The organism is Paenibacillus sp. FW101-FHT12H11 (assembly GCF_058790355.1).
Genome location: NZ_JBYTCO010000003.1, coordinates 612,189 through 727,531, shown reverse-complemented (window position 1 = coordinate 727,531; position 115,343 = coordinate 612,189). Strand labels below are relative to the sequence as shown.

The 115,343-nt window shown below is 48.2% G+C and carries 79 protein-coding genes (2 of these 79 cut by a window edge); 3 read left to right on the top strand and 76 right to left on the bottom strand.

Annotation, left to right across the window (positions count from 1 at the left end):
- From AC3WTJ_RS13235 to AC3WTJ_RS12965, 55 genes are all read right to left on the bottom strand, one after another.
- Positions 1 to 706, bottom strand: the 5' end (the start) of a protein-coding gene (locus AC3WTJ_RS13235) for a hypothetical protein (protein WP_492522138.1). It extends 1,463 nt beyond the left edge of the window; the window shows 706 of its 2,169 coding nt (coding positions 1-706); the start codon lies at positions 704 to 706; its stop codon lies beyond the left edge, outside the window.
- A gap of 14 nt (positions 707 to 720) precedes the next feature.
- Positions 721 to 2,643 carry an ABC transporter ATP-binding protein gene (locus AC3WTJ_RS13230; protein WP_492522137.1) on the bottom strand — a complete coding sequence of 641 codons (1,923 nt, stop codon included), beginning with the start codon at positions 2,641 to 2,643 and terminating at the stop codon, positions 721 to 723.
- A gap of 34 nt (positions 2,644 to 2,677) precedes the next feature.
- Positions 2,678 to 4,036: a four-carbon acid sugar kinase family protein gene (locus AC3WTJ_RS13225; protein ID WP_492522136.1), complete on the bottom strand. Its 1,359-nt coding sequence runs from the start codon at positions 4,034 to 4,036 to the stop codon at positions 2,678 to 2,680.
- A gap of 37 nt (positions 4,037 to 4,073) precedes the next feature.
- Positions 4,074 to 5,333, bottom strand: a complete 1,260-nt coding sequence (locus tag AC3WTJ_RS13220) for a ribulose-bisphosphate carboxylase large subunit family protein (RefSeq protein ID WP_492522135.1) — start codon at positions 5,331 to 5,333, stop codon at positions 4,074 to 4,076.
- Positions 5,327 to 6,001 carry an aspartate/glutamate racemase family protein gene (locus AC3WTJ_RS13215; protein WP_492522134.1) on the bottom strand — a complete coding sequence of 225 codons (675 nt, stop codon included), beginning with the start codon at positions 5,999 to 6,001 and terminating at the stop codon, positions 5,327 to 5,329. Before AC3WTJ_RS13215 ends, AC3WTJ_RS13220 begins: the two co-directional genes overlap by 7 nt.
- Positions 6,002 to 6,014: 13 nt before the next feature.
- On the bottom strand, positions 6,015 to 8,006 hold the full coding sequence (locus AC3WTJ_RS13210) for an alpha/beta hydrolase family protein (RefSeq protein ID WP_492522133.1): 1,992 nt from the start codon (positions 8,004 to 8,006) through the stop codon (positions 6,015 to 6,017).
- Positions 7,999 to 9,324, bottom strand: coding sequence for a Gfo/Idh/MocA family protein (locus AC3WTJ_RS13205; protein ID WP_492522132.1), 1,326 nt, complete (start codon positions 9,322 to 9,324; stop codon positions 7,999 to 8,001). The genes AC3WTJ_RS13210 and AC3WTJ_RS13205 overlap by 8 nt, the downstream gene beginning before the upstream one ends.
- Positions 9,325 to 9,470: 146 nt before the next feature.
- Positions 9,471 to 12,749 (bottom strand): S-layer homology domain-containing protein, encoded by a 3,279-nt coding sequence (locus AC3WTJ_RS13200; RefSeq protein ID WP_492522131.1) that lies wholly within the window; start codon positions 12,747 to 12,749, stop codon positions 9,471 to 9,473.
- A gap of 533 nt (positions 12,750 to 13,282) precedes the next feature.
- A complete protein-coding gene (locus AC3WTJ_RS13195) occupies positions 13,283 to 13,600 on the bottom strand; it encodes a MocE family 2Fe-2S type ferredoxin (protein ID WP_492522130.1) in 318 nt (105 codons plus the stop codon).
- On the bottom strand, positions 13,597 to 14,691 hold the full coding sequence (locus AC3WTJ_RS13190; protein ID WP_492522129.1) for a fatty acid desaturase family protein: 1,095 nt from the start codon (positions 14,689 to 14,691) through the stop codon (positions 13,597 to 13,599). Before AC3WTJ_RS13190 ends, AC3WTJ_RS13195 begins: the two co-directional genes overlap by 4 nt.
- Before the next feature lie 28 nt (positions 14,692 to 14,719).
- Complete coding sequence (locus AC3WTJ_RS13185) at positions 14,720 to 15,622, bottom strand: sugar phosphate isomerase/epimerase family protein (protein ID WP_492522128.1); 903 nt, start codon at positions 15,620 to 15,622, stop codon at positions 14,720 to 14,722.
- A 27-nt stretch (positions 15,623 to 15,649) separates the two neighbouring features.
- Positions 15,650 to 16,750, bottom strand: coding sequence for a Gfo/Idh/MocA family protein (locus AC3WTJ_RS13180; protein WP_492522127.1), 1,101 nt, complete (start codon positions 16,748 to 16,750; stop codon positions 15,650 to 15,652).
- A 13-nt stretch (positions 16,751 to 16,763) separates the two neighbouring features.
- A complete protein-coding gene (locus AC3WTJ_RS13175; protein ID WP_492522126.1) occupies positions 16,764 to 17,747 on the bottom strand; it encodes an aldose 1-epimerase in 984 nt (327 codons plus the stop codon).
- A gap of 13 nt (positions 17,748 to 17,760) precedes the next feature.
- Positions 17,761 to 19,494: a glycoside hydrolase family protein gene (locus AC3WTJ_RS13170; RefSeq protein WP_492522125.1), complete on the bottom strand. Its 1,734-nt coding sequence runs from the start codon at positions 19,492 to 19,494 to the stop codon at positions 17,761 to 17,763.
- 17 nt (positions 19,495 to 19,511) lie between these two features.
- Positions 19,512 to 20,396, bottom strand: a complete 885-nt coding sequence (locus tag AC3WTJ_RS13165) for an ATP-binding cassette domain-containing protein (protein ID WP_492522124.1) — start codon at positions 20,394 to 20,396, stop codon at positions 19,512 to 19,514.
- 1 nt (position 20,397) lies between these two features.
- On the bottom strand, positions 20,398 to 23,313 hold the full coding sequence (locus tag AC3WTJ_RS13160) for an ABC transporter permease (protein WP_492522123.1): 2,916 nt from the start codon (positions 23,311 to 23,313) through the stop codon (positions 20,398 to 20,400).
- A gap of 12 nt (positions 23,314 to 23,325) precedes the next feature.
- The gene (locus AC3WTJ_RS13155) at positions 23,326 to 24,354 is read right to left on the bottom strand and encodes an efflux RND transporter periplasmic adaptor subunit (RefSeq protein WP_492522237.1); all 1,029 of its coding nucleotides are present in this window, start codon (positions 24,352 to 24,354) and stop codon (positions 23,326 to 23,328) included.
- Complete coding sequence (locus tag AC3WTJ_RS13150) at positions 24,344 to 25,048, bottom strand: ABC transporter ATP-binding protein (protein ID WP_492522122.1); 705 nt, start codon at positions 25,046 to 25,048, stop codon at positions 24,344 to 24,346. Before AC3WTJ_RS13150 ends, AC3WTJ_RS13155 begins: the two co-directional genes overlap by 11 nt.
- Positions 25,049 to 25,135: 87 nt before the next feature.
- Complete coding sequence (locus AC3WTJ_RS13145; protein ID WP_492522121.1) at positions 25,136 to 26,527, bottom strand: S-layer homology domain-containing protein; 1,392 nt, start codon at positions 26,525 to 26,527, stop codon at positions 25,136 to 25,138.
- A gap of 57 nt (positions 26,528 to 26,584) precedes the next feature.
- Positions 26,585 to 27,949, bottom strand: coding sequence for an ABC transporter substrate-binding protein (locus AC3WTJ_RS13140; protein WP_492522120.1), 1,365 nt, complete (start codon positions 27,947 to 27,949; stop codon positions 26,585 to 26,587).
- A 37-nt stretch (positions 27,950 to 27,986) separates the two neighbouring features.
- Positions 27,987 to 28,991, bottom strand: a complete 1,005-nt coding sequence (locus AC3WTJ_RS13135) for a hypothetical protein (RefSeq protein WP_492522119.1) — start codon at positions 28,989 to 28,991, stop codon at positions 27,987 to 27,989.
- Positions 28,992 to 29,064: 73 nt separating this feature from the next.
- On the bottom strand, positions 29,065 to 30,378 hold the full coding sequence (locus AC3WTJ_RS13130; protein ID WP_492522236.1) for an ABC transporter substrate-binding protein: 1,314 nt from the start codon (positions 30,376 to 30,378) through the stop codon (positions 29,065 to 29,067).
- A 123-nt stretch (positions 30,379 to 30,501) separates the two neighbouring features.
- The gene (locus AC3WTJ_RS13125; RefSeq protein WP_492522118.1) at positions 30,502 to 31,191 is read right to left on the bottom strand and encodes a hypothetical protein; all 690 of its coding nucleotides are present in this window, start codon (positions 31,189 to 31,191) and stop codon (positions 30,502 to 30,504) included.
- 29 nt (positions 31,192 to 31,220) lie between these two features.
- On the bottom strand, positions 31,221 to 31,961 hold the full coding sequence (locus tag AC3WTJ_RS13120; RefSeq protein ID WP_492522117.1) for a hypothetical protein: 741 nt from the start codon (positions 31,959 to 31,961) through the stop codon (positions 31,221 to 31,223).
- A gap of 28 nt (positions 31,962 to 31,989) precedes the next feature.
- Positions 31,990 to 32,691: a hypothetical protein gene (locus AC3WTJ_RS13115; protein WP_492522116.1), complete on the bottom strand. Its 702-nt coding sequence runs from the start codon at positions 32,689 to 32,691 to the stop codon at positions 31,990 to 31,992.
- 40 nt (positions 32,692 to 32,731) lie between these two features.
- Entirely contained in the window at positions 32,732 to 33,649 is a 918-nt protein-coding gene (locus tag AC3WTJ_RS13110; RefSeq protein ID WP_397370149.1) for a carbohydrate ABC transporter permease, read from the bottom strand.
- A 66-nt stretch (positions 33,650 to 33,715) separates the two neighbouring features.
- Complete coding sequence (locus tag AC3WTJ_RS13105) at positions 33,716 to 34,576, bottom strand: carbohydrate ABC transporter permease (RefSeq protein ID WP_492522115.1); 861 nt, start codon at positions 34,574 to 34,576, stop codon at positions 33,716 to 33,718.
- Positions 34,573 to 36,846, bottom strand: coding sequence for a DUF5696 domain-containing protein (locus tag AC3WTJ_RS13100; protein WP_492522114.1), 2,274 nt, complete (start codon positions 36,844 to 36,846; stop codon positions 34,573 to 34,575). The genes AC3WTJ_RS13105 and AC3WTJ_RS13100 overlap by 4 nt, the downstream gene beginning before the upstream one ends.
- The gene (locus AC3WTJ_RS13095) at positions 36,843 to 38,957 is read right to left on the bottom strand and encodes a YIP1 family protein (RefSeq protein WP_492522113.1); all 2,115 of its coding nucleotides are present in this window, start codon (positions 38,955 to 38,957) and stop codon (positions 36,843 to 36,845) included. Before AC3WTJ_RS13095 ends, AC3WTJ_RS13100 begins: the two co-directional genes overlap by 4 nt.
- Positions 38,944 to 42,075, bottom strand: a complete 3,132-nt coding sequence (locus AC3WTJ_RS13090) for a glycosyl hydrolase (protein WP_492522112.1) — start codon at positions 42,073 to 42,075, stop codon at positions 38,944 to 38,946. The genes AC3WTJ_RS13095 and AC3WTJ_RS13090 overlap by 14 nt, the downstream gene beginning before the upstream one ends.
- Positions 42,035 to 44,143, bottom strand: coding sequence for a beta-galactosidase (locus AC3WTJ_RS13085; RefSeq protein ID WP_492522111.1), 2,109 nt, complete (start codon positions 44,141 to 44,143; stop codon positions 42,035 to 42,037). Before AC3WTJ_RS13085 ends, AC3WTJ_RS13090 begins: the two co-directional genes overlap by 41 nt.
- Positions 44,140 to 47,301 (bottom strand): beta-galactosidase, LacZ type, encoded by a 3,162-nt coding sequence (gene lacZ / locus AC3WTJ_RS13080; RefSeq protein WP_492522110.1) that lies wholly within the window; start codon positions 47,299 to 47,301, stop codon positions 44,140 to 44,142. The genes AC3WTJ_RS13085 and lacZ overlap by 4 nt, the downstream gene beginning before the upstream one ends.
- Before the next feature lie 25 nt (positions 47,302 to 47,326).
- Positions 47,327 to 49,399 (bottom strand): hypothetical protein, encoded by a 2,073-nt coding sequence (locus AC3WTJ_RS13075; RefSeq protein WP_492522109.1) that lies wholly within the window; start codon positions 49,397 to 49,399, stop codon positions 47,327 to 47,329.
- Positions 49,351 to 52,431 carry a glycosyl hydrolase 2 galactose-binding domain-containing protein gene (locus tag AC3WTJ_RS13070; protein ID WP_492522108.1) on the bottom strand — a complete coding sequence of 1,027 codons (3,081 nt, stop codon included), beginning with the start codon at positions 52,429 to 52,431 and terminating at the stop codon, positions 49,351 to 49,353. The genes AC3WTJ_RS13075 and AC3WTJ_RS13070 overlap by 49 nt, the downstream gene beginning before the upstream one ends.
- A gap of 23 nt (positions 52,432 to 52,454) precedes the next feature.
- Positions 52,455 to 54,104 (bottom strand): hypothetical protein, encoded by a 1,650-nt coding sequence (locus tag AC3WTJ_RS13065; protein WP_492522235.1) that lies wholly within the window; start codon positions 54,102 to 54,104, stop codon positions 52,455 to 52,457.
- Entirely contained in the window at positions 54,097 to 54,972 is an 876-nt protein-coding gene (locus tag AC3WTJ_RS13060; RefSeq protein WP_492522107.1) for a sugar phosphate isomerase/epimerase family protein, read from the bottom strand. The genes AC3WTJ_RS13065 and AC3WTJ_RS13060 overlap by 8 nt, the downstream gene beginning before the upstream one ends.
- Positions 54,969 to 56,063 carry a Gfo/Idh/MocA family protein gene (locus tag AC3WTJ_RS13055; RefSeq protein WP_492522106.1) on the bottom strand — a complete coding sequence of 365 codons (1,095 nt, stop codon included), beginning with the start codon at positions 56,061 to 56,063 and terminating at the stop codon, positions 54,969 to 54,971. Before AC3WTJ_RS13055 ends, AC3WTJ_RS13060 begins: the two co-directional genes overlap by 4 nt.
- Before the next feature lie 486 nt (positions 56,064 to 56,549).
- Positions 56,550 to 58,916, bottom strand: coding sequence for a glycoside hydrolase family 95 protein (locus AC3WTJ_RS13050; protein ID WP_492522105.1), 2,367 nt, complete (start codon positions 58,914 to 58,916; stop codon positions 56,550 to 56,552).
- A gap of 12 nt (positions 58,917 to 58,928) precedes the next feature.
- A complete protein-coding gene (locus AC3WTJ_RS13045) occupies positions 58,929 to 60,389 on the bottom strand; it encodes a DUF5605 domain-containing protein (protein ID WP_492522104.1) in 1,461 nt (486 codons plus the stop codon).
- Positions 60,389 to 61,834, bottom strand: a complete 1,446-nt coding sequence (locus AC3WTJ_RS13040) for a DUF5060 domain-containing protein (protein WP_492522103.1) — start codon at positions 61,832 to 61,834, stop codon at positions 60,389 to 60,391. The genes AC3WTJ_RS13045 and AC3WTJ_RS13040 overlap by 1 nt, the downstream gene beginning before the upstream one ends.
- 40 nt (positions 61,835 to 61,874) lie before the next feature.
- A complete protein-coding gene (locus tag AC3WTJ_RS13035) occupies positions 61,875 to 62,774 on the bottom strand; it encodes a carbohydrate ABC transporter permease (protein ID WP_492522102.1) in 900 nt (299 codons plus the stop codon).
- A complete protein-coding gene (locus AC3WTJ_RS13030) occupies positions 62,775 to 63,755 on the bottom strand; it encodes a carbohydrate ABC transporter permease (RefSeq protein WP_127449149.1) in 981 nt (326 codons plus the stop codon). It lies immediately after the preceding gene.
- Positions 63,742 to 66,735, bottom strand: a complete 2,994-nt coding sequence (locus AC3WTJ_RS13025) for an extracellular solute-binding protein (RefSeq protein ID WP_492522101.1) — start codon at positions 66,733 to 66,735, stop codon at positions 63,742 to 63,744. The genes AC3WTJ_RS13030 and AC3WTJ_RS13025 overlap by 14 nt, the downstream gene beginning before the upstream one ends.
- A gap of 18 nt (positions 66,736 to 66,753) precedes the next feature.
- On the bottom strand, positions 66,754 to 67,875 hold the full coding sequence (locus tag AC3WTJ_RS13020; protein WP_492522100.1) for an ABC transporter ATP-binding protein: 1,122 nt from the start codon (positions 67,873 to 67,875) through the stop codon (positions 66,754 to 66,756).
- Positions 67,876 to 68,073: 198 nt separating this feature from the next.
- On the bottom strand, positions 68,074 to 68,964 hold the full coding sequence (locus AC3WTJ_RS13015; RefSeq protein ID WP_492522099.1) for a helix-turn-helix domain-containing protein: 891 nt from the start codon (positions 68,962 to 68,964) through the stop codon (positions 68,074 to 68,076).
- Positions 68,965 to 69,078: 114 nt separating this feature from the next.
- The gene (locus AC3WTJ_RS13010; protein ID WP_492522098.1) at positions 69,079 to 70,146 is read right to left on the bottom strand and encodes a sialidase family protein; all 1,068 of its coding nucleotides are present in this window, start codon (positions 70,144 to 70,146) and stop codon (positions 69,079 to 69,081) included.
- Positions 70,143 to 72,299: an MGH1-like glycoside hydrolase domain-containing protein gene (locus AC3WTJ_RS13005; RefSeq protein WP_492522097.1), complete on the bottom strand. Its 2,157-nt coding sequence runs from the start codon at positions 72,297 to 72,299 to the stop codon at positions 70,143 to 70,145. The genes AC3WTJ_RS13010 and AC3WTJ_RS13005 overlap by 4 nt, the downstream gene beginning before the upstream one ends.
- 80 nt (positions 72,300 to 72,379) lie before the next feature.
- The gene (locus AC3WTJ_RS13000) at positions 72,380 to 73,405 is read right to left on the bottom strand and encodes a sialidase family protein (RefSeq protein WP_492522096.1); all 1,026 of its coding nucleotides are present in this window, start codon (positions 73,403 to 73,405) and stop codon (positions 72,380 to 72,382) included.
- Positions 73,402 to 75,780 (bottom strand): glycoside hydrolase family 95 protein, encoded by a 2,379-nt coding sequence (locus AC3WTJ_RS12995; RefSeq protein ID WP_492522095.1) that lies wholly within the window; start codon positions 75,778 to 75,780, stop codon positions 73,402 to 73,404. The genes AC3WTJ_RS13000 and AC3WTJ_RS12995 overlap by 4 nt, the downstream gene beginning before the upstream one ends.
- A 22-nt stretch (positions 75,781 to 75,802) precedes the next feature.
- The gene (locus tag AC3WTJ_RS12990) at positions 75,803 to 78,526 is read right to left on the bottom strand and encodes a hypothetical protein (RefSeq protein WP_492522094.1); all 2,724 of its coding nucleotides are present in this window, start codon (positions 78,524 to 78,526) and stop codon (positions 75,803 to 75,805) included.
- A gap of 6 nt (positions 78,527 to 78,532) precedes the next feature.
- Positions 78,533 to 79,846: an alpha-L-fucosidase gene (locus AC3WTJ_RS12985; RefSeq protein ID WP_492522093.1), complete on the bottom strand. Its 1,314-nt coding sequence runs from the start codon at positions 79,844 to 79,846 to the stop codon at positions 78,533 to 78,535.
- 415 nt (positions 79,847 to 80,261) lie between these two features.
- Positions 80,262 to 80,888, bottom strand: coding sequence for an SGNH/GDSL hydrolase family protein (locus AC3WTJ_RS12980; protein WP_492522092.1), 627 nt, complete (start codon positions 80,886 to 80,888; stop codon positions 80,262 to 80,264).
- 25 nt (positions 80,889 to 80,913) lie between these two features.
- A complete protein-coding gene (locus tag AC3WTJ_RS12975) occupies positions 80,914 to 81,831 on the bottom strand; it encodes a dihydrodipicolinate synthase family protein (RefSeq protein WP_492522091.1) in 918 nt (305 codons plus the stop codon).
- A gap of 4 nt (positions 81,832 to 81,835) precedes the next feature.
- Positions 81,836 to 82,732: a 4-hydroxy-tetrahydrodipicolinate synthase gene (gene dapA / locus AC3WTJ_RS12970; RefSeq protein ID WP_492522090.1), complete on the bottom strand. Its 897-nt coding sequence runs from the start codon at positions 82,730 to 82,732 to the stop codon at positions 81,836 to 81,838.
- Between the two features lie 26 nt (positions 82,733 to 82,758).
- Positions 82,759 to 83,907 (bottom strand): iron-containing alcohol dehydrogenase, encoded by a 1,149-nt coding sequence (locus AC3WTJ_RS12965; RefSeq protein ID WP_492522234.1) that lies wholly within the window; start codon positions 83,905 to 83,907, stop codon positions 82,759 to 82,761.
- 237 nt (positions 83,908 to 84,144) lie between these two features.
- Here AC3WTJ_RS12965 and AC3WTJ_RS12960 point away from each other — a divergent pair, with 237 nt between their 5' ends.
- From AC3WTJ_RS12960 to AC3WTJ_RS12950, 3 genes are read left to right on the top strand one after another with little or no spacing between them, the layout of a single operon-like run.
- Positions 84,145 to 85,167, top strand: a complete 1,023-nt coding sequence (locus tag AC3WTJ_RS12960; RefSeq protein ID WP_492522089.1) for a glycoside hydrolase family protein — start codon at positions 84,145 to 84,147, stop codon at positions 85,165 to 85,167.
- Between the two features lie 18 nt (positions 85,168 to 85,185).
- Entirely contained in the window at positions 85,186 to 87,885 is a 2,700-nt protein-coding gene (locus AC3WTJ_RS12955) for a family 78 glycoside hydrolase catalytic domain (RefSeq protein ID WP_492522088.1), read from the top strand.
- A gap of 33 nt (positions 87,886 to 87,918) precedes the next feature.
- Positions 87,919 to 89,988 carry a glycoside hydrolase family 65 gene (locus AC3WTJ_RS12950; RefSeq protein WP_492522087.1) on the top strand — a complete coding sequence of 690 codons (2,070 nt, stop codon included), beginning with the start codon at positions 87,919 to 87,921 and terminating at the stop codon, positions 89,986 to 89,988.
- 47 nt (positions 89,989 to 90,035) lie between these two features.
- On the opposite strand, the gene AC3WTJ_RS12945 is transcribed toward AC3WTJ_RS12950, so the two are convergent.
- The 21 genes from AC3WTJ_RS12945 to AC3WTJ_RS12845 form a co-directional block, all read right to left on the bottom strand.
- Positions 90,036 to 90,611, bottom strand: a complete 576-nt coding sequence (locus AC3WTJ_RS12945) for a TetR/AcrR family transcriptional regulator (protein ID WP_492522086.1) — start codon at positions 90,609 to 90,611, stop codon at positions 90,036 to 90,038.
- A gap of 69 nt (positions 90,612 to 90,680) precedes the next feature.
- On the bottom strand, positions 90,681 to 92,414 hold the full coding sequence (locus tag AC3WTJ_RS12940) for a methyl-accepting chemotaxis protein (protein ID WP_492522233.1): 1,734 nt from the start codon (positions 92,412 to 92,414) through the stop codon (positions 90,681 to 90,683).
- A 348-nt stretch (positions 92,415 to 92,762) separates the two neighbouring features.
- Complete coding sequence (locus tag AC3WTJ_RS12935) at positions 92,763 to 95,372, bottom strand: discoidin domain-containing protein (protein ID WP_492522085.1); 2,610 nt, start codon at positions 95,370 to 95,372, stop codon at positions 92,763 to 92,765.
- A 20-nt stretch (positions 95,373 to 95,392) separates the two neighbouring features.
- Positions 95,393 to 96,904 carry a glycosyl hydrolase gene (locus tag AC3WTJ_RS12930; protein WP_492522084.1) on the bottom strand — a complete coding sequence of 504 codons (1,512 nt, stop codon included), beginning with the start codon at positions 96,902 to 96,904 and terminating at the stop codon, positions 95,393 to 95,395.
- Positions 96,905 to 97,020: 116 nt separating this feature from the next.
- On the bottom strand, positions 97,021 to 98,391 hold the full coding sequence (locus tag AC3WTJ_RS12925) for a sugar phosphate nucleotidyltransferase (protein ID WP_492522083.1): 1,371 nt from the start codon (positions 98,389 to 98,391) through the stop codon (positions 97,021 to 97,023).
- A gap of 41 nt (positions 98,392 to 98,432) precedes the next feature.
- Positions 98,433 to 99,764 carry a UDP-glucose dehydrogenase family protein gene (locus AC3WTJ_RS12920; protein ID WP_492522082.1) on the bottom strand — a complete coding sequence of 444 codons (1,332 nt, stop codon included), beginning with the start codon at positions 99,762 to 99,764 and terminating at the stop codon, positions 98,433 to 98,435.
- A gap of 4 nt (positions 99,765 to 99,768) precedes the next feature.
- Positions 99,769 to 100,869, bottom strand: a complete 1,101-nt coding sequence (locus AC3WTJ_RS12915; RefSeq protein WP_127449114.1) for a glycosyltransferase — start codon at positions 100,867 to 100,869, stop codon at positions 99,769 to 99,771.
- A gap of 30 nt (positions 100,870 to 100,899) precedes the next feature.
- Positions 100,900 to 102,045, bottom strand: coding sequence for a glycosyltransferase family 4 protein (locus AC3WTJ_RS12910; protein ID WP_492522081.1), 1,146 nt, complete (start codon positions 102,043 to 102,045; stop codon positions 100,900 to 100,902).
- Positions 102,014 to 103,276: a glycosyltransferase family 4 protein gene (locus AC3WTJ_RS12905; RefSeq protein ID WP_492522080.1), complete on the bottom strand. Its 1,263-nt coding sequence runs from the start codon at positions 103,274 to 103,276 to the stop codon at positions 102,014 to 102,016. The genes AC3WTJ_RS12910 and AC3WTJ_RS12905 overlap by 32 nt, the downstream gene beginning before the upstream one ends.
- A complete protein-coding gene (locus AC3WTJ_RS12900) occupies positions 103,260 to 104,096 on the bottom strand; it encodes a glycosyltransferase family 2 protein (RefSeq protein WP_127449110.1) in 837 nt (278 codons plus the stop codon). Before AC3WTJ_RS12900 ends, AC3WTJ_RS12905 begins: the two co-directional genes overlap by 17 nt.
- 27 nt (positions 104,097 to 104,123) lie before the next feature.
- A complete protein-coding gene (locus AC3WTJ_RS12895) occupies positions 104,124 to 105,491 on the bottom strand; it encodes a lipopolysaccharide biosynthesis protein (RefSeq protein ID WP_407871820.1) in 1,368 nt (455 codons plus the stop codon).
- Positions 105,433 to 106,926: an O-antigen ligase family protein gene (locus AC3WTJ_RS12890; RefSeq protein WP_492522079.1), complete on the bottom strand. Its 1,494-nt coding sequence runs from the start codon at positions 106,924 to 106,926 to the stop codon at positions 105,433 to 105,435. Before AC3WTJ_RS12890 ends, AC3WTJ_RS12895 begins: the two co-directional genes overlap by 59 nt.
- Before the next feature lie 10 nt (positions 106,927 to 106,936).
- On the bottom strand, positions 106,937 to 107,722 hold the full coding sequence (locus AC3WTJ_RS12885; protein ID WP_127449106.1) for a WecB/TagA/CpsF family glycosyltransferase: 786 nt from the start codon (positions 107,720 to 107,722) through the stop codon (positions 106,937 to 106,939).
- On the bottom strand, positions 107,722 to 109,062 hold the full coding sequence (locus AC3WTJ_RS12880; protein ID WP_492522078.1) for an O-antigen ligase family protein: 1,341 nt from the start codon (positions 109,060 to 109,062) through the stop codon (positions 107,722 to 107,724). Before AC3WTJ_RS12880 ends, AC3WTJ_RS12885 begins: the two co-directional genes overlap by 1 nt.
- Positions 109,063 to 109,070: 8 nt before the next feature.
- On the bottom strand, positions 109,071 to 110,006 hold the full coding sequence (locus AC3WTJ_RS12875; RefSeq protein ID WP_492522077.1) for a glycosyltransferase: 936 nt from the start codon (positions 110,004 to 110,006) through the stop codon (positions 109,071 to 109,073).
- Positions 110,007 to 110,031: 25 nt separating this feature from the next.
- Positions 110,032 to 110,715 (bottom strand): sugar transferase, encoded by a 684-nt coding sequence (locus tag AC3WTJ_RS12870; RefSeq protein WP_492522076.1) that lies wholly within the window; start codon positions 110,713 to 110,715, stop codon positions 110,032 to 110,034.
- Positions 110,684 to 111,622 carry a UTP--glucose-1-phosphate uridylyltransferase GalU gene (gene galU / locus AC3WTJ_RS12865; RefSeq protein ID WP_492522075.1) on the bottom strand — a complete coding sequence of 313 codons (939 nt, stop codon included), beginning with the start codon at positions 111,620 to 111,622 and terminating at the stop codon, positions 110,684 to 110,686. Before galU ends, AC3WTJ_RS12870 begins: the two co-directional genes overlap by 32 nt.
- A gap of 31 nt (positions 111,623 to 111,653) precedes the next feature.
- The gene (locus AC3WTJ_RS12860) at positions 111,654 to 112,295 is read right to left on the bottom strand and encodes a CpsD/CapB family tyrosine-protein kinase (RefSeq protein ID WP_407871815.1); all 642 of its coding nucleotides are present in this window, start codon (positions 112,293 to 112,295) and stop codon (positions 111,654 to 111,656) included.
- On the bottom strand, positions 112,279 to 113,022 hold the full coding sequence (locus AC3WTJ_RS12855; RefSeq protein ID WP_492522074.1) for a YveK family protein: 744 nt from the start codon (positions 113,020 to 113,022) through the stop codon (positions 112,279 to 112,281). Before AC3WTJ_RS12855 ends, AC3WTJ_RS12860 begins: the two co-directional genes overlap by 17 nt.
- A gap of 386 nt (positions 113,023 to 113,408) precedes the next feature.
- Positions 113,409 to 114,029: a response regulator gene (locus AC3WTJ_RS12850; protein ID WP_407871813.1), complete on the bottom strand. Its 621-nt coding sequence runs from the start codon at positions 114,027 to 114,029 to the stop codon at positions 113,409 to 113,411.
- Between the two features lie 47 nt (positions 114,030 to 114,076).
- On the bottom strand, positions 114,077 to 115,343 hold the 3' portion of the coding sequence (locus tag AC3WTJ_RS12845) for a sensor histidine kinase (RefSeq protein WP_492522073.1). It continues 395 nt past the right edge of the window; only the last 1,267 of its 1,662 coding nucleotides appear in the window; its start codon lies beyond the right edge, outside the window; it ends in the stop codon at positions 114,077 to 114,079.

The following is a 115,343-nucleotide window of genomic DNA, read 5'->3' as shown; positions in this document are numbered from 1 at the left end:
TTAACGGATACGTATATCCCTCCGACGTGCGAACGTTAAACTGGTAATCGGGCACGGTTACACTGTATTTCCCCAAGTTTTTCAGTTTCAGGGTTACGTTAGGCAAGCTGTTTTTTTCATTTTTTCCGAGGTTAAAATCGGAGAGTGCAGCCTCCACGATCGTGCCTGACATCTTGATCTCTTGAGAGCTTCCTGCCGGTGCCACTTGTGTAAAATCATCAGGCACTGAGATTTCGCCGATTTGACGTTCGAATGGACTGCGGGAGAAATCCCATTTCCCGAAAAGAAACTTTAAATCATGCAACGAGGTAGCTTCATTAACCAGGGCATAGTAGATGAACTCTTGCGAGGAGCCTGCCGCAACTTTTGCTTTTTCTTTGTCCTGTGGCATCATTTTGGCGATGAATGAATCCCCATTCTTACCTAACAAGCGGATCCAATAATCAGTCAGCGATAGGCTCGCTGAGCTTTCGTTCGAAATATACAGGGTGAACGTAACCATATTACCGGTGTGATCGGATAGAAGTTTTAGCTGTTTGATCTCAGCATAAGAATTACCGCCAAGCTGGATTCGCTCGAAGGCAGATCTGGTATCGTCTGGATTACCCTCATCTGCGAATGCGGATACCGGCAGGAACATCAGGCTTATGAAAACGGCTATCGCAAAAGCCATGAGGTTGGGGAAACGTTTACAAATTCTGGTCATCGGCAGTTTCCTTTCTACGCTTCGTGTTTCAATGCATCCAAGCCGATCAGCTCATCCGGACGCATCGCCTTTAACTGCTTTTCATATAATTCACGATATAACCCGTGTTGCGCTAGCAGTACTTGATGTTTGCCTCTTTCAACGATCCGTCCCCGGTCGATAACAAGAATTTGATCGGCTCTAACGACAGTTGCCAAACGGTGAGCGATGACGAACGTCGTACGTCCCTGCATTAACCGCTCCAGCGCTTCCGTGACCAGATGTTCAGATTCTGCATCCAGTGCCGACGTGGCCTCATCCAAAATTAGGATCCGGGGACTCTTCAGCAGCGCTCGCGCAATAGCGATACGTTGTTTTTGTCCGCCTGACAGCCTAACGCCGCGTTCTCCAATCATCGTTTCATATCCGAGCTCCCACTCTTCGATGAATTCATGTGCGTTTGCCGCTTGTGCCGCTGCAATAATTTGCTCTTTTGCCGCTTTCGGATTGCCATAAGCAATATTCTCATAAACGGTTCCGGAAAACAGAATGTTATCCTGAAGCACAAGCGCCATGTGGCTGCGCAGGTCATGCAGATCATAATTTCGCAAGTCAACTCCGTCCAGCAAAACGGAACCTTCGTCCGGATCATAAAAACGAAGCAGCAAATTTATGATGGTAGACTTGCCTGCGCCACTTGGTCCCACAAGCGCTATCACATCCCCGCTGCAAGCTTTAAAGCTTATCCCTTTAAGAGCTGCTCTTGTCTCCAACACCATCAAAGGCGGATCCGGCCTCATTTTCGGCGGAATCCAATAAAACCGTTTGGCAGGTCTTTGGCGCTCGACCAAATCTTTATCCTTCTGATCGGCCTCAACTTGCTGCTTTTCAGGCCTTTCAATCACATAATCGAACCCGACTTGGTCAAACTGGATGTCACCTTTACACGTTTTCAGAGGCAAGGGATTGTCATTGTTCTGAATTTCCGGTTCAATATCGAACACTTCAAAAATTCGTTCCACGTTGGCAAGTGAATTCTGAATCGTAACATTCACATCAGAAAAACGCTGAATTGGGCCATACATCTGGGATAAATAAGCCTGAAAGGCAATTAATTCCCCTACCGACATGTTACCCCGAATGACCATTGTTCCCCCAACGAACCAAATGATCAGCCCGCCGAAATCCTGAAAGGTTTGACTAATTCGGCCAAGCGTGTTGGATAGAAATTGAGCCGTCATCGCGTAGCCAAAATGAGCGGATGCTTGCTTCTTGAAGCGGTTCAGCTCCATGCGTTCCCGGCTAAACGCCTGAACAACCTTCATCCCGGCAATACGCTCGACAAGGACGCCTGACATTCGTTCCATCTGCCGATGGACAGAGCGCCATGCGTAGCGAATATGCACATTAATGTTCGTAAACGTTAAATAATAGACGGGAAGCAGCCACAGCGACAACAACGCCAGTTTCCAATCCATATGAAACAGCATAAATCCCGCGAACAGCACCAGGAAGAAGTCAATCGCCAGATTAATGACGCCAGAGCCGACCAAATTCTGAGCGCCGTTCACATCATTCAGTATTCTGGAGACGATGCTTCCGACCTGACGGCTGTCGTAAAACCGCTGAGAAAGCTTTTGCATATGTTCATACAGCTGAAAGCGGATATCGATGACCATGGAGTTTCCCATTTTGGCCATTACCCATTGACGCACATAATTGACCGCCGTTCCGAAAACGTAAACGCCTCCCAGTAGCCCAATCACCTTCGACAATGTCCATGAGCTTTCTTTACGCGGAAGAACTTCGTCAATCAGTACTTTGGTCATCCATGGTACCGTCATGGGGACGATAAATTGCAAAATACCGAGCCCAACAATGGTCATGATCATGTACCGGTACGGTTTTAGAAACTTAAAATAACGTCGTATGAGATGGGATTTTGTGTCCTTCTGCATATCAAACCTTCTTTCTTTTTCCGTGGATCGGCAGTCAAGATGACCCGCGAAGCACCCGATCGAAGAAATCCGGTGGTCCAACTTGACCGCCTTTCAAAACGATTTCTAAACCGTCCATCCATTTATCCTGCGAAAATGCCCGACAAAGCGGCCCTCCAGGAACAACAGGAGCTATCATTTCCAGCGCGTACATATTCATTCGTTTTACGGCAAAACCTGAGGTATCCCCTCCAGCCAAAACAACTCTCCGGACTCCTGTAGACTGAACCAGCGCACTCGCCATTTCACCCAAGCGTCCGCCAATTCGCTCACCGCTTCCGGCCAGATTGTGCCCGTTCAAACGCATCAGATGCTGAGTTTCCGGAATAGATTCGTCATTCGGACCTAGCGCAGTATATAAAATAACGTTCTTGCCAGATTGCAGCAATCGATCAGCCTCCCTAAGCAGCAAAGCCTGAACTGATTTCGCTTCCGAATCCTCCGCGAAAAAAAGAGGCGCTGGCACGCGAATACCCGCATAGCCGTGCGCCATTGCCCATTCGATTTGCGCACAAGTCGCTGGAGAACAACTGCCTGATAGGACCAAGAGCCGGTCTGCAGGCTCTGCCCTCCTCTGCTCAGACACTGCGGGCAATGCGCCTCGCTGCTGCCAATGGGAGACTAACGCGTATTCCACCCCTGAAGAACCAATGACGAATATCGGTTCATGCTTGCTCTCTTCCGCAAATAATTCACCGATTTTGGTAAGATGATCGTCCGTTAACACATCAAACAGCAAACCATCAGATGCTTGATTGAGCTTCTCATCCAATCGCTCTCTCAGCATCGTTCCATGATGCTCCAAATCCAAAACGCTCATCAGACCGATCGTGCAAAACGTCTGCTCAGCCAAATGAACCCGAAGATCCGCTTCCCTCATCGGCGTAACCGGGTGCTGCATCATGTTGGGATGCCGATCCAAACGCAGCATTTCCGTCCCTTTCCCGGCAAAATGGTTGCCAAACACCGTATACCTTTTTAACGCGGGCGAGCCTGCGAGAAGAGGTGTGAATCGTTGTTTCGGAAACACACGCCGTCCGATGTCAATAACCTTACCTATGCTGCCCGTTAAGGGGGAGGAATCGAAGGTGGAACAAATTTTGTAATGCACGATTGGCGCTTGAAATGCCTTGAGGGCAGTAAGTGCGGGATGAAGCGTAATCTCCATCTCTTCCGGACTCATCGTCCGGCTTACGCCAGCCACGCCAAATCCGTCATACTGGCTGAATTTCTCATGCCAAGTGGATACGTCTGGCATATCCATAAACAGAATCATTCGCAAACCGCCGGTCGCGAGCGCCTCTAACACATCCGTAGAACCTGTGAAGTCATCGCCGTAATAACAGATTCGCATTCGTTATCATCTCCCTTCCACCCCGTCGAGGCAGGCTCTAACCGAATGCTGCTAAAGCCTGCTTCAATTCAGGATGTTTATCGGCATGCAGATGCAGAGGTATTCCCTCCAAGGCCGCCTCCCACCCTTGCACGAGACTGCGGAATCCTGCCCCGGGTCCTCCCGGATGCGCATGGATACCGCCGCCGGCAATATTCATCAGATCGACGGTGCCCAGTGTGCTGTACGTTTCCGGCGCCGCCCCCGCCCATTGCTTCGATGACAGCACGGGAAGCACCGTGTCCGATGGATCAAACATCGGCGTCATACACGCACGCACGCTATCTACGACGGATGCATTGTCTTCATAGAACTTGTTGTTAAGTCCATTGACATGGAGATGATCTACGCCAGCCAGACGGCACAATTTTTGATAGGCTGCAAAAGACATGCCAAGATACGGATAACGTGTCATCATCCCCCATTGGTTGCGGTGTCCGTGTATGCATACGGAGGCAGTCTTTCTGAGGTGCGCTAGCCCAGCAAATCCAATACTGTTGATGCTGACCATCACACAGTTGCCTCCGGCTTTCACAACGGTCTCAAGATGACGTTTCATAGGATCGATATCATCGGTAATATTAAAAGCGTACATCGTCTTTTTGCCTGTTCGGTCCGCAGCGCGTTCTATTTCTTCCATGACCACCTTGATGCGCTCGGCAATCGGAGCATACGGCGGATTCCCATGCACCTCGTCATCCTTGATAAAATCAATGCCCGACAAGGCCAATTCACGCACGATCAACCGCAGCTGTTCCGTCGGCAATCCGATGTTCGGCTTAATGATCGTTCCAATGATCGGCCGTCCATGCACACCGGTGAGTTCACGCGTACCTGAAATACCGAACTGCGGGCCTTCATACCGTTCTTGAAACGCCAACGGTAAATCCAGATCCAGCAGCCGAAGCCCTGACAGCTCTTCCAGCTCATACAGATTTCCTGCAACTGTTGCAAGCAAATTTGGAATCGAAGGTCCAATATTCGTATAAGGGAATGCAATCTTCACAATGCCACGTCGGAATTCGCCTTTGCTGCCCGCAGGCACCTTAGCGCCCGGGAGCGAAGGGAAAGGCGAGCTTTCCAACTCTTGAATGGACAAAATCTGCGCGCGATGCTTTTGCTTCAGACTATCCGTTTCATTCGGCAGCGGGAGGAACGTTCCCGTAGACTGCTCACTGACGATAATTTCACAAGCCTTTTCTAAGGAAAATGCGGTTTCGAGCCAATAAGCGGCAATGACTTGGTCGTTCTTCAACATGGATATTTCCCCTGTCTCTCCAATTCGGCGCGCACAGCCATGATGCCTAGACGCGGACTAGCATACACGGGCAAACCGGTTTCCTCGCTTAACGCTTTTTCCATTCTAGCCATGGACCCCTGAGCCAGCACCAGTACATCCGCCTGTTTGGCTACTGATTTGGCCGCTTCATAAATCAAACGATCATGTTCCTCAGGCTGACCGGAAATTAAGGCTTGATAAGCCCCCTCCGCCAACGCGTCAACCACACGGACATTTCGGTTTTGAAGGTCCGCTTCTCTTTGCAGCAACTGCCTGGTCGGCTCGAGTGTAGTAGGTAATGTAGCAAGTACACCAATTTGATTAAAATTTTGGGTAACCTGACGCGCCATGTCATCGTCGATTTTAACAATCGGAATGTTGAACAAAGATCGTACGCGGTCCGCTGCTTCACCTACCGATGAGCAAGTATTGAGGATGACATCAGCGCCGATATCTTCGGCATGTCGATAATACTGGACCAAGCGGCGAACTACCGCAGTAGTCACTCCACCCGCCTGAATCACATCGGCAATCAAACTGTCGTCGATAATGTTGACGAGGCGGCAGCCCGGCAATTCCTCCCGAAACAGCGGCCCAATACGTTCCGATAGCCCTTGACCCGTGTAAACAGCAACAACTGTAGCCATGCCTTCTCCTCCTTTAGCTTGCGGTGTTATTCCTATACTTGATGGCTGTTCCCAGTCTGCCTTCTTGCTCAAGCCAGTTGTCTGCATCCGGGATATCGAAATAGCGGAGCATTCCTGGCAGGATAAAACTTAAAGAATCATTCTCATCATAAAATGGTTCTCTAATCCACTGCGCAAGACTGCTCATTCGGTTTTCCAAGCATACGCGTTGGACGCGTGAATCGAGCAATGCGGCTAACTCCGCATAGATGGCATACTTCCCACTGCCGTAAAGTTCAATATCATCTGCATCGATATTTTTCAGCGTTCCTGCTAATTCAATGGCTCTCAATACATCGTAAGTTCGTACGGCTGCCATACTATCGCCAAGCCACATTAACTCATCCGAATAGCGGTCCATCATGCCGAAACGTTTGTAAGGTCTCTCCTCTGGCGAGTTTACGTGCGGCAAAAGCGAGCCGATGCCCACTGGATTGAGCACCAGGGCAATACGTCCGGCTGCGCAGGTCTCCTCAATCCATTTGGCATGCGCATTCGTTTGTTTGGTCCCGCCATCCCATACAGCAATGGTAACCGGCAGCTTGCGCCCCGCTGCTTCAGCCGGGAAAAATTGCAAAGCATTATTGAGCAAACCTCGTTGGCTCCACCATACCGTCCTAAGTGCCCACAGATTCTCCACCTCACCACCTCCGGAAAGGCGCGGATTCAGGTCGCATGGCTTGCGATTGAAGTACACGGCATTTCGCAGCCACTTCAAAGCCTGCTTCTTGCGCAGATCTTCCGGCAGCTCATTGCGCGCTTTCTCCAGCTGTGCCAGCCGTTCATTGTTCTCGTCGTGTGTATTGCGGGCACTCGGACATTCGCCGATCACCTGCCCGCTCTGCGTGCAGTGAAGCTGATCCGCAGGCAGCAATTGAATAACATCATCCTGCGGAGTAACCTTACGACCCAACAGTTGTTCCGAAAAGAACTCTGCTGCCGCACGGGCGAGCGGGATCGAAAAGCGATGGGCATTTTCATCTTCAAAAATGTCCAGCAGCTCCCCTTTGTCATACATGTCCCAGAATCTACGGTTAACCGCTACGTTATGACGTGGAGCTTCAATCGGGACGGAATCATACGTCGTAGCGAGCACACGTACAGGGCGAGGTGCCATCGCAAGCACGATATCTTCGTGATCAAAACCTAACTCTGAGAAGCCAGGCCATTTCTGTTCGGCATCTTGCGCTTTGCCGGTCAGGAGAAAATACGGCCTGTTCATGATAAATCCGCCCGGGGCTGCAGCAGCGATGCGCTCGTCGGCCATCATAAGCAGCGATGTTTGGGTGCCGCCGCCCGAATGCCCGGTTACTCCGATCTTTTGCGGATCCACTTCTTTTCTCGTGCACAAATAGTCAATGGCCCTCATCGCATCGTGCAGCATATAACGCGCCAAGCTGTCGCCAACCGGCATGCATTGCCGCCCTACATTTTCATGCTCGGTTACGCTCGTCATTGGCGCTTGCCCTGTTTCAGGATCATAGAAGCCGAAGCGCTCCCCTTGACCTACAGGATCAAGCGACAATACGATTAGGCCGGCATGAACCAAATAGTGGCATACCGTCTGATATTCGTCGCAGTGTTTGGCCTGCTCGCGATGTCCACACAACACAAGGACTGCGCCACGTGGCCCGGTTACGCCATCTGGTATATAGAGATTTGCCGTTGCATAAACGAGCGGTCTGGGTTCGAAAATCACTTTCTCTACATGAAAGCCATTCCCTGAAATTGTTCCGGTTATTTGTGGATTTAACGGTGTGTCCGAAGCCGGCAATCCACCGATACACGTGAGGATGCCTTCACGGATCTCCTTCTGGCGCTGCATAAGATCGGCTTTATTTGCGATCGATCCACGCGCAAGCTCGCCCTTCTCCGCTGCACGCATGGCGGATTCATAAATCCACCTTGGCAGTTGGCTTTTCACATCAAAATGGGCGATTTGAACATTTTCAAACTTTTCAAACACGATGAGCTCCTCCTCCTCTTGACACTTCTGCCAGTTCTGACTCGATCAACAGATCGGATAAACGTATAGATTGATTGGCAGCCGCAGATTTCCAAACGGCTTCGCCAGTTAGCACCGCAAGCGCCCCTGCCTCTGCACCCGCCATAATGTCATATTGACGCAGCGGATCAGGTCCCAGGAATAGATCTTCCAAAATAAGCGGATCGCCACCGCCATGCCCGCCGGCTTTCGGTACAACGTGTATCGTTTCTTTGCCCCCGAACAGCGGGAAGTAGTCAATCGTTTGCTCAGGCACATGGAAAGCAGCGCGCCCGGACATAATTTCCTTTGTTTCAATCCTGCCTTTTGTCCCATTAATAGCCAGACGATAGCCTTCGTACGGTACCGAGAAATTGACGGAATAGCTTAACATAGCGCCTTTATCGTACTTAACTACAGCTGCATACGTATCCTCAATATCAATTTCGCTATCGAAAATGCACCCGTCAGGACGGTATCCTGTAAAGTTATCAGGTTTAATATCAACCGCATTCACATGGTCGTCCGGCGGTACAACCTCTTTGCTCCGTGATGACCATCGCATGAAATACGCACAGGAGGGTTTGACCCTGCACGTCCCGCAGTGTCGGCCGTCTTCCTTGACGGGATTGAACTCCCCGTCCGGACCAAAATAGTTCAGCGCTCCATATGCGAACGCTTCCAATGGTTTCTGGCCAATCCACCAGTTCACAAGATCAAAATGGTGAGTGCTCTTATGAATCGATAACCCGCCTGAATTGCTGCGTGTGCGGTTCCATCTTTTGAAATAGCTTGCACCGTGATAGGTATCAATGTACCAATTCAAATCAACCGACGTTACCCGGCCGATTCTGCCCTCCAGAATCAGTTCCTTAATTCTTGTATGAATCGGAGAATACCGATAATTAAAAGTGACGTGAAGTTTCCCCCTGCTATTCTGCTGAGCATCCAAAACCCGCTTGCAATCAGCGCTGGTCGTCACCATCGGTTTCTCCGAGATGACATCCAGATGGTGCTGCAACCCCCCTACGATATAATCCGCATGGGTGTAATCCACTCCTGCAACAATGACAGCGTCTGGGTTCGTTTCCTGAATCATCTGCTCAAATTGTGCAGGAGCATATACCGGTGTCCCTGCCAGCGCAGGAAATTTCCTAAAGCAATTCGTAAAGCGGCTAGGGTCCGCATCCAGCAAGCCGACAATCTCACAATGCTGATGGAACGTCTCCAGCATTGGACGAATAAACATGCCGTTTGCCCTCGTGCTTACGCCGCAAATCACGTATTTTTTCTTCGCCATGATGTTATCCCTCCTTGCTACTACTGTTAAGTATACAAAGTTGCGAATCGCAAACCATTAGTGAAAACGACTGTCATTATAGGTCAATCCTGTCTGGGGAAAAAAACGTCCCTGCCGGTTCTCCGACAGGGACGTGCCTATAATTCCTATTTCATGATAATTGTGTATTTAACCATTTGCGTTCCTCCGACAAGATACATGGTAAATTGTTGGATGTTGTTTTTCATCAAATCTTTACCTTTTCTAGTGTAAGAAAGCTTAAAATCAGGATTAATCGTAACTACATCTTGATACTTCGGATCTGTTTCTGTGTAAATAATATCCCCGACGAACATTTGTAAACCAAGAATATCATTAATTGAACTGAACTGATCTTGCTTAGTAGGAGCTGTAGCACAATCTAATGCTTTATTACCTTTACATGCATTTGTAAATGTTCCATAACCGTTGGTACTAACTTGGATTTGCCCCATCAAGTTACCATCCCAAAGTAAGAGGCCATTTAATGGCATAGTCATACTGCCTTCAAGCGGAAAGCTATTGCCGTCGTCGCCATAAGTAACTTTGGTTATTGTTTTTGGTGAACCGTTGACAGTTAATTTTGTAGGCACCATAGAATCGACATTTGAGCCTAATGATGCAGCCAATGTTTGAACTCCGCGAGGCGTATCGATGTAAAATGTAAAATTAATTTTCCCGGTATCAAGCCCCATAATCGCACTCTTCGTTGGGCTATACGCGATTGCCCTTGGATTATCCGAAGTAAAAGCCCGGATTGGAACCTTTAGCCCTGTTACAACCCCACCGCTATCCTTAACTAAAACACTAATAGGTTTACTTAACGGCAAATAATTGTTAAACAAATAGGTCGCGTCAGTAACACTTTCAAGTTTACCGCTATCTTTTAATATTCTTCCGATCGCCAACAGATCTCCACCTGATCCCATATCGAGACCATAGGTTAAATTTGCACTCACAGGATCAGTGACGTCTACCGTAACCGAATCTGAACTAACAGCCAACTGGCTTGTTCCGTTTAATTCCGTTTGGAATAATGTAGCTGTCAACCTGTAACTTCCCTGTTTTACAGCGTCCGGCGCAAAAGCAAATTGCTGACTGAAAACTTTCCCAATATCAAGCAATGCAGTAGGTGTAGCATCGGAGAGCTTTGCTGATCCTGTTACCTCTTTGACTGCCCCAGTTTCTCCGCTGAGTTTTTCCAGCTTCATCTCAACCTTATAATCATCCCGAGTTGTTTTATATTCTTCATCGAACTGATCGTAAATTTTGAAGACGGCCTTCGTCGAAGGTGATACCCCATTTAACAGTAAAAAGTTCTTTGCTGAGGTGTTCTCGTCAACTTTAATCGTGTTTGGTTTGCGAGCCGAGTCAATCATAAGTGGAAGGGTCACCGTTTGATTTAACCCATTTAATTGAACATTAATTGTTGCCGGCCCGGCGGACAAAACTTGTTTAACGTGAATACTACCGTTAAGATCAATTTTTACGTTTCTAGTTTGGTTTGTTTTAGGATCTGTACGTGTAGCTGGACTGGCTTCCAATTTGAGGCCGCCAGTTGCATATACGGAAATTTTCCCGGTTGTTTCTAGAGCAGCAATCTCAGTTTGAGTTAGTTCTTGATTCGCCGAATCAAGGATCTTTAGACTAACTGATTTATCTACGTCACCTTCTGTCAATGGTGTTACAATCGGTCCAATGACGACTGTATATGCTAATTTTGGTGAGTAAACGGTAATCTTCTGAGACACTTGTTCGCTGTTAAACAATAAATTCAATGTCACTTCTTTGCTGCTATCCAAATCCGAGTTAGCTGCCAATTGCAATTCTGGATAACCATCATTGTCGAAATCGACAAAATCGTTGGGATTATCCATTTTAAAAACGTTTCCAATTGCACCGGTAAAGTTCTTAAATAAGCCCATATTCAAAATTTTGGGGTCTACAATTCTAGTTCCATACTGATCGTATGCCTTAAAGGTAAGGTACGCCCTTCCACCTGCTTGAAAAGTCAGTTGTCCGGCAGGAAGCTTTAAATTGTTTTTTGCATCACCCAAATCAACCTTCTGAACTTGCGGCATATCGCCAACAGTAAACGTTTTATTTATATTGAGGTAACCGCTCTTCTCCAATAAATAAACTGCAAATGTATCCCCTGGCCTTAATACACTTAAATCAAGGATAATGGAATTGCTATCGGCCAAAATGGTCGATGTGATACGTTTTGGGGAATTTACATAGACATTCACATTACTAGCTGACAATTTCATTGGTTCGCCATATTGGTTACTAGCCTTGTATTCAATAAGCGCTTTTGACCAAGGAAGCTTCTCAGTAGTTGTAACGATTTCAATCTTTGCAGCGCGTTCATTCTCCGGCATGAAAGCCATCGTTCCGCTAGCAACGTCCACGCCACTCAATATGACTTGGTATTGTGCAAATTCTAAATCATCGCTCATTTCAAGTGTAGCTGTCATACTATCGTCGGACCACGTAATAATTGGCTCAAAGAATACAGGCTTATTCTCTGAGTCCAACATGCCACCTTTCGTCACTTTCAGAACAGCCTTATTGCTATCAACTTCACGATTCAATCTTACGGTTAATTTGTTTTTCCCGATGACTTTTACTTCCGCAATCGAAGCTTTAGCAGGCTTAGCCGTTGTCAGATGAAGCTGAAGCGCTGCATAAGAAGCAAGTGCAAATGTTTTTCGATTCACGTTAACGTTACCGCCGAATTTGCCACCTGTCTGATTAGTCATAAGCTTTTGCTGCAGGGCGTAGGTGACATAGCTTTTATAATTCGCGTCTACCGTCTCATCTTTACTAGGAGCTGCGGCTTTCGCCTTATCATCTAGGCCAAGTCCTTTGATCAGCAGCATTGCGAGCTCTTGGCGGGTCACGACCGTTGTCGGATTGAATTTGTTATCAACCACATCGTAGGTCAGATTGGCATTCTTTAGTGCTTCAATATAGATCCGAGATGCATCATTCGTTTGGACGTCGGTGAAACTTGATCCCTTAGACGTATTATCCAAAGTCAATCCCAAAACGAGTGTTGCTGTTTTTGCTAACTGAGCTCGATTGATGGTATCATCCACACCAAAAGTATCGGCAGATGACTTCTCAATCGCATCCATTTTTAAGAGAGCGCTGATTTTTTTCTTGTCATCCTTCGAAAGACTTTTCAAATCACTGAGCTGGTCAGCTAAGTAAGTGTCGGCAGTTACGCTTGAAGAAGAAGCTGCTGGTTTCGTTGCCGCTGGTTTTGTTGATGATTTTGATGATGGTGCCGCCGTCGTTGTGGATGACGTTTGTGGTGCAGCAGCTTCTTCTGCACTGACTAAAGGGGCAAAACAGTAACATAGCAGCATAAATGATAGTAACAGAGCAAGTTCTTTCCTCATTTCGTGCACCTCCCTAATAAGATGATACCCCATTATAAAACGCTTACATTATGTATAAAACAAAACTAATGCCTCAAAGTAATCAGCCCCGCTCTCATTCGCTCATTTTCTTGCATGGACTAACTTTATTACAAAACCGTGACCAAATTATGGGGGCTTTTATGCAATTTTATAGGTTGTTTTATTCATCCTGTCGATGATGGTCTATTTTTGGCCCTTCCAAGTAGCTGATTTTCTTATGGACTCAGGAGACGCTATTCTGCCAAAATCGGCTGAATTTGAGAGGCTATGGGACTGAGGAGACGCTATTTGTTGGTTTTATCGCTGATCAAGGCCATTTCATGGCCAATAACGGCTTGTGAGTCCGTTAGATTTTAAAACTAGCCCAGAAACAGCAAATAGAGGTATCTGGGTCCGTTAGCGTGCGGTAAGAGTTCCTAGAGCTCTGGTTAGCAGCACAGCAGTCCTAACCGGCGGCCAGCATCCGCAGAAAACCCTGACAAAGTTTCCTTCGTCAGGGTTTATCAAGTGGCTCAAATTTGAATAAATACTTTTCCCGACTCGATTTTCACTGGATACGTCTGCAAATCCACACAAGCAGGCACACGTTTCGCGACACCCGTGGGGATGTCAAAACGGCCATTATGCTTAGGGCACTCGATTTGATTGCCCATGACTAAACCATTGGACAAATGAAATTTGCCATGGGTGCAAAAACCATCCGATGCATAGTAATCGCCCTTCTCCGTGCGATAAATCGCAAACGTCCGATCCTGATGATCGAAACGGATAACATCTTCGATCTCCACTTCGTCTGCTGGGCAGGCTTCGATCCATTCTCCGAGACTCATCCTAATTCGCTCCTTTCTTCTAACGCATGAGCTGGCCCATACATATAAGGGCGCGCCGTTTTAGGCAGTGGTTTCACCACCACGTAAGCAGGGTCTTGCTTCTGCTTTCTTAAAGCGCCAATAACCTCTTTCAAAGCTGCCCATAGACTTGGCCTAGCTGCCGGACAATCCAATTTCATTTCTTCGTGCAGCTTTGGCAGCGCATGGTAAGGGACCATCGGAAACATATGGTGCTCCGTATGATAGTTCATGTTCCAATAGAGAAAGCGGAAAATCGGATTCATATAAACCGTACGGGTGTTTAACCGATGATCAAGCACATCTTCATAAAGACCTAGATGCTGCGTAACACCAAACAGCAACACGACGATTCCACCGTAAAACGAAGGCAGAAACACGAACATTGCGGGCAACAGGCTGCCTGTTAACAGGCAAGCTGCCAAGACAGCGACAATAATGAGCATATAAATGCGCGCTTCGCGAAATGTTTTCCGGTGCTGAGAGGAGGGAATATACGCATTCTCCTGCTCATCCAGTCTGCCGAATGTATGCAGAAAAAAGCGCTTGATCTCGATAGGACCGCCATACAGATGAAAAATTTGCATGATAAGAATTTTCCAAATCGGCGGGCGTTCGGTAATAATTTCCGGATCACGTCCCACGATGATCGTGTCCGTATGATGGCGGGCATGGCTCCACCGCCATGGCGTGGCCGACCTCAAAACGAGAAAGGACGCGAATTGATACACGACCTCGTTCATCCAAGGAGTCTTGAACGCCGTGCCATGGCCGCATTCGTGCCATCTGGAATCGCCAGGTGTCGCATAGAGAATGCCATAAGCGAGAAAGGCGGGAATAGCCCACCAGGTTCCCCACGATAAATAGGCGAGATATCCCAAAATGAAAAGTCCGCCGATCCAAATGATCGTGTCGCGAATGGCCGGGCCATCTTTCCGTTTCATTAATTCTTTCATCCGCTGACGAGGGATCGGGCACGTATACCATTCCGCCTCTGCCAACCCTAGCTCGATTGCCCTTTTATTCTCAGCTCCAGTAATGCTATAGTCCCGTTTTTTCTTTTTTACAGACATGTCAAGTCACTCCCTTATCCTTTACCTATTAACCGCCGATTGCTTTCAGCTTGTCGTCAAGGAACTTTTTCGCGCGCGGGATATCCTGCTCATCCAGATGCTCGATAATTATGGGGATATTCGGGTGAAGCTTAGACAGCTTTTGCAAATATAAGTCATAGTTTAGAATCCCCAGTCCGGGAGCTGGAAGCTCAACGGCGCCTGCACCACGGAAGGTATGCGATTCGACGGCGTCGATTTCAGCATGTTTCTCCGACAAATCTTCAGCAGGTTTGCAGTCCTTCGCATGGGCAATTTTTATTTTATCCCCGAGCGTATGGAAAATACGGTGTAGCGTCTCGTCGACGTGGCCAATGTTGCTGTCCGTGAAATAGTTCGTCGGATCCATCAGCAGGCCAAGACCTGGATGATTCACATCGGAGAATAAACGAGTTAGCGCGTCAACGGAACCGATTACGTTATTTACGTAGTTTTCCACAAGGAATACCGAACCATGGTCATAAGCAAATTTAGCTAACGATTCGATTTGACGGCACGTCTCTTCGTAAGCTTCTTCGGAGCCATTTTTCGTGTCCCACACCCAATCGCTTTCCGTGTTGTAAGTCCCCGTCTCACTGATGACGTACGGCGTTCCCAAATCGCGGGCAAATTTCAGCAAAGTCTGCAGGCCGAACAAGTTTTGTTCACGTTTCTTCGGGTCTGGATGAATGATGTTCGTATAGCCGGAAATGCAGACAATGGGCAAATTGGCATCACGGAAGGCATCGCGAATTCGGTGACATTTTTCCTTCGTAAGCGATTCGTAGGCAAGGTCCATGTCTTTGAAGGATAAATCCAGTTGAACACAGGAAAACCCGTCCCTTTTCATGCGGGAAATGGATTCCTCTAAGGAATATGGATAGTACCCGTTAAAAATACCGACTGAGATCATTAGAAATTTCCTCCTCGAAAGTGTATTTTATTGAAATGAAGTTGTGGCTTCAGAAAATAAAACCGTCCTGCCTTCAGCAATTGACTTGTAACATGCGTCAACCGCCGCTATGGACTTCAAGTTGTCTCGTCCGCCGATTTCCGGCTCGCTGTCTGTCTCAACAGCCCGCAGCAGCTGCGCCATCGTACCTTGGAAGGCATCCGGAAACCAGACTTCCTCCCACGTCGGCCGGAACCACTGATTCGGCGCTTGCCTAGTTGTAAATTCCAGGGTGCTCGGCGATCTCTTCGGGTAAACAGGCCACCCGATCGTGCCCTGTGCCATGCCATCCAGTCCCTCAACCCGCCATTTGATATAAATGTCCTTCTCGGTGCCTTCTCCCGGCCATGCCCAGACGTCATCGAGACTCGTTACCATTAACTCGTTTGCATACTGGAACGTATACTGCGATATGCCGTCTATATGCGGGAATTTGGTACGGGGGTCGCTGCGCGTAACGGCTGTAATTTTCTCCGGATCGCCGAACAAATACCTGAACACATCAATATGATGAATTCCCATATTCAACATTTCGAGATGCTCATACTTATGCAGAAAATCCTGCCAGTGCGGAATTGCGCGCATGTCGATCGACGCTAGCACAGGCTGCCCCAGATAGCCCCTGTCAAGAATCGTCTTGAGGGCACGCATCGATTGGTCGTACCTCATGTTGGAATTAACGGCGATTTTGATCCCCGCATTCTCGCACAAGTCCACGATTTCCTTGGCTTCCTTAGAGTTCATCGCCAACGGTTTTTGACACAAAATACCCTTGATATGCTTCATCTGTACGGCGAGACGAACAACTTCAAGCTGCCGGTCAGGAGGAAAAGCAATATCCAGAATCTCGATTTGCTCATCTTGAACGAGCTCCTCCCACGTCCTGTGCACAGTTTTAATGTTCCGCAGTTCTGCAACGGCTTTGGCGTTATCGTAGGTTCGCGATGCGATCGCCACCGGATTGAAACCGGCATCGCGATAAGCCACAAGATGACAGTCTCGCATAATGAACCCGGAACCGATGCACCCAATACGGAAATCTTTGCGTGCCGGCCATTCCGGCCTGATATTCAAGTCTAAGTTAACCAAACGCAGCGCCTCCTTATTTTTCAATCCACATCCCTGTCGTGAAGCGAACTTGTTCACCTGCCCGTATGCCCCGGGCTCCTGTCAGTTCGTGTTTGTAAGGGAGATTAAATGCATCCGTAACATAGGTGTAAGGCTCCAAAGAATAAGCCGATGCCCAATCCGGCCGAAATAAGACCACATAAGGAAAGGTTTGATCGAACTGATAAGCAATCGTATAGTTCCGATTTTTCATCTCAATCCGGCATGTTCGATCTCCATCCTGACTCATGCCTATCAGCGAACAGCCAAGCAGCGGGTAGTTCTCGATAGAAGCACCTTTCCGAAGCTCTCGGCTGAATGCCGATTCCTCCGGCGTGCCTATGACGAATGCCTGGTTCGTAACGGGCCACTCCGCAGCGGCAGGTACACGAAGAGCAATCTCTTCTCCGGCCCCAAACGGTACTGCAAAGTAAGGGTGCAGCCCAAAAGCGAACGGGGCTTCTTCCACACCTTTATTTTCAATCCCCCCTTCCAGATAAAGTCGGCCGGCCTTCAACCGATATGTCATTGTAAAGACCAGCATATAAGGAAAATAGGCCATAATCTCAGGATGATCGGCATAACGAAATTGGCTGGTGACCCAAGCCCCTTCTTCCTCGGAAGCGCCGCAGCCTACCACTTTCCATGCTTTGGAACATAGTTCACCATGTAAATGGTGGTCGGGCGGCTCGTTCAGGGGCAGCTTATATTCACGTTCCTTAAATAAAAAACGGCCGTTACGGACCCTGTTCGGCGGAGATAACAGGGGTGTACCGTATTTAAACACCTCATTCGGTTCATGCCATAATGAGCTCAAGCTCGCAGGCGGCATGAGAACCTCAACCCCGCCGCAGGTGAAACGATAGAGATTATTGCCGATTGCCGGGATCAGTTCCGCGGAGGAACGGCTTTCTTCGTCGGTTAACCGAATGATGGAGAATTCTTCTTTGAGTAAGGGGCCAGCCCAATATGTACTCATTTGACCCTCCTTTTTACCAATAAAATTCTTCCTGCAATCGGCGATATTGGCCTGCACGAAGAGGCGCTTTCTCGAAAATTTTCCGGTTGTTATAAAAGGGGTGATGCGTCCCTTCCGGACTCAGGTGAATGACATCATCCCCGCGCCAACGTGTGATAAACTCCTGCCCTACCGCTTTCTCTATGGTTTGGCGCTCACTAAGCGGGAAGGTTAGCGTAATCTTCTCTCCTGCCTGAACCGGGCCGAGTGCGAGGAAGCGTTGATTCACCCACATGCTAGGTTCGCTGCCGGATTGTGTCCGTACGCTATCGCCGAGTTCACGGTATACTTCCACCTTCGCATAGCCCGCCCATTCGGGGATACGAACCAGCAATCTTGGCACACTGCGATGAATCTCCAGTTCCACCTTGCCCTCGTGAGGCAAATGACTGGAGACATCCAGCCAACGTGAGCCACGGTTCAACAGAAAGTTCACGCTAATCGTCCCGTTATGCTCCGTAATCGTATTGCTCCATCCCATGAATAAACCGCGCGTCCCCGAGCCGATACAGCAGGTTTGCAAATCGCTGGTATGCCCTCTGCCTCCGCTGACATTGCAGCAGAAATCATTGGGAGCGGAGTAACCCGCGAACGCGCCACGCGTACGTTCCGCCACGTTGAAGAAAGATTTCATGCCAACATCATCATTGGCTTTGTTGTCAGCTCCCACAACCCAATCCAGATTCAGCAGCTGCGATTCGGTTAAGTGGTTGCGCAGGAAGCGCTCAACGATGCCCCAGTACTCGACATATCCGACTCTTGCCAGCGTAATTCCTGTAGAAATTAAGTCAACGAGCGAGCAGGTTTCATGTTCAAAAGCCTGTTCGTGCATATCGCCAGGCGTCCAGCCGAACGTTGTGGAGCGAGTTAACGCCCAGTCATAGCTCTTCTTGACGAAATGGATGATGGAAGCATCCTGGGTATGCAAAGCGAAACGCGCGAGCGCATCAAGCGTCCCAATGCGGGTATGGAAGTGACCGCTGCGGTAAGCAAGCGAATCGTTAAAGCTGCCATCCGGATTGAAAACACCGCTGCGATGAACAATAAGCGCCGAGAAAAACTGGCACAGCTCGAAAGCATCCATATTTCCAGTCAGCTCATAATATTTGAGCAGCGGCATGACCAAACGTCCGCAGAACGCTGCCGGATCCGGGGCCAGCCGAAGCTGGACCGCGTTCGTGGACGGCCAGCCATTGACGGTGTACTCGGAAGCCGGGTAGTACCACACATCCTTTTCCTTAATAGCGATACGTTTGAGCGCAGCTACATGTTTATCCGCCACATGCTTGATTTTGCGGTCGCCTGTTGACATAAACCAGGAAGTCAAAGCAAGAATGACAGCCCGCTGGTCAATCAAGTTTGCGTTGGTTTCCCAAGGTGCTTTCGGATTGATTTGCCGGTAGCTGAGACCATCCTCTTTAAAAAAACTGAGGAAATTGGCTCTGTAACGCTCCTCAATGTCCCTCCCCCGCTCGTCTCCTGTCATATGTCTGGCCAAAATAAGAGCATCCACCAAGCGGCCATGGCTGGAGCCGTAATCCCAATCCCCATGCGTCAAAAACGCCGGCTTCTCCATCAAATTCGCTGCAAAAAAAGGAATATATCCGAAATCCTCATCCGCCATCCCGATAATGGCGCTAAGCACGTGCCCTGCCCGCTCTTCCAGCAGGAGAGTATCCGGTATTTGTTTCGTTTCCTGACTAATCATCTTCAATTGCTCCTTCGTTATACTTTGATAAGAGGTATAAGCACAATCCTGCCGTCCTCCACGGTTACCTTCACTTTGTTCGTTTCTTTCATGCCGATTGTTTCCAAGTAGCTCGCCGGAATTTGCAGCCGACCGGCTTGGTCAAGCACGGCATATTCGTCGTGAGACTCCTCTTCTTGCTCTTCAATACCCTCTTCTAAATCCTGCAGTTCTTGCTCATAGGACTTCCGTCGTAAAATTTCTGACGACGTTCTTCCGTCCCGGATCGCAACGACACGATCCACTTTCTTAGCGAGCATCGGATCATGTGTCACAATCACGATGGTGAGCCCCAGTTCCCGGGAGAGCTTCCGGAACAAATCAAGGATTTGGTTGGCCATGCGCGTATCGACCGAACCCGTGGGTTCATCCGCAAGCAGCAGCTTCGGATGGTTGGCAAGGGCAATCGCGATCGCCACGCGCTGCTGCTCTCCACCGGATAACTGGTTCAACTTGTTATTCCTTCTGTGGCTAAGCCCGACGGCTTCCAGCAGCTCAAGCGCGCGCTCCCGTTTGCGTTTGCCCTGCAGAAGAATGGGCAGCTCCACATTTTCCTGCGCAGTCAAGTAAGGGATTAAATTGCGCGCATTGTTCTGCCAGACGAAGCCGACGGACTCGCGCTTATATTTGACGAGGTCCTTCTCGCGTATGCTGAGCAGGTCCTTGCCGTCTACGATCAAACGCCCGGCCGAAGGACGATCAAGTCCTCCGAGCATATTGAGCAGCGTCGATTTGCCGCTTCCGCTATTGCCGATAATGGCCATCAGCTCGCCGGCTTCCACATGCAGATCCAAACCTTGCAGCGCCACGACTTCCAAATCGGCAATTTTGTAGATTTTAACCAGATTATCGCAATGGATCATCTTAGTCCTCCCCCAGCTTCACGGCCTGATGTATCCGGATTCGCGAGACGATATGTCCGAGCACCACAAGCCCAATTGTGATCATGACGGTAACGATCGCATACAGCCGTTCATGGTCACGCGGATCGAACGTAACTTGAAACGGAGGCACTTGCGTGCTGGGATCGAACGATAACTCGAACAAGGGAACAAACAAGTGACTGGCGACGTTTCCCGTCATCATCCCAATAAGAATGGCAGCTCCCGATACCATCACTTGTTCACCGATCAGCATGCCAATGAGTTGAAAAACGGAAACGCCCATCGCCCTGAAAATCCCAAACTGCAGGGTCCGAGCGGATAATGACAACACCCAATAGAGCAGAAACCCGAAAAAGCAAACGACAACCGAAATGATAAACCCTAACGTCATCACACCATTAATCGCAAGTTGAAAAGGATCTTTGACAGCTATAATCTGCGCTTGCTTGGCGTCGGTTAACGATTCGATATCGTACCCATGTTTAACAACAGCCTGATACACGGCTTGACTGCTTGCTTCCGGTTTCAGCTTCATCCAAACCTCATAAGGCTCAATCCCGATGTTGTTCTGAATGTACGTGAGGTGACCGACGATGAGCATCGGTTTCTTTACCTTAGTTGTAGTCCCTTGTTTCGTGGTAACCGAAATCGTATCTCCTGCTCCAGGATTAGGATTCCAGGAAGGCCAATAATTAATTATCCCGAAGACGGTCACGGAGGCAGGTTCGAGGTTCCCCCAACCGACCGACAGGGTATCTCCTACTTGAACGCCGTATTCTTCCGCCACCGACTTTGATATCAGAACCGCGGAAGGATTTTTGGCAATTAGATTTAAATAGTCGTAAATATGATGATCCAGCAAATGATCTCTCAACCACGCCGTCTCGCCGAAGGCTTTGGTGTCGATACCCATTAGCTCTACTTTTGCATTCGTTTTGCCTTTGGTGAAAGAGGCATCCTTTTTGACAAACACCTTAGCCGCATGTTCCACGCCCGGCAGCTGAGTAAAAGGTAAAAAAGACGGCTCGCTATATTGAACCTTAGGCGGTGGAGTTACTGCAGCATCGTCCGATGAAGCCTCCTCAGACGAACTGTCATCGCTCGATTCCTCTGCACCAAACAAGATAGCCGGTGGCGCATCGTTTTCCCAATGAATCTGCATGACGATATCGGAACCGGCGGAATACCGGATTTTATCCGTCGTATTCTGATTGATCGTACGTGTCGCGCTTGCGCTGAACAGTCCCGTAGCAATCGTAATGATGAGAAACACCATAATAAATTGATACTGAATAATCGAACGGCTCACCTGGATCAAAGTCGTGTACACGGTTGGCGGCCACCAGCGTTTCCCGATTCGGTACAAAAGCTTCATAAATAAGGGATATAAGCGAAGCACGAGCAAGCCGAGTCCGAAAATAAACATCGCGGGAATGAGAAACAACAAGGGATCTACTCGTAAATCACCTGATTTCAAACCGAGTGAAAGGATATCTTTGACCCTCGTTTTGTAATTCTGTAATCCGTACAACGAAATACCGATGATCGCGATATCGAGGAAAAATTTATGCCAAAAAGATTGTTTCTGCAGTCTCGCTGATTGCTGCTTGTGGCCGACTATGGTGACTCTTGTGGCAAGGATAACGGGAATAATCGTCATGACAAGCGATGCTGAAATTGCGATCAACGCATAGAGAAAAGCATCCTGATTAAGCGCAGTTTCCAGCTTTGCGCGTTGGACAAATTCAAGAAATCCACTAGAAGCACCTAATAAGCTTGTAATCGATTCGCCAATATACGGCCCGACCCCATAGGCAATCGCCCCAAGCACTACGCCTTCAACGGCATAACTAAGCACAATTTGCCAGCGGCTGGCTCCCCGGCTGCGCAGCACGGCGATCTCTGTTTTTTGCCTTTCCGTGATGAGGTTAGCCACCATGTATAAGTAAAAAGCGAGCATCAGCATAACAGGCACGTTAAGTGACCATAACATTTTCCGCAAATTTGCTTCTTTTACATAATAGTTAGTGAGTGTTTGGAGGGCTGGCACGTTTTTATTATGGTTTTCATAATGAGCATCCATGTAGGTATTGATCGCTTCATCGTTGTACAGAAATCCGTCGGCGGATGCCAAGGTCAACAGCTTGTAGTCAAGCGCAAAATACCAATAGCTGGATTGAACATTCAGCTTGCCATCTACCGTAAACGCTTTCTCGAACAATTGAAAATCAATGAGAAAGCTATTCTTATAACTGCTCGTATTGTTGTACCAAAAAATATCGGTGTAGTCTTTGCGGTCGAAAATGCCGACAGGTTTAATGGAGATCGGCTCCTGCAAACCCGCATCTTTGATAATGAAAACGGTGTTCAGCACCATCCCGAGCTCGGTTAACGCCTCCGGCGCAACAAGGGCTTCATACACACCGTTAACCGGCTCTTTCGCCGGAAGGCGCCCATCTACGAGTCTGATGTGACTCTCCATGCCGTCGATTGCGGAAATATCCGCTGATCTTTGAACATTAACATCGATTTTATCCGGCTCAGCTGGCGTTAAATTGTAACGCTGTGTTGCCCTTTCACGCACGAAGGACTGCACGGGGATGCCGAATCGTCCTTCTCTTCCCTTAAGAAACTGCTCTGTTTCTGCTATCGTGACATGCTTCGGTTGTTTTTCTTGCGCGGAAAAAGAGGCCGACAGCCAATAAATGCCCGGATATTGATTGCTGCCCAGCTGCAGCTGCTGCATTTCTTGAATGAGCAGCCGTTGCAAAATGGCACTCGTATAAATCGGCATGCTGCTCGCTAATGCGACAGACAACACAAGCCCGAACAACAAGCTAAGCTCAAGCCATTTATTATTGATCATTTTGCGCAAGATCATGATAAATAACGCCAATGTCTTAGCCTCCTAGTTGTTCAGGATAATCTGCTGCCCTTCGCTTAACCCCTTGCGTATTTCCACTTCAGTTGCTGCAACGATGCCTTTTTCCACATCAATTTCTTTGCGGCTTTCACCATCCAGCACTTGGACAAAATCCCTGCCCATATAGTTGCGAAGTCCAGCCCTTGGGATCACCAACACCTGGTCGCGCTTCTGGGTCACAATTGTGATATCCGCCTGATTGCCAATCACAACATCCGGCGGCAAACCTGTCACTTGAATGTAGACGGCTTTTGCATTTTTGTCCTGAATCGCTTTATTACTGTTCGGCGGCGCGGAGAGAGGCGTTTGAACGACTTTCCCCGGATAGGTTTTATCTTTGATTTTCACAGTTACGTCCATACCGACTTCCACTCCTCCCAGATCATTGCTACTTGAAGCCGTATACACAAGCTTCATCTGTTTCTGATCGGAAAGCGTGATGACTTGTTTATAAGCAACCACTTGGTCACCTGGCTGAAGCGTATCGATAAACGTCACAACTCCGTCAATGGTAGAAGTCAGCCTTGTATTCTGGAGTTGATTCTGGAGCGATTCCAGCTGCAGCTGGGCGCTCTCCATATCGAGCAGCTTCATGCGAATATCGGGATCGTCGCTATCTTTCTCAGCCATGGCTTGCTGAAGTGAAATTTTCAGCTTCTCAATGGCAATTTGCTGGAGCTTCACTCTCATATCTAAATCCGACGTTTCTGTTGTTGCCAGTACGTCCCCGGCTTTGACCTGATCTCCCAGCTTCACATTGATTTGCTTCAAACGACCTCCGGACTCCGAGTAAAATAAATAGTCCATTTTATCGGAAGCAAATGTAGCGACACCTGTAATTTGTTGCGTAATATTACTGCGTTTGACCTTGTACAGGTTTAAGATTTCCTTAGCGGGCTCGACAAGCGGCGGTTTCAGCTCGCCTTCTTCAACGGGCATAAGCGAGCATCCCGCCAGAACCCAAGCCATGCAGCATAGGCCGATAACCGGCAAAACTGCGCGTTTAAGTCGCATCGACAATTTGTCCATCCTCCAATGCGTAAACATGATCGGCATAACTCATAATGGCGGGATCATGCGTCGTGAGGATGATGGTCATGCCCTCATGCTGCACCAAATCTTTGAATACCCGCATCACTTGCGCACCCATCTTGCTGTCTAATTCAGCCGTCGGTTCATCTGCAAGAATTAACGTCGGTTTGTGGGCAATCGCTCTTGCAATCGCCACCCGCTGCTGCTCTCCCCCAGACATTTCAAACGGTCTATGTTTCATCCTCGCCTTAAGCCCCACATACTCTAGTGCACTTTCCGTGTATTCCTTAAAATTCACCGACTTCACGCCGGCAATACGCAAGCCAAACTCTACATTCTCATACGCAGTCATTAACGGAACGAGGCCAAAAGATTGAAAAATAAGCCCCATATCCTTTCGCCGGAGGGCGTTACGTTTGCTCTCGGAATAGCCGCTGATTTCATTGCCGTTAAAGAACACCCGTCCTTCTGTCGGTCTATCCAGCGCACCCAAAATATTGATTAAAGTGGTTTTGCCGGAGCCCGAACGGCCTCTTAGTGCAATGAGCTGCTTGGATGGAATACTTAAGCTCGCTCCTCTCAAGGCATGAACAGCTGCTGAGCCGCGTCCAAATATGCGAGTGACACCTTCGGCTCGAACCAGAGGTGCAGAGCTTGCTTGTTGAAGGACATGCATGACCACTCACGCTCCTATATGTGCGGATTTGGCTAGAGAAAGAACTCCAGTTCGAAAACTGGAGTTCGACATGTTGATGCAAAGCTATTAGCCGTTTTGCAATGTCCACAAAACAAGTGCGTCCAAAAGCTTCCAACTATCTTCTGTAGCGTTATCGTAATTACCGGCAAAGGAGAAGAAGGAAAGACGCGCTTGTACCTCATAGCCGCTATCTGAGTGCGTACCTTTGTTGTAGTAGAAAATGGTTGCTTCTTTCGGTTTTCCTGGAACTGTCGCGATAACCGTAGCTTCCTTGCCTGGAAGGCCATAAGCCATAGCTGTTTTGGGGTCTGCCGTTAATAGAAGGTCCACTTCTCCGGAAAGGCCTGCTGCAGCCTTATCTTTCGGCTCTGTAATCGTCGTAGATTTGATATTATATTCGTTGGTGTTCTCTTCTTGAGAGGAGAGACCGAGATAGTACATACCGTGATTTTTCAAATAAACCGTTGGAAGTGCTACATCTTTCATAACGCCGGAACGAAGATATTTGGAGTTGAGCGTGTTGCTGACGAAAACCAAATCATACCCTTCCGCTTTATCTGCCGTAAACTTATCACAGTTGACCCATGTCACTCTGAAACCGAGATCTTTCAAGCGGCCAATAATTTTCTCATCATCCGGACTATCTTTCAGTTGCGTCATTTGGTTGCTCTGACGTGTGATGAAAAGTAATTTTTTGCCTTGCGCGGAAATTTCGCCAGCTGGCGTTGCAGGATCTTTGCCAGTCTCTGGCTTAACCTCTGGTTCTTGTGTTGGCTCAGGCTCACTACCGGAAAGAATTTGTTTAGCTGCAAAGCTTGCAAGAGCAAGCATTTTGCGTGTAGCGGATGTTTTCCCGCTAAATTTAGCTGCTGATTGATTCGCTAGCAAGTTCTTCTCAAGTGCAAGTGCAACATAACCTTTTGCCCAATCGTCTACTGTAGAATCATCGACCGGCGTAGCTGCAGCCGCATCGTCATCCAAACCTAATCCGCGAATCAAGAAAGCTGCCAGCTCTTGACGGGACACGTCGCCAGCCGGTTTGTACGTTTTGCCTTCAGCATCGTAACCATTGGTAAGTCCTGCCTTCTTCAATGCCTCAATGTAAGGAAGCGCATAGGAATTGGCTGGATCGTCACTTCTGACGTCAGTAAAAGAAGAAACCGTCAGCGTATCGTCAACTTCGAGATTAAAAATAATGGCAGCAACTTTAGCAAACTGTGCGCGATTCATGCGAGCATCCAGTCCGAACGTATCTTCCGTCAACCCATTAAAAACGCCGTCTTGAATCAGTGAATCAAACTTATCCTTATCTGCCTGCGGTAAATTTTTCAAATCTTTGAAGTCATCAACACTTTTAACCGTTGCGGCTGGTGTATCCGTGTCCGCTGCGAAAGCAAACGGAAGGACAGTTAGTGACATGAGAAGGATGGACAGTAGCGAGAATACAAATTTTTTCACGTGAACTCACCTTTCTAAATTTGATTTGTGATGTATGTTAGCATGGTTGGTAAACGGTTATTTGGTTGTACTCGCAGCCTTGTTAATTTCAGTTTTAGCTGCCTTTGTGGTCTCAATCGCTTTCGTAGCTTGCTCCTGAACCATCCTGAGCGCTGTTACGGAATCTTTGGACTCCTTAAAAATCAGCGGTTGGAATACGCCTTGAACAGGAACGTCATACCAAACTAAACCAGGATTACGTGCAGCAGGAGGCATCGCATTTTGACTGCTAAAAATGGATTCTACGTGCTTACCTTGCATTTGAGGCAAGTTTTTCCCGAAGGCTGCTTTGACCGCATCCGTCTGAAGCGGACCGATGACGCCTTCTTTGGCAAGCTCAATTTGATGCTCTTCCGAAAGCAGTGCATCCATGACCTGGAAGGCCAAATCTTTTTTCTTCGATTGCTTCGTGATGTACATGGAGTACACATTCGGCTGATATTTGGTGTTAGGGGCATCACTTAAAGACGGAACAGAAGCAATGTCGAAATTCAAGTTTTTGTTTTCCTCATAGAACTTGACTAAATGGTCGCTCACCGTTGCCACGGCCATAGCGATACTTGGCTTGGAGGCAAACGTTTCCACGGTATCGAACTGGTTGGCTGGAATGTCGTAGAACCTTCTCATGTTGTCTACCAGTTTTTTCCAATTTGGATCACTCATATCTCCTTTATCCTCGGTTTTGCTTAACGGGGACAAGGACAATTGATTATAATTTAAATAATGGCCCGGGTTTTGGGAGAAACCTTTGTACGTAACGTCACCTTCAACGCGCGTCAGCTTTTTCGCCAACTCGTAGATCTCATCGTACGTCATGCCGTCTTTCGGATAATCAACGCCGAATTTATCGAAAATATCTTTGTTGTAAAATAAAGCAAAATCGTTGTTATAGAACGGCAGCCCGTATATTTTTCCATCCGGGGTTAAATTTTTGATTTGCGCCATATAAGCCGGATTTAATTTGCTTGTATCGAAGTTATACTTTTTGATCAGATCGCTGATATCATATTGAAGGTCATTATCGATCAAATACCTTTGAACGTTCATCCGAGTGTCGTCCATGATGATATCAGGAATCGTCCCGGCTGCGATCAAGTCCTTGTACTGTCTGCCCGGATTGTCCCAAGCGACATGTTTGATCGTGACATTCGGAAATTTCTTTTTAATAAAGTCTCCGACTTGTTTCTGAAAAATTTCCTCTTTGACATAATAAGCCGGCCATACGGTATAAATGAACAATTCGTTATCAGGTGACGATTGGGCTTGCGGTGAGGTTTTCTCATCCGTTCCACCCGGTTTGGCACTTGGAGCTGCCTCGTTCGTGCATCCGGCCGCCAGTGCAAGGGTAAGCGCAAGGGCCAGACTTATTTGTACTCGTTTCATTACGACGATTTCCTCCTTCATGAACCGCAAGATTTAGTTATCCGTTCTGCAACGTCCACAAAACAATGTTATCCCAAAGCTTCCAGCCCGCATCCGTAGAAGTATCCTGCATGCCGTTACTCCAATAGTAGTACGATAATCGCGCTTTCACTTCATAACCGTTATCGCCTTTCGCGCCTTTATCATAGTAATAAAGCGCAGCTTTTGTTTTATCGCCGGGAACCGTAGCAATCACTTTCGCTTCTTTGCCTGGAACCCCGTAACTAACGCCGAAATTATCGCCGGTTTCCGTGTAAACTTCTACAGTGCCAGATAATCCGCCGGCAATCTTAGATTTGCTATCAACGATATCAATTGATTTCAACTTCTTAACTGTCGTGCCTTCTTCTTGGGAGGAGAGTCCGAGATAAAACATGCCATGGCTTTTCACATACACCGTTGGAATAGCCACTTCTTTCATCGCACCTGTTTTCAAAAATTTTGAATTCGTCGTTTGGCTGATGTAGATCAAATCGTACCCTTTCGTCGCATCAGCGGTAAGCTCGCGATCTGCAAGATGGGTTACGCTAAAACCCATTCCTTTCAAACGGCCTGCAATGGCAACGTCTTCAGCGGGAAGCGGTTCGGAATCCCTGCCGACTAGAAGCACTTTCTTCCCTTGCGGAGAAACTTCCGCTTTCTGAGCTGCCTCCGGTTGGCTCGCAGCCGGTGCTGGCGCTGCAGTTGCCTGGGCAGGTGCTTCACTTGCTTTCGCTGTGGAAGCCGCAGCCGGCGCCTTCGTTGCTTCAGCCGTAGGGCTCGCTGCTTTCGTTGCTTCCACGGTTGCAGCAGGTGTTGCTGTAGCTGCAGGTGTTGACGAAGCTGCGGGAGACTCTGAAGCTTTCGCCGTAGCGGTTGGAGTCGCCGATGGTGTTGCCGTCGCTGTTACCGTTGACGTGGGAGCTGTCGATACGCCCGGATCAGCTGCTTTCTCTGAGGATGAACAGGCGCTCATCGTAATTGTCATAAACACAGCGATGAGCAGTATTAGAAAACGTTTCATGGCATGGGTCACCCCTTTTTCAAATTGGAATGAAGGCCCCTCCACTATTCGGATGAAGGAGCCATATGCTGCATTACTTGGCGGCTTTCTCGGTTTGAATCGCTTTCGTTGCAGATTCTTCAATCATGCGAAGTGCGGTTACGGAGTCCTTGGATTCTCCGAAGATCAGAGGCTGGAATACGCCGTGTACCGGCACATCAATGTAAGTTAAACCTGAAGCGCGAGCCGCCGGCGGCATGGCATTTTTGCCGTAGAAGATGGCTTGCGTATGTTTCCCTTGCATTTGCGGCAAGTTTTTACCGAAAGCTTCTTGAACTTTCTGTGTTTGCAGCGGTCCGATGATGCCTTCTTTCGCAAAATTGATTTGCATCTCTTCAGAAAGCAGGTACTGGATCACTTGGAAAGCTTGATCTTTCTTGGTCGACTGCTTGGTAATATACGCCGAGTACAGATTTGGTTGAGCTTTGACGCCTGGTGCATCAGCAAAAGATGGCATTGCAGCGATATCAAAGTTCAAGTTTTTATTTTGCTCATACCACTGAACGATTTTCTCTGTGACGTGAACACTCATCGCCATTTTCCCTTTCGGGAAATCATCGACGGATGTAAATTGGTTAGCCGGAATCTCATAGAAACGTCTTAAATTGTCAACTTCCTTTTTCCAGGCCGGAGTATTCATCTCCGCCTTGTCTTCCGTCAAGCTGAGAGGTGAAAGCGATAGCTGATTATAAGTCATATATAAACCAGGATGCTGTTGGTAACCTTTGTACGTATTTTCACCTTCGACACGAGTCAGCTTTTTAGCCAATTCATAAACTTCATCATAGGTCATTCCGTCTTTCGGGTAATCCACACCGAATTTATCAAAAATATCTTTGTTATAGAACAGAACGAAATCGCTCAATTGGAAAGGCAAACCATAAATTTTCCCTTCCGGCGTCACGTTCTTCATTTGCGTCATTGCCGCAGGATTTAATGTGCTTGTGTCGAAATTGTACTTTTTGATCAAGTCCGTCATGTCATACTGCAAATCGTTTTTCAAAATATTACGCTGCAAGTTCATCCGGGCGTTATCAATAACAATGTCAGGAATCGTTCCTGCTGCAATTAGATCCTTATATTGCCGGCCGGGATTATCCCACTGTACATGTTTGAACGTTAGATCCGGGAATTTCTTCTTGAGGTATTGCCCCACTTGTTTCTCCCAGATATCTTCTTTGGCATAAAAGGCTGGATACACGGTATAAATGAATATTTCGTTATCCGTTGATTTGTTTGCTGAGGCAACGGGCTGCTGTTTATCGCTTTGAGCGGGCTCGGACGTACAGCCTGTCAGGATAACAAATGCCGACGTGATCGCTAAAGATGCTTTGAGAAATTTTTTCATTTTCACTATGAACCTCCCAATCTTGATTTCAAATTTTGTATACTTTCACTTTATTACGAAATGTTTACGTTTACATTAGGGGGGTTCTCCAACATTATAGGTTGTTTGTTGCATCATTCCGATTCAACCTTTTCCTACTGACCAGTGAACGGCTGCATCAAATAACTTCCATCCATTATCTGTCCTGTTAATTTCTTCCCCGCCTGTCAAATTGAAAAACAAGCGCTTGGCCGGCAAAACCTGGCCGCTCATATTTTTCGTCCCTTTGTCAAAAGCACAAATCACAGCACGTTTATCGTTATCCGGCGCTGAGGCAATAATGACGCCCCCCTGCGGTACAACGTAGCTGATTTTCGCTTCCTCTTTATAGATATCCACACTGCCCGGTAATCCGCCCGCAAGCTCATGCTTGCTCTCTTTTATCGCGATCGACAAGCCGGTATATTCGCCGTAATCCGAATCATCTTTGCTGGCTAATCCGACTTGACCTAATATTTTGCCATTGGCATAGATAACAGGCGCTGTTGATCCCAGCAATTTATCCGCAACACGATGAGAGCCTGCGAATGAACTGACGAAAACCAGGCCGTAATTGGCCGGCTGCTCCGGAGTAAGCTCTTTATCCGACATCAGCGTAACCTCATAGCCAAGCTCCTTGAAATGCTTCATCACAATTCGGTCGTTTGCGCTGTCCGTGCCGACAAAAAGGACTTTCTTCCCGTTTCCGGCGTCTTTTTGCGTCGTGGGCATTGAACAGGCAGCGCTTGCAAAAATCAGGATGACCATCATTAAGTAGGAAAACAACCGCTTCATTAACTCCCTACCTCCTTCAAGAACTCATGTTATTTGGACTCTTGCACCCAGCGGACTGCGGCATCAAACAGCTTCCATCCCTCATCCGTTTGGTTGATTTCTTCACCTGTCATCATGTAAAAGAAAACCTCACGTGCAGCAACCGTTTTTCCTTTCACATTCGTCATGCCTTTATCGTAAGCAAAAATGGTCGCCTTCATTTCATCGTTAGGCACGGTAGCCACAACGATTGCGTCTTTGCCCGGCGTCGCCCAACTCATCTTGCCATTATCTTTGTAGACATCCACATTGTTTTGCAGGCCCGCTGCCAGCGCATGCTGGCCGTTGCGGATTTGAATCGTCTTCGCCGCATTATTCCCTTCGAGTTTGCCGTTCATGTCAACGTCGGTCATGCCTGTATCACCGGAAATTTGCGGCTCGTCATAAATAACAGGGACTGGAATGTCCACGAATTTGTCCTTGATTTTGCCTGAATTGACCGACTCGCTAACAAAAATCAAATTGAAACCATTGGCCTTCTCTGTCGTCACTTCTTTGTCGGAAACCACGGTGACATTCATCCCGTGTTTTTCTTTAAAGCGCTTGATCACAATCCCATCCCCGCCGCCTTCTTGACCGATAAAAAGCACACTTTTTCCATTGCTCTGCGATTTGGCTGCCGCGCTGGATGCCGGTTGGCTGGATACCGATACGGGATGGCTGGTGACCGAGCTGCAAGCGGAGAGTGCAAAGACCATACAAGCCATGATGGCCGCATTTACCTTTTTCATAGACGAATTTCCTCCCTGTCAGGAACGTTTATTTTTGTCCATTTTGAGCTGCCCATTGCACAGCCGCATCCAGTAGTTTATAGCCGTCATCCGTCTGATTCATTTCTTCCCCTGCACTTAAATAAAAGAAGACCTGCCGGGAAGGGACCGGCTCATTATTGATATTTTTCGCCCCCTTCTCATAGGCAAAAACAGCCGCTTTCTTATCGTCACCGGGAACTGTTACGATCGTAACAGCCTCTTTACCTGGAATGGCGTAACCGATTTTACCCTCATTTTTATAAACCGTTACTTGATCTTTAAATCCAGCTGCCAATGGGTGTTTGCTGTCCTTAATTTGAACGGTTTTCGCCGCGCTGAGCTCATTGTAGTCCAGCAGCCCCGTTAATGCGGAAATACTGGCCACTTGGGGTTTGGCATACACAACAGGCACTTTAGAGCCTTTAAGCTGCGCATCCATTTTGGAGGAATTGACCGTAGGACTGACATACACGACCCCGTAGCCATTCACAAGTTCCGGCTTGAATACGTTATCCGCCATATCAATGACGGTATAACCTACCTTCTCAAAATGTTTCACCACATAAGGGTCATTCGTCCCTTCCCCTCGTTTGATATAGAGCATTTTCACCGGTCCGGCTGACTTGCTTGCCGTCGTTGATGCATTCGAACATGCCACCAGCATGGCGACCAGCACCCCAACTAAACATAATGCGAGAAGACGTTTCATCTCTTTTTACCCTCCGTTTCAACTGTCACTGATCAAGTTTCTATTCCACTAAACCTGTACGTTCTACGCCTTCTACAAACCATCGCTGCGTGAACGTGTACAGTAGCAGTGGCGGGATAATCATTAAGAACGTTGTGGACATGCGAATCGCCTCATCATTCACGGACGGCCCATAAGCCTCGGCTTGCTGACGCAGGGCTGAAGCGATCTTCTCTATCCCGAGCGATAAAGGCGCCGTTTCGATATCCGACAAGTACATACTCGGCAGGTAGAAGTCGTTCCACGTCCAGATGAAGGAAAACAGAAAAACGACGAGAATCGCCGGTTTGGCTAACGGCATCATAACCTTGTAAAAGATTTTAAATACGCCAGCACCGTCAATCCGTGCTGCTTCTTCCAATTCCTTCGGCTGTGTGGAGAAAAATTGGCGGTAAATAATGACGAACAGCGCTCCTTTTAACCCCAAGCCGAAAAAAGCCGGAACGATGATCGGATAAATCGTATTCAACAGGCCTAACTGTCTGGCATAAATAATGTTGGGCAGGATCGTAACCTGCATAGGCACAATAAAAGTTAGCATCAGGAAAAAAAACAGCACTCGCTTAAACGGGATTTTCAGCCTTGCAAACGCATAACCGGTAACGGCACACGAGAGGGTTTGCAAGATAGCCACAGAGAGCGAGAGGCCTAGGCTGATGCCTAGCGCCTTGGGATATTTCATCCACGACCAAGCCTCCTGGAGATTCCCGAGGTAGATTGTCCTCGGGAACCAGTTGACGGCCGGATCCAGCAAATCGTCTGCATTTTTAACCATGGTCGCTACCATATGCAAGATCGGCTTCAAATAAATGTAAGCTGTATCCAGCAAGATCAAGTAGATGAACAATTTGAATAACAGACCTTTATCCGCTTCCCGCCCGATAACCGCATAACGGATTTTGCTGAGCAGCTGCAGCATGCCAACCGTCTGCTCTTCTTTCAATTTGATACGAAACATAGCGTCATCCCTCCTGTCGTAAACTTGTTAAGCACGATGTGATTTCGTCACCCTGGCGAAAATAATGAATAGGATCGCTAAGAAAAAGGCGATGATCATGAAGTAGATCCAGAACAAAGCGCTGTATTGTCCGTACTCGCTCTCCCTTACCTTCGACAAAATCGGATTGGTCGGAAACGTAAAGAGATCGACCACGGTATAAATCAAATTGAGGAAAATGAACGGCGTCATGGCAGGCAGCGTAATTTTCCAGAATGTTTCCCAAGGTCCTGCGCCATCAATTCGGGCTGCTTCATAAGCGGAATTCGAAATCGTCTGCCTGCCGCCCAGGAAGATCATAATTTGCACGCCGGAATACCAGAGAATAAGTACGAACGAGTTCAGAATGGAAATCAGCGGATCTGACCAAGTGGCCGATAAGTTAGCTTGGATAAGGCCTGAAATGTTAAATTTGGACATAAAGCCGAGATCGCCTTCACCCTGCGTCAGAAATTCCTTCACGACCTCGCCTGTCGCCAAAATGACGGGTAGGAAGAAAATGGCCCGAAAAAACGTGCGTCCGGGGAATTTTTGATTCAAAATAATCGCAATTAACAGCGCGAATACGACAATGATCGGAATCATGAAAAGCGCTTGGCGCAGGAAAGGCAGCAGTTGATTGTACAGCAGACTTCCGTTTTCAAACAGAATGTACTTATAGTGCGTCCAGCCAATATAACGGGTCGTCGTCTTGGTTGCGGTTATGGTTACATCCTGAAAACTCATAAACAAGGAATAGCCGATCGGGAACGCCATAAAAAAGATAAAACCGATGAACCACGGGGCGATGAACAGCGTTCCTTCCAAATATTCGATCAGGGATGACCTCAGTCTCGCTTTCCGATTCATTTGCCTCCCCCTCCTCGAATAACAACAAAGTTATGTGCCGGTACGGCCAAATCCCCGTTCCGGTATTCCGTCAAATTATAGTTCACGATAATTCTTTTTCCATTGGAATACGTCGTTTCTTTCACACCTTCAGCAAGCTTCCGATGCCCGGTAATAAACTGATCCTGCACATCTCCAAGGGCTTCGTTGTAGCGTTTATACTGCTCGGATGCAAAGTTCTCCCAATCCGGGTAATACGTGTTATAAAAGCGCAAGCCATAAGAATTTACATATTTCTTCGTTTCAGCCTTCGTGAATACGAAAGATGGCGCCGCTCCATATTCGATATCCCTTAAGAAATCGTTCACGTCTTCCTGGCGGTTGTTCACATATTCCGATGAATAGGAAACTAATCCGTGTGTAGCAATTTGGGCGAAGGGCACCGATTCATCCGAAAATAAGTCATAGGAATTGTCATATACCATGTCTCGGATGTAATTGATATGCGGCAGTGCGTAGACATTGGATTTCTCCCCCTGTACGCCGCCAAGCGTATCTTTGATTTTTTGCAAAATCCGCTCTTGAATTTTGCGGGCCTCGTCTCTTGAGGAGCCGTACCCCGTGTTGTAATCGTTGTACAGCCTCTGGCCAAGCAATCCGACGGCAAGTCCGTCGACACCCATGGCTTTATATTTAGGCAAATCGTTATCCACCATCTGTTCGATGTATTTATCGCTAACGACCGGCGTTCTCTCCCGGTTGAACAAAGGACTCTGCATCAGCGTCCGTCCGGCCAAGTTAACCATGGCGTTAAACTTCTCGTCGAACCCGCCGCCTTTGGTATTATTCAAGGAATACTGTGCTTCCAAATAAACCGGATAACCAAGCCCGTGCGCATGATCGATGAAGGCCTTCATGCCGGAGTCTCCGCCAAGTCGGGAATCCACCGGGAACGTTTGGCCAAAGGAACTGTAGCCGCCCTTTTGCCAGCCCGTGAAGGTGAGCGACATATTGTTTATGCCCTTGTCATGCAAGGAATTCATAATTTGAATGCCTTCGCTCGTCGTGGTCAAATTAAGGTAGCGGTCGCTAATGACCCCTTTTTCCCGATCGGCTCCGATGATGTTCGTATACAACGGGATATTGGGGTCTTTGACCGTAACCGGTTTGACCGCTTTCTCCTTCATTAAATATTGACGGTAGGTCTCTGCCATGCCGACGTAATCCGTCTTCTTCTCGTCCAACATATAATAACGAACGGAACGATCGCTCCCAAACATGTGATCCCGATCATAGTCGACATATCCCCACGAATCAGGGACATTCGTATTTCTTGTTGTAAACTGCAAGAAGCTGGAACGATAGTTCATCTGGGCCCCAATCCAGTTGTAATTGCTTAGGACACCTGCCGGAGCAGCGACCACGTCGGCATACTCATCGCCTTCGTGCACCACGGCCAGAAAGCCTTTCGATCCCGACTTCATACCGAAGACCGGCATCATCACTTTATTACGTTTGTTGTTGATTCCCGGGAATGCAATATCTTGGCCATATGTTAATTCGTCATACAATTTGTTGACATTTAATTGATTATCCTTGAATCGCACCAGAGCTCCTGCACCATCCGGAATAAACAAGTAACCGTCCTGTCCGTCTGTGTACTCCGCTCCTAAGAAGGGATAAGGTCTGACCCAAACGAGACCCATTTTGGTCTCCTTAACGCCTTCCTGCAAGATTTTCGTCTCAACGTAATCCTGAGCGACCGTTACTTGGACAGGAATCGTGAAGCCCGTCACAGGAAACTCGTAAACAAGCTTGAAACCGCCTGGAATCGTTTGAATATCCTTGATGCTTCCGCCTTCCGCCCCCAGATTCGTCTCTTTGGCCTGCAAAATGTTTTTGGAAAAATCCACATATTGGACCATCAGCGGTGAGGCTAAATGCTTTTTCCAGGTCTCCGAAATCTTCTCTTTCGACCAATATTTCGGATCTGGGTAAGAGCGATACAGATTGCCGTTCCGTTTATCCTCGACGATAAAATGTCCCGTCTTGTCGTCCATTTTCAATCTCAACGTCTCGGATTCTGCAACCTGCTTGAAATCGGTATCGAGCGGCAGTTTGGCGGGAACACTCGCTGCTTCTACCGTCGTATTTTGCTGCACGGCTTGCGAACTGCGTTGTCCCGAATCTTTGAACTCAAATTTGGCACGGGTCAGGAAGGTGACGACGGCCGCCAAGATCAGGATGGTAACGATGATGGCTGTTTTATTGGTTTTGATCATCCGGATCATCTCAAGGTCACCTCCTGATACATCTGATAAAGTAGCGATCCAAGATCACTGGTAAGTCCCATAATAATGAAAATAAGCACACCGATGACAAGCATTGTACATAACGTAAGGAATACATTCATAATCGTTTCACCAAACGTGTAATTATGGACGTTCTGAATTTTCCAGAAAATAAGCAGCCCGATCCATACCGTCATCGCATTGCCCACGAAATGATAGATCGATGCCTCGGACATCGTCATAACATTGGATATAAAAGCAAGCGGGATGCCAATAGCTATGTAAGGCAAGAGCGCATAGGCGCTGCCGATGAAAATGTGCTTGAAGCGTCCCTCGCCCCGATAAATCGAGCTGACCAGGTAGTTAGCAACAATCCAAGCGATCCAAACGATGAAAAATTGCGTGAACGTCGAGTAAATATCCACAAAAGTCTTCGGATTAAAAGAAAAGCTAGTCGCGAACTGGATGATAATCAGAGATGCATATACACCTAGCAGAACGATACTGGCGCTCAAGTAGCTGCCTTTGTTCTCATAGTGGATAGCCGAAAAACCGTCAATCGGATGTTTTAAAACATGCAGCGCAAGCCTTAAATTCGAGAGGAAACGATTCTGACTCTTCGGTCGATTGCGCCATCTGACCCGGAATTCACGCTTTGCGGTGAGCTTATCGGTAACAGTGTATAAGATCACACCAAGCAGGATGACGCTCGCTATCCAAGAAAAGTTACCCTGCAGCCACAGCATCCTGATTTGCCAGAAAGAATCGGAGTACCCTTGTTGATTTCCCGCTTCTTTGAACAAATCTTTTGCATTTTCGTACTGTTCTTTTTTAAAAGCTGACTTCGCAAGCCCCAGATAAGCTGGAGCGAATTGCCCGTTTAAACGCAGCACTTCTCTCCATGGCTGCTCGCTATCCTCATAACGGCCAGCCAGGGTTAGCTGGTTGGCTTGGTCTACCTTTTGCCCAAACTCGGACAATCGGAATACTTGCACGATATTTTCCTGATCGTCCAGGACAAACAGCTCGTTTCTTTCATTAACATCAAGCGCCACAGGACTTTTCAACAGTCCGACTTGCGAGGAACCGATCGCAGAGGCGCCGCCCCAGAAGTACAATAAATTACCGGATCCATCGTAATGGCTGATATATTTATTCTGCTGATCCACAACAATCATATTGCCGCTCTGATCGACCGCGACATCCGTTAGTTGTGGACCTGTCATGATTCCCTCCGCCGGCACGTCCCATGGGGCTGTTTCTCCGAACGGTTTCGAGGAGCTGCGCAGCAAGTTATCGCCTTTTACATTCAGCTTTTTCAATTGATTCGTTGTTGCTGTTCCGCCCGTCACTGTAAAAATATAGCCGTTTTTGTCCGTCGCTACGCTGTTAATCGGCTCGGGCCTCTTAGCAACTTCATTGGCGTACATTTTTTTGGTGTAAAGCATTCTTTTCAAAGCGTCTAACGGGGAAATCGCCGTGCCGTTGGCACCGAAGAAACCTTGAAACTTGCCTTTCGGATCAAGCATCACAAGCCCTTCATAGCTGCCATGCACGGCAATATACATAAACTCACGTTCATCAACCATGACTTTCGCCGGATCGAAAACAAACGTATCAGGAATGTACCGGGATTCCGGCCGTTTGTACTCTTGCATGACCTTGCCGCCGGCATCCAGCTTTAGCACTCGTTTGTTGCCTGTATCCGCGACATAGATGCTGCCATCATTGGTTACGAAAACACCTTCTGGTTTGTTAAAAGGGTTCTCCGGCAGGGTAATGTAACGCAGCAGCTGACCGGATTCTGTCATATGTACGATACGGTTATTGCCCGTATCCGCGATATAAACTTCACCTTTCGCATCGATGAAGATGTCTTTCGGATTTTTCATCGGCGAACTCATCTGAACCGTCTTGTTGCCCGGATCTGGCGCCATCAGATTCTGCCCGATGACCCCTAGCGGGAAATACGCCGGCTGAAGCCATATTAAATTTCCCCGGCTGTCTTTGGTATACGTGGAGTATTTCACCGAGGCGAATGCAGTCGCAGGCAATAATGCGGCGCATAAGAGGAAGAACGATAGAACTAGCCCCCACTTATGGATTTTCATGCTCAAACCTCCGTTCCCATCTCTCTGTGTATAGTGTCATTTGCCCAAACAAGCCATAAGGGCTCAATTGATAGTCGCGAGTAAAATGCTGCCCTTCTTTGCGGAAAGACGCCCAACTGGTTGTCGACGTATCGCCCGACGCCTGATGGAAAGGTCCAAGCATATTGCGCGGGCTTCCCATAACTTCCACTTCCAAGCGGTTCACACCCTCGTGAAGCTGCCTCGTCAATTCAAGACGGTTTGCGCTGCGCCAAGGCACATGACCAGCCGCTTGCCCGTTGACCTTTACTTCGATAGTAACCGCGGCATAATCGCCAAGTTCCAGTACAGTCCGGCTTTCCGGCTTATTTTCCACCTGAATGTCAAAATGATAAATCATGCTGCCGCAGTAGTGAGGATATCCTTGCTTGCACCAATCGCCAAAGGCCAAGGTTTCGGGTTCGGCTACAATACTCCTTGAAGTATCGACGCCAAACGATCCGGTCAAATAAATATCTTCCACTTCCATGCGATTTAAGTAGTTACATGACAAGATCAACTCATTCTCTCCAGCTTTCAATCTGGATAAAAGCACCTGATCAAACGACCGGTCCAAAAACCAACCATCCGACTTATTGGCGATGGATTCGCCGTTAAGGCCGATCTCGTACTGTTCCGCAGACTCCACAACCAGATACACAGCTTCCTTCGGAACATCGGTGATATGAAAGGTGAATTTGAAAGCGACCGGCTTGCCATCTTCCGGATGAGGCTCGTGAATCCATTTGTACCTTTGTTCAATGCCATTGCCGTAAATCTGTCTCATGTCCAAAAGCGACCGGATGGCTTTCTGTGCTTGCCATACCTCCATCTCTTCCGACCAGCCGCCGTGATTGATACGATATGAGCACATATCCAGCGTTAACACATTCGGCATTGACCGCGTGAACTTGCAGACCGGGCCTAAGACCTGAGTCTCGGCTTGATCCGCGTTCGCGCGGCTTCCTTCTGTTTCAGCCTTGCGGCCGTTCTTATGCCAAATATACAACTTGGAATCTGCCGGACCGAATACCTCGTCAAAGATGATATAACCCTGACTAAAACGGGTGTCGACTGCGCTTACTTCGCCAGTCAATGCCTTCCACTCTTCCATGTAGCCAGGCCCTTCCAAGGCAGCTTCGATCCGAACGCGATGTTCGCGCTCGCGGTCGTTATTGACGATGAACAGCGCATAACGATCCCCCATATCTCTGAGCATATACAAGCAGTCAGCAGACTCTTCATTTTCTGCGCTCTTAATGCTGACTTGGCGTGTCAGTCTGTTTTCCAGTGCTTGGGCTGCCTCAGCCGCGTCCCCAACGATGACCATGTTCGGATGATCATAGAGGTCGGATAGACGATTGCTCACTCTGCCTTCAAGCATTTCCGGGCGAGCTCCGACAGCGACAGCTTTGCCGCCGGCGTCAAGGAATTGCAGGAGCAGCTGGAACGTGCTGTTTAGCATCGTCCGAATTTCCGGAATGACGACAACTTGATACTCGGCTGTATGAACAGCAAGCTTCTTGCCGTGAATGGCCCCTGTTTCCGCCATGATGGTTTCATCGCCCAAATCAAAATCGTAGTGCGCTCTTAGCAGCTTGCCGAGAAAAGCGTTAAATTCGTGACCATACCGGTTCGTCTCGGAAACGTCACGGTCCTTGCCTCGGGCCGGAAAGCCGTAAGGTCCCGTGCCGACCATACTCCACGCGGTGGAAGCCGGATGAAGCACAAGCACATCTCGGACCGGGCGTCCTTCTGTCAAAACCGCAGACAACCTGGCAAAATAATTTTCCACAATCGCATTGTATTTCCACCAGCTGGTGTTGTAGTTGAAGACAGGCGGATAATCCCGTTTCCGGCAGCCTTTGATCGAATAAAGCGCCAAGTGCTGAGACCTAAGATTGACCCCCAGAACGAATTGGAAGTCTCCGATCCATCGCTGCCCTTCAAAGGTGAAACCCCAGCCTGTGCAGCCGTAAGTTTCGGTCAGAACGAATTTTCTTCCGTACTGATTTGCCACACTGGTACACTGCTTAACCGTGATGTATTCGTTCGTTTGCTCCGTCAACATATCGATGCCCGGCACATGCTGATAGCGATAGTTGGGCATGATCGCTCCGCAAACACGAGTGGCTGTGCCCAAATTATTTTCCCAGAGAAAATGCCCGGTAAAAGCAAGCCCGTTGTTCTCGCACCACTCGCCGATTTGCTTCGCATAAGATTCGCTGAATCGTTCGGTAATCGTCCGCCAGTAATCGTGACGGGCCTCTGTGGAGCGTTCGCCATTGAAATATAAATAAGGAACAAGATCCAGTAGATCGTATCCGCGTTTCTCTTGGAAATAAGCGGGGAAAGACCAGCTCCAAGGAATCCAACCGCGCCCCTCTGTAAATTTACAATGACGGTCATGAAGGCTCGGTTCGTCAGTAAAAACGCCGCGAACGGTTTGGCCAAAATGTTCGCCCACTACTTTTTTGTAAGCTTCGTAGGTAATGTCGATGAACGCTTCAACCGATTCGGGATTCAATTGATCCGGAGGCGCTTCATTGTTGAACCATTCACTCCGTTCGGATATTTCAACCCGGAAAAGAAGCAGCACTTCCTCATTTTCTAACTCACTGCTTGCACCTGCTTGAAGTCTTTCACAACGAATCAAGTTTCTTTCGTTAATCACAGCTTTGAACCGTGCTACGGTGTCGGTGTCGTCAATCTCCGTTTGTAATAAGCCGGCCGGGATGACCTCTAGCGTAAGCCCCTTGGCGCGGAACGCGTCTCCGCCCCTCGCTTGCACAAGTCCCCCGGCAAAGCCTGAAGGCCAGCGGTCTTCGTCATACAGCCAAGCCTGCATCCCCTGCGCCTTCGCTGTTTCCACGGTGGACCGAACCAGGTTCATCCACTCTTGACCCATGTAGACGGTTTCCAATCCATCTCTGGAATGAATGAAAAAACCGCCCATTCCTTGCTCCTTCATTTGCTTCACTTGCCGGTTCAGCTCTTCCTCTTCCAAATCGTCGTTCCAAGCCCAGAAAGGAAGCGATCTGTAGACATTCGGAGGATTCTCAAACTGATGCCGCAATCGGTCCAGCTGGGGCGCTTCCACAAGTCTCCGCCTCCTTCTTCTGTTGGAATATCGCGACGCTTTTCGGCAGAAGTTCAACATCTCCGCTTACGCTCGTGCCGCTGAGCAGCTCCTTTTGTTCGTACATCCCTACATTTATCTTCTGTGTTTGTTCGCTATGATTTAACACAAAAGTGAAGACAACCTCATCTTTATGGCGTTGAATGATTTCCACGTCTTTTGGTGCATGGGCATGTGCTTCCATGGGAGAAGAGATTCCTTTGCTTGCGCATAAATAGCTGATCCATTGCTTTAAAAAAGATCGGCTGGGATCCGTTGCCGCATACCAAGCTTCTCCCTTGCCAAAGCGGTTACGAGTTAATGCCGGCGAACCTGCATAATAATCGCTGCCAAAGCTCGCAACCGTCTCCGCTCCCTCCGGATGAACCACCTCACACAACAAGCCGCAATCGTAGGTGCCTTGAAGCTCTCCTAAGTTCGTCTGCAGCACGAGCTGGTTTTTTTGATCCGGGTGCAGCGCGTCCAGCTCTTCCACCCAAATGCCAAGCAGCTCGCGCAACTCGCCAGGATAACCGCCCGGTGTGACAAGATCATTTTCATTCGCCACTCCGCTGTAGAACGTAGTGAGGAAGGTTCCTCCGTTTTTAACATAACGTTCCAGCTTCTCCGCATAACCCGGTTTCACCATATATAAAACAGGGGCGACCACAAGTTCATATTGTGAAAGATCTGTATCCACATGAATGAAATCAACTTGCATATGGTTGTCATAAAAAGCATCGTAATATTTCTGGATGTGATCGACATATTTCAAGTGAGCGGACGGCCCGCCTCCTAATTCAACTGCCCACCAATTATCCCAGTCGAACAAAATGCCTACCTTGCTTTTCACCCGTGCATCGAGCAATTGATTGCCCAGCTCCTTAAGCTCCTGGCCAAGCTCTGTGCATTCCCTGAACACACGCGTATGCTCATGGCCGGCATGATCGATAACGGCTCCGTGAAATTTCTCATAAGCCCCCAGCGAGCGGCGCAGCTGGAAGAACATCACCGAATCGGCGCCGCGCGCCACGGCTTGATAGCTGCGAAGCCGCATAACGCCAGGCCTTTTGGTCGGATTGACCGTTTTCCAGTTGAGCACGCTCGGCGTCTGCTCCATCAGCATGAAGGGAGCGCCGTCTTTCAAGCCTCTCATGAGGTCGTAACGAAGCGCCATGTAGCTTTCAGGCGTTTGATTTTCCGGATATATATCAAGAGCGACGATGTCCAGATAAGGCGCCCATTTGAAATAATCAAGCGGCTTATAGGTCCCGTTCCCCTGGAAGTTGGTCGTGACGACCGCATCCGGGATGAACGATTTAATCGCGTTATATTCCAACTGATAACAGGCCAACCAGCTGTCCGAGTTAAATCGATAATAATCCAGCGTCATGCCTTGGAATGCCGTTTGATCGGAGTTTCCTCCAGAAAGTCCCTCGCTTAATGCGCTGGGAAGAACGATGTCCTCCCAATCATAGAAGGTGTGCCCCCAAAATCGCGTATACCAGGCCTCGTTCAGCCGTTCGAGCGTTCCGTATCGATTTTTCAACCATTCTCGAAATGCATGCTCACAGTTATCACAGTAGCAGCGGATTCCTATTTCATTGTTGACATGCCATAAAAGCAGCGCCGGATGCCCCTTGTATCGCTCCGCCAGCTTACGGACCAAAACCTCGGCATAATGGCGGAACGTCGGACTATTCGGGCAGGAGTTATGTCTGCGGCCAAACTTTCTTTTTTTCCCATCGGTCGTTACGGTTAAAATATCCGGGTACTTCCTCGCCATCCAAGCCGGATGCGCGGCCGTCCCCGTTCCCAAACAGGCATACATGCCATTCTCATGCAGCTTGTTCATGACCTCGTCCAACCATCCAAACTCGTACGTCTCCTCATCCGGCTGGTTAAGTGACCACGAAAACACATTGACGGTTGCTATATCAATGCCCGCAAGCCCGAACAGCCTCATATCCTCATCCCATATGTCCTTCGGGAACTGCTCCGGGTTGTAGTCGCCGCCATACATAATTTTGGGAAATGTTCGGCTAATCATCGAATCGCCCCCTGAAGTGTTAATGGAATTATGGTTTCACTGTCGGTATCTTGTAACGAAAATGGCGCCGGCCACCGTTTACTCAGCTGCATCGGCGAAATATCTCTTGCCGAAAACGGCTTCAGCCGCAGTTCAAAAATCGTCTCCTTCGGATGAAGCAAATAACGCTCCAACGGAGGAGCTTCCCCGCAGCTGTGATTGCCAATCGGAGCTTGCTGATGATCCAGGTTCACGATCGTTTCCTGTAAGCGAACCAAATCTGTTGTATGTTTCGCACGCGTTACATTCGCCGTAGCATAATGGCTCGCGCTCACATCGAACGTTGGCAAACCGCCTATAAACAAGCCCGTTCCTAACGTGTTTGTTACGGTTGCCCACCGTGCTTCCGCTTTATTGCCATGCTCCTGCGGCTTGATGTAAGGAACATATTGCTCTTGCACTGTTCCTGCGTAAATGCCCAGCCGCCCGCTTTCCTTACGGTCGACATAACATTCGTGCGGGCCTAGCCCGAACCAAGCTAAACGATCGAAGGTGCCGGGCATGACCATCTGCAAGCCCAAGCGCGGTAATGGCGGGAGTCCATCTCGCGGATTCACATGGGCTTTGAGGAACAAGTCCCCTGATCCGTAAACCGTATACACCATACAAGTCTCAAAACATATGCCTAATCCCGCTGCGCCAAGGGTCGCCTTCACCGTAATTTGCGCCGCATGATCCCCATACGACTGCACAGAAAATTCGATTGCGCGCTGTTGCAAGGCATCGTAACCGGCCTTTCTCCACTCTTTGGCTTGACGGCCGTCATTATCAATCGGTGCTCGCCAAACGTTGACTTTCGGGCCGGACTGCAAGAGCGGAAGTCCGTTATATTCGAAAGCGCTCAAGGCGCCGCTGTTTTTGTCCCAAACCAGACAAAAATCGTTACCGCTTACAAGCAGTCGCGTATTCTGCTCTTCCATACGCAAACTGTGCATCGGCTTCACGTTGATCAGTGGTGCGCCACTCGGTGGAATAGATAGCGGCATATCTGCCCAAGCCACTTCATGTCCTTGCGGCGCCCACTGTGTCTCCTCCCGCATCGTAAACCGAATGCGGAGCCAGCACTCGCCTTTCCACCGCTCATAGGCCTTGCTGAAAGGAACGGTAATCTCTGCTTTCCCGCCAGGCGGCACATCGGTTTTCGGCAGCTCTCCCTGCTCCACGATATCCCCGTCATGCAGCAGCTGCCACGAGCCCTTCAGATGATCAAGCGATAAGAAGTCGTAGCGATTCTCAATTCTTACGATGCCGGACGGCATGTGGACCGCATGCATCTTCACCGGCTCAATTACTTTTTTAAACTCAATGAGAGAAGACTTGATCGTTCGATCCGGGAACACCAGGCCGTCAATGCAAAAGTGACCGCTGTTGGGATGATCCCCGAAATCGCCGCCGTATGCGTACCATTCCGTGCCATCCTCCGTCTGCTGCCGGACTGCGAGGTCCGCCCATTCCCAGATCATGCCGCCAAGCAACCGGGGATACTGATAGATCGCTTCCCAGTATTCTTTCAGGTTACCGGATGCATTTCCCATGGCATGTGCAAATTCACACATTAAGAAAGGTCTTGGATCTTCCGTTTTCTCTCCTTCTTCAATCAGTGCATCCAAGGAGGGATACATGCAGCTCACAATATCTACGACTTCTGCGTCTTTAGCCCGTTCGTAGTGAATGGGGCGAGTCGGATCTGCTGCCCGCACCCAGTCTGCCATAGCGTCATGGTTAGTCCCATAACCCGATTCATTCCCAAGGGACCAGATGATGATGGACGGATGATTTTTATCCCTCTCCACCATGCGGCGGGCACGGTCGACAAACGCTTCTTTCCATCGCTCATCTTGGGCAAGATGGCTCTCGTTGCCAATAAAATGGCAACCATGCGTTTCGAGGTCCGCTTCATCGATGACATACAGCCCATATCGATCACATAGATCCAACCAACGTGTATCATTCGGGTAATGCGATGTCCGCACGGCGTTCATGTTATGCTGCTTCATTAGGCGGATATCCTCCACCATCGCTTCGAGCGGTATCGCATAACCGAGATCGGAGTGGAACTCATTGCGGTTTACGCCTTTGAGGGTAACTGGGGTGCCGTTGATCAAAAGCCGCCCGTTACGGATCGCAATATCGCGAAAACCAACGGAAACGCTTACAGATTCTAACGAGGCCCCTGTCTCATCCGTAAGTTCCAAAACTAAGGCGTATAAGTACGGATCTTCCGCCGACCATTTGTGCGGGGCCGAAACGGGAATGTGCATGTTGAGCACTTGTTCATCCATTAGCGAAACGGCACTGGTTTTTCCGGTGTATACCGTTTGGCGCTTTTCGTCCATCAACGTAACGTTTACCGTATGGCTGTGCAGCAGTTCCTCATGATTTGAAAAGCATTTAACCGCAATCCGGAGGTTCAGCTCTGCATCGATCTGATTCTCATGGAAGCTGGTTTGTGCAGAAACATCCTGGATATGCACATCAGGCGTTGCTTTCAAATACAAGTCTCTGAAAATCCCGCTTAACCGCCATTTGTCCTGATCTTCCAGATAACTGCCGTCGCTCCATTGATAGACCTGCACGGCAATCGTGTTCTCTCCCTCATTCAGCAAAGAAGTAATGCGAAATTCACTATGCATATGGCTGCCCTGCCCATACCCTGCCAATTGCCCATTTACCCAGACATGAAAAGCGGAATCAACACCTTCAAACACGAGAAATACTTGCCGATCCTCCCAGGTATCCGAAACGTAAAAGCTTCTGCGGTAACAGCCCGTAGGATTATCGTTAGGGACATGCGGCGGATCAATGGGAAACGGATAATAGCTGCTGGAATAATGCGGACGTCCAACTCCCTGCATCTGCCAATTGCCAGGTACCGGCATGGCAGACCAATCATCGGTCTTGTAGGTAGGCTCGTAGAAGTTCGCTGGCGCCTCCGACGGACTTGACACATACTTGAATTTCCAACTGCCGTTTAACGATTGAAAATATGGCGAAAGTGCCCGCTCGCCGATCAGCGCCGTTTCTACATCTGCATATGGCATGTAACCGGTATTGGAAGGCTCCACGCTGCGACCAAGCACATCTAGATTTTCCCAATCCGGAATTTCTTTTTCTCTCATCGAAATGCCCTCCTATCTTTCACCGTCAACCCTGTGTATCCCTGAAACGCAAAGCGTTATGTAAAACCAGCGCGATAACCCATGAAGGGTTCCATTTATTGCTGTGTCCCCGGTGATTCCAGTACGTTTGGAAAAAGCCTTCTCCCTGCTCCCCGGCAACGGTAAATCCCCATTCGCCCGGTTTCGTACAAATGCCCTGTCCCATCGCCTCCAGCGACACGCGTCCCCACCGCTCGTACTGCTCTTTGCCGGTTAAGCGGCCAAATTTCCAAAACTCGTAGGTTGGAAAAAATACATCCAAATGGTGGTTTTGCACACTGACGCCAGGCCATCCTACAGCGCTAAAATCCGTGTTCCGGAATGCTGAGCCTTGGTTGTATGCCGGGTTCCACACATATACAAAAGTTAAAAGCCAATCAGCAGCAATCTCAGCCCATTCCTGATACCGTTCATCCCTCGTCAAAAGAAACAGTTCGTATGCGGCTAGGAAAAAGTACATGCCCGCTTCTTTGTCCTCACACTTGGCATCCAGCGTGGAACGGGCAAATGGCCGCTCGAACGTCTCGACATGCAGTTCGTAATAACGCAGCATCATTCGCTCAGCGAATTCCAAATAATTGCTCTCCTGCGTGATCCAATAGGCTTTCACGAGAGCGATCAAACAGGGGATCCCCGCAGCTGTTATCATGTCATCTGCCGGGGTACCGTCCATTCGCCATGCGGAAGGGTAGATGCCCGTTAACAGCGCGCCGCCCGTTAAGAAATCTGCGGACTCGCGCAGCGCTTCAATCCAGCTTAGCGGAACTTCCCGACCGTTTTCCCGGAATAGATGCGCTATCTCCGCCAAATCAGCGATCGTTTCACCGTATGCCCGGCTTGAGACGACCGGCTCTTTATTCCAGTAAAAGTCATCCCAAACTCCTTCATTTAACCGATACAAACTATGTCTCACACCAGGGACGTCAGTGCGGCTCTGCTCTACATAGAAATCAACAGCTCGTATGCATTTCTGGACTCGTTCTTCCTGCCCGGTTTCAATACCTAATTTGGCATCGCACCAGGCCAGCTTCAAACACTGTCCCGTCCAACCGTACATGTAATGCAGCGGATGCTTGGGGACGGTCCCGTTAGAATCGGTAAACTTGATATAGCCTGCGGCCCCCTGTTCCCCGCTTCGATACCGATCATCCATCGCATGGGTCTTAAGTCGAATCATCTCATCCAGCGATAGCGGACTTTTTCCCACCGGCGCGAAAAGCTTATCGCTCTTTCGAACAATTTCACGAAAAGCATGGCCTTGGCGGTCTGCCACTCCCCAATCCAGCGCATACATTTTGGTTAATGTGCGGCCTTGCTCGAAATCCATATATCCATCGGAGTAAGATTGCGTAGTATTTTTAGCGATAAAATAAGTATCTTTCTCCCCGTTAAACATCAGAACGCCGCTTAGCGCAACGGCCGTGATGCGACTCTCCTCTTGGATGGCTCCCAGCGAGCCGTAATGCACAACTCCGTCTTCCGACTCCACAAAGTCAGGGATCGAAAACAAGGAGAGAAACCGCGTCTCCTCTTCCTCCCATTCAACATTCACGCAGGGAATGGGCAGTCTGTGCTCTTCGCAGATGAAGCCAAGACCTGGCTCCACGCCAAGCCGTGGCACGATCCGATTCGGATCAGAAGATGGGTTGTTATTGTAAATCATGTGGGGAATCGTCACTTTTTCACGTCTTCGCTTCGGAAGCGTGAACAGGATGCCCACGGCTGCTTCACGAATGAAGTGATCGCTCCGATTCTCCCAACTCATTTGCATCCGCAGGAGGTCCTGTTCGTCAAACGCCAGACACAGCGTGACGTACAAGGCTTCTAAAAAACCACTGATCCGAACCATGCCAATCTCGTCATTGACTTGCACATCCCTCAGCCCAGGTGTATCCATTCGCCACGGTCTGCCCGTGGAATAACTTAGCATGTCATTCAACCGCCCTGTGAAAAAGGGAGAGGGCTCGCCCTCTGATCTAAGCATGAGCTGTAAACCTTCTTGCGTGACTGCTATCTCGGCTCGTCGCTTCTGATTGCGGCTAACAATGGTGTACAACACTCGGGGCTCACTCCTTTCTCGCTCATCAAAGTCACTAGCAGGCGGTCTAACGTTGGATTAAAGCCCACTCGGCCCGCTAATGGCAGGCATACGAAGAATAGCAGCCCTTTGCCTAAACGTTTCAATCCTACAACAGGCAGCTTCCGCTTACCCGGTGTCTCCGAATGCGCCTGGTAAGCAAATACAATCGGTTCGATGCCCTCGCCGGTCAAATGGCTATTGGTCATGCCATCCAGCCGGTCTGTCGTCAAGTTATAAAAATAAGAGTAATCGTCCGGCTTGACGCTTGGCATGTTGAGACCGTCAACTTGCATAGAAAGCGTATACACTTCTCGTAATTTCACCGTCTGAATTTGTGTATCATCTAATTCCCATGTACCGTTATCCGCGTGCTTCAGAATACATACAGCTGTTGCGCCTTTGCGAACTTTTGCAAGGATGGCCGTCCGTTGGCTGTTGAATGCTTCCGGGGATGAGACAACAAGCGTACAGTCGTTCTGCACCTCTTCGGAATAACGCTCTCCGTTAACGTTCAGCAGTGAGCCGAGCAGTTCGGATGCTGCGTCGAGATACGCGACCTTCTGAGGGGACTGGATTCTCGCCTTTGCAAAAGCCTCAAAAGTAAACCTTTCTGCATTTAATACTTGGCCGTCTTCATCTATCAATTCCGCATCCACGTATAATTTCTGTCTGTCTTGAACGGAAGGCACGGAGAATCGAATTGAACCCGCATACAGCGATGAAGCTATCGGTAGTAAACTAACGATTTCGTAATGTGCATAGTCCTTTGAATCATCACGCAGTGTCGCAACAATCCGGCACTTCCCGTATTCCTTTGCTGTATCGTTCAAAAGCCAAGCTTCAATTTCCAATGTCTCGCTTTCATATACCTTCCAGCGATCGCTTCGCAAGTTAACGCGAACAGGCTCCAAGCAGTCCTGATAGGTGAAAAATGCCGGTTTCGGTTTTCGATCGACACCTACAAGAGCTTTCATCCAACCTGCCGGCCAAGCGTCTATCAGCAGATGGATCGCCGTGGATACAACCCGATCCGCTCTTCTGCGCCATGCATCCGTCATCAATTTCGTCGCTAAACTTTGATGCTTTTGACTGGCCTGGATCCAATCGTGCATATTGGTTTGTTCCGCATACCAATCTCCGTGAAGATTGTAGGTTTGTGCGCCATGGATGCTATTCGGCAGCCAACGATCTTGCTCCGATGTCGGGAGCCATTCCTTGGGATAACGGCTTATCATAAGCTCCGCATGATCCAATCCTTCGGTCCCGTACTCGCCGCATCCCGCTTTCCAGCCCTCTCGGATCGTTGGAAGGTACCCTTTGTACATTTTCCCAACAGGAATAACGTTGTTCGTGTACCACAAATTATAGCAATGAAAATCGGGCAGCCCTTCACGGGTAGGCGGGTTGTAGTCCCCCTCCACGTTTTTCACAACTCGATCCGGATTCTCAACAAATATGGCTTGCCTGGAGGCTACGAAAAAAGCTTCCAACTCATTTCTGTGCAAATAACGGTGACCCTTGCGCCTTTTCTCCGTTCGAGAAGGCTCGTTGATCAGCGATACCATAATGGAGGACGGATGGCTGCGAATCAGCCTTTCCATTTCAGCTGCTTGCTTCACGCCCTCGACAAATTGATTTCGACGAATAAAGCCGAACGTAGGCAAATCGCATTGATGCATCATGCCGAGCATATCGAAATAATCATAGATTTCTTCCTGCACGGGACGTTGTGTAATTCGGTAAAAATTCAAATTCGCCAATTTGGCAATCAAGATATCATCCATTAATTGGTCAAAATCGTTGTTCATCACACACTGCTGCAGATGCCCCATCTCATTGGCGCCTCTTAGTACGATCGGTTGATTGTTCAAATAAAGCGTGCCTTTCGGAACCTGCTGTTCATCCATATGAAATTTCCGCATACCGAAAGTGCGATCCCGGCTGTCTGTGCAGTGGCTGCCATTTTTCACTTCGATACGCACGGCATAAAGCAAGGGAGATTCCGGTTCCCACATTTTAAATGCAGGAAATTCTACTTTGTAACGGAAATAATTAATACCCGGCCCCGCATAGGCCACTGTAAATGAGATTGGCTCAATTCCATCACCCTCAAAATTCTGGGGCATAATGGCCAGTTCCAACTCAAAATTCTCCATCACACGCGTCGTGGTGTTCACGGCATCAATCCAGACTTCCACAGAGCCGGTGTCAATATCCGGTCTAACGAAGACATCCTGGATAAACAGTTCTGACCGCTGTTCCAGATACACTTGATTGTAAATGCCCGCTCCCGGTGGACAGTGGCTCCAACCATTGTACGGATCATCCCAGCCTGGACCCGTCGCTGCGTATATCTTATCGCCATCCAGCTTCGTTCCCCCGACACCCATCATGGGAATGTCCGTCTGAACCTCAACGACGAGCGTATTGTTTTCCTGCAAAAAGTCGGTCACATCAAATTCGAACGGTGCGAAAAATCCCTCATGACTGCCAATGCATTTGTGATTGAGGTATACCGTCGTTTTATAATCAACACCCTTGAATACGAGATATACGCGTTTTCCTTCTGGAATGCCGGGATAGGCAAACTCGCTGCGATAAAATCCCGTCCATTTGCCTTCTTCCCCGCTAGGTCCGCGGAAATCTGGGATCGTCACCGCTTCCCAATCCCCTGCACCGTCCAGTACGCGAGTAAAACTAACGTCTTCAGGCGTTTGATAGCGAAATTGAAATTGGCTGCATACTTGCCGATCCCGTGTCATCGAAGGAGTCGGCACTAAATTTCTCATATAAGGTCTGTACTTTTCGCGCAGTTGTCTCAACTCTTCATGAAATCGATCCATTTGAGCATCGAATGTAAGCTCTGGCACGCGCTTCGCTTTATCCGTGCCCGGTGTAAAATATTTTTTATCAACAGTTATAGGCGGAATGTCCCGCAGTTCATCTTTATTTCCGGGATGTTCACGAAACGCAATTTCCGCGAACTGATCCAAACGTTTGGTTGGCTCCAATCACATCTCCACCTTACTTCTCGTCATACCCTCACGATTTCATAATCTAACGTATAGCCTTCTTCATCTTGCGGATACATGCGTACTTCTGTCGATCCAAATCGCTGTGTCCAAATCTTGTTTTTCCCTATAAAAGGCTCCACAGCCTCTTTCACTTCACTTGCCATAAAATCGGTTGTGACAATCCAGCCTCCGAAACCAGCTCTCCCGCTTTTCTTTCGGTGTTCCGGGCAATCCGTAGGAAGGAGCCAATCTGCGATGACGACAACCGCGCCGTCTTCCGCCTTTTTCGTAATCATTGAAAACGTGTTTGTGCTCAGTGTCGTACCACCGACGATAATTAACTTGGGCTGACCTAATTGGTCGGCCGTAACGTGCTCATCGAACGCCAGAACATTTGGCATTGGGTAAAATAAAGGGTGCACCCGTCTGCCTGCCCCTCCGGAAAATCCTTCCACCAATGGAAAATGATCAAGTGGAACGTCCTGCTTTAACTGATGTCTCGGGAAGTCGTACCCCGGAATATGCAGGCAGCTGCCGTGGGCCGGTATGGTTCCTCGGCTAAGCAGATGCCAAATGTGAAACACGCTTTGGCTATGTGAGACATCTTGCGTCTCACTCATGCGATTGCCGAAAAGCCGCTCATTTTGTCCATAGTTACTATCATCCGAATGAATGACTGCAATATCGGCCTCTGCCTGGGAGTGATGCCAAGCCAGCGGGTGTTCGGGAACAAATTTTCGAACGAATTCCAGCCAAACCTCGCCGAATTCCGTTTTCATGAAGCCCTCAGGCTGATGTCTAAGCAATACATCGATATTTTCTACGAATAAATGGGTTGGCCCCATGAAATAGCCCATTTTCAAAGCCGATTCAAATTCCTGCGGAGAATGTCCGGGAAAACCGGGGAACCGTGTAAACCATCGGCCCGTATCAGGTCCCCACAGATCCGCACAGATCCACAATGCCCGCCCATATTGCTTGGCTGCCCCCAGAGCCGTCGACAGCTGCAGCGATTGGAACGATTCCTTCATGATTTTCGGGCAAAGAACCATCCCTGCTCTGGCAAATGTATGAAACATGGTAGGAAATACATGTTCCGCTATTAATGGTACGGACGTACTCGCTAAACCCGCTTGCTCCACAATGCGGCTCACATGTTCCGTTCGGGTTCTTACGGATTGTTCAACTTTGCTCCGAGCTTCTGCCAAACTTAAACCTTCCGTGCTGCCCCAATGCGGAAACCATCCATCCTTGCGGTATTGCCCGACGTTGATTTGCAAATGCTCCGGTTCGTCATACAGCAGTCCCAGGCATCGGCCAGAGGTGGAGGCTTCGACGATCGCCTGATCCGGAATGTCATACCGATTCGTTCCTTCCACCCAAGGTCCGTTGATGTTGCCATATTCGTTTCCGAGGCAAATATCCATTCCTCCTGCGGTAATATCCGCAACTGCATCCCAATGATCCGTGCCTGGCAGCACATGATGCACGTAGAAATCCGCTCCTAATTCACGCAAGCTGTTTACAAAAGCACCTGGTTCCGGTCTCGGATCCTGTGAGAGACAAACACTTCCTGTTCCCGTCCGCATGATGAGATCGGATGCCTCACCCGCCCATGGATCCTGCCACGCCACGACTGGCCCTTGAATACCTAGTTTCGGTTTATGCATCACCTGTGTTCGTCACTCCCCAGTTCGCCTCAACATTCGCAAAGGATTGGCGGATAATGGTCAGGCAATCCCCCACTTCTTCAGGCTTCGCATGTTCCAGAATCAAAGGAATCTCCGGCATCCGGCGAGCAAGAAGCTCCGCATAGACGTTCCAATCTGCTTGCCCCGCCCCGACTCGAGGTGTCGTGAATCCTTCGGCAGCGTAAAGCGTATCTTTGGCATGCGCGATAGGACAATGCTCGCCGATATGGTCAAACATTTTCGCCATCGCTTCGGGTTGTCTGCTCAAATCTTCCTGCTTCAGGTAGTTAAAAGGATCCATAATGAACGCCAAACCTTCCGTTCCCAGGCGCTCTATCATCTCCTTGGCTTGTTCCGTCGTGGCAAGCACGTTGTTGACAAAACCTTCGGCTAGCAAAACGGCACCTTGCTTCACCGCTCGATTTCGCAAGCGATCTATGATTTGCAGCAGCTGCTCCCATGCCTCAGGGGTACGATTGCCTTCGTAGTCGCGCCAAGCGTTAGTCGGATGAAGACTTCCCGTCTCCGTCGCCATATACCTAGTCCCATAAACCGAACATAGGTCGATCATCTTTTCCAGCTGCTCCAGTTTGGCTTCCCTTTTTTGCAGATTGGGGTTCATTAAATTCGTATAACCGGATAAACCGATGACCGTGATGCCCTTACTTTTAAAAATAGAGCGAATCTTCTCAGCACGCGTGAGTGAGAATGGCTGGTCATCCATCACCTGCATCGCTTGCTTGGGATCAAGTTGCACATATTTCATGCCATGATTACGCGCATCTTCCGCCATGGCTTCCGCGCTCCAGCCCATATACACGTAGCTCATAAATCCAAGTTGATTCATCTCACAACGCTTCCTTTCAACAAATCCGCTCTCTCCACGACACAGGCTTCCTGGCTGGAGTTTACCATCGCGGTTGTCAACGCTACCGTTTGGATATTATCCTCTGCCGTGACCGGCGGGAGGTTCCCTTCTTCCAAGGCTGTCATGAACGCGATCATCGAACCGGCGAAAGCATCCGGGAACCACGTACCTTTGAGCTTGATTTCGTGAACGACATTTTTGTGTTTGTTGAGTGCCATATAGAGGGTATCTTGCGTGCACCACAAGCTTCCTTCTGTCCCGTCAATCCACCAAGTATTGCTGTGTGAGCGGCTTGCTTTGGCAATATTGTTAAAATGCAGCGTCGCCATCAGCGGGTTCCTGCCGCCTTTGGGACCAAATTCGATATTCGCCGAATAGATCAGCGGGTCGATGGCGTTTTGCTTCGTTAACTGGGCTGTCGTGCAGTGTACCCTGGACCATTCCTCCGGATAAGGATTGAAGTACCGGCAGAGGTCCACATAGTGCACACCATGGTCGACAATGTTGAAATTTTTCATTGTCGTCCACCACCAGCCGGCCTGATCCTGGAACGAGCGCATATTGTGGTGAATGCTGTATACTTCTCCGATCAGGTCCTGCTCCAGCACCGTTTTCAGCGCTTTGTGCGCTGGCGCAAAGCGAGCTTGCTGGTTGACTCCCAGAATAATTCCCAACTTGGTTGCTGCTGCGTTCAGGCGTTCAGCTTGTGCCAAATCCAGGTGCAAAGGCTTTTGGCACAATACAGGCCTTGGTGCCTTCCCGATTAACCTCAGCACTTCCAGCCGCGGTTCAGGATGGATGGCCAGGTCGATTACACCTACATCTTCCCTCTCAAGTAGCTCATTCACATCCGTCGTCCAAAATGGAATATCAAACTTTTCCGCTGTGGCGCGTGCCGCTTCCTCGTTGACATCGCAGCAAGCAGCTATGTGCAAACCGTACTTGCGGTATGCCGGTAAATGGGCCGTATTCGCTATGCTGCCGCATCCGATGAGGCCGATTCCGTATTCATTTACGTTGCTAAGACGCTTCTTATTAGGCAAATAATCGTCTGGTCTAATGAATTCCATAGTTACACCTCTTTATTTCTTACATTACACGAGGATGGAAAAACATTTATAGGGTGTTCATGCTTTTTTGTAGGGAGGATTCAACCACGTTGGTTTTTCTGCGTAAAAAGCATCGAAATATGGCGAGTGGGCAGTCGCGGGGTCTTAGGTACAGGGATGGCGTTAAGGGTACCCTGGTGGAACGGTAAATTTGATAGAGTTGATTCGCTGTCATGCCTCCATGAGGAAATATAGGGGAACTACAGGCCTCTATTCCACAGAAATAGGCCATATTCCAAGGGTTTGGGGAACTACGGGCCTCTATTTTGACTCTTTCATGCGGGAAACTGGAAAACTCGGCGAAATAAGAGCCTGTAGTTCCCCTTAGCGTGGAAACAGCTCGTTTTCCTCGGAATAAGGGACCATAGATCCCATTCAGGAATAACTCCCCTTGGCCCCCCGCAACAACAAAAAGGCCACCCATCGGGTGACCTTCCCAAAAACCATCTAAATATTCGTTGCCTCTCTCAAGCTCTCACTCACCGCGGGCTTTCCAAGCGATAGCACATACTTCTTGCCCGTCTCGGCTTGGAAAGTAAGCATACCGGACTGCTCTTCCAATACCGCCTCTACCGCAGCTCCTCCATCGGATTCTACGATAAGCGGCAGCTGGCCGCCTTTGTAAATAACGGTGCAAGCCTGGCTGTACTTGGCCTGAATAACACAGTGCGTCATCGCCCCATCTTCCCAGGCCAGATCAATTTCGAAGCCGCCGCGAGCTCTCAACCCGCTAACCGATCCACGTGCCCATGCACTTGGCAGCGCTGGAAGCAGGTTGATCTCCCCGCGATGCGATTGCAGCAGCATCTCAGCAATGCCGGCGGTTCCGCCGAAATTGCCATCGATCTGAAACGGCGGGTGATTGTCGAACAAATTCGGCAGTGTGGAATGCGACAGCAGCATGCGAAGATGCTCGTACGACTTTTCGCCGTCTTCCAAACGGGCAAAGAAATTAATGATCCACGCCCGGCTCCAGCCCGTATGGCCGCTTCCGGCTTCCAGTCGGCGATCCAATGTTCGCTTGGCGGCATCTGCCCACTCCGGCGTATGGCGAACATGAATCATTTCACCAGGGTGCAAAGCGAACAAGTGGGAAATATGACGATGTCCCGGATGCACCTCATCCCAATCCTTCACCCATTCCTGCAGCTGCCCGTGCTTCCCGATTTGCGGCGGCGGCAATTTGCGAAGCTTGCGCTCCCATTCTTGCCTTGTTCCTTCGTCTGTTTTCAAACGTTCAGAAGCCTCGATACAAGCACGGAACAAAAAATAGATAATTTGCGTATCCATGGATGGACCAACGGTCAAACAGCCAACGCTGCCATCAGCGCCGATAAACTTATTTTCCGGCGAAGTGGACGGTCCGGTGATCAGGTACCCATTCTCATCTTCAAACAAATAGTCCAAGAAAAACTCCGCCGCTTCCTTCATGATCGGATACGCCCGGTCGCGCAGGAACCGCTCATCCTGTCCGTAACGGAAATGCTCCCAGAGATGAAGAGTTAACCATGCCGCGCCCATCGGCCAGATCGATCCCGGCATAAAGTTACCTTCAATTTGGGTAGCTCCCCACATATCCGTATTATGATGGGCGACAAACCCTCTGCAGCCATACACTTCCTGCGCCGTTTTCCTGCCATTGATCCGCATGCGATCGATCAAATCAAACAATGGCTCATGGCATTCGGGCAGGTTGCACACTTCCGCGTGCCAATAATTCATCTCCGTGTTGATATTAATGGTATATTTACTCTCCCACGGCGGTGTAAAGCTTTCGTTCCATATCCCTTGCAAATTGGCAGGATTGGATCCAGGACGAGAGGAAGCCATCAACAAGTATCGACCATATTGAAAATATAATTGCGCAAGCCCAGGATCGTTTCCACCTTCTTTGAACCTCTGCAAACGGGCATCGGTCGGCAGCAAATCCGCTTCTTTGCTCTCTTCGGGACGGCCTAACTCCAGCTTCACACGTTGAATTCTGCTCGTATGATCCGCCAGGTGGTCTCGCTTGACTTTATCGAACCCCTTGCCTGCCGCATGTTCTAACTGACGCGTGCATATCGCAATCGGGTCCGAGTGGCGGAAGGAAGTCTGCGCCGCGAGATAGATGGTTACCGCTTCTGCCTGAACAATGAGGAAGTCGCCAATCACTTTCACCGACCCGCCGTCGGGAACCGCTTTCACAGCGGCGCAATACGTGACGCCTCCTCGGCCATTTTCACCGCTCATCACCAATGTATCGTTGGCAATCTTTTGCGTGCCTTCGTCAAAAGGCCTTCGGCTCAAATGCATGCGCAGATTTAACTTCGCCGGCCGATCACACTTGATGCGAATGACGATCACTTGATCAACCGCGCTGCTGAACATTTCCCTGGAATGCTGAATATCGTTCAGGCAATAGCCTACTTGCGCAATCCCCTGTTCAATATCTAATTCCCGATAGTAATTGGAAATCATCTTCTTTTCGCCGTCATGATAAATTTGAAAATCTCCAAGCGGCTGATACGGATGCAGGGATTTAGGAATCGACATCATCCCCATTTGCGCAAGTTCTTCGGCCTCGATCTGCTTCCCTTTCATCAACAACTGGCGAACCATTGGAAAATGCTTCTGTCCCTCTGGATTATCACCGTTAACGGGTCCTCCATACCAAACCGAGTCCTCATTCAGCTGCAATCTCTCATTATTCACTTTGCCGAATATCATCGCGCCGAAACGCCCATTGCCGATCGGAAGCGCATCGTTCCAAGATCTTGCCGGTTTTTCGTACCACAACTTTGTACCATTGGCTGAATTTCTCACTTGTTTCATCAGCAACACTCCCTAAACTTTTTGTATGCGCAACGCGTAATAGAGTTTTCCTGGCAAATCTATTCGAAAACGCCCTTCATGTTCACCCTCTACTGGGGTAACGACCATATTCCATGTATCAATTACATCCACTCGATAGGTTCCTTCCGGCAATGAAAATTCACGATAAGCAAAGCGATGTGGCCCAAAATATTGCAAGTAATATTCGCCTCGAACGGACAATGTCGCTGCATCATAGCTATCGCTTGTATAAGCCAACCGAGGAGGAGCTTCTTCAATAATTCCTTTTAAGAATTCGATCCTCCGCATGCTTTTTCCTTGCAGTTCTCCGCCATGTGACCACCATATTATTTGTTCGGTATTCCAATATGTTTCCCCATGCGTCACATACCCGCCTCGGCAGATGCCTTCCCAGACCCGGCAAAGCAATTCTTCCGGCGTTAAGCTGCCCCACCTTGTATCCAAATTGCCTTCATAACCGCACTCGTCAATAACGGCCGGCTTGCCGTATTGTTTGGTGCATTCCGAAACCACTTTCACATCTACATGCTGAATGCTCGCATGTGTCGTCCATGGCGTGCCGAAATCATACCAGGTTTGGCAATTATGAATAGACCGCAGATGGCCTCCATAATCGCATTCCTGGACAATCCGAAATAGTCGGCTCCAGTCATCCAATTTTTTATGCGACATTAAATCGTATTCATTCGCTAATGACCACCAAACATGGCTATAAGCTGCGAATCGCGAAACGATATAACGCACATAGCGGTCATCCGCTTCTTGCGGCATCCGGTCGAATCCCCAGCGCCCTTCATCGTAGGGATGAAACAAGACGAGTTCCGCCTGAATGCCCAATTCGGCTAAATCTTTTACCCGTTTCTCCAAATGTGCGAAATAGTCTGGAACGATCCGTGTATAATCAAAACCGGATTCGGGCGAACCTTCGAATGGATAGATAGCGGGCTCCCGATCATTAAACATGTACGACTTCGGGAAAACCAACATCCGAATTTTATTAAATGGCGCATCCCTTAGCGTTCGCAATGTTTGCTCCTGTACTTCCTTGTCTTGCAGATGCCACACATAACTCGTTGTTCCGATTGGCGTATATCGTGTACCGTCCGCATATTCGAAATACACAGAGTCCTTCACCCTCACAGGACCGTGGTTATTCGGATTCACAGCTGAAGTACAAGCAAATTCACCCTTCACCCTGTCCATTCCCGCGATCGAACTTGAAGTCTCGAAGAGCCATTGACCTTCTTCCTCCGGCATAAAACGGATCCGATACTTGCCGTTACCGTCATAAAAGCCTTCGGCATAAGCTTCATTCCGTCCCTTCCGAAACCGGGCGCTAAGTTGAATGTCCGTGAACGGATTCCCCAGAGAGGGGCCTTCCAGCGTAAGCTCAAAAATGCCCCATCGCTCTACATTCCTTGAGTAGATCAGCTTTCTCTCCTCCTTCCACATCAGCTGCTTGATTCAACCTTTTGAATTCGAAGCGCCATAAAAGGTTTTCCGGGCAGGTCAATCTTGCAGTTCCCGCTGAACGTGCCTGACAAAGGGGTAATTGTCATATGCCAAGTATCGATAAGTGCTATTCGGTAGGATTCTTCCTGCTTAAGTTCCAAGACCTTATACGCATGCTGATGGCGCCCGAAGTATAGCAGTTTATAGGTGCCTTCTTCCGCCGCTTTCATCCAGTCCGCCGGGCCTTCCTCCATTACTTTGCGCAAAAAAGCAATTTGTTCTGTACTTTCCCCGTATAACTTGCCTCCGGAAGAAATCCAGGCTCTCGTTTCCCGGTTAATGAAGGACTCTCCATGCCCGACAAATCCGCCCCTCGACAAGCCCTCCCAGAAACGGTGTGTCAGCTCCTCGCCGGAAATATTGCCCCAACGTCTGGAACTATTGCCTTCATAGGAAATCTCATCGATGACAATCGGTTTGGCAACGGCTTCACGCCAAGACGTCGTCAGTTCGGCATCCCAATGCTGAATGCTTTGATGTGTAATCCAAGGCTTACTAAAATCATATAAACTTGATGATTTGTACATCTTCGTTCCGTTATGAATGGACCGCAAATGCTGGTACGGATCGTATCGCTGAGTTAATTGAAGCAGCCGGTCCCAGTCGGCAATCGTTTTGTATTTATTAAAATCATATTCGTTGCAGAGAGACCACCACACATTGCGAAACGAGGCGAGACGGGCGATTACATAGCGCAGATAAAAGGCATCCGTTTCCGGGTCCATATTATCGACGCCCCAATATCCTTTGTCGTAGGGATGGAATAAGACGAGATCCGCTTCTATGCCAAGCTGCATGAGATCGCGAATACGATCTTCCAAATGGGCGAAAAATGCCGGATTAAATTGCTTTTTGTCCAAATCCTCAGGGCAAGTGCCGGCAAAAGCTACCCTTAGAGGCGGCTGCATATCCCGGGTTGGCAATAAACACATTCTGACTTTATTAAAAGGCGAATCCTTCAACGTCTGTAAGGTGAGCTCTTCCAACTCCTTGCTGCCATGGTGTGTCCAATGATAGCAAGTCGTGCCGAACGGCAGATAAGGCGTTCCATCCTCATAAGCGAATAAATACTGATCTTTTACCCGCACAGTGCCGTGATTCCCGGCAGATGGCGGCGTGCATAAGAACTCGCCGCTTTGTCCGTCAAGTTCTTCCTCACTGCTGCGGGTCACATACCGCCAAATGCCAGGTCTGTCGGGCATGAAACGAACCCGGTACGTGCCGTCACCATCATAAAAACCGTCTGGTTCAACAATAAAGTTTTTGTATTGAAATTGTGCGGAGAGTTTAACATCCAGAAACGGATTTCCTTCCGTTGGCCCTTTCAATGTCAGCTCGAATTGTGACCATTGCTCCACTTCCCGCATGTTCATCTCAATTGCCATAGGCTCGCGATCCCCTCCTTTTCAATGCAACGACACCCGGTTACTTTATCCCGGAATGAGCCATTGTAGCGATAACCTTACTTTGAAATACGAGAAACATAATCAAGTTTGGCAAAAACAAGAGGAGTGCAGCTGCGGCTGCGGCACCCTGCCGGGCCACACTGTTCGCCATACCGCTCGTTAATGTTTCCACATAGAACGGGAAAGTTTTCATCGTCTCGTTCTGCATATAGAAGGTCGATGTGCTAGCATCTTTCCATGCGGAGTCAAAGGCAATAATCGCAATTGTCGCAACGGCGGGCATGAGCATGGGAATGACGATACTGATAAAAAGCCTAAGCTCCTTAGCTCCGTCCAGCCGTGCAGAATCCAACAGTTCATCCGGCAGTTGGTCGATAAATTGCTTCATAAGGAACACGCCGGTTGGCACGGCGACGAGCGGCAAAACGTGTCCCCAATACGTATCGAAAATATGCAGTTTGCTGATGATTAAATATTTAGGGATTTCGACCGTTTCCGGTACGAACACCAACGTCAGCAAGATCGTTGCAAACACCAGCTTATGCCCTGGAAACTTATGTTTGGAAATGGCGTAAGCGCACATTGCGCTTGTCATGGTAATCAGAAATACAGCCATTCCTGTGACAATAATGCTATTGAATAAATAACGGGAGACCGGAACCGCCGTCCCTTTGGTCGTGGCAAGCAGCTCAGCAAAGTTCTGCAGCGACGGTTCCCTTACAAAGATGTTTGGCGGATAAATAAACAGCTCCTGATACGGTTTGAAGGCATGGTTAATGATGTATACAATCGGCAGCAGCATGAAGATGCTCAGCGCGACGAGAAGAACGGCCGCAAACATCTCGAACGGACTCAACCGCCGAATCCCCACTCTCCTGCGCCACGCGTGCAATTGACGCATTGTCCCTGCAATTTTCATTTATTCTTCTCCCTTCGTTCCGAACAGCTTCCAGCTCAGCTTTTGGGCGAAATAAACGATGGTTAGCAAACACACGGTCAAAGCCGTCGCATAGCCGAGTTCAAACCGTTTTAGTCCATAATCGTCAATATGCGTTGTGATCATATGGCCTGCATATTCCGGCGTCGGATTCATGCCGGACAACGCCGTTCCGATAGACGACAGCTGAATCGCACCTACGATGGCCATAACGGCCCCGAACAGCATTTGCGGTTTGGTAGAAGGGATCGTAATGTACCACACTTCTTCCAAACGGCTGCGAATGCCATCCAATCTGCCTGCCTCGTACAATTCGGGATTCACGTTGAGAATACCCGCTAACATGCCGAGGAACCCGATGCCCATACTTTTCCAAAGAGAGACGACAACCATGGACGTCATTAAGTGCTCTTTACTTGTTACCCACTGGACAGGTTCGCTAATCAAGCTCATTTTTAATAAAAAACTGTTCAAATAACCGATTCTGTCGCTGGAAAGCATTGGCGTCCAAATAATGCTCATCGCAACCAAACTTGCCAAGGAAGGCGTATACATGGCCAGTGTGAACCATTTCCGGTACACCCCGGGCAGAATCGAGATCAGCCAAGCAAGCATGAAGGCGCACACATAGCCGCCGGAGCCTACAATTAACGCAAAGGAAAGCGTATTGGGAAGCGCATATTTAATCAAAATGAGGTCTTGGGAAAGCATATACCGGAAATTGTCCCAGCCAATAAACCGAGGTGCTTCAATGGCATTGAAATAAGTAAAGCTAAGCGCTAAGGCGGACAAAACCGGCAGCAAAATAAAAATGATAAAACAGATCAGGAACGGGGCGATGAATAAATACGAGACCCGATATTCCCAAAGCGTTTGCAGCGCTGATATCAGCTTACTTTTTCGTATTTTGACCGGTTGAATCGTTCTTGGAAGCACTCGCGCCTGCACTTCACTTTTTAACATACTTATCCACTCCTTCCCATGGCTTTGTAATCACGGGTATATTCAAAGAACGTACTAATTGGCCGTTGGCATCAACAAAATGAAACTCCTGCATCTTCCTCTGGATTTCCCTGTCCACTTCTTTTATTGCGGTTTCAAGCGAAGTCCGATAATTTTCCCCGTTGATAACAGTTCGAGTCCAAGCGTTCGTAAGCTCACGCTCCATATAGTAACTGCCCGGCACTTTCGCCACTTCACGGAACCATTTCCACTGTTCCAAAATCGCTTGCAAATCCTCTTCCTTCCAAGGAAGCTTAACAAAGGAATCCACATTGGATGTGTACCAGCGGAACGTAACCCCATTGAGCGTTTCCAAATCGAGGCCGTATTTCTCTTGCACCTCTTCCGACATCCACCATTTCAGGAATTCCCAGCTTTCCTGCGGTTTCTTCGTGTGTTTGAAGATGGCTGAAGCAAATTGATCGCCGCCGTTGCCTCCCGTCCATCTAACAACTGTGCCATCCGCTTGCTTGACCCCTGGAATCGGTGCTACGCCCCATACGCCATTCAGTTCAGGTGCTGCAACAGTCAATTGGAGATAGCCATTCAAATCGGCAATACCGATCGGATAGGAACCATCGCGGAAATGCTGTACGAAATTATCGCTTCGTTGATCGATCCCGTATTTGTTTTGCAAATCCGTCCACTCTTTGAACGCTTCGAAGCCTTTATCATTGTTGAAACCTGTTCTGGAACCATCCTGCTTGATGTACTCAAGGCCGTGCATTTGCATAAAGATGCTGTGTTCAACCGGCGTAAAATTCATGCCGTTTTGTTGCAGCACCGGCAGCATGCGGTACATGTCATCCCAGGTGTCTGGAACGCTAAGCCCTAGATTTTGCAAGATATCTTTCCGGTAAAACATCATGGAGAATGTCTGTGTTTCCGGAACGGCGTAATAACCTCCATCATAGAAGTACGGCATCCACGCACCCGGAGCGAATTGCTTATACACGTCATCGAAATCCGGGAATTGTTTTAAATTGTATACCCCATTACGGATGGCATAATCAAACGGCGTATCATGCGGCAAACCGATACCGACGTCAGGCGCCATCCCGGCCGCATTCATCAAGAGAAGCAGCTTATCGTCCTTCAGCAGGTTGATTTTCACTTTAATGCCCGTTTGCGGCGTAAACATTTCATTCGCCATGCTTTGCAGCAAATTCACGTAATCCCGTCCACGGTTCATCCACACATTGAGCACTTGATCATCCGTTTTTTCCGCAACCTCTTTGCTTCTGAACGTATTGAAGAAATTAATAATCGAACCTTGGATCTTTTCCGCAAACGTCGATTCCATTTTTGGAAAAGGCTTTTGAGCCGGAACAATGAAAATCCGGTCAATTTGCAGCGGCTGTGAGCTAAGCTGTTTGACCAAGTCCGCCAGCTTGCCTTGCATGGAATTCATCCGGCCTGCATCATAAGGAATTTCATCCGGATACTTTAATAGCGTTTCAATATCTTTGCTTACCGTCACTAACCCTTGGGACAAAGCGTCGGAGCGGCCATTGATCGTGGTTAATTGTTCTCGGGTTGCCGCAAGATTATCATTCAGTTCCTGCAGCTGCTCAACAAATCCAGGTAAATCCTTTTTAAGATCCCAGGTCCTGTTTTTGTCATCTACCCCTCCCGTCAACGTGCGCAGATCTGTAGAAAGCTTAACCAATGTGGCAATTCCTTTATCCATTTCGGCAGCAGCCGGAATGAGAGGTGCCTGTGTGACGCGCATCGAAATGGTATTGGTCCCTTTTTCCAAATAAAACTGGTACGGCTCGCCCTCATCATTGGCTAACTCCCGCCCTTTCCAACCGGTTGCATAAGGGAAGCGATACGCTTTCAACTCGGAAAACGGAACCTTCCCGTTAATCATAATCGTCCGGAACGATGACCGGTTGGAAACTAACGATTGCTGCTGACGCAGCGCTATTTTGTAGAAACCGGCGGCGGGAGCCTCAAAGCTCCAGCTGATTTCTTGATTTTTTGACGACCAGTGACTTCCATCCAGCGTATTGTAGCTAATTTTGCCCCGCACATAAGGGCTATTGGCAATATCATTATCATAAGCGAGTGTAATGGAAGAATCATTTTTCCAACCAACCTGCTCCGCTTCAATCACAATGGGGTCAGCTTCTACAGGGGCGGCATTCTTGGGCTGCTCTTTTTTTACAGCTGCATAATCCGCAACAGGGACAGGCGCTTTGAAAGAAATAGACTCCAGTGCCATTGGATCGCTTCCCGCCAAGCGGATTTTATGCTTCCCAGGTGTCAAATTCCACAGGAGAGGGTCTAAATAGGCCCCGGACATATCACGCAATTCCCAGGTTTGCCAACTCGAGATATCGTTTGCTGCCGGACGAATTTCGTCGCCGTTGTCATCTTTGACGATCGGCATTTTATCCTTCCAGTGGCGATACAGCTCAATCGACTTAGATTCAAGGTAGGGTGAAACGCCGTCAACACTTAGGCTGAGTGCAATTGGTTTCCGATCCCTCGAATCCACAAACGGATGGTACGACATCTCAATCGTATAAAGTCCGCCCTGTGCAACGTCCAGATCATATTCGACCCATTCGTCGCCTTTGGCTTTCCAAACCAGGACGTTATTCTTGCCGTCATATGACTCAACCGCAACGTTCGCATTCGCCGACTTTCCCGACAAACTTGCTGCCGATAACGTCATGCTCCCGGTATGATCTTCTTTGGCGCCGTTCTTTTTCCATCCTTCAAGTACTTCTGTATACGCAGGTATCAAATTTTTCGCTGTATTCGATGCATTTGATACATTTGATGCAGCCTCCGCGCCTCCAGACGTGGAACTTGCTTTAGGCAATGTGCCATTGTTGTCAGCCAGTGCCGTTAGTGTAGGTCCCAGCACGCATACGAGGGCTAACATGAAGGACATCACGGCCCGTGTTCTAAATAACGCTTTCAACTCCATCCCTCCCGCTGCACCGCTCTAGTACCACAGATTCTCAGTGGTTTCTTTATCAAAGAACAGTGCTTTCTGCATATCTATGGTTAAAACCAGCTTCTCATCGTCTTCAAAGTTATGGTCGGCCTGTGCCCTTGCAATGAGCAGTTTGGGCATGCCGATGTCCAAATACAAATACATGTCCGCACCCATTAATTCATTTAATTTCTGAATGCCGGTAATTTGCGCATGGGGATTGGCTTCCCGAATGGCTGGATCCAGATGGATATTCTCACAACGGATGCCCATGATGACGTTTCTGTCGATCTTCTTGTGCTTTCTCAGCATATCGGCTTGAAGCTTCGGAATTCGCAGGTAATAGCGGTTGGTGTGAAACTCGAGCGAACCCTCGCTACCTTCCAAAATTTTTCCTTCGATGAAATTAATCGGAGGTGTGCCGATGAATCCAGCCACGAACATATTTCGCGGATTGTTATAGATCAGCTTAGGGGTATCCACTTGCTGGATGATGCCGTCTTTCATGACCACGATGCGATGTCCCATGGTCATAGCTTCCACTTGGTCATGCGTGACATATACCATGGTTACGCCAAGCTGCTTCTGGAGCCCGATAATCTCCGTGCGCATCTGAACTCTTAACTTCGCATCCAGATTCGATAGCGGTTCATCCATTAAGAACACTTGCGGATTCCGCACAATCGCCCTTCCTAGGGCTACCCTTTGCCGCTGTCCGCCGGACAGTTGTCTTGGCTTCCGATCCAGGAACGGTTCGATTTCCAATACCCTTGACGTACTTTTAACCGCTTGATCAATTTCGTTTTTGGCCATTTTCCGCAAGCGTAATCCGAAAGCAATGTTTTCATATACGCTCATGTTCGGGTACAACGCATAGTTTTGAAAAACCATCGCGATATCCCTGTCTTTTGGCGGCAAATGATTGACCAGCTTATCTCCAATGTAAAGCTCACCTGAAGTGATGTCCTCCAGGCCAGCGATCATCCGGAGCGTCGTCGATTTCCCACAGCCGGAAGGCCCGACCATGACGATAAATTCGCCATCCTGAATTTCCAAATTAAAATCTCTGACCGCATAAGCTCTCTCTTTACCAAAACGTTTTTCCACGTGATTTAATAGAATTCGCCCCATTACAGTACCTCCTATAGGTCATATCAACATCTGGTTGATAACGGTTTCAATACGCTTGTTTTTTATTATACACCCCGCATTTGAACGCATTATAGGTGATGATTACTTAGTTATAGGGGGAATCCTGCTTTCAGTTCTTTTCTTTTGTATGAAATAAAACAAAAAAAGCTGCTCCATATCAATGGCCAGCTCCATAAATTAACAAGAAATATCGGATTCGTCGAGTTCTTGAAAGTTTTGACGATATTGTCTTGGTGTTACCCCTGTTTTTTTACGGAAAAGCGCATGGAAAAACTTCATATCCTGATAGCCGACTTGATTGGCAATCTGATAGATCGGGATATCGGTCGATTTCAATAGCTCACAACATTTTTGTATACGAACATTTTGCAAATATTGGGTAAACGACAGGCCTGTCGATTTTTTAAATAATCGCTGAAAATGGCTTGCGCTCAGGAAAAAATAATCCGCCACATCCTGAACCGTCAGATTGTGCGTATAGCGGGACTTGATGAAATGCACAACTTCATCGAACATCCGGAAGGAAGCGGTTTCGGTTTCATTGATCATTTCAAAACGTTGAAGCAATACCAACATTTGGATTAAAAGCGCTGTCAAAACCGTTTCATAGCCGGCACTCTTTTTCAAATATTCCCGATACATGTTTTGGACGATCAAAGAAAAGGTGTCGTGTTTATCCTGAAAATGCAACCAGCGCGCCGCACATTGACTTGGATTATTGATGGCGTCGTAGGTTACGGAATCTTGCTGCAGCAGACTCTTCCATTTATCAAGAAGCTCAACGCGGAAAATACAATTATAGATGACGAGCATTTTATCCTGCTTTGGAGAGGAGGGGCGAAATACATGGGACGTGCCGATCGGAATGACGAATAGATCCCCCTGTTTCACATAGATCACTTCTTCGTTTATATAGTGGTAACCACAGCCTTCGCCAACAAAACTTATTTCTACGAAATCATGCGTATGCTGCAATGTTGTAAACGATTCCAATTCACGATTCAGAAAAATATCCAGATCATTCTCAAAAAATAAATCCCCGCTTAAATGATCGATTCTTCCATTCATAGTTGTCACCTTCTCTTACAAGTTTTTGTGATCTACGTATTCATGTATGTGAATCTGCAGCAAGGCAAGCGGGAACACGTATAAGGTGCTCCCAGCTCCGTCTTGACAACGTGGTTATTGTCCCTCTTTGACCCAATCTAACGTCATGCGGATGTGTTTAATTCCTTTACGCAGATAAGAGAAAGCAAGGTGAATGTGATGATCGCGAGTCGTGATAATGGAAGGGTAGGAATACCCGACTTCCGAATCTTTGTATTCCAGATCGGCCATTTGCACATTTCTGACATACGGCCAAGTGCGGCCTTCGTCCTCCGATACAGCAAGTGTAAGCGGTGTCCGAAGCGGTTTCTTGCGAAACTCCCCTTTGCGCTGAACCCAACGGAACTGATCTCGTTCCATCGTTGAATTGTTGAAGATCAGTGCCAATTGACCATTAGAAAGCTTAACGAGCTGCGTGGAGGAATTATTATTCGGCAGTTCGCTTTTCACTGGGATCGACCAGCTTCTTCCGTAGTCCTGTGAAACACTTGTATAAATCCGGTCGGCTTGGCGACTGCGAAACATGGCATACAGCTTGCCTTCGCCTAGCTCTACAACGTTCATTTGCACACGATGGATGCTGCCTGGCACCTCATATTCCGTCCACGTCACTCCCTCATCAGAGCTTATTAAAACCACACTATAATGCCCCTCAAGCCGACAATAATAAGCGGGTAACAGCCAGTCCCCGTTCTTCAGAGCAAGGGGAGGATGCCTTAAGAAAATCCCCAGTCCATCCGAGAGAACCTCTGTAGCCCCCCATGTTTCCCCACGATCTTCGGAGATTCGGTAAACGATCCTTGATGTTTTCTGATTGTGAGGCTCATTTGACGTGTGGAACAACCAGAGGTTTCCGTTCGGCGCTTGAAACAAAACCGGATTTTGCTCGGACCGCTCAAGATCATCAGAGAGTTGAACCGGAGTCGACCAAATCTTAGAACCTGCCGCTAATCTCGACATAACGATGTTCGTATCCGGGTTCCCTTCCCCGCTGCCGGAAAACCAAACGCATAATAAATCTCCGTTGTCCAGTTCCAGCAAATTTGCCGCATGATTATCATTTGCGTGGAAAACCGGCAGGTAAGCTTCTTGAATCGTTGCATCTGTTCCAACTTCCAGAACAGCACCGTTAAATCTACTCATGATAGGATTGCCCCCTTCTTAGTCTCTAACTCCTGTATAGGAATCTCAATTCGGCCCAGTGTTTGGTTGGAGAATACAAGCTTGCCATCCACATATAGTCGATAGCCTTCCTCAAGATCAGAAACTGTTGAAAGCACGTTCGGTTTCTTGTACGTAATGCGATACTCCGTTCCAGCCACTTTCACCCGATCCAGAGCAAAGAAGTCTAAACCAATATCGAGTGGATCCAAAATGATGCGATCCGCTTCTACCGTGAAACCCGCTACATGCGTAATCATCAGATCAATAAAAAACGAATGATTATATTCCTGCTCATCACTTAACGGTTCACCTGTCGCGCTGTTGTAATGCTCAACAAGTCCGGGTTGATTGAGATCTCTTTTCATAAAATGCAGAAATGCGTACTCTCGCAGCGAGTGGCCGAAGAAGGAATCGTACTGATATCCGCTGCGCTTGCTCTCTTTCGCGAGTGCGTCCAGTGCGATTGAGTTCGTATACGGCCAGGTAGGGCCATCCCACACACAGCCGTTCCGCCCTTTTACAAAATGGCCCATCCAGCCGCCATCTTTGGAGTAAGCCGGGCAATCCATCGAGACAGAAGGAAACGGGCATTTCGAATTAAATTCGCGTTCATTCATGAGATGCCCGATCATCCCTTTATAGGAATCATCAATGATTTGCGCCCAAGCCGGGTAGAAGCCGACTATATTTTTCACGAACGCCTTTTGGTCCGTCTGGTAATGGAGATCGTAGAAAAATTCCGTCTCTTCATCCCACATCTTTTTAAGGATATCCCGCTTAATGCCGTCTGCCATCTGGTGATACATCGTTGCTTCCGAATCGCCGGCGATTTCGCACATATTCGCTACTGCAAGCGTGTTCAAATAGTGATATACGGTACGATCCACTCTTTTCAAGTGCGTATATGTTTCTTTATCCTTCGGATTCTTAGGGTAATTATGAAAATACCAATAACTCGGCTGATATTCTTTTCCTGTTCGCGTATGTTTATATTCAATCATTAATTGATCGTTCCCGCTCCCGTTAACGCGAATGGCTTCTGAGATTTGGCTTTTAAAAGCAGGAAGCATCTCGACGACCATATCCCGATTGCGGTGTATCAAATATAGCTGGTAGGCAGCCCAACAAGTAAAGTTAGCGAATGCATGCATGACGGTATCGACAGTAAGACAGCTGAATTGCCCGCCTTCCCCCGGTGACTCCGCCATATTGCGCAAGGGACCTTCGCTATAGCGCTCTTCATGATGCCATCTGGCATCCATCAAATGAAGCGGTACGGACAAGTTAATGAGTTTACTGAATTCCCAGCCGCCTTTACTGAAAGGTTCTTTGCTTTTCTTATGGGATCTTCCCTCATAGAACAAGGGATAAGTCAAATTGCCGTATTGGGGATCAGACAAATTATGCCGAAGCAGGAACCAGCGATAGATCCAAGTTTTGTTAAGCAACGGATCACTGCTTGTAAACACAGGGGCATTGTCAAACCACTCCTGATATTCCTCGTTTTGCTTTTCAATAATTTGATCGGCTGTCCATCCACCATCCGTATAAGCCGTCGCCCGAGCTTGGAGCAAAGGGGTGTCATCTTGCCCCGATATGCCAAACGAAGCTGCGATGATGTACGTACCTGACTGTCCAGGTTGCAAGCGTACTTCTTCATATAGCGCCGGATCGCTTACAGCTATAGCCCCAGCTACATCGAAACTATAATGCGGAATCTGATATTCACCTTGCAAAACATGGCCACTGCGCGTCTGGAACGCATCACCGTAAGTGGATAATTTCAGCACGAGCTCTTCGCTGCTGTGGTTCGTCCAGGTCTGGCAAGAAACAGCGCAGTCATTCCATGCAATAAACTTTTTTTCTACCAAAGACAGACGGTGATCCTCATACGCCATAAGCAAATAGCTGGGATACCACTCTGTTCGGCATGGCTCAAAACTGCTGATCAAACTATTCTCTACGCTATACAGCATGGGAATGTTAACTTTATGTATAAAATCGAATCTTCCGGAAAAGCCGGGCACAGGTTCCAAACAATCGGCCCACAGCCTCGCTCCTGTCGAACCCAGCAGCAGAGCGCCGGGGTGCGTGCGAAGCGTTTTCCTTCCTGCTTGCAGTTGTTCGTTCACTTGATAAGCAGTCAGAATGAATCCTCCCCTATCAAAGTTAAAATTCTTCCAATTTTAACCTTATTAAATATATAACAAACTCATAGTAGAATAGTAGTGTAATTATTCCCAGAATATAGGTCATTCCTGCTCATATCCAAAATAATTTTTTGGAAGGCTATCCGTTCCCTTTTCCATGTATATGTGATATACAGTTCTAGTCCGTTAGCAATGATGGCCGGATACGAGTATTGTTTATCTCCTTCATCCAACAAGAGCTCATTCTCCCAAGTAAGACCGTTATCCTTAGAGAAGCGCAGAACAAGCGGTGTTCGTGGCCCCTTGATCTTCCCGGGTTCCGGACGAGTCGGATTATAAACAAGCGCCAGATGGCCATTGTCCAACTTGACCAAATCAATGCCGCTATTGTTGTTCGGAAGCTCCGTTGCATAGGCTTGGCACCAAGTTTTCCCCCCGTCTACCGAATCGCTGCGATAGATTGCCCCTTCCGTGCTGCGCGTAAGCATATGCACAATTCCTGGTTCAGACTCCCATATCGTAGGCTGAATGATCCCTTTTCCCTGTATGGCGGTGCGGTCGAAAGGCACCGTTTCGCTGCGGGTCCATGTCTCGCCGCCGTCATAGGACAGATCAACGAACGCATCCCAAGCCGGTTCGATCGAAGCCGGTGCGACAAGCGTGCCGTCATGCAGCACAATGGGCTTATTCTTAACCGGCCCTCGGCCCCCTTTGTCCCCTTCGACTAAAGGGACAGGTGTCGACCAAGTGGTTCCGTCATCCGACGAGCGCATAACCATCGTTACCCATTCGGCAATGGAGGTGCCGATTTTGTAATACAGGAACAGGACGCCGTCCGCCCTGCGAAACAGGACGGGATTCCAGTGCGGAACGTCCTCTTCGTCAGCGACTTTGACGGGTGGTGTCCAGCGGCTGTTCACTCGGCGTGACGTCCATATCGCGACGTCGCCGGCTTTCTCTTTCGTGCCGCCGAACCACGCAACGAGGATATCCCCACCCGGCAGCCGTTCAAGCGTAGAGGCGTGACAGCTTAGAAAAGGTCTGTCGTCTTCGAAAATAAACTCCTTCACTTGATGAATCTCACTCATCTCCTATCACTCCTTGGAACAATTTCGTAGCTTTGTCCCTTTTTGGTTCCAAACACGATGACATTCGGTTCAATGTCTTCGATCCGGATTTCATACCCGTTTTGCATGACGCATACCGGTTCCGCCGTGCGCAGCAGGAAGGACTTCCCAGCTGTTGAGAGAATTCTTGCTCGCAGCAGCTTGCCGTTCTCCCATGTGATATCGACTTCAAACCCTCCGCGTGCTCGTAGCCCTTTCACACAACCGTTCATCCATTTCTGTGGTAGAGAAGGAAGAAACTGGACGTTATTGCCATGGCTCTGCAGCAGCATCTCGGCAATGCCCGAAACGCCTCCCAAATTTCCGTCAATTTGGAAAATATCTTGTTTCACCTTGGGATGTCGATGTGCATTCATCATGTTCGGATGAAGCCCGGCGAGCAGCTCATTCACAAAGCGCTGTGCATGCTCGGACTCTCCAAGCCGTGCCCATAGATTGATCATCCATGCGCAGCTCCAGCCCGTATGTGCTCCGCCATGATTCAATCGTCTCTCAAGAGTGACTTTGCAAGCAGCGGCAAGCTCGGGTTCCTGATGTAACGTAATTTGATCCAGGGGATGCAGCGAGACCAAATGGGCGACATGACGGTGCCCCGGCTCAAACTCTTCAAAATCCTCGTTCCACTCTTGAAGTTGGCCATATTTGCCTATCCGGTAAGGAGGCAGCCGCAATAACGCATGCTCCAATCGGCCTATAAACGTATGATCCGTATCCGATAAAATGCCGCTTGCTTCCAAACAATGGTCAAATAAATTTCTGAGGAGCGCGATATCCATCGTCACGCCTTGTGTCACACTGCTTTTCTGTCCATCTGGTGCAATAAAGAAGTTCTCCGGGGACGTCGACGGACATGTTATCAAGCTGCCATCCTTCGCCTCGACTAACCAATCCAATCCAAATCGTGCCGCTTCTTTCATTACTGGATACGCCCGTTTGAGAAACATTTCATCTTGACTGTACGCGTAATGCTCCCAAATATGCTGACATAACCATGCCCCGGCCATCGGCCAAAAGGCCCAACTTGGCGATCCTCCAACGGGAGTTGCTGTTCGCCATACATCAATATTATGATGGGCCGTCCAACCCTCGCAGCGGTAGTGGACATCGGCAGCTTTCCGGCCTGTGTGCTGCAGATCCTCGATCAGATCGAACAAAGGCAAATGACATTCCGCAAGATTCCCCACTTCCGCAGGCCAGTAGTTCATTTCTACGTTGATGTTCGTCGTCCAACTGCTGCACCATGGCGGACGAATGCTGTCATTCCAAATCCCTTGCAAATTAGCCGGCTGTGTGCCGATTCTTGAGCTGGACAACAGCAGGTATCTGCCATATTGAAAAAATAATGCGGCAAGTCCGGGATCTTCCACACCGCTTTTGATAGCTTCTATGCGGACATCCGTCGGCAGGTTATTTCTTTCCTGACCTCCAAGGTCGAGAGAAACTTTGCAAAAGCGTGCGGCATGATCGTTGATATGCCTCTCTTTCAACTGCTCGTACCCCAGCGATGCCGCTTTTGCCAGTCTCGCTTCTCCTAGCTGTAACGACGGTTTGTCTGATAACGCAGGGTTTTTATCATAACCTTGGAAGCTGGTTTCAGCAGCCAGCAGGAAAGTAACCGTTCCTGTACCACTTACACGAATCCGCCCGCCACTTACCTCCAGCCTGCCCTTGTCAATCATAACGGTCAATCGAATGTTAAAACCGATCCCTTTGCCTTCCTCATAATGTACAGGGTCCGACGACTTCACCGTATTAGGTAGAATTCGCATCGGGCTGCGTCCGGTAAGAATCAATTGATTCCATGCCACTTTTTTGACTTCAAATTGCAATGGACTGCTCAGCACTGCACTAACGCAGATGTTGCGCTCACTCTGTAAGCGAATGGCCATGACCTGGTCAACCGCAGAGACGAACAGCTCTCGGGTATGGACAGCGTTATTTTGCGAATACTGCACCCGGGCGATGCCTTCCGCCAGATTCAATTCCCTTCGGTAATTCGAAATTTCGCCGGCCTCTTCCATAATCAGATCCAAATCGCCAAGCGGCACGTAGGACTCGATCTCCGGCCCTTCCATGTGCTGTTCGATCAAAGCCTCAGCCTCGGCATATTTGCCTGCAAAGATCATTTCACGCACGATGTCCAAATACTGGGCTGCTTCTCTGTTCACTGTTTCTCTGGGTTCCCCGGACCATAACGTATCCTCGTTCATCTGTATGCGTTCCCGATCCGTACCGCCATACATCATGCCGCCGAAGCGGCCGTTCCCTACGGGGAGTGCCTGGAACCAAGATTTCGCTGGCTGCGCGTACCATAATGCCGTACTTTTGTCTGACACTTGATCTCCCCCACCTGTTCGTCTATTCGTACAACCAATCCAACGTATCGATCCCGTCGTTTTTATGTTCAACATCACGTGGACGTATATCCTGATCGATAGGAATAACACCCAAGATCAGAAAAGCGCCTTTACCGAAATCAAGCGTATGCCGTCCTGCTTCATATTGAAATGCGTGGATATTGACAGAAGGATAGGCATATAAGCGCAGCCCTTTGCGCAAGATCGGCGCATAGCCGCCTCGGTCGTCGGCGTGCGTGTTTTCTTCCAAGCTTGGGACTTGCAGCCACTGATCATCTTTGGAGTTAAAATAACCAACCAGCACTTTCGAAGGCTGATGCAGTTCAATATCAATCGCCAAGCCCTGAAGGCCTGCCTGCCTTTGACTAAAACGAACACCGGTAAGCCCATTCAGCTCCTCCGCACAGCCAACGACGTGGATATCCCCATCTGTGAAAACCTCTGCCCCTTTTTCCACACGGTACAATTCCGCATGTTCAGACAATAAGCTAAACGGTGCTTCTGCGTAGCGAACGATTGGTGCTTTTAGATTTTTTAGCGCTTCGGGCAGCACTCCCGACTTCAACTCCTGCACATGGAGACGGAAAGCCTCCAGCTCCGCTTCATAGAGAGGTAAACATGCGCTCCAATGCCTGTAATCAAGCCCTCCTCGAATCGGCACCTTCCGCTGCGGTGTCTGCATGGAGTTAGCAAACAAATAGGTTTTCTCTGTAAGCGTTGTCAGTTCGCGGTAGCTGTCCAAACCTTGGGCCAATTCTACCGCTGCCGCTTCCAGCAATTCGATCCGGTTAAAATACTCCCCTTTGACCGAATGCTTATAGGTTAAAATCAGGATCGCAGCCTTGACCTTATGCACATAGGCCTGCACCATATGACGGATGGCAGCCATATCGCTCGCCAGTCTTTCATATTCGTCCCTGTTGAGGGTGACGAAATGGCTAGCTTGCTGAATTGCCAGCAGCGCATCCTCCGCATGTCTCTGCGCATCGGCAATGATATCCGTTGGAGTCTCGCCAATGTGAGGTTCACCACTCAGTTCTTTCACGACAAATTCATCCAACCGTTCGCCTTGCGGCGACTGGGATTCCCACAGATCCGGCCAAGGCATATGCCGTTCCGGATTGGTGAGCTGGCTCATCGTCATCCCAAGGCTCATCGTTTGGCGATTGCCTTCCGTAATGCCGAATCTGCGCAGCAATTTCGGCGCGCATTCTCCTGAAGCTTCGTAAGCATCCAAAATCGCCTTGCCTGCCTCTAGGCTGCCGAAACGTTTCCCAAGCGTATCGATCCAGTAGTTCCGCTCCGCCTGGGGATCACGATCGGGGTTCCACGCATACCGGAACCAAGCCGCAAACCAAATCCAATCGCGCTCCAACTGACGCAGTCGCTTCTCCGCTTTATCCGGCGCATACGGCCAATCCCAGAAGAATAGCGGATACAGATGCAGCCCGTTTGCTTTCAAGCGGTATTTGGCCGCCTGCATACACTTTTGAATAAACGATGGGGCTCCATATCGAAATGGCTCCAAGTTCGCAAGGATATGAACATTGACAATGTGAATCGTCTGCAAGGAACCTAGCCGGTTGTGCGTTTCTTGCCATCTGCCCCGGGGGGTATACGTAGTCAATGACTCCCCGTTGTATTTGGCCTCCGTGTACAAATTCGGATACAACGGCAGCGCAGCCTCAATGACTTTTTGCGGCTCGATGGCATGGGAACGCAGAATGATCGGAGGTTTTTCCTTCACATTCGAATGTTTCAGCCCTTCCAGCAAACCTGCAAGAATCGTCTCATTAAACCATTCCACGCCATAAATTTGACCTTGCAGCGCTTCGCCTAGGCATACCATTAGCCCGGCATTGGGGAAGGATTGCACGAAGGCAGCGATCGATTTCTTGTAGTAATCACTCGTTATCGGCAGCGGCTTTGGTTGATGAAGCTTCAAATCATGTTTCTGCGCAAAAGGCAGCGGAATATGGATGTTGTAGAACTTTAAGACGACCCATATGCCTCGGCGGTCCGCTTCTTCGGTAATCCAGCGGAACGTCTCCCGATTATATGTGAGCTCATCTTCCGTCACTTCCAGCGCTTCAGGGTAATCTTCCAGCTGCACAAGCGAAGAAAACGGATGCCCGGACCACAAGTAAACGACGTTGCATCGCTGTTCAACCATCATGTGGAGGAAATCCTGCCATAACGACCGGTCGTAAAACCAAGGAAAACGATCTGTCGTTATCGGGTACTCATACGTCTGACGCGGGGGTTCTACGGTCGTTTTTTGCAATCCGATGGCCGGTCCCCGCAATGCGAAACGCGGTTTATCTCCATACGCGATGTCACTTGGCAGCTTCTGAGCTTCACCGATTCGGCTCGCCAACTCCAAACAGCCATACAATACGCCTGAATCGCTGCCCCCCGAAATAACCGTTATGCCACCTGGGCAAGATGCCAGATAAAAGCCTTCTCCCTCCGGAGCTTCCGTGTGATATAACAAAACGTCTCGCGCTTCCAATTGCTGCACAAATTTCGATTCTTGGCGATTCCCGATGTAAATTTTCATTCCCTGCACGGATCGGTAGTTTTCCAACGACCATGATGCTTCTGCTTCAAGCACGGTGTAGCCACAATTTTGAAGCGCTTCTCTTAGTCGTTGAATCCCGTATTCCACACGCGGGGCAGCGTTACGTTCATAACCCAGCGTAACGGCTTTCGTAGTCGTTTCCATTGTCGTTTAAGCCCCTCCTTTCAAAAACAATTCAATGACCGGCACCGCTACATCAGGCTTTTTCACTGGAAGTGACAAGACCAGCGTCTTCTCATCTCTGCCCTCTTTGTACGCCCCGTTGTCGATTCCGCTATGGACAATGCCTTGCTTGAAACGGATCTCTGATGCATCGTTAAGCAGCTGTGCGTACTCGACTTGCCCGGCCAAGCCATGCAAGTGAATGCTTTTAAACGGCCAACTATACACATGCACATATAAGCGATTGGTCTCGGGGTTATAGGTCAATCGGCAATCCTGCGGACACTCGATGGTTTCCGGCGCTTGCGTGCAGCCATATATTGAACGGTTGTGACGCCTCATCCAATCGCCGATGCCTTTTAAACGATCAATCGAACGCTCATCGAACTCGCCACGACCGGTCGGTCCTACATTCAGGAGCAGATTGCCTCCTTTGCTGACCACATCAATGAGCATTTTGACCAACATATCGACACTTTTCCATGATTCCTCATCCCGATGATAACCCCAGGAACCACTGAACGTATGCGGCGTCTCCCAAACAACTCGTTTACCGTCGATCTGCACCCATTTGGTCGGCAAATACTGCTCAGGCGTCGTAATATCCCCACCGATTTGCAGGCGATCGTTCAATAAAACGTTCGGCTGCAGCTCGCGAATCAGCTTGATCAGCTCCTTGCTGTTCCAATCTTCCTTACCTTTGCCTGGCAATCCGTTCTCCTCCGGGAAGGAGAAATCGTAAAACAACAAATCCACATCGCCATATTCGGTTAACAATTCCTTCGTTTGTCCAAACAAATAGTCGCGATATTGGGCAAAATCCTTTTTCGCACTTTCAGCGATAGCCTCTTCATCCAACCGTAAGGGGTGCTTCGTGTCGATCGTGTAATGCGGGTGATGCCAATCAATCAGGGAATGGTAAAAGCCTACTTTCATGCCACGCTCACGGAAAGCCTCCGTCATCGGCCTGATCAAATCTCGGCCAGCCGGGGTGTTCGGCGCTTTATAGTCGGTCAGCTTGCTGTCCCATAAGCAGAACCCTTCGTGATGCTTGGTTGTAACCACGGCGTATTTCATGCCGGCATCATAAGAAAGCTGCGCCCACAATTCCGGATCGTACAAATCCGGATCAAATTTATTGAAATATTTATTGCGGTATTTCTCTCCGCTTAATCTCTCTCTGGATTGCAGCCATTCATGCCTGGCAGCTAGCGAATATAGCCCCCAATGAATGAACAAGCCGAACCTGTCATGCGTGAACCATCCGCTGTCTCCGGTTGTTGGTTCTATTTCGTACTTCATTGCATTTACCCCCTTGTACTTCCGTAATAAGATTGGAAAGTCTGCGGAACCGACTTAGCTCCGTCCACGGTTAACGCCTGATCGGGCGATACTTTCCATTTGCAGGAATTTGAGCTCATGATCAGTTTACAAGAAAGCAAGCGGCCCATTATAGGCTGAATTCATCACATATATAGGTGGCGCGAAGCGAGCGAGTACTCTTCTGCATGGTTATTAGGGAACTACAAGCTGCTATTTTTCTAAAAAAGTGCTGTTTCCGGCAGCAAGGGGAACTACAGTTCGCTATTTTGTAGGTTTCACGCAAAATGTCGTCCATGAAAGGCAAATAAGACCTCGTAGTTCCCCTAAGATTGAAAAAACCTCGTTTTTGACCCAATGGAGGACTCCAGTTCCTCTCCCTAGGGCTCAGCTCCCCTTAACGACCCTCAACAGCCTTCAACCACGTCGTTGCCATCAGCGTATCCCCGAGCGAGTTCATATGCACACCGTCCGTTGTCAAATCCTGGCCCGTTTCCAGCTTAAGAAAATCAATAAAAGCCAGATGCGTCGGAACCAGGACGGCATCATACTGCTCAGCCAGCCGGTTCACGATGTCCACATACGGCTTCAGCAGCCGGTTGCCCGTGGCATCCGGGTACTCCTTGATGACCGTAGGCTGCATGAGGATCAATCGGCAATCCGGGATCTGCTTCGTTTGATCCAGCAAATTCCGGTAGATTTCCTCGAATTTGTCCGGGTATACCTGCTCGCCCATCGGAGAGTCCAATTGGCGCCACACATCATTAATCCCGATGGAAACGGATACCCATTGAGGTTGATGATCGATCACATCGAGCGTCCACCTTTTTTCCAAGTCGATGACGCGATTGCCGGAAACGCCTTCATTAATTATTTTCAGACTGAGCTGCGGATAAACCGCTGTCAGGTAATCATGAATCATTCTTACGTAACCCGACCCCAACTTCAATGGGTCTTTTTTACGCCCTTTATCCGTAATGCTATCCCCGATAAATACAATGCGGTCTTTCTTTTTAAACGGCACAACACTACCTCCTCATTAAAATCAGTTAGACAAGCTGCCTCTTAAGCATCCGATACACGGCATCCAGCTGCTCCACTTCCAGCTTATGATTTTCTCGAAAAGCGCCTGCATCCTTAGAACGGCACTGCAAGGAAACAGGAAGTCCCCTTTTGCTCAGATGATACTTCGCATTCACAGGATACATCTGCAGCTCAATCAGCGATGCAGCTCCAACGAACGACTGCAGCATCTCCGCGATGGCTGGCTCCGAGTCCCAACTTTCGGTTAGCCGCACATAAAGATCAGGATGGAAATTCGCCATAACGCCGCTGAAGCCGGACGCACCCAATCGCAGGGAAGCAAGCAGCGTTGCGGAATTAGCATTAAATAGTTGAAGTGAGCTGCCTTTCACCGCTTCAAGTTTTGCGGCAATTTGCTGCAAATCGCAGCTGGTGTCCTTGAGAAACGCGAATCTTCCCGTATCTGCGCATTGTTTGAGCAGCTGCGGATTCAGCAGCCTTTTGTATGGATATGGACATTCATAAATGCCCATTGGCACATTCGGGACTCGATCAATCAGCTGTAGAACACGCTCAAACCAGATCTCGTCAGATTCATCCGGACCCGCCAGACGGTTGCTGACTAGCACAACGGCCTGAACCCCGGTCTCCGCGATCCGCTGCAATTCCTCTACCTGCTCCTCGAACTGCTCGGAGATATGCCCCGATGCGATAACCGAAACCCGACCGGCAGCTAAGTTCGTGACGAATTGAGCAAGGCTCACTCTCTCCTCCAGAGTCAAATAAAACATCTCACTGGATTGACACACGGCAAATAAGCCATGCACGCCTTGGCCAATGTACCATTCTATCAGCTGCTCCAATGCGGCATAGTCCACTTTGCCTGTATGCGTGAAAGGTGTTACCATCGTGGGCCAAACACCTTTAGGTATGTTCATTGCCATTGTCTCAGTTCCTTTCCACCAAATAAGTGTCCATTACCCGCCTAAGCTCCTCTTTCGCTGATGCATTCAGCGGTTGAACAGGCAGGCGCGGTTGTCCTGCAGGCAATCCGATCATATTCATCGCTTCCTTCAATACAGAAGGGAGCGTCCCCATTGAAAACGCGTTGCGCAAAGCTCGCAGCTTGCGCTGCTGTAATTCTGCTTGTTCCAGCTCCCCCTGGCGCCACAAATCGTAAATGCTTTTCACAACTTCTGGAAACACATTGGCTGTCGCTGCAATAGCTCCACGCCCTCCAGCCATCAAGGTCGGCAAAATGAGTGAATCCGTGCCTGCCAAAACGGAAAAGTCCTGACCAGCTGCCTCCATATATTGCAAAATGGTATCAAAACTGCCGCTGCTGTCCTTGATCCCGACAATGTTAGGCACTTTGCTTAGTTCCTTCACGGTTTGGGGTTGAAGCGAGTTCCCCGTCCTTGCCGGAATGTTATACAGCAGTACGGGAAGCTCTGTCGCTTCCGCAATTCTGCGAAAATGAGTCAGCAGTTCCTGCTGGGTATAGGTCAGAAAATACGGTGTAATCACGGACAGCGCATCTGCCCCCATACTCTCCAAACGTACAGCTAGTTCGATAGATTCCTTCGTACTTGTGCAGCCAGCACCCACATACACCGGTAATTTCCCTTGTGTTTCCTCAAGGACGATTTCGGCGACCCGCAGTTTTTCGTCGAAGGACAAGGAGAAGAACTCTCCATTCGTACCAAGGCAAAACAAGCCGTGCACATCCGCATCAATCAATCTACGGGTTAATTGCCGCAATGAAGCTTCATCAATCTGCTGATCAGCATTGAAAGGTGTCACCATAGCGGGAATGATACCTGACGGTTGCAATAAATGATTCATCACATTTCTCCTTTTTTATCCAGTGGTCACGGAAGCAATTGGCGGTAAACAGCTTGCATATCATCTATGTTCATCGGTTTCGGATTGTTATGTAAAAGCCTCGTCACCTTCGAGGCAGCAACCGCCAATTCACTGACATCCTCATCGGTTACGCCGAAAGCACGCAAATTTTGCGGGATGTCCATCTCGGAGGTCCACTCGAAGATTCGCCGAATAACGGCCTCCGAGACCGCCTTACCGTCCCCTGTTCCAATCTGCAGCCCCATCGCGCAAGCAACATGACCGAGTCTTCTCTCGATGGCATCCCTATTAAACGTCATGACATGCGGCAGCAGCATTGAATTCGCGACACCGTGCGTAATGTTGAATTTGCCCCCAAGCGGATAAGCCAGTGCATGAACGGCTGCTGTTCCAGCCGAACTAAGTGCCATCCCGCCATACATCGATCCTAGAAGCACATTCTCTCTAGCTTGGAGATCGGATCCGTGATGGTAGGCTTGCAGCAAACTGCCGGAAATTAAACGAATCGATTCAAGGGCGAACATATCGCTTATGGGATTTGCTTTTGTGGAGATATAAGATTCCAACGCATGAGTAAACGCATCCATACCGGTTGCAGCCGTGATGTTTGGCGGCAGGCTGACGGTTAGCGCCGGATCGATAATTACCAGCATGGGGAGCAAATGCCTGCTGATAATGCCAACTTTTAACTCCTGTTCAGGAATCGTAACAATCGCGTTCGGTGTCACTTCTGAACCGGTTCCTGAAGTTGTTGGAATCAGCACCGTAGGTATCCCTGGTTTCAATACACGGTCAATGCCTACAAGACTCATTACGTCCACGGGATCTGTCATCAGGACGGAAAACAATTTCGTTGCATCCAGCACACTCCCGCCGCCAATGCCAATGAATAGATCGACAGGTTCAGAGGCAATTCGGCTGTACACTTGTTGAATGTTATCGACCGTTGGCTCCGGCTTCACATCGGTATAGCACCTGGTGCTTATTCCCGCATGCGATAGCTCGGTCTCCATTCGATCAATGACCCCCATCGCCTTTATCGAAGGTTGCGTTACGATCACCACGTGTTTGAAATCTCCGTGCCGTTTTATCCTTGGAACCAGTTCGGCAATCGTATGTTGTCCGGCAACAATACTGCGGGCTGTCTCGAACATAAACGGATTGAAACCGTGATTGTCCTTCACTCAAGCCCCTCCTCTCAAGCTGTATGGCCTAAATTTCCCCCTCATCCTACGCTCGGCTATTCATGATGTCAATGCCGCCAAGCGCTGAAGATCGCTTTGACCTATATATCAGGTACAATACCCCACACAACAAGTAAGCGCTTAATTGTAATCTGAATAGGGAATCGGTCATTGTTTTTTTAGAATTTTGGATTTTTATCATAAGGAGTGTGTCACTTGCATATACAGCCTTATCTCACACCGCATAAATTGGGAAGTCCCGTGCTTGTTGGTTCGGGTTTGCCAGGCCATTTCGATGAGCGAGCCGTCGATTGTCCGTTCGTCTTTCAACATAGCGGCAAATTCTACATGATGTATGTGGGGTTTGACGGAATCGGCTACCAGACGGCTTTGGCGACAAGCCATGATCTTATCAACTGGGAGCACCTAAGCGTTATTTTAAAAAGGAACGACGACTCGGCCTGGGATTCCATTAATGTTGCCGGCACATGGATATTGAAGGAAAATCGCCTCGATGCTCCTCCAGTACTGAAAAAATGGAACAACAAATATTGGCTAGTTTATCACGCCTATCCCCATGCAGGTTATGAAGAAGGCTCGGCCAAAATTGGTATCGCCTGGACCGAAGATGAGCAGCTGCTGGAGTGGCAGCGATGCCCTGACCCCATCTTAACCCCGGAAGAAGGCGCAGAGTGGGAAAAGGGTGGACTCTACAAAGAATGCCTGATCGAACATGAAGGTACGTTCTATTTGTATTACAATGCCAAAAACACAAATAAAGGCCGATGGATCGAGCAAACAGGCGTTGCTTTCTCCACCGATTTGAAGGAGTGGCACCGCTACGAACATAATCCGGTTCTACAGGTTACCCCGGATGGATGGGACTCAGGATTTGTCAGCGATCCTTGCGTGCTGCATGATCCGGACCGAGACCAATGGGTCATGTATTACTTTGGCTATAATTACAAACAAGCGCAGGAAGGCATTGCCCTTTCCCGTGATCTGTTAACTTGGGAGAAATATCCTGAACCCATCATTCGAGTTGGCGAAGAAGGCAGCATTGACGCTATTTTCGCCCATAAGCCCTCTGTCGTTACACATGAAGGTAATCTCTACCACTTTTACTGCTCATGCAGACGATATCAAGAAGGCGATCCGACCAAAAACTACGGTAAAGAGTTCCGGACCATCAGCGTCGCAACCTCACAGCCGATAGATACCCAACGATGAACAAGGGGGCGAGCACGGATGCAAGTGGCTGAATTGTTCGTAGAAAGCAGGCGTCGCCCGCTCGGGGTTGATGTCCTCCAGCCGGCCTTCGGCTGGAGTTTTGCTGATTCGCCGGTCCGTTTGCAAATGCAATCGGCCTATCGAATCATTGTTTTTAGTGGTGAAGATGATAGACGAAGCGAAATGGTGTGGGACAGCGGGCAGCGTTATAGCAGGAAAAACGTTCATATCTTGTACGAAGGGCCGCCGCTTCAGTCCAGGCAACGCTACTTTTGGAAGGTACAGGTGTGGGATGTAAATGGCCAGATGACGGAAAGCCCTGTCTCCTGGTGGGAAATGGGTCTGCTCCATGCTGAAGATTGGTCTGCGGCTTGGATCGCTCGCTTTGCAGAAGAGCCCCTTGAACGCCCCGCCCTTCCGCTCATGCGGCGTGAATTCCATCTCGACAAACCTGTGGCGCAAGCTCGCGCCTACATTTGCGGGTTAGGCCAGTTTGAGCTGCGCCTTAACGGGGAGAAGGTCAGCGACAATGTTCTGGAGCCGGGGTGGACCAACTATGATAAAACTTGTCTCTACTGTGTCTACGATGTGACTGAGCGGCTTCAAGAAGGCGGCAATGCGATGGGGGTGATGCTGGGTAACGGCTTCTTTCACGTGACGGGCGGGCGCTACAGCAAATTCAAGCATTCCTTCGGCACCCCAAGGTGCCTCGTTCAGTTGGAAATCACCCATACGGATGGCACTCTAACTCGGATTGTTAGCGATCGCCATTGGGGTTCCGCGCCGGGACCTATCACCTTTTCGTGTATATACGGAGGCGAAGATTATGATGCTAATCGTCGCCAAGCGGGTTGGGATCTGCCAAGTTTTTTCAGAAACGATGCATGGAACCCGGCGGTCGAAGTGCCAGCACCTGCAGGAAAGCTTAAGTCACAAGCGACTTCTCCATTGAAAGTGATGGAAACTTACCAACCCGTACAGATCACTCAACCGCTTCCCGGTGTGTACGTGGCTGATTTCGGCAAAAACTTCTCCGGTTGGATGAAACTCCGGGTTCAAGGCCCTCAAGGCGCCAAAATGACAATGTCCCCTGCCGAATTGCTGAAGGATAACGGCACGATCAATCAGAAATGGACCGGTTCTCCCACCAAATTCACTTATACGTTGAGCGGGGATGCTGAGGGGGAAACATGGTCGCCGCGTTTCAGCTATACCGGTTTTCGATATGTGCAGCTCGAGGGTGTCGTTCCAGTTTCAACAGATGCGGATGCCTGCGATTCCGACGTTCCTGATCTTATTCAGCTGGAAGGTCAAATGATTTATCCGGATGTAAACGTATGCGGAAACTTCGTCAGCTCGAATAAGCTGCTAAACCGCACGCATGAGATCATTAACCAAGCCATACGCAGCAACATGAAAAGCATTTTTACCGACTGCCCGCATCGGGAAAAGCTCGGTTGGCTCGAGCAAATTCATCTGATGGGCCCTTCCGTAGTATGGAATTATGATGTTGAGCCATTGTTCATCAAGACAATGGAGGACATCCGGGACGCCCAGCTGCCAAGCGGGATGGTCCCGACAACGGCGCCGGAATATGTTGTTTTTTCCGACCAATGGCGCTGCTTCCGGGATTCTGTCTCCTGGGGCGCCACCTATATCCTCACAGGCTGGAACTTGCTGCAATTTTACGGCAATCACCGGATTTTGACCGAGCATTATGAAGGAATGAAAGCCTATCTCGACTATTTAAAAGCGAGCTCGGATCAGCTGATTATCCATACCGGACTCGGGGACTGGTACGATGTCGGCGACAATCCGCCAGGTTTTGTTCAAAATACGCCTGTTGCGCATACCGAAACCGCTATGTTTTACCATATCGTCGATGTGTTTGCACAAATCGCAAAGTTCTTGAATCGCAGCGATGACGCTCTCCACTATGCACAACTGCGCGACAACATCAAATCTGCGTTTAATCAGGCTTTTTTCGATGACCAAACGCAGCAATATGCCACCGGCAGTCAAAGCTCCCAGGCGATGCCGCTTGTTCTAGGGTTAGCCCACGAGCCGTATAAAGAAACCATTTTAGCTGGGCTCATCCATGATATTACCTTACGCGGGTATCATACGACGGCAGGCGATATAGGCCATCGCTATGTGCTGCTTGCCCTTTCTCAGAACGGTCGCAGCGACATGATTTATAAAATGAGCCAAAAGACGAATCACCCGAGTTACGGCTATCAAATCGCAAACGGCGCGACATCGTTAACGGAAGCTTGGGACGGACCCACCGTCGGCAAGTCGCAGAACCATTTTATGCTCGGACACTTGGAAGAGTGGCTCTACAGCGGCTTGGCAGGTATGCAATATCGGTATTGCCCCGAATTCGAAAGCTATAAGCTGACGATCAAGCCGGCCTTACTGGATGATTTGGATGAAGTAGCCGCAGATTATCGTCTGCCATCCGGAAAGCTGCGAGTCGCATGGCTGCGGAATTCAGATGAGCGTAGGCTCAAGCTTGAAGTCACCATTCCGGCAAATTGTTTGGCGGATGTCCACCTTCCTTCTGCCTCCATAGATACTCTCCTCGAAAGCGGAATTCCGCTAAAGGATGCAGCCGCTATACCGGAAGTCTTGCTTGAAGACGGGGAAGGCGGCGAAAACGGGGATGCCGTCATACGCTTAGGTTCAGGCAGCTATCTGTTTGAATGTGAGGTTTAAAATGAAACTACTTTTTCCCAATGGGGTGATGCCATGATTGATCGAAAGGCTTTAGTTGAGCGTCATAATCCGCTCATAACCAGCTTTGATAAATTCTCTTCCCTCTCCGTCGGCAATGGGAACTATGCCTTCACGGTTGACGCAACCGGCTTGCAAACATTCCCGAGCCTATACGCAGATGGGGGTGTTCCGCTTGGCAACTTCTCCAATTGGGCGTGGCATACGCATCCAAATCCAGAGCAGTACCATGTGGATAAGTTCCCTCGAACCTCTTTCCCTACCTTTGGCGGGAGAGAGATCGGGTTTCCGTATATGGCGCCCGGCCAAATTACCGATGAATATAAGTGGCTGAAGTTTAATCCACACAAATTGCATCTTGGGCAAGTTGGCTTCCGTTTTACACTCCCCTCGGGCGAGAAGGCAACCGCTGACGATTTGAATGACATTGAACAAATGCTTCATCTTTGGGGCGGAGTCATTGAAAGCCGATTTTCGATCAGCGGAGCGAAAACCAGCGTGGCTACCTGCTGTCATCCCACGCAGGATTTGATCGCCGTTCGCGTGAAATCGGATTTGATCCGCCATGGACGTCTCCAATTTGCCGTTCATTTCCCTTACGGCACATGGAAGTTCGCAGGTGTTGATTGGGGGAAAAGCGGCCAACACGCAACGGAAATCGCGACCGGCAGCAGCCATTCCGTCCACATTGGCCGGAAGTTGGATCAGGACACGTACGCGTTTTCTGCCGCTTGGTCCAGCGGAAGCCTCGTTCAAGACGAGCAAGACAATCACTTGCTTCTTCTAACGCCATCATCCGATCACGATGAATGCGAGTTCCGGTTCCGATTTACTCCCAAATCAGACGAGTCTGATTTGCCAGCCTTTGAAGCTGTGCGAGCCGACACTGAGCAGCATTGGCGCAACTTTTGGACCTCTGGCGGAGCCATCGAGCTGGCAGGCAGCAAAGATTCACGCGCGCTCGAGCTTGAGCGTAGAATTGTGCTGTCCCAGTATTTGACCGCTATTCAATCATCCGGTACCCTGCCGCCGGCGGAATCAGGACTTACCCATAACAGCTGGGCCGGCAAATTTCATTTGGAAATGCACTGGTGGCATTCCGTTCACTTCGCGCTCTGGAATCGCGTAGACAGCTTGACGAACAGTCTGGAATGGTACATCAGCATCCTGAATCAAGCCCGAAAGCTCGCTGCTTCCCAAGGCTATGAAGGGGCAAGATGGCCGAAATGCGTGGCACCGGATGGCGTTAACGGCCCTTGTTACATTGAACCGTTCCTCATCTGGCAGCAACCGCATCCTATTTATTACGCTGAACTTATCTATCAAATCAGGGGCACAAGAGAGACATTGGAGAAATATGCGGATCTCGTCTTCGAAAGCGCGGCCTTCATGGCGTCTTTCGCAGAATGGGATAACGAACAGCTGCGGTATGTGTTAGGTCCGCCAGTTGCACCAGCGCAGGAAATTTATGATCATGCAACGACAATGAATCCGACTTTCGAATTGTCCTACTGGGCATTCGGATTATCAACAGCCGTTGCATGGCGGGAAAGGCTAGGACTCCCGAAGGTGGAGAAGTGGGAGCATGTCCTGAAACATTTGTCCAAGCTTCCCGTGGTGGACGGTTTATATGTCGCTGCCGAGACAGCTCCCGATACATTTACTGGTGGCAGCAGCACCAAAGATCACCCTACGATGCTTGCCCCACTTGGTATCCTCCCCGGCCATATGGCAGATCGTGAAACGATGCTTAGGACCCTGCACGAAGTCATCGAGGTCTGGGACTGGGATGCGACATGGGGATGGGACTATCCGCTCGTAGCTATGACTTCAGCAAGACTCGGAGAAGGACAATTAGCCGTCGACACCCTGTTGATCGACAAGGTCACCAACACCTTCCTCCCGAATGGCCACAACTACCAGCGTAAACCGTTAACGGTATACCTTCCAGGAAACGGGGGCCTGTTAAGCGCTGTCGCCATGATGGCGGCGGGTTGGGAGAATGGGCCTGACACCCATGCACCTGGCTTTCCGCAAGATGGTTCTTGGGAAGTGAAGTTCGAGGGTTTGGCCAAAATGTTATAATCAGCGAAGAAGGAGCCCGCTTGCCGCGAGGCTCCTTCTTCGTTCTTTCAATCCAATATAGCTAGCGATGTATCAATGATACCTTCCAGTTTTTCTTTATCGTTTGTTGTTTTGGCCAACACGCATAATCCGATAAAGGCGTTGTTCAAAAACTCTGAAATTCTCCGTGCATCGTGATGACTTCCGATTTCTCCCGTTTCCTTGCCGCGTAATACCAAGCCGTATAGTTTGTCCTCGGTTTTAACAAAACTTTGATTCACTTTCGCCGCGGCTTCTTCATCACAAACAGCCAGTTCAACCGCCGTATTCACGATCAAACACCCTTTAGGACGATCGTCTGCGGCCACAATGGCGTGCTCAAACATTCGCCGGATAGCTTGTTTCATCGGGGTAGGAGCCTCTACTTTTTGATGAACGGAACTTTCCAGCATTTCCCCGTACTTCTCTACTGCCTTCATATATAAACGATGTTTGTCTCCGAAAGTATCATAGATACTCCTTCGATGTATCCCCATATGTGTGACCAAATCTTGCATGGAAGTTTTCTCATAACCCTGCTCCCAAAAGATATGCACCGCTTTTCGCAGCACGGCATTCACTTCAAACTCTTTGTTCCTAGCCATAGTCGACCTCCTTTTTACAGAGTCTAGTATAGCATGATTTTGCGGACTTTTGCTTGTATCCGACTACAATTACAACTCGAACTTCCCAACAGCCGTATGCAATTGTTCAGCGATGCCGTTCAGCATACCGGCAGACCTGGTGATATCATTCAGCGACGTCATCTGCTGTTCAGAAGTTTCGGCCACCTGTTGAGCGTAGGCAGATGAATTTCTAGCGTGAGAGCTCGTTTCTGCGACTGAAGCGGACACTTCTTCCGAAGTGGCGGCTAGTTCTTGAGCGGATGCCGCAACCTCTTGTATGCGAACAGCCACTTTCTCGGAAGCTAAGAAAATACGATGAAAGGAAGTCTCCGCCGTAAGTACCATCTCTTTGCCCATATCCACTTCCTGCAGACAATCATGCATCGTTTGAACAGCTACTCCGGTATTATCCAAAACCTGGCCAATCAATTCGGTAATTTGATTCGCAAATTGCGCGGACTGCTCCGATAGCTTGCGCACTTCCCCGGCAACAACCGTAAATCCTTTGCCTGCTTCTCCTGCACGAACCGCTTCAATCGCCGCATTCAAAGCGAGCAGGTTTGTTTGCTTCGCTATATTGCCCATCAGGCCAATCATATTATTAATTTCTTGAGAATGGTTCTCCAAATTTAGAATAACGGTATTCGCCCTGCTGACCGTATCACTCATACCATTCATGCTCGTAATGAGCGCTTGAAGGTCTTGCTCGCCTTGCTTTGCTTCTCGGAATGCTTCCATGGAAATATCTGATACCTCGGACGAAGCTTCAGCGATCCGCCCAATACCAATGCTCATCTCCGTCATCGCTGTATGCGTATCCTCGTAATTCCGGACTTGAATTTCTGCTCCGGAAGCTACCAATTGCATGACCTCTGCCACTTGGTTGGATGCATGCGACGTTTGCTCTGCATGATCAAGGAGCTCTTTGGACGAGTCAGCAACCGAAGAAGAGGCGTTGCGGATTTGCAGCAAGATGTCCCGGACATTCGTCTTCATTCGGTTTAATGAACCGACAAGTTCACCAATTTCATCTTTATTTCTCACTTTCACATCTTGTTCAGATAAGCTTCCCAAAGACACCGTCTGAAGAGCTTGGGAGACAAGACGGACAGGCCTGGAGATATTACGTGTAATGAAGAAAGCCAGAATCAGACCGATCAAGACGGCAGAACCAAAAATATAAATCAGGTTCATTTGTCCAGAGCGATAAATAACCGAACTGCTCTCTGAGGCCGCTATCGCGCCTTCATGTTTGATTTTGACAAGAACCTCCAGATATTTCTGCATGTTCACAAAGACTTTATTCGAATCTGAAATGAGCGTTTCCACTTCTTTCTCCATGCTGCCGGAGCCTTTACTCAAATTGGCTTTTTTACTAAGTTCCAAGAACTTCTCATGATAACCTTTGTAAGTCGTCCATTGGTTTTGGAAGGCTTCGAAATTCCGCTTCTCTTGCTCATCCGACAGCCCTTCTCCAAATTGTTTAATCTGCTCGTCTACATTGCTAATCCCTGCACTGGCTTGTGTCTGTGTGCTTTGCAGCTGAGCTGGATCCATTAAGATAAAGAGCTGCATTTCTAATCCGTGTACATTTTCCGTTAAATAACTGATCGTATTGACAGCTTCAACGCCAGGCATCCATATCTGGCTGATTTCATCACTTTTGTTCTGAATCGACTTCATATTCGTTAGACTCATCCATCCTGCAACAGAAGTAAGCAATAATAGCACAATAAAACTGACATACATTTTCTTACCCACTGTAATTTGAGGCAGTCTCATTTTCAAGAATCTTCTCTCCTTTAGATATTAACCTTTGTTCAAAAATTCCAATATCTAAATGTTACAGAAGGTTTGTTAAATGTAGATAAAAAAAAGCCCCCACAAAGTGAGGACTTTCATCAATATACGACATGTAAATAGGACTTTTTAATGATTACTTTTGTAATATTTAGCATAAATCCAACATTTTTGTTTGTTTTAAGACAGAAAATTACAAGAATTCTTGTTAAACTTGATTTATTATAACAAAAGGCGAGGATAATATGGTTCAAGTCATCTGGTTGCTCATCTTAATTTTGTTTCTCATCGTCGCTTCAACCCGCAAAGGGTAAGCGTATTCCTCGATGTCTAGCCAAAAATCTGCAGATCATGAATGGACCAGTAATTCCCTGCCTTCATTGTCTGGACGATCTTGACGAATCGTGCATACGTTGGACTAAAATTAATGTCCAGTATGCTTGAACCGCTACCTGTTGCAATCGGCTGAGACCACGTATACCCATCGGTAGAAACATAAACCTCATATTTCCTTGGATAATCATTCGGGGACCCTTCGCTCCGAAGCCGTATTCGGTTGATCGTGGTCGGTGTTTTCATATCCACTTGATAGAATTGCCCGGGAGCTTGCGCGACCCCCGTATCCCATCGGCTGTAGATATTACCGTCAATCGCCCCTTGGGGTTTTCCGGAACTGCTGGTAACTTCCCAGTCCTTGCGATCCAGCGCCACACTATCTGTTGCGATAGCTGACGCCGGTTGTGAAACTTCGTTGGTACCTGAGAGTCTAATCTGATACTCGTATTGGTTCCCAATTACTGTACTCGTATCTACAAACTCAGTCCCCTGCACTTGCTCGGCTATCACCTCGTAACTGCTCTCACTCCCGCCGGATTTGCGCAATATATCATAACTTTGTGCTACTTCCGACTCATTCCAGCTGAGCTCAATCGCATGATGCTGAGCCGGTTTCGCCTGAATCCACGTTGGTGCCACTTTCTTCACCCCGTCTGCCCGCGATAAGATGTACTGCACAGCCTCACCCGGGCCTAACGTTTCTTTAAAATCCAGTTTGGGATCGGCTTGCAACCTGCTCAAATAGGATCGTGCCGACTCATACGTATCACCCGCTCCGAATCTTTCACCTTCATATATCGCAGCCTCTGGCATCGTCACCTTAACCTGTATCGTTTGCGGACTCGATTCAAAATTTACAAAATTGAGTAAAATCTTATCCGATTTCCCTCCTGAACCAGGAAGTGCAGGTAATGTCGAGGTATCCACGCCCCGGAAATAAACCAGTTTATCCGATAGCTCCGGTTTATTGCTTATTTCGTACACCAACGGCTTGCCATGCGTCGCATAAGCCAGATTTAAGCGCCGCATCACCCCGACTCGCGTATCCTCTTCCGTCGAATTCTTATGAATTTGCATCTGTGCGGGGTTCTGCGTATTCAAATCAATGCCCGGTTCGAACAAGGCATATTCCGGATAAAAGGCCGCGTGCTGCATGAACATATCGGCATATCCGATATGAGCTCTCATGATGCGATCAAAGACAGCCGCATGGGGTTCCGCCGCGCCATATTCAACGGGATCTTTATGGCTATCCGAAGTGCCGTACTCCGTATTCAGCATCAGCTTCTGCAAACCATCCTCTGCCCCTCCGAAGGTCCGCATGTTCTCCAGAAAGCTTCCATCTTTATTATTCACATAAGAGGTCCCATACGCATGCCCGTTGGTTAAATCCGTCATCTCTTCAAGTTCCATTCGCTGATTCGGATCACTCTCCCATCCGTCAGGATCTCCGCAGCGCAGCACGCCCGATGTGTTTTGATTCCGACAAGCTCTCATGCTGTATTGCGGCGCATAAGCCCAGCCCGGAGCGACCGTTTTCACATGTGGAGCAAGCTCGGGCAGATTGGTTTTGAGCCATTTGGCTATGGCCAGATTCACGCTTTTGGATCGATTAAATAAGCCTGGTTCATTATCAATCTCATAGTATTGAAACATGGAGCCATACTGCTTCACATAGTCCGACAACTTATTTTCTGCATCGGCCGGCAGTGTGCCGTCATCATTCAGCTTAATATTTCCTGTATGCAAATGAAGAGCTACCGCTTGCGTGTTGTAGTCACGCAGTGTTTCATAATAAGGCTTAATGGCGGAACATCCCTCTTTGACATCGGTCGCGCAATCCACACGCATCACATTGCCGCTATAGGCAATTCCAAGCCATTTTAAAACATAGGGAAGGTGTCGAACCGCTCCTTGGTCATAATAAAAGGACAAATTGCTGACCTTGGTGCCCGATTCCACATATCGCCCATGAATAGGCTCTTCGGCAGGGGCAGCTAGTGCATCAAGCGAGAGATAGTCCCATTTCCACCATAGAAATTTATTCTCATCCGCTTTGCAAGACAAACATCCTTCAGCCGACAGCTTCAATACGTTATTTCCGAGCTGCAGCTGCTCCTTAGGAATATAGAGCTCATATAATTTTTTATATTCGTAAGCGCTAGTCGTCCCTCCGACTCCGGCGATTTGAATGATGCCCGAAAGCAGGTTATTGGAAAACACCGCCATCTGAGGAACGGATTTATGCGCATCTAGAATTTTCACTCGGAAATGAACCCCATATTCGGGTATTTCAGCTAAGGCATAGTTGATCGACAAAGTTGGATTCAACGATTTATTGAGACCTTGCGGCACCGAGCTCCAAGTCTCCTGCTGCTGTTCGCCCGAAGATACGGTATAACTGATCGAATCTGCGCTTTCTTTTCCAAATTCCAAATCAGAATCGTCGGGTTTGCCTAACGTCCAGATTGGATTGCCAATCTGATTGGATTCTGTCATCACCTTTACCATCTCTGTTCTTGCAGATGCACCGTAATTAGTCGAAGCCGAGATCAGGATCAGTAAGATCAACAAGGCCGATGGCACAATCACATATCTCATCATGTTAGATACCTCTCAAACCTCTAAGGTAGTAATAGGGCATTTGCTGGAATAATTTCTTTGGGTTGGGAAGGACTCTTCCACATGAGTTTAGCAGCGGCACCATTCTGGTTATCATAATACTCCACTTTCAAATCAACAGGCACGCCAGCGGTAAGGGCAATAGATCCTGTTCGTTCTACCCAACTTTGATTGAACCAACTATCAATAACCAACTTGCCGTTCACCCAAACGCGAATGCCATCATCGCTTAGCGTGGATATCTGATACGTTTCCGAATAGGCGGGCAAAAGTTTGCCTGTCCATCTCACCGAAAATGTATCTGCTTGCATGGAAGGGAAAGGGGCTGAAGTCGACCAATTAAAATCAATTTTGGCATCCACCTTCGTTTCTTTTAGCCCGGTCAAATCCTTATTGTCGAAATATTCCGCTCGCAGCCCATTTTTACTATCCGGGGCCGAAATTGGCTGAATCTGCGGTTGTTTGATTGGCAGGAAAGATTCCCTGCTCAATATTTTCGAATGCGAGTAGAACGATTTAATCTCATCTTTTTTGTTATTTTCGGTCAGCATCTTGCCCCACGTCATGAAATAAGCCCAGCGGGGCTGATCTTTTAATACATCAGCACTTGGCAGTTCGCCATTCTCCCCGATCGCCACAGGCTTGCCGCCTGCCAATTGGGTGATACTTTTATAATAATCCGGATTGTAATCATTATCATAGATATCGACCGCGAGAACATCCACTTTGCTTCCCCCTGGATAGGTGGCCGTGAAAGGGTCGGCATTCGCATTCGGCGCGTTAGGACTCCACACCCAAAGCAAATTATTCAGCTTATGCACATGCACGAAGCGATCGTACATAATCGTCCACAGTGCGGAGAAGTTGTCCTTCTTGCCCCACCAGAACCAGTCCCCGTTCATTTCATGATAGGGACGCCACAAGACAGGAACGCCCGCTTCTTTCAATTTCTCCAAGTAAATTGCCGTTTTATCCAGATCATCAATCAATTTCGCATACTGGGGAGTGCCCGGGGTGACGTACTTATCGAATTCCGCTTGGCTCATATTCCGCTGCACATTCGACCAGCAGAGGCAGGTGCCAGGAATGCTTTGATGATAAGAGATAGTAACCATACCGCCGGCCTTATTCCAAGCGATTGCGCTGTTGACGACCTTTTGCCTTTGTTGCGCCAATTGGCTTTCGTTTTGAGCCAAAACGGCACCGAATTCATAACCATGAAGGGCAGGAAATTTTCCTGTCCACCCTTTCACTTGATTCGTCCATTCATCTGGACTTTCAAGATAATCATGCTGCCCGCTAATCGTGCTGACACCCGAAACGACATAGAGCTTCTGCAGCACCGCCTTCGCTTCTACCGTTGCTTGCGCGTTGACTGGAACAGAAGTCGCGGACGCCGCTGCTTGCGGTTGAAACAAGAAATTCGGAGCTACCAAGGAGAGTAAGAACAATAAGGAAACCACTTTCTTACGTACACCTGCCTTTCCTAAAATTTGAATCATCTTCTTTGTCATAACGCATCCTTTTCACCATGAAATGGGTATATTTGTAATTTTTATGCCTTCAAACAAGGAATCGCCTTCCATTCCCGAAATCGAATAGAAGGCGGTTCTTTGTTTCAAAACAAAACTTAAATAAATTGATGAAGGGAAATATCCTTCCAGTCCATACAAATCCGAACGATATCCTCTTCGACTAAGTCGGATCCACTTTGTACCTCGATAAATTCAACATCCGTAATTGCCCGTATGCTGTGTCTGGTCCCCTCCGGAATACGCACAACATCCCCCGGCTTCACTTGGTAGAGCTTATCATTAATGATAATATCCGCTACGCCGCTTACAATGGTCCATACTTCAGAACGTTTGTAATGCAGCTGATAACTGATATTTTTACCGGCATGAACGAGAATACGTTTCGTAAGCACCTCATTATCTTCGGCATATTTGACATAATCAATAACACGATACCGTCCCCATCTGCGTTCTTCATACATCGGGCGATGCTCGATTGTATTCATGACTTCCTTAATGCGAGGGCTCTCCGACTTGTTCGTCACCAGAATGCCATCCGGGCTCACGGCTACAACAGCGTCATGAATGCCGATAACGGTGACAGGGATGTCGAGCTCGTTAATCAGATGAGTATTCTCGCAATCCGTCGTTACGATACCTGTCCCGATTTGGGAACGTCCCATTTCTTCCGTCAACGTATTCCAAGTTCCCAAATCCTTCCAGAATCCATCGTAAGGAACAACGACACAACTTGCTTCTTTCTCAACAACTTCATAGTCGAAGCTGATTTTCGTTAATTTATGATAATTTCTGAGCATTTCCTCGTATTGAATCGGAATTCCTTTATCCATCATGACCTCAATGAGATAGCCCAGCCGGAATGCAAAGACGCCACAATTCCAAAGCGCTTTTTGATCAATTAAAACTGCTGCTTGTTCCCGGTTAGGCTTCTCGAAGAAATATTGGACTGCTACCGCTTCTGTCCCTTCCCGGCGCTCTTCAGAAGGAACAATATAACCATATTTCTCGGACGGAACCGTCGGAACGACACCCATTAGCGCTAAATTCGCGTCTGTTTCGTGCAGAACGTCCTCTAATTGTTTAATTTTCTGGAAAAATGCCTCATCCACATACGGATCTACCGGCAGCACCGTAATCACTGTGTTTAAAGGTAAACTTTCCACATCATACATATAAGCAGCAGCTAAAGCGATAGCAGGAAATGTATCTCTGCGCTCAGGTTCGATAATAAGCGGAGCTTCTCCGCCAAGTTGGCTGATAATCATCTCGACCTGCGAGCGATTCGTCGCTAAGTACGCATCCTCGCCAAGGCCTGTATTCTGCAGTTGTCTCCATACACGTTGCACCATGGATTCATCTTTGCCTTTATCATCCTCAAGTACCTTTAAGAACTGCTTGGATCTGGAATCATTGGACAATGGCCAAAGTCGCTTACCGGAACCGCCTGAAAGAAGTACCAATTTCATGAAAACCACGCTCCATTTGATTTATTTGGGATACAAGCAAATTATCTAGCCAGTGCTTTCGGTCTGGATACGCCAATCAAATCAGGTCGCCCAACGGAATAATATTTGAGCCCCGTTCCTTGAATTTGTTCTTGGCTGTACACGTTGCGGCCATCAATGAGAATCGGCTGATCCATGATAAAGATCAGTTTAGACAAGGAGATCGTTTTGAATTCCTCCCAATCCGTTAGCAAGCAAATCGCATCAGCACCAACGGCTGCTTCCATGGCATTCTCACACCACTGAATCGAAGGATGGTCAATACGCTCCCTGAATTTATCCATCGCAATTGGATCATACAGCTTCAGCGTTGCTCCAGCTCGGATCAGCGTTTCAACAATTTCAATCGACGGCGCATAACGAATATCGTCCGTATTCGGCTTGAAGGATAACCCCCAAATGCCGACCACTTTGCCGCTTAGCAGTCCAAGGGAAGCCTCAAGTTTGGAAATCACCTTGTAGCGCTGCGATTTATTCACTTCCACGACGGATTTGAGCAATTGAAACTCATAATCGACATTGCCGGCAATTTGAATCAAAGCGTCCGTATCTTTCGGGAAGCAAGAACCTCCGTAGCCGATACCGGCATTCAGGAAAGATGAACCAATTCGCTTATCTTTCCCCATCCCTTTGGCCACTTCCGTGACATCAGCGCCGACCTTCTCGCAAATATTGGAGATTTCATTGATAAATGAAATTTTAGTCGCAAGAAAGGCATTCGAAGCATACTTGATCATCTCGGAGCTCCGGATGCTTGTGACGAAGATTTGATCCGTGAAGGCACGGTGGAGATCGGTAAGCGGCTCAGCCAAGCTTGGATTATCGAGTCCAAGGACAATACGATCCGGATGAAGGGTATCATCGATAGCCGAACCTTCGCGCAGAAACTCGGGAATGGATACAACATCGAAGGCATGCTGCGTATTCATCGCAATAATCATTTGAATATGCTCATTCGTACCTACGGGAACGGTGCTTTTCGTTGCAATGATTTTATACCCGTTCATAGCCTTGCCGATCTCCATAGACGCTTGCTCAATGTAGGACAGATTAGCCTCGCCATTCGGCAAGGACGGTGTGCCCACGGCAATGATAATGAGTTCAGACTGGCTGATGGCGTGAGCCAAATCCGTTGTAAAAGCTAACCGGCCAGCATGGATATTCTTCTCCATGAGCTCTTCAATGCCAGGTTCATAGATAGGAGAAATGAAGTTCTGCAGCTTGTCAATTTTCTGTTTATCCTGATCCACACAGATCACATTATTTCCCACCTCAGCGAAGCACACCCCGGAAACTAATCCCACATAGCCTGTTCCAATTACTGCAATATCCATACGATTAATTCCCCTCTCTGAATTGTTGATAAGCTTTAGCCATGTAGATTTTCAATTTCTCCATAAATGTTTTTTCATCAAATTTCTGGGCATGTTGGATAATTCGGCTCACATCCCAGGCATGGTTTTCCACTTCCTGTATAGCGAGCAGCAGATCCTCTACCTCTTGCCGTTTGAAAAACACACCATTTACATGAGGCACTATGGTATCTAGCGCACCGCCAGCCTGATAGGCGACAACGGGTCTTCCTGCCGCATTCGCCTCCAGCGGTGTAATCCCGAAATCCTCCTCGCCGGGAAAGATTAAGGCGCGACACTCCGCCATCATTTTGGTTACTGAACCGTCATCCAACCTCCCCAGAAAACGAACATTTCCTTTGGCCATCGCCTTCAGTCTCATCAGATCGGGGCCTTCCCCTACGATATGCAGAGGCAGGCCATTCCGATTAAATGCTTCTACAGCCAGATCAATCCGTTTATAAGACACAAGTCTTGATACGATCAAATAATAATTATCAATGTTCGTCGAGCTGTGAAAGCGAGTCGTATTAATCGGTGGAAAAATAACATCGGAATCGCGATGATAGTAATTTCGGATACGACTTTTCACAACCGAAGAATTCGCAATAAACTGATTTACATTTGCTGACGTTTTTTGATCCCATTGCTTAAGCTGATCGATATAAATTTTCAAGAGACGTTTCATCACGCTCGATTTGGTTTGTCTCTCCATATAAGTGTCATAATCCCAGGCGAAACGCATGGGGGTATGGCAGTAACACAGATGGAACGTGTTCTTCGGTACCTGAATACTCTTCATGAATGCGCTGCTTGAACTGAGCACAATATCAAATTCTCGAAAGTCAAAATCCTTAATCGCAAACGGATAAAGAGGCAGCATTTCTTTAAAATGACTTTTTCCTCCAGGCATTTTCTGCATCCAAGAGGCTCGTATATCCGCATCCCTCAGTTCATCGAGCAGACGATTGTTGCTAAACATGGTCGTATAAATGGGAGCACTCGGGTACATTTGGTGAAAGACTTCAACAACTCTTTCGGCTCCGCCCATTTGAACCAAATAATCATGCGCAATTGCTATTTTCATTTGATCCATCCTTTACACACTAAGCGGTCATCAAGAGTTAGCGATGAAACCTGCATAGTAATGAGTGATTTGGGTAACGGTTCGTTCGATAACAAAGTGTTGCTCCACACGCTTGATGCCATTCTCGCTCATTCGGCGTCTCTCCTCAGGATGCTCGAGCAGGTAGCGAATAGCATCAGCCAGCACGGCTGGTTTCCCTGGTGTAATGAGAAGTCCCGTTTCACCATGCACAACGGTTTCCGTTGGGCCGCCTTCATTAGAAGCAATAACCGGTAAACCGGCTGCCATGCCCTCGACAATGACCTGACCGAAAGGCTCAGGTGTGATAGAGGTATGAACCAATAGATCTGCTTTTTGCATTAACCCCTGAATATCTTCAACATGACCTAGCAAGGTGACATTGTTCAATTGATTGTCGGCAATTTGCTGCAGCAGCTGCTTCTTATAGGCATCTTCGCCGAACAGGGCATCCCCGGCTAACCAGAAATGAACCTGCTCATCCGGCAGAAAAGACTTTGCTGCTTCGAGCAAAATATGCTGGCCCTTCCATTCGGCCAACCGACCAACCAGTAAGACTACGTACGGTTTTCGCCATGTTTTCTCGACGAGTGCCAGGCTTTTAGCTTTGGAATTGGCGAAGGCCGAATACACGACTAATGTTTTCTTGGACTTCGGCAAGTTCAAAGCACTCAACGTAGAATTGGAATTTGCAATAACGCCATTAGGCAGCAATCGGGACATCAGGCGAATCGCTTGGGCAACAACCGGCTTTAAATAGGGAACGCCAATATGATCCCTAATATGCCAGATAAGTGGAATTCCTGCCCATTTAGCAGCAACGGCTCCATAAAAGGCAGATTTCAAAGAATTCGTATGTACACAGGCAACCTTCTCAGCTTTGAGCAATTTGGCTACCCTTTTCCCATAACTCCAAAGTTCAAATGCCGCCGATACCGCCTGAAAATTCACGGCATTACGATTGCGATTGCGCACCTTATCACTTAAAGGTAAAACGCGAACATCAATCCCTTTCGCTCTTAACCGATCAACCAGCGCTCCTTCTTCAGCCACAATAACGAGAGGATCAATCTCTTTGCCAAAGTTCGTAATGAGATTGTACAGTGCGACTTCTCCCCCGCTCCATCTAGCGGTATGATCCAGATAAGCTACTCTCATCTTGTTCACGTCCTCCTCTCTTCTTAGCTGCAGCCGATTGATTCCTGACGTAAGCATGGCGATCAAGATCAATCACGGAACGAAATACTTCGTTCACCTGCTCGGAAACTCTCTTCCATGTATAATGCTCCAACACATGATTCCTGCACTGCTCACTTGTTGGCCACAACTCAGGATGCTTCAATATGCGAGTTAATCCTGAGGCAATGTCACTGCTGCCGGTTCCCGAGAACAGCATATCCGGCCGGTATTTCTCAAGAATTTCACGGTTCCCGCCAATCGGAGTTGCCATGACAGGAACCCCTGCTGCCATTGCTTCTACCGTGATTAAGCCGAAGCCCTCTAGCGCTTGTGACGGAACAACGAACAGATCGGCTGCCTGATAATAGTCCGCAAGCTCACTGTCAGGAATGTAACCCAGCAATCTTACGCTAGACTGGAGCCCATACTCGGCAATTCGGCTTTCCAGTTCAGCTTTCAGCGGACCCTTGCCGCCAATAAACAGCACGGCATCCGGCTTCGAACGCACAACTTCTTTCCAAGCTTCTAGCAGCTGAAGCAGCCCCATTCGGTTAACCAACCTTCGCAAAGTCAACACGACGGTTTTCCCTTCCGGCAGCCCCAGCTTCGCTCTGATTGCGGAACGATTCGCTGCCGGCCTGAACCGGGCTACGTCCGCCCCGCCGGGAATGATGTGTATCTTGGCCAGCGGGACACCGTACTGGCGGTGAAGAATATCGCGAAAAGTTTCACTTAACACGATGAAGGCATCCGCCAATTGGTATGCTTTCATTTCCCAGTTTTTCGCGATCATGGTTTTGAATCTATGCTTCAAACCTTTCCCCTCAAGCCTTATTTCCTCACTCCACGGGCCGTGAAAAGTCATCACAACCGGAATATTTCGGGCTTTCGCCTCCATCGCCACGCCCAGACTGTACGGAGCAAAGTGCGCATACACGATGTCAACATGCTGCCCGTTCATGATTTCTGTGGCTTGCATGCGAAAAGCATCACGCCGTTTGCTCAACTTCAAATTCGTGCCGGCCACATTGGTGACACGAAGACCGCTTGTCACTTCCGGCTTATTGGCACTGCAAACCAGTGCTTCAAGTTCATGATGCGTATCCAAGCTTTCGCAAATATGCTTGAAATAAGTGTTTAACCCACCTGGCTGAGCTGAGGGCCAGCCCATTCCCGTGCACAAGATCCGTAAATCATTGTATCGTTGCATAAGCTTTCCCCTCCTTGATCGGCCCATCATGGGACTTCTTTACACGTTTACGAGCTAATCCAAGCTCATACTGCTTCATGCAGACCAGGAACTCGTAGATTCCCCAGAATAGCGCTACGGCAAGCCCGGGAATTCCCTTTTTATACAAGCCATGAACGATATATTTTTGAACAAAACGCAAAGGAGGTCGAACGAGCATACGCAGCAGACTAAATCTTTTTCCCATCGCCACTGCGCCTTCTGCCTCCAGATCGGTATATTTATTAAACCGCTGAATATGGTCGTGAATGCTGCGGAAACCATAATGCCATAAGACACCTGGTATAAATAACACATTCTCATTCTCCACATTCGGTGTTTCATGCACTAGACTTTCCTTATACTGAATTTGTGTACGGTTATACAATCGGACCAGCTTCTCGCCTTTCCCCATCCAGCGTCCCAGAAAGTCTCCAATCCGCAGAACGGAATAGGCTTTGCTTGGATCGGATAACTCGCCTTTCAGCATCTGAATGGAGGTTGATAATTGCTCATTGACCACCTCATCCGTGTCGATTACGAATATCCAGTCATAGGTGGCACGATCACTGCCATAGATACGCTGTTTCGCATAACCTGGCCATGCGTTCACATAGACTTTGCAGCCTAATTGCTCGGACACTCGAACGGTTCCGTCCTTGCTCCCGCCATCGACTACAACAATTTCGTCTGCAAAAGGCTTGCAGGAGGCGATCGCATTCGCTATTCTCGATTCATCGTCTTGCGCAATGATGACAACAGAAATTCGATTCACTCCCACAGCATCACGATAGCGACTCATTTCGTTCGCCCCTCCCCCAATGTCCAATTATTTGGCCTTATATGCTGTTATTGCTGAAAGCAACCAACGGATATCCTCTTTATTCAACAGTAATCTTGGAAGTTTCGTTTTCAAGGTGAATTTGACATTGATTAAAATAAAGATAAAGCGCAGAATACCCGATGACAAAATGGCCATTCCCGCACCGGCGAGTCCAAACTTCGGAATAAGCACTGTCAGTAGTGGGATGACAACCAGCAGCCCGATCCCTTGCAGAATGGTAACGATCTTGGGTTTGCCTAATGCCATGAACGCTTGTGCTAAAACCATGGTTCCACCTGAAATGGACACTTCAAGAAGCAGCATGCGAAACACACTGATGGCTTCTCTAAAATCAGGACCATACAAGAGCGGCATGACGAAAGGAGCAACCAGCATGATGATCAGGGAGCATAACAAGGCTACGCATGTGCTGATCCGGTATACACGGAACGTCATATCCACCACTTTATCCTTCGGCAGCCCGGATGCTTTTGGGAACAGCACCACGATAATCGAGGTTGAGAAAATATTAACGACCCGAGAAAGGCTTACTGCTACGGCATAGAGTCCAAGCTCAGTGGGATTCAGCAGACCGATTATCACAATTTGATCGATGTAGTAGGAAACATTGCCCATCAAATCGTTGCCGTAGGATCCAATCCCATATCTGATTAGAGTCTTAAAGGAGCTGAAAACATCCTTGATCACCCATTGATACTGTCTTAGCAAACGAACAGTGGTCCATATGTAAAAGGGAACCGCCGGAGCGAGATAAGCTACAGCTGACGTGTAAGGAGTCATGGTTTTAGTCAGGATTAGCAGAGCAAGGCCGATGAGCGTACTCAGCGGAATAAGAAATCGCAGACGATTAAATAGTTTATACTCGCCTCTTACCTGCATCATCGCATTATTAATCTGGGACAATACGATGAGCGGTACGATAACCATGGACCATTGCGAGAATAGGACCACACTGTCGGAATACGTACGGAGCCAATAGGGCAAAACCAGTATCCCTAAGCACATCGCAAGCATGCCTGCTGTCAAACCCATGAGAACAGCGGTCGAATAAAGCTTGGCGGAATCCTTCATGTTCTTTTTCACGTTGTAAATAATGGCGGAAGGCATACCAAATGAGAAGCTAAAGGCTAAGAATTGTGACCATAACACCATAGCGGCCTGCTCTCCTCGGCCCGATGGCCCAAGAAATCGCGCTGTCAAAATACCGGTTAGCATATTAATGACCAAGATAAGCACACTGAAAAACATCGTTTTAACGGAAGATGATAAATGACTTTTGCTTGAAAAAAAAGCTTTAATGAAGCCGAACAGAGGCTTTATGCGGACTAATTTCAAGTTGACTGGCTGCTGCATCCGAAATTTGCCTCCTCTCTTGAACGATCGTTCGATGCGCCATAATTCCAATGCCTACGACCATCCATAATAGAAAACCTTTCAACCCTGTGTACCCATTTTCAAAAACAAGACAAACGATACTTCCTTGCAGAGCTGAGAGCCCTAACTTACCGTAAGCCGTTATCCCGCCCGGTTGGTGTTTCTGAGATAACAGATAACGGGTGACAAGCCACAAAGCCCATAGGAACAATAAGCCGCCAAGAATGCCAAAGGTTAGAAAAATGGCAACAAATCCATTATCGAAAATGCCATATTCCCCTAGTGCCCCACCGTTGCTCAGCTTGGTGCCGACACCAATACTTCCTAGCCCTAATCCTTGCGGTTTCGAGAACATCATCGGAAAAACGGTATGAAAGAAATCTAGTCTCTCATTATAAGAGTGGTCATCCTGAATGGCTGTCATCGTATCTAATCGCGCAATCAGCCCCTGTGCTCCAGGCAGCTTCGGGATAATGACATACATCGCTGCAATAACAGCTGTTAATTGAGCGATCAGCTTCCACTTCTGTCTGCCGGCCGATACAGCCGTATAAATCGCGATATCGATGAAAAGCATTACCCAAGCAGAACGAACTAACGTGACAAGGAGTCCAACCGTAACCAGGATAATACCGATCCAGCCTAACGGTCCCCGCCATTTTTTTTCTAAAATCATCGGTGCAAGCGCAGTTCCCATATACATCCCTGCAGGTCCAGGCGAATTCAGCGTAGAGAATACTCTGATTTCCAAAGGAAAAGGATGGCCAATCGACGTCATTTCCACATGATTCATCCAAAATGCATCCCAGGGAGGCACGATGATGTACTGAATAATGCCATAGACAGCTACCAAGATGGCCGTGTTAGAGAAAGCAACAATTAAACGGTCCAGCGCCTTATTGTCGAATTCACTTAAAGCCGCATAAGGGATTAACAATAACGGAATCACATAGTTTGCTAAATCGTAAAAGGTCCCGCTCCCATTCTTTGTTACGCCAATCAGGCAGCCATACAGCAGCACGATGGCTATATAAATGAGCAGCTTGTAGATGCGGGATTCCATCTGGTGGAACTTAGCCAAGATAGGAATAATCAGCACGGCACTTGTTAATAAAGGTGCAATACTTAGCAGCGATACCGAATGGTACGTTCCTTCCATCCAATCCTGTATGCGCCGGATCTCCGGACAAATGACCCAGACCAGCAGGATATAGGGAATTAATCGCCGTGAATCGAATAAGGCCAATACAAAAGCAGGAAATAGCAGCATTGACAAGATTGCAATTTGCATACTCAGATCAGGATCCAGAGTTGCACTTGAATAACCAATGACGACAGAGACGGCTAAAGCCATTGCAGTGAATAACAACGTCATGCGACCCGTCTGTGTCATGATCAAAGGGGGTTTACTCATTTTGCTGAAATCATCCACTATTGACTCCCGTCCCCTCCCGTTTCAGCTTGAACTGCTTAACAACCTCGCGCCACAGCAGGACGGCAAACATCGCATCGTGTACCAAGTAACGCTTCCACAGCCGCCGAGGTTCTTGCACAAGCCGCCAAAACCATTCAAACCCTGTTCTCTGCATAATGTTCGGAGCTCGCTTGACAGTGCCCGAAAGAAAATCGAAGGTTGCACCTACACCAATTGAAATCGGCACTTTATATTGGAGATAGTTTTGATAAATCCACTTTTCTTGTTTCGGCGCACCAACGCCAACAAACACGATATCTGGCTGCGTATCAATCAGCATTTGAACAATACGCTCATTCTCATCCTTTTTCTTCTCGAAGCCATAAGAAGGTGAGTAACAGCCCACGATGTTCAAATTCGGAAAGACGAGCTTCAGATTCTTAACCGCTTGTTCCGGAATCCCGACCGCCGACCCTAAGAAAAAGAGCTTATATTGGCGTTCCGCGAAGGCTTCCCCTAATTTTGCGAACAAATCAGAGCCGGACACCTTTTGTTTGAGCGGTTTGCGAAGCATCTTCGATGCCCATATAATGGGCATGCCATCCGCCACAATCGCACCCGCGTCTGAATATACCTTTTGAAACTCAGCATCTTTTCTGAGCTTAATTAAATGATCGACATTGCAGGTTAAAATGTAAGAATGATTATTCTGGCGAATGACGTCATCCATATAAGCAAGCAAGTCCAGAAAGTCATAATTATCAAAATGAACATCGAACATAGTCACTCTACTCATCAGATCAACTCTTCTTTTTTCGAATTTGTCGTCGAGAGAATATACAAACCATTCAAATACCAGCAAAAAGGAATGATGAATTGAATCGTGGATAATGTATTATCCGACAAGGAATACAGAAAGAATGCCAGAATGAATGCGGCATAATAAATTTTAATTCGCCGTGGAATGACGCGATAAATCATTCGGAATAACACAAGCAGCGATAGAAACAGCAGGATGCAGCCGATATAACCGGAATCATAATAGAAGCGGATATATTCGTTATGCGGAACCACAAAACCGACGTACAAACTGCCGTCGTTCGCGACAGTAACAGCGCCAAGGCCTCTTCCTGTCATCGGGGAATCTTTCACTCCCTTTAGAAAGTAGTTCCACGCCTCCGTTCTTCCCGATAAATCGATGCCCGTGCCCGTCTGGCGCTCGAAGGAACGCTTCGTCATATTGTCCCACTGGAGATACACAGCTCCGCCAATTAAAGCAAGGGAACAGACCAACGGAATCAATAAGATGAGCTTCCCTTTGATATACTGCTTCACCATATCGAAGAAGTAGTACCCGGCCATGGCTAGCATGGCGAGTATGGGACCTCGGGTTCCCGTAGCAATCAGAATCGCAAAGTTGGCAGCCAATGTACAATACAAGAACTTGGCATTCAACGGATTCCGCTTGGTTTCAATTAAAGCAACGGTGATCCCAAGAAAAGCTAACATCGCCAAATGAGGTGCGATATTCGCCCCTTGTACTCGGATGGCTCCCGTGAACTCTACATTGAGAAAGGAATACAAATGAACCAGCTGAAGGATTGCCCCAGTCACTACGCTTACCACTGGAAGCAGACAGATAATCCGGATATGCTTTTCCGCTGTTTCCTTTTTCCATTTGATCATGAGGAAAAAGAAAGGAAGCGCGAGTCCGATGAAGGCTTTCAAGGTGATGGAAAGCGTCAATCTCGGATGCCATTCTGAGAAAAAGAGTGTAATGAACAACATGCCGGCAATTGCTACTATTGGGTAAATGAACTTCATGCGAAGTCCATTTTGCAGCATGCTGGGAACTAATAGTATGAGTATCCCTAATTTGTAAAGGGAAAGGATCTCCAGCCCTGGGAAATTCGCCTCCACAATGTAGTTGATGGATATGGCGGTTGAAAGCAGGACCAGGTAACTCATTTTTTCCGGTTGGTAAATGGCATATATGCACATGAAAAGTACGGCCAACCCCAACATACTGATGCTAGGCTGATAAACAGCCGCTACCCCCATGATCACTGCAAGCAGGACATAGAACGCAGCATAGTACATCGGTTTTTTGAGCTGTATTGGAAAAACCGGCGTCATCCGTATCCTCACCCTGTCAAGCGCATTTTCACACGACTACGCATCGTGAGCAATGTGCCTTTTATACTTTGCATCCGACAAGCAATGAGCAATTTTTCACCTTCCGTATGGGCAAACAAAGCATTTACAGCTATGTAGAGTACCCTGCAAGCAACATTAACGAGAAGCGCTACTTTGCTCATAAATCCCTTGTGCATGGAGCCATTCGTAATACCTTGATAATAATAACGCTGCTTGATCCAGTCTTTCGTTAAGCGATTGTCGGGGATGAAGTGATCCACGACCATGGAAGGATGATAAAGGATCGTCTTTCTTTCCTGTTGCATCTGTTCGAAGAGCCAGGACTCCTCACCGGACAGCAAGAGCGTTCCTTTTCTTCCAAGGTCGGTTGGAAACAAATAAGTATCATGAAACGATTTGCGAACAGCCATATTCGCTCCGAAGGGATGCTTATTTATCGGATATTCATGAACATCTTCTCCCCGATCTACAATCGTATACGGAAGTTCAAGCGATTTGATCAGCCATGCCGGTCTCTCGCTTTCGAACTTCGGACGAATCATGCCACCTATGGCATACACATCATGCCGATGATCAAAGGTGTCCACAATCGTGCGTATCCACTCCAAACAGGGAACCGCATCATCATCGAGATACGCAATAATATCGCCTTTTGCTTCCTGTATCCCTCTATTTCGCGCAGCCGACAGTCCTTGCGTTTGTTCAAATAGATAGCGAACCCGCAACACCCCGGCTTGACGAAGGACAAATGACTCGGAGATTTCTCGCGTGTGATCCGTGGAATTGTTATCCACAATAAGAATCTCAGCCATATCTATTGCAGTTAATGCAGGCAATGCGTCCAGTGTGATCTGAAGCAAATCCGCGCGATTATAGGTACAGATGACAATTGATACCCTTGGTTTTGGCTGATCATGCACCATTGCGGTACTCCTTTTCAACTTTTTTTTAAAAAGCGTCTTTGGAACCGAGCAGAACCGATACGGTTTTCATGATAATTTTCAAATCATAGAAAACACTTCGATTACGAATATAAGTCAAATCAAGCTCAACCATTTGCTCAAAGCTTAAATTGCTTCTGCCGCTTACTTGCCATAACCCTGTGCAGCCAGGTGTTACAGCCAAGCGTTTCTTGTCATAGGCGGTGTACTCTTTCACTTCACTTGGCAAAGCCGGTCTAGGACCAACCAAGCTCATATCACCGATGAGTACGTTCCACAATTGCGGCAGCTCATCAATGCTCGTTTTGCGAAGAATTCGGCCGACACGAGTCACGCGAGGATCGTTTTTCATTTTGAACATCGCGCCTTCGACTTCATTTTGGCTCATTAACTGCTGCTTCAATGCTTCTGCGTTAGCGACCATCGAGCGGAATTTATACATCGGGAACAACGTTTCATCTTTGCCAACCCTATTTTGCTTGAAGAAAACGGAACCGTCCGGATCTTCCAACTTGATCCAAACTGCAACTACGATGAACAAAGGCATCAAGAAAATAAGACCAGCTAAGGAGAGAACAATATCTAGCGCACGCTTCATAACGGAATAGGAAGTTACGTTCTTTCTTTCCTGCAATCTCGTAGCAGCCGGATAGTAGTACTCATATTCCTCCTGCAGTTCTCGCAAGCTCATAATCTTCACCTCCCAAATGTTCTAAGATAGGGGCATATTTCTCCTTAATTAGCAGTGAAGCCATCGCATCGAGCACATCTAATCGAAGATCCTTGCTCTCAAGCGCGAAAGCCATTGTGGTAAGAATATAACCAAGTCGTTCGCCTACATCATAACGGATACCGTCAAAATGATAAGCAAGAACACGTTCTATTTTATTAAGCTTCTGAATCGCGTCTGTCAGCTGAATTTCGCCGCCGGCGCCTTTTTCCTGAAGCTCCAAAAATTCAAAGATTTTAGGAGAGAACACATATCTCCCCATAATGGCAAGATTGGAAGGTGCTGTACCTAATTTAGGTTTTTCAATAAAGTCTTTCACTTGATAAAGGCGATTATCTTGCTCGCCAGGATCAATGATACCGTAACGATTCGTTAATTCCGGCAGTACTGTTTGGACTCCGATGACGGAATTTTCTGATAATTCATATTGCTGAATGAGTTGTTTTAAGCAGGGGACCTTCCCTGTGACAATATCATCGCCCAGCAGTACAGCGAAGGGTTCATTTCCGATGAACCTTCTTGCACACCAGACCGCATGCCCCAGTCCCTTGGGTTCTTTTTGACGAATATAATGAATTTCTACTTTGGCTGAACGCTGAACTTCTTTCAAGAGCTCCAGCTTCCCCGTTTCCATCAGCTTGTTCTCAAGCTCGAAAGCATTATCGAAATGATCTTCGATCGCTCTCTTTCCTTTACCGGTGACAATAATAATATCCTCGATTCCGGATTCGATGGCTTCTTCCACGATGTATTGAATAGTTGGTTTGTTGATGATTGGGAGCATCTCTTTGGGCATCGCTTTCGTAGCGGGAAGAAATCTCGTTCCTAACCCCGCAGCCGGAATAATTGCTTTCTTGACCGTCTTCATCCTTCTCATCCTCCTAAGCGTACATATTCAATTATTGGTTGAAAACCATACCTAACATGCGGGCTCCTGATTGTTCGAGCTGTGTTCTTGCTTGTTTCGCCCATTCCCGCTTTGTTTTACCGTTCCTTGTGACCAACAGTACGCCATCACTGTACTCCGAGAGCAAACTTGCATCTGTATAATCAAGCGTTGACGGTGAATCGATCAGAATAACCTCATATCGCTGCTTCAGTTGATTCATCAGATTCAACATCTGGGAGGAGCCTACCAGCTCCGACGGATTAACCGGTTGACCGCCGGCAACGATGAGATCAAGGCCCATGATGCCCGTCGGTGTAATAACTTCATCAACAGCAAGCCCTTTTTGGAAAAAATGGAGCAAGCCTTTTGTATTATTCATACCAAACAGCTTATGCAAGCCCGGCTGGCGCAAGTTGCTGTCAATGATCACAACGGACTTCCCTTCCTGGGCATACGTTACGGCCAGATTCGCCAGCGTCGTCGTCTTGCCTTCTTGCGACTTCGGCGATGCGATCATCAGCACCATTCCTAGCCCTTGATCAGCGGGTACAACTTTCTTAAAGCGCACCGCCGTTCGTAAAGAGCGATAGGATTCGGAAACCGGTGAAATTGGATCTAATTCCGTCACCAGCACATTACTTAGCTGTAACATACGTCTGTTCCCCTACCTCTCTGCTTAGCGCTTTGGAAGACTTGGTTGCTTTGCCTTTCTTTATCGTTCCGATGGAAGCAAGAACGGGAAGGCCCACAATGAACTCTGCCTCTTTTTCAGAGCGAATCGTATCATTGATATTTTCAAAAAAGAAAAACACACCAATAGCTGCCATTGCCGATAAAACAAAGCTCAACGCCAGGTTAATTACGATACTAGCGTTCGCCGGCAAAGGCTTCACAGCTGGATCTGAACTGGAAAGTATTTTGACATTGTTCATATTCATCAAGGACGGCACTTCGGTCATGAATGTATCCGCAAGTGTTTTCGTCATCGTGACGGCTTTCTCATAGCTCGGATCTTCCAACTCGATTTTAATTATTTGCGTTTTATCCGTTGAGCTTACCTTCAAGTTCTTCAACAGTTCTTTCTGCGTCATACCGAATTCCGGATGGTCCGTCAGAAGCTTCTGAATGATCTGGTCCGACTTAATGATTTCCTTGTAACTCTCAACTAAATTCATGTTCATCGATACATCATTCAGATCTATTTTCTCTTCACTCTTAAACGTACTGCTTACCAAAACTTGTGTATTTGCCTTGTATACAGGCTCAACAAATGTTTTGCTGACATAGAAGGTTGTCAGGCACGAGAGAAGAACGAACAACGCAATCATCCACAGCTTTTTGCGAATGAGTACAAAGTAATCCAAGATCGATTTCTCCATGGTTCCCTCCCGAAAAAATAGTTGATAAATCAAGAAATACAGTATTGCTTTTCAGAAAACTTTCAGTTAAGATGTTTGTAATGAAAGCGTTTTATTCTCCTCATCCCCACCTATCGAAACGACATTCAATCACTCCTTTTATACAGAGCACTCTACAATCACTATTCGACGGTGATAACTAGCCTGTAAGCTAGCTGAAGCACTCTACCAAATGGAATGAAGAATGCCGCTTTTTGTCATTTAATTGGTTATAGTCAAATACTAAATGAATTCCCAAAATTATGATATTACTCGAAATTATAATTTTTGGGTCTATTTCGTGTATCCACTCATACCCATATGTAATAAAGCGATGGTATACTTTCGAACCATATGGCTCTGAAGACTCACTGAAAACCGCTGACTAATCCTTTGGATTGCGCTAACAAGGCCGCCTGCGTACGATCGTTGACACACAACTTATTCAAAATTTGGCTTACATGTTTCTTAACGGTAAACTCCGTCACCATGAGTTTCTTAGCCATTCCTTGATTGGATAAACCTTCTCCCAGACCAATCAACACTTCCCGCTCTTTCGGCGTTAACTTGCTGAAGCTGTCTTCTTCCTCTTTCTTAAACAACATTTCCATGAGACCTGGATCAAAATACTTTTTCCCTTTGAAAATCAATTTAATAGCCAAAAGCAACTCTTCTGGAAGCGCTTCTTTGAGTACATAACCATCCGCACCCACAGCTTCTGCTTTTCTTACATCCTGCTCCGACGTTGATGAAGTCAGAATGATGCTTCGGCATGGTGTATCTTTAATATTCTCTACCACTTCAAGACCAGAGCGATTCCCTAACTTTAGATCCACAATAGCCAAATCCGGTTTTGTTTCCTTGATTAGCTCCAATGCTTGCTCCACCGTCTCCGATTCACCAGAAATTTCGATGTTTGCTTCAAGCTTTAGCACAGCTGACAATCCTCTACGCACCAACGGATGATCATCTACGATAACAACTTTCAAAGTTCCACCTGCTTTCGTTTGAATGGGAATAACCTACATGACCTTGTTTAGCCCATCATCTGAAGTTCATTGAGTTCCTTGTTGTCCTGTGGTTGAAATGGGATGGTCAGTTGAATATGAGTACCTTTTCCTTGTGTGCTCTGAATAGTAATGATTCCACCTAGTGACTGGACGAGCAGTTCCATGTTATTAACGCCTAGACCCACCGTTTTAGGATCTGACAATCGTTCTTTCACACTAAAGCCACTTCCGTTATCCAAAACGGACAAACTCACCTCATCCGGCTTTATACGGAGCTCAACCTTGATGAGTGTGCTGTGCCCATGGCGAATGGCATTTCCCGTGGATTCTGAAATAATTCGAAACAAAGCCTTTTGATAATTCACATGCAGACGATGATCATCGCCGGTTACATGCAAATTCACTTTCACAGCATGCAGCTTGGACACGCTGTCCAGATGTGATTTGACGGTCGTAATCCAAAAATCACCGCCATTTTTTCTGGAACTGAGACTATAAATCGTCGAACGAAGTTCTTGCGAAGCGGCTACGGAAGACTCTTGGATGAGCTGCAGCTGCTCTTTGATCTGTTCTCTCGAAATCTCTTTCCACTTGCGACTCAGCGAATGCACGGCATAAACAATTCCGAAAATGTACTGCGAGACACTATCATGCATCTCATCGGCAATTCGATTCTGCTCCTCGATAATCATCAACTGATTCTCGATTCGTTCCAGCTGGTGCCTTTCCAGGATGACGGAGCAAAGCTCGGATAGAAAACCAAGCTGTTGAATATACCCCTGTCTGCCTTCCTCGTAGCTGGCAGGCTCAATCTTAACGCCCATGACTCCCCAGAATCGGGTCGACGACCTGATTGGCATGACAAGAAAGTCACCGTATTCCGCCAGACTCATCAGCCTGCTGGATTCGAGCCGTCTAAGCTCGGCTTCTTGCATGTCAAAAGCTTCGGAAAGGGACGTTTCAATGCCAATCGGCAACACACCTTGTGTAATCAGTTGATCCGGTTTGGCATGCCCATTTACATCCCAGAAAAAAGACATTCTCAGCTTGGTCAACTTTAAAGCAAACTCAGCAAAAATAATTTTCAAATTCTCAGAATCACTATGAGTTGCTGCTTCCACAATTTGATACAGCGATTTCATATGCTCCATCGATTCATTGGTTCGAGCATTCGCAATCTCAAGACGATTTTTAACACCGGCCAATAACTGAATGGTGAGTGTCATAAACAACAGCATCAGGTAAAACCGATTTTCACTTAGCAGCATACTGCCAAGTGTCTCCATTTGCCCG

Coding starts and splice junctions, on each gene's coding strand:
- AC3WTJ_RS12895 (WP_407871820.1), bottom strand. CDS start 105,491: ATGCAGCAGCCAGTCAACTTGAAATTAGTCCGCATAAAGCCTCTGTTC.
- dapA (WP_492522090.1), bottom strand. CDS start 82,732: ATGAATCATTTATTGCAACCGTCAGGTATCATTCCCGCTATGGTGACA.
- AC3WTJ_RS12920 (WP_492522082.1), bottom strand. CDS start 99,764: ATGGATATTGCAGTAATTGGAACAGGCTATGTGGGATTAGTTTCCGGG.
- galU (WP_492522075.1), bottom strand. CDS start 111,622: ATGAAGACGGTCAAGAAAGCAATTATTCCGGCTGCGGGGTTAGGAACG.
- AC3WTJ_RS13110 (WP_397370149.1), bottom strand. CDS start 33,649: ATGCTGCAGCTGCTCAGCAAAATCCGTTATGCGGTTATCGGGCGGGAA.
- AC3WTJ_RS13125 (WP_492522118.1), bottom strand. CDS start 31,191: ATGAAGCGGTTGTTTTCCTACTTAATGATGGTCATCCTGATTTTTGCA.
- AC3WTJ_RS13105 (WP_492522115.1), bottom strand. CDS start 34,576: ATGAATCGGAAAGCGAGACTGAGGTCATCCCTGATCGAATATTTGGAA.
- AC3WTJ_RS13130 (WP_492522236.1), bottom strand. CDS start 30,378: ATGAAAAAATTTCTCAAAGCATCTTTAGCGATCACGTCGGCATTTGTT.
- AC3WTJ_RS12880 (WP_492522078.1), bottom strand. CDS start 109,062: ATGACGCCGGTTTTTCCAATACAGCTCAAAAAACCGATGTACTATGCT.
- AC3WTJ_RS13100 (WP_492522114.1), bottom strand. CDS start 36,846: ATGATCCGGATGATCAAAACCAATAAAACAGCCATCATCGTTACCATC.
- AC3WTJ_RS13035 (WP_492522102.1), bottom strand. CDS start 62,774: ATGAAAATTGCAGGGACAATGCGTCAATTGCACGCGTGGCGCAGGAGA.
- AC3WTJ_RS12875 (WP_492522077.1), bottom strand. CDS start 110,006: ATGGTGCATGATCAGCCAAAACCAAGGGTATCAATTGTCATCTGTACC.
- AC3WTJ_RS12860 (WP_407871815.1), bottom strand. CDS start 112,295: ATGTTACAGCTAAGTAATGTGCTGGTGACGGAATTAGATCCAATTTCA.
- AC3WTJ_RS13225 (WP_492522136.1), bottom strand. CDS start 4,036: ATGCGAATCTGTTATTACGGCGATGACTTCACAGGTTCTACGGATGTG.
- AC3WTJ_RS12885 (WP_127449106.1), bottom strand. CDS start 107,722: ATGAGTAGAGTGACTATGTTCGATGTTCATTTTGATAATTATGACTTT.
- AC3WTJ_RS13140 (WP_492522120.1), bottom strand. CDS start 27,949: ATGAAACGAGTACAAATAAGTCTGGCCCTTGCGCTTACCCTTGCACTG.
- AC3WTJ_RS12955 (WP_492522088.1), top strand. CDS start 85,186: ATGCAAGTGGCTGAATTGTTCGTAGAAAGCAGGCGTCGCCCGCTCGGG.
- AC3WTJ_RS12915 (WP_127449114.1), bottom strand. CDS start 100,869: ATGAAAATAGCAATTGCGCATGATTATTTGGTTCAAATGGGCGGAGCC.
- AC3WTJ_RS12930 (WP_492522084.1), bottom strand. CDS start 96,904: ATGACAAAGAAGATGATTCAAATTTTAGGAAAGGCAGGTGTACGTAAG.
- AC3WTJ_RS12940 (WP_492522233.1), bottom strand. CDS start 92,414: ATGAGACTGCCTCAAATTACAGTGGGTAAGAAAATGTATGTCAGTTTT.
- AC3WTJ_RS12925 (WP_492522083.1), bottom strand. CDS start 98,391: ATGAAATTGGTACTTCTTTCAGGCGGTTCCGGTAAGCGACTTTGGCCA.
- AC3WTJ_RS12965 (WP_492522234.1), bottom strand. CDS start 83,907: ATGTTCGAGACAGCCCGCAGTATTGTTGCCGGACAACATACGATTGCC.
- AC3WTJ_RS13120 (WP_492522117.1), bottom strand. CDS start 31,961: ATGAAAAAGGTAAATGCGGCCATCATGGCTTGTATGGTCTTTGCACTC.
- AC3WTJ_RS13230 (WP_492522137.1), bottom strand. CDS start 2,643: ATGCAGAAGGACACAAAATCCCATCTCATACGACGTTATTTTAAGTTT.
- AC3WTJ_RS13150 (WP_492522122.1), bottom strand. CDS start 25,048: ATGCATGTCCTTCAACAAGCAAGCTCTGCACCTCTGGTTCGAGCCGAA.
- AC3WTJ_RS13000 (WP_492522096.1), bottom strand. CDS start 73,405: ATGAGTGAGATTCATCAAGTGAAGGAGTTTATTTTCGAAGACGACAGA.
- AC3WTJ_RS13020 (WP_492522100.1), bottom strand. CDS start 67,875: ATGGGGCGAATTCTATTAAATCACGTGGAAAAACGTTTTGGTAAAGAG.
- AC3WTJ_RS13200 (WP_492522131.1), bottom strand. CDS start 12,749: ATGAGGAAAGAACTTGCTCTGTTACTATCATTTATGCTGCTATGTTAC.
- AC3WTJ_RS13165 (WP_492522124.1), bottom strand. CDS start 20,396: ATGATCCATTGCGATAATCTGGTTAAAATCTACAAAATTGCCGATTTG.
- AC3WTJ_RS13115 (WP_492522116.1), bottom strand. CDS start 32,691: ATGAAACGTCTTCTCGCATTATGTTTAGTTGGGGTGCTGGTCGCCATG.
- AC3WTJ_RS13190 (WP_492522129.1), bottom strand. CDS start 14,691: ATGTCTGTAAAAAAGAAAAAACGGGACTATAGCATTACTGGAGCTGAG.
- AC3WTJ_RS13135 (WP_492522119.1), bottom strand. CDS start 28,991: ATGAAACGTTTTCTAATACTGCTCATCGCTGTGTTTATGACAATTACG.
- AC3WTJ_RS13055 (WP_492522106.1), bottom strand. CDS start 56,063: ATGGAATTCATTAGACCAGACGATTATTTGCCTAATAAGAAGCGTCTT.
- AC3WTJ_RS12935 (WP_492522085.1), bottom strand. CDS start 95,372: ATGATGAGATATGTGATTGTGCCATCGGCCTTGTTGATCTTACTGATC.
- AC3WTJ_RS13010 (WP_492522098.1), bottom strand. CDS start 70,146: ATGAGTAGATTTAACGGTGCTGTTCTGGAAGTTGGAACAGATGCAACG.
- AC3WTJ_RS13040 (WP_492522103.1), bottom strand. CDS start 61,834: ATGGCAATTGAGATGAACATGCGGGAAGTGGAGCAATGGTCACAATTC.
- AC3WTJ_RS13220 (WP_492522135.1), bottom strand. CDS start 5,333: ATGTTGAAGAACGACCAAGTCATTGCCGCTTATTGGCTCGAAACCGCA.
- AC3WTJ_RS13015 (WP_492522099.1), bottom strand. CDS start 68,964: ATGAATGGAAGAATCGATCATTTAAGCGGGGATTTATTTTTTGAGAAT.
- AC3WTJ_RS12905 (WP_492522080.1), bottom strand. CDS start 103,276: ATGCAACGATACAATGATTTACGGATCTTGTGCACGGGAATGGGCTGG.
- AC3WTJ_RS12890 (WP_492522079.1), bottom strand. CDS start 106,926: ATGAGTAAACCCCCTTTGATCATGACACAGACGGGTCGCATGACGTTG.
- AC3WTJ_RS12975 (WP_492522091.1), bottom strand. CDS start 81,831: ATGGCAATGAACATACCTAAAGGTGTTTGGCCCACGATGGTAACACCT.
- AC3WTJ_RS13050 (WP_492522105.1), bottom strand. CDS start 58,916: ATGAAACAAGTGAGAAATTCAGCCAATGGTACAAAGTTGTGGTACGAA.
- AC3WTJ_RS12950 (WP_492522087.1), top strand. CDS start 87,919: ATGATTGATCGAAAGGCTTTAGTTGAGCGTCATAATCCGCTCATAACC.
- AC3WTJ_RS13195 (WP_492522130.1), bottom strand. CDS start 13,600: ATGAGTCTCGGAGAATGGATCGAAGCCTGCCCAGCAGACGAAGTGGAG.
- AC3WTJ_RS12855 (WP_492522074.1), bottom strand. CDS start 113,022: ATGGAGAAATCGATCTTGGATTACTTTGTACTCATTCGCAAAAAGCTG.
- AC3WTJ_RS12870 (WP_492522076.1), bottom strand. CDS start 110,715: ATGAGCTTGCGAGAACTGCAGGAGGAATATGAGTACTACTATCCGGCT.
- AC3WTJ_RS13025 (WP_492522101.1), bottom strand. CDS start 66,735: ATGGAGTTGAAAGCGTTATTTAGAACACGGGCCGTGATGTCCTTCATG.
- lacZ (WP_492522110.1), bottom strand. CDS start 47,301: ATGAGAGAAAAAGAAATTCCGGATTGGGAAAATCTAGATGTGCTTGGT.
- AC3WTJ_RS13030 (WP_127449149.1), bottom strand. CDS start 63,755: ATGTTAAAAAGTGAAGTGCAGGCGCGAGTGCTTCCAAGAACGATTCAA.
- AC3WTJ_RS13205 (WP_492522132.1), bottom strand. CDS start 9,324: ATGGCGAAGAAAAAATACGTGATTTGCGGCGTAAGCACGAGGGCAAAC.
- AC3WTJ_RS12990 (WP_492522094.1), bottom strand. CDS start 78,526: ATGGAAACGACTACGAAAGCCGTTACGCTGGGTTATGAACGTAACGCT.
- AC3WTJ_RS13095 (WP_492522113.1), bottom strand. CDS start 38,957: ATGAAAATCCATAAGTGGGGGCTAGTTCTATCGTTCTTCCTCTTATGC.
- AC3WTJ_RS13060 (WP_492522107.1), bottom strand. CDS start 54,972: ATGAATCAACTTGGATTTATGAGCTACGTGTATATGGGCTGGAGCGCG.
- AC3WTJ_RS13175 (WP_492522126.1), bottom strand. CDS start 17,747: ATGAGTACATATTGGGCTGGCCCCTTACTCAAAGAAGAATTCTCCATC.
- AC3WTJ_RS13185 (WP_492522128.1), bottom strand. CDS start 15,622: ATGATCTCAGTCGGTATTTTTAACGGGTACTATCCATATTCCTTAGAG.
- AC3WTJ_RS13215 (WP_492522134.1), bottom strand. CDS start 6,001: ATGGCTACAGTTGTTGCTGTTTACACGGGTCAAGGGCTATCGGAACGT.
- AC3WTJ_RS12900 (WP_127449110.1), bottom strand. CDS start 104,096: ATGAGTCGCTATCGTGATGCTGTGGGAGTGAATCGAATTTCTGTTGTC.
- AC3WTJ_RS13170 (WP_492522125.1), bottom strand. CDS start 19,494: ATGATTAGTCAGGAAACGAAACAAATACCGGATACTCTCCTGCTGGAA.
- AC3WTJ_RS12910 (WP_492522081.1), bottom strand. CDS start 102,045: ATGAGAGTAGCTTATCTGGATCATACCGCTAGATGGAGCGGGGGAGAA.
- AC3WTJ_RS13065 (WP_492522235.1), bottom strand. CDS start 54,104: ATGCATAAACCGAAACTAGGTATTCAAGGGCCAGTCGTGGCGTGGCAG.
- AC3WTJ_RS13045 (WP_492522104.1), bottom strand. CDS start 60,389: ATGTGGAAGGAGGAGAGAAAGCTGATCTACTCAAGGAATGTAGAGCGA.
- AC3WTJ_RS12945 (WP_492522086.1), bottom strand. CDS start 90,611: ATGGCTAGGAACAAAGAGTTTGAAGTGAATGCCGTGCTGCGAAAAGCG.
- AC3WTJ_RS13085 (WP_492522111.1), bottom strand. CDS start 44,143: ATGATTAGCCGAACATTTCCCAAAATTATGTATGGCGGCGACTACAAC.
- AC3WTJ_RS13155 (WP_492522237.1), bottom strand. CDS start 24,354: ATGCGACTTAAACGCGCAGTTTTGCCGGTTATCGGCCTATGCTGCATG.
- AC3WTJ_RS12985 (WP_492522093.1), bottom strand. CDS start 79,846: ATGAAGTACGAAATAGAACCAACAACCGGAGACAGCGGATGGTTCACG.